The sequence below is a fragment of the Mesorhizobium dulcispinae genome (genome assembly GCF_033977345.1).
GTDB classification, from domain to species: domain Bacteria; phylum Pseudomonadota; class Alphaproteobacteria; order Rhizobiales; family Rhizobiaceae; genus Mesorhizobium; species Mesorhizobium dulcispinae.
In genome coordinates, this window is sequence record NZ_JAVIIY010000006.1 from 224,790 (window position 1) to 335,372 (window position 110,583).

Below are 110,583 nucleotides of genomic sequence, written 5' to 3' on the forward strand. Positions count from 1 at the left end.
CCCTGACGATCGCCCACAGGCCGCGCAGGACCGAATAGCTTTCCGTCATTGCCGTCGCCCCAAGCTGCAATAGCTGACCGTCTTTATGGGAGAAAACTATAGATTTGGTTAGCTTGCGGGCACCGTCACCCGCCGCAGCGTCAGATTGATGCGGCCGCCATTCTTCAACAGCGCCGAGGTCGCGGGGTAGATGCGATCGACGCCGTGGAAGCAGAGGCGACCCTCGCCGCCGAGTACGACGACATCGCCGCTCTTCAGGCGGAACGACTTCGTGCCGCCTTCGCGCGTGGTCTGGCCGACCCGGAACAGGCAGTCGTCGCCCAGCGACACCGAGACGACGGGCGCGGCGAAATCCTGCTCGTCGCGGTCCTGGTGCAAGCCCATCTTGGCGTCCGCCGAATAGAAATTGACGAGGCAGGCTTCCGGCGGATGCGCATAGGCCGACACCTCGCGCCACAATTGCATCAACGCCTCGGGGATCGGCGGCCACGGCTCGCCCGTCACCGGGTGCGTCGGCTGGTAACGATAGCCGCGCTCGCGGTCCGTCACCCAGCCGAGCACGCCGCAATTGGTCATGCGCACGCTCATCTCCTTGCCGCTGCGCGGCATGGCCGGCACGTAAAGCGGCGCGGCCTGCACCACGCGCCTGATCTCGTCCACCAGCGCTTCCTGGGCGGGGCGTGCGATGTAGCCCGGCATGTGGCGAACGCCCTTGGGCAGAATGAGCATAGGAATGATCCGGTTAACGCCGCCAAGCATGCCACCGACAAACGAAAACGGCGACCCGAAAGCCGCCGCTCCTGTTCCGAGATGCAGTTTGTCAGTCGCTGTCGATGCGGCCGCGCAGCTTCTTCACCGTCGCGCGCCCGGCCTTGGTCTTGAGGCGGCGCTCGACGGCGCCCTTTGATGGCTTCGTCTTCTTGCGCGGCGGCGGCGGCGGCTCGGCCGCCTTGGCGACCAGTGCGGTCAGCCGCGCCCGCGCGTCGGCGCGATTCTGCTCCTGGGTGCGGAAGCGCCCGGCCTCAATGACGATGACGCCGTCCTTGGTGGCCCGCTGGCCGGCGAGCCTGATGGCGCGCTCGCGCACCCGCTCCGACAGGCCCGACGCGTTTGCGGCGTCGAAGCGCAACTGCACGGCGGTCGCCACCTTGTTGACATTCTGGCCCCCCGGGCCGGACGAGCGAATGAAATCCTCATGCAGGTCGCCCGGATGGATGACCGCGTCGCTGGCGATGATGATCCTGTCGTCGGCACTCATGCGCGCAGTCATGGCGCGGCGGCAGGAAAAAGAAAAGGCCCGGCAGAAGCCGGGCCCTGGAGGAATATGCCTGCGGCTGCTGTTATTCGGCCGCCTCCTGCAGGTGCGGCGCCGCGCCGAGGATGGCAGCATCGACATGCTTTTCGAACTTCTCGAAGTTGACGGCGAACATGTTGACCAGCTTCGCAGCCTGCCGGTCATAGGCCGCCTTGTCGGCCCAGGTCGAGCGCGGATCGAGAATGGCGCCATCGACGCCCGGAACCGCCACTGGCACCTCGAAGCCGAAATTGGCGTCGGTGCGGAATTTGGCTGCATTGAGCGAGCCGTCGAGCGCAGCACCGAGCAGAGCGCGCGTCACCTTGATCGGCATGCGGCGGCCGGTGCCATAGGCGCCGCCGGTCCAGCCGGTGTTGACCAGCCAGCAATCGACACCATGGCTGGCGATCAGCTCGCGCAGCAGGTTGCCGTACTCGGACGGATGGCGCGGCATAAAGGGCGCGCCGAAGCAGGTCGAGAACGTCGCCTCAGGCTCGGTGACGCCCTTCTCGGTTCCGGCGACCTTGGCGGTGTAGCCGGAAAGGAAGTGATACATCGCCTGCGCCGGCGTCAGCCTGGCGATCGGCGGCATGACGCCGAAGGCATCGGCGGTCAGCATGATGATGTTCTTCGGATGGCCGGCGCTGCCGGTCCTCGAGGCATTGGGGATAAAGTCCAGCGGATAGGCGCAGCGCGTGTTCTCGGTCAGGCTGCCGTCGTCGAAATCCGGCACGCGGCCGGCGTCCAGAATCACATTCTCCAGCACCGTGCCGAAGCGCTGCGTGGTGGCGAAGATCTCCGGCTCCGCCTCGGCCGACAGCCTGATGGTCTTGGCGTAGCAGCCGCCCTCGAAGTTGAAGATGCCGCGCGGACCCCAGCCATGCTCGTCGTCGCCGATCAGCGTGCGTGACGGATCGGCCGACAGCGTGGTCTTGCCGGTACCGGACAGGCCGAAGAAGACGGCCGCATCGCCGGCGGGTCCCTCATTGGCCGAGCAATGCATCGGCATCACGCCCTTTTCCGGCAACATGTAGTTCAGCATGGTGAACACCGACTTCTTCATCTCGCCGGCATAGGACGTGCCGCCGATCAGCACGATCTTGCGCGTCAGATCGACCGCGATCACCGTCTCGGCGCGGGTACCGTGGCGGGCCGGATCGGCGCGGAAGGACGGCAGGTCGATGATCGTCATCTCCGGCACGAAACGGTCGAGCTCCGAGGCTTGCGGGCGGATCAAGAGATTGCGGATGAACAGCGAATGCCAGGCGAATTCGGTGACGACCCGAACCGGCAACCGGAACTCGGCGTCGGCGCCGCCGACGAGGTCCTGCACATAGAGATCCTTGGCCATCGCGTGGGCGCGGAAATCGGCAAGGAGCGCCTCGAACTCAGCCGGCGAGATCGCCTTGTTGTTGTCCCACCAGACATGCGGCCCGGTGTTGCCGTCGCGCACGACGAACTTGTCCTTCGGCGAGCGGCCGGTGTGCTGGCCGGTCTCGGCAACCAGCGCGCCCTGCGCCGTCAATTTCGCCTCGCCGCGGCGGATCGCTTCCTCATAGAGCGCGGCAGCACCGAAATTGTATCGCACCGTGCCCGTGGTTTTCAGGCCGATCGCGTCAATGGCGCAGTCGGGGTTGCGTTTGCCGGCTTCCGACATCAAATTTCCTCTCTGGATTTGGCTGCGTCTGACCGGTGAATTGCCGGAACGCGCAAGGGGCTAGGTAGGCTCAGAACCAGAAAAGGCGAATGATATCAAATCATTAATCGATTTAAAAAATTTGAAAGTTGTTTAAATCGTTTAAATGTGCAAAAACTCACAGAGGTTGCCCAAAGGATTGGCAGGCTTCGTCCGTCCAATCCCCGAGTCGGGTGCGATCGAATGTAGCGGCAGGCCGCCCGTGACTTCGGAGAGGGGCCATGCCACATTTTGTACCCAATTTGTCCACAAAAGCCCCTTCTCGACGACAGAAGGGACAGCTCATGAGGGAGCCGCTTGAAATGGCAACTATCGCGCTTGTCGATGACGACCGCAACATTCTGACTTCGGTCTCGATCGCGCTCGAATCCGAGGGCTACCGCGTCGAAACCTACACGGATGGTGCGTCGGCGCTGGAAGGCCTGGCGGCTCGCCCGCCGAACCTTGCCATACTCGACATCAAGATGCCGCGCATGGACGGCATGGAGCTGTTGCGCCGGATGCGCCAGAAATCTGACCTGCCAGTGATCTTCCTGACCTCGAAGGACGACGAGATCGACGAATTGTTCGGTCTCAAGATGGGCGCCGACGACTTCATCCGCAAACCGTTCTCGCAGCGCCTGCTGGTCGAGCGGGTGCGCGCGGTACTGCGTCGCACCAGCGCCCGCGAAGCGGCCGCCAAGGCACCCAGCCAGCAGGCGCGCTCGCTCGAGCGCGGCCAGCTGGTGATGGACCAGGAGCGGCACACCTGCACCTGGAAGGGCGAGCCGGTGACGCTGACGGTGACCGAGTTCCTGATCCTGCATTCGCTGGCGCAGCGCCCCGGTGTGGTAAAAAGCCGTGATGCGCTGATGGATTCGGCCTATGATGAGCAGGTCTATGTCGACGACCGCACCATCGACAGCCATATCAAGCGGCTGCGCAAGAAGTTCAAGGCTGTCGACGACGACTTCGAGATGATCGAAACCCTTTACGGAGTCGGGTACCGGTTCCGCGAAGCATGAATAGGCAGTAGGCAGTAGGGAATAGTCGGTAGTCAGTTTTGAATGGCGCTAGCGGCCACTCATGCTAGCCGCGGTCTCAGCCAATCATTTCTCTATTCCCTACTGCCTACTCACTACTCACTAATTTAACCAGGGACTGCTAGTTGATGGCAGTGGAAGTAGAGCGAGGCAGGCGGGCGGGCGCGGCAAAGCGCCCGTCGCGGATCGTGCCCGCGTTCCTGTCGAAGATCACCGTGCCGATGCGCCGGTTTCTCGGCCACCACATCTTCTCCAGCCTGACGCGGCGCATCCTGTTCCTCAACCTGGCCGGCCTTGCCGTGCTGGTCACCGGCATCCTCTATCTCAACACCTTCCGCGACGGGCTGATCGACGCCCGCGTCGAAAGCCTGATGACGCAAGGCGAGATCATTGCCGGCGCCATCGCGGCCTCGGCGACGGTCGAGACCGACTCGATCAGCATCGATCCGGAAAAGCTGCTCGAGCTGCAGGCCGGCGAAAGCCTGGGGCCGGGTTCCGACCAGCTCGACAACCTCGACTTCCCGATCAATCCCGAACGCGTGGCGCCGGTGTTGAGAAGGCTGATCTCGCCGACCCGCACGCGCGCCCGCATCTATGACCGCGACGCGAACCTGCTGCTTGATTCGCGACATCTCTATTCGCGCGGCCAGATCCTGCGCTACGACCTGCCGCCGGTCGACGACGAGCAGCCGGATCTTTTGGAGCGCGTCGAGAAATTCGTCTTCGACTTCTTCCGCAACAAGGACCTGCCCGTCTATCACGAGCAGCCCGGCGGCAACGGCGCGGCCTTCCCCGAAGTGGTCAAGGCGCTGACCGGCGGCCCCTCGACCATCGTGCGGGTGAGCGAGCAGGGCGAGCAGATCGTGTCGGTGGCGGTGCCGATCCAGCGCTTCCGCGCCGTGCTCGGCGTCTTGATGCTGTCCACCGAAGGCGGCGACATCGACAAGATCGTCGCGGCCGAGCGCAAGGCGATCCTGCGCGTGTTCGGCATCGCGGCGCTCGTCACCGCGATCCTGTCGCTGCTTTTGGCCTCCACCATCGCCAATCCGCTGCGGCGGCTGTCGGCCGCCGCCGTCAGGGTGCGGCGCGGCGTCAAGAACCGCGAGGAGATCCCGGACTTCTCCGACCGTCAGGACGAGATAGGCAATCTGTCGATCGCGGTGCGCGACATGACCAACGCGCTCTATGCGCGCATCGAAGCGATCGAAAGCTTTGCCGCCGATGTCTCGCACGAGCTCAAGAACCCGCTGACCTCGCTGCGCAGCGCGGTGGAAACGCTGCCGCTGGCCAAGAACGACACCTCGCGCGCCCGTCTGATGGAGATCATCCAGCATGACGTGAAGCGGCTCGACCGGCTGATCACCGACATTTCCGATGCGTCGCGTCTCGACGCCGAATTGGCGCGCGAGGACGCCTCGACGGTCGATCTGAAGAAGTTCATCACCGATCTCGTCGCAGTCTCGCGCGAGACGACGCGCAACAAGAAGACGGTCGAGATCGAGCTCAAGGTCGCCAAGCTCCCGCAAGGCGTCAAAGGCTATGTCGTCGTCGGCCATGACCTCAGGATCGGCCAGGTCATCACCAACCTGATCGAGAACGCGCGTTCCTTCGTTCCCGAGGAACACGGCCACATAGCGATATCACTGGCTCGCGCGGGCAAGTTCAACATCGTCACCGTCGACGACAATGGCCCGGGCATCAGGGCCGAGAAGATCGACCGCATCTTCGAGCGCTTCTATACCGACCGGCCCGCCGGCGAGGCCTTTGGCCAGAATTCCGGGCTGGGCCTGTCGATCAGCCGCCAGATCGTCGAAGCGCATGGCGGCACGCTGACGGCGGAAAACATCCCCGGCACCAAGCCTGGCGAGATCAAGGGCGCGCGTTTCGTGGTGACGCTGCCGGCCGAAGGCTGATCTGCGGTCCCAGACACGATACCAGGACACGATCAATGCCCGACCCTGCGGCGAAGCCTGAAAACATCCACGGAACGGCGATCCTCGTCGGCGACCGCGGCGTCCTCATCACCGGGCCGTCCGGCGCCGGCAAGACGACGCTGGCGCTGACGCTCATCGATCATTGCCGGATCCGCGGGCTGTTTTCGCGGCTGATCGGCGACGACAGGCTGCTTGCCGCCGCGCATGGCGGGCGGCTGGTCTGCCGCGCGCCGGCCGCCATCGCCGGTCTCGCCGAAGTGCCGGGCTTCATGCCGCGCCCGCTGCCGTTCGAACCGGGCGGCGTGATCGACCTCCTTGTCCGGCTGGTTCCGAAGCCGGAGATGGCCCGTTTTCAGGAAGAGATCAGCGAGCCGGTCGCGGGCTGCCCGGTGCCGCGCATCGATCTTGCCGAACGCAATGCCGCCACGGCCTTGCCGGCCGTGATGGCGCGGCTGTCGATACCGCCTTTTTCATGATCCGGTCCGCGTTTTTTGCTGCAATGCGTCAAAATGGCCCGGGCTGTCGCAATTTTGGGCTTGTCAACCGGCCGTGCGTCGACAAGATAGCGCTCCCGCCGCCTGCAATGGCCGGCGACCATAAGAAACGCCTGTGAAGCGGCGATGACGGGAGCCACCAACGAATGATCGGACTCGTGCTCGTGACGCACGGTCAACTCGCCACCGAGTTCCGGCATGCCGTAGAACATGTGGTGGGGCCACAGGACAATTTCGAAACGGTGGCGATCGGCGCCGACGACGACATGGAGAGGCGACGCGCCGACATCGTCGACGCGGTGGCGCGCGTCGACACCGGGGCCGGCGTCATCGTGCTCACCGACATGTTCGGCGGCACGCCTTCCAACCTTGCCATCTCGGTGATGGATTCGGGGCGCACCGAGGTCATCGCCGGCATGAACCTGCCGATGCTGATCAAGCTCTCCTCGGTCCGCAAGGGCGACAACATGGCCGCAGCGCTCGACGAGGCGCAGGCCGCGGGGCGCAAATACATCAACGTCGCCAGCCAGCTTCTGAGCAGCAAATGAACGCCCATGCGCCGGAAAAGGACGAGGTGGTGCGAGAGTTCCCGATCGTCAACCAGCGCGGCCTGCATGCCCGCGCCTCGGCCAAGTTCGTGCAGGTCGCCAGCGGCTTCGACGCCACCATCCATGTCGAGAAGGACGGCGTGAAGGTCGGCGGTACCTCGATCATGGGCCTGATGATGCTGGCGGCAAGCCCCGGCTATTCGATCCGAGTCACCGCCACGGGCCCGCAAGCCGGTCCGGCCATGGACGCGCTGGAGCAGCTGGTCGCCTCGCGCTTCGGCGAGGAAATCTGAAGGCCAGGTTTTTGGCTTTTATGCAGAGCGAGGCACCTATGGGCGGGCCGCGATCTCTACGATCCAGCATGGCAGCAAGGCCAGGCCTATGATGCCGGGAGGACGTGGGCGTCAAAAAAAGTGAAAGAGAAGCTCGGGACTAACCGGGCCAGAACACGCGTTGTCCTTAGAATAGGGTAGGAAACGCCCTCAAATAGAGCAAGCCTCGCCACAAAGGGCCGCTTGAAGGTAGCGGCAACGACAGGGCATGGCGCTCTCAAAATCGGAGGAATCCAATGGCACTCCTTGGAGGCGCCGCATTTGCGGCGGCGATGGCGCTTGGCTTGTGGTCGACCGCAGCGTCGGCGGCGACAGTGGTAGATGTCCAGCTTTGGGACCAAGGCGCGGGCATGGTGATGAAGACCGGCATGGCCTACCAAGCTCCCGGCCTCGATCTGTCAAAGGCGACGATGGGAGTGAAAGCGTCACGCTCCAGCGCGCCGGCGGGCGCCGTATCGTTCAAGGTCACCAACACCTCGAAGGGTACCGTCCATGAGATGATCGTCATGCATCTAAAGGACCCGACGCAACCGCTTCCCTATGTCGGGAGCGACGCAAAGGTGGACGAAAGCAAGGCTGAGGACAGGGGCGAGGTCCCCGACCTCGCCCCGGGTAAATCAGGCACACTGACCGTGACCCTGGAACCGGGAAAGTACCTGTTGATCTGCAATCAGCCGAAACACTTCGCCAGCGGCATGTGGGCCCTGTTTGAAGTCACCAAGTAGGCAGCACGGGTTGGCCTCTGCGCGCCGCGCCCTGGCTTGGCGAAACGCCGGCCCGCGTTCTTGCTGCGGCCTTCATGTCCACTGGGCTAAGATCGCGGGTCCGGTCGCGAGGCTGAATGGCATATGAAACGCGTCTCCGTTCATCGCGCACGAGCCGGCCCCTGTTCAAATGCCTGTCGTTATCCCAAAACCGCCGGCCTTTTCGGGCGACATGCATTGCTTCGAGGATATGCACGAATAAAGATTTCTTTATATCCCATTGTCGTTTGACGGCCGATCTGCTAGTCAGGCCGGCAATTCGCGCCCCTCCATGCGCCGTCCAGGCGCCGACGCGATTTTGAAGACAATCACACCGGAGCAGTGCCATGACGGGTAGCAAGGACTATGTGGTCGCCGATATCTCGCTTGCCGGCTGGGGCCGCAAGGAGATCGAGATCGCCGAAACCGAAATGCCGGGCCTGATGGCCTGCCGCGAGGAATTCGGCGACAAGAAACCGCTCAAGGGCGCGCGCATCACCGGCTCGCTGCATATGACGATCCAGACGGCGGTGCTGATCGAGACGCTGAAGGCGCTGGGCGCCGATATCCGCTGGGCCTCCTGCAATATCTTCTCGACGCAGGATCATGCCGCTGCGGCGATCGCCGAGGCCGGCATTCCGGTGTTCGCCATCAAGGGCGAGTCGCTGGAGGACTATTGGGACTACACCGACCGGATCTTCCAGTGGACCGATGGCGGCACCTCCAACATGATCCTCGACGACGGCGGCGACGCCACCATGTACATCCTGCTCGGCGCCCGGGCCGAGGCGGGCGAGGACGTGCTGTCCAACCCGGGCAGCGAAGAGGAAGAGATCCTGTTCGCCCAGATCAAGAAGCGCCTGAAGGCCTCGCCGGGCTTCTTCACCAAGCAGAAGGAAGCGATCCGCGGCGTGACCGAGGAGACGACCACCGGCGTCAACCGGCTCTATCAGCTGCAGAAGAAGGGCCTGCTGCCCTTCCCGGCGATCAACGTCAACGACTCCGTCACCAAGTCGAAATTCGACAACAAATACGGCTGCAAGGAATCGCTGGTCGACGGCATCCGCCGCGGCACCGACACAATGATGGCCGGCAAGGTCGCGGTGGTCTGCGGCTACGGCGACGTCGGCAAGGGCTCTTCGGCATCGCTGCGCGGCGCCGGCGCCCGCGTCAAGGTGACCGAGGTCGACCCGATCTGCGCGCTGCAGGCGGCGATGGACGGCTTCGAGGTGGTCACGCTGGAAGACGCAGCCCCCACCGCCGACATCGTCATCACCACCACCGGCAACAAGGACGTCGTCACGCTCGACCATATGCGGGCGATGAAGGACATGGTGATCGTCGGCAATATCGGCCACTTCGACAACGAGATCCAGGTGGCGTCGCTGCGCAACCTGAAATGGACCAACGTCAAGCCGCAGGTGGACTTGATCACCTTTCCGGACGGCAAGCGCATGATCCTTCTGTCCGAAGGCCGCCTGCTGAACCTCGGCAACGCCACCGGACATCCGAGCTTCGTCATGTCGGCCTCGTTCACCAACCAGGTGCTGGCGCAGATCGAGCTTTTCACCAAGCACGGCCAGTACCAGAACCAGGTCTATGTGCTGCCCAAGCACCTCGACGAGAAGGTGGCGCGGCTGCATCTCGACAAGCTTGGCGCCAAGCTCACCGAGCTGTCGGGCGAGCAAGCCGCTTATATCGGCGTGACGCCGCAGGGCCCCTACAAGCCGGAACACTACCGCTATTAACCAAAGCGAAATAATCTACAATATATTGAAGCCGGGCATTGACTTTCCGCCCGGCTTTATTTTTTGCGCCCGTGATTCTTCACGCCGATTCCGGCAGGCGTTATTGTTGTGATTCGCGGTCCGGGGACAGATGGGCCGGAGACGCATTCAGGGCGGTCTTGCATTCAAGCGGCGAAGAGGACCAAGACATGCCGGGGGAATACCCGCCACGCGCGGGAAAGGCCGTTTCCGGCGGCCACGAGGATTCGATCATGACCGGCTCCGCCGCGACGGGCGGCAGTCTGCGATGGCGCGCCGGCGCCCGCCTCGTCACGCTTCTTGCCGCTTCCACGCTTGCAGGCCCATTGCTTGGCCTTGCGGCGCGCGCCGATACCGGCATCGCGCAGAAGGCGGCCCCGGCGGTCGGCACGGTCGAGGTGATGCAGCTTGCCATGTTCGCCGGCGTCATGGGGGCGGCGCTCGTCTCGGCGATATTCCTGATCCGCGAGCGGGCACGAACGGCGTCGCAAAATGTCCAGCTCAGAGCGCGCATCGCCGATGTGAACGCGGCCCTGCAGCGCTCGGAGGCACTGCTCAATCTGCGCGACCAGCGCGTTGTCGTGTGGAGTTCCGAGAACAAGAAGCCGGAGCTGATCGGTAGCCTGCCGCTCGAAAGCGGCGCGCCGGACGAGCGGTCCGCCTTCCTCGCCTTCGGCCGCTGGCTGATGCCGCGCTCCGCCGCGGCACTCGAGAACGCCATAGCAGCGCTCCGCGACCAGGCGAAGGCTTTCGACCTGGTCATCGAAACGCAGGCGGGCATGCCGCTCGAAGTGCACGGCCGCAAGAGCGCCATGCATGTGCTGGTCCGCTTCATCTCGCTGTCGGAAACGCTCCGCAGCCAGGCCCGGCTGAAGATCGAGAACCAGCGGCTCAGCGCCGACTACGATACCATGCTCGGCCTGCTCGACGCGCTGAAGATGCCGACATGGCTGCGCGCCGCCGACGGGCGGCTGAAATGGGTCAACCGGGCCTATGCCGAGGCGGTGGAAGCGGAAAGCGCGGGGGCCGCCGTGCGCGAGGCCAAGGAGTTCCTCGGCGGACAGGCGCGCGAGCAGATCGCCGAGCAGCACAAGTCGCGCCCTGTCTTCGAGCAGACTTTGTCGACGGTGATCGAGGGCGATCGCCACATGTTTTCGGTCACCGACTTCGCCAGCGGCGATGGCTCAGCGGGGCTCGCCTGCGACATCAGCGCCATCGAGACGATCCGCGCCGAATATGAGCGCACCGTGCGCAGCCATGCCGACACGCTGGACCAGCTCAACACGGCCGTGGCGATCTTCGATACGGACGAAAACCTGCGCTTCTTCAACCAGGCATTCCAGAAACTGTGGGGCCTGGACGGCGGCTTCCTGCACAGCGCCCCCTCCAACGCGCTGCTGCTCGACCGGCTGCGCAGCGAAGGCAAGATCGCCGAGCAGCCGGAATGGCGGCGCTGGAAGGAAAACCTGCTCGGCGCCTATCGCGCCGTCGAATCGCAGGAGCATTGGTGGCACTTGCCGGACGGCAAGACGATCCGCGTGGTGGCCAACCCGCAGCCCAAGGGCGGCGTCACCTGGGTGTTCGAGAACCTGACCGAGAAGATGGACCTCGAAAGCCGCTACCAGACCGCGGTGCGCGTGCAGGGCGAGACCCTGGACAATCTCGCGGAGGGCGTGGCGGTGTTCGGCCCGGACGGTCGGCTGCGCCTGTCCAACCCCGCCTTCATCGCGCTGTGGGGGCTGATGCCGGACGCGATCAAGCCGAACGTGCATGTCTCGGCGATCCGCGATCTTTGCGACCGGCGTGCGGCTGACAGCCCGTGGGGCGGCTTCGTCGCCGCCATTACCGGCTTCGACGACGAGCGCCGCGACCGCCACGGCCAGACGGAACTCGTCAACGGCACGGTGCTGAGCTATGCCGTGATCCACCTGCCCAACGGGCAAGTGATGATGACCTTTGTCGACGTCACCGACACCGTCAATGTCGAGCGGGCGCTGAAGGACAGGAACGAGGCGCTGGAGAAGTCCGACCAGTTGAAGAACGAGTTCGTGCAGCACGTCTCATACGAACTGCGCTCGCCGCTGACCAACATCATCGGCTTCACCGAGCTGTTGTCGCTGCCCACCACCGGACCGCTGACGCCGAAGCAGCGCGAATATGTCGAGCATGTCGGCTCGTCGTCCTCGGTGCTGCTCACCATCGTCAACGACATACTGGATCTGGCGACGGTCGATGCCGGCATCATGCAGCTCGACATTTCCGAGATGAGCATCGACAGGACGATCGCGGCCGCCGCCGAGCTGGTTGCCGACCGGCTGGAGGAGCACCAGATCAAGCTCCAGGTCGACGCAGCGTCGGCGCCAAAGAGCTTCCATGGCGACGAGATCCGTGTCCGCCAGATCCTCTACAATCTCCTGAGCAATGCTGCGAACTACGCGCCAGAGGCGAGCACGATCACGCTCACCTGCCGTCAGCTCGCCGAAGGGGTCGAATTCTCCGTCCATGACGACGGGCCCGGCATGCCGCCGGACGTGCTGGAATCGGTCTTCCGCCGCTTCGAACCGCGCGCCAACGGCGGCCGCCGGCGCGGCGCCGGATTGGGGCTGTCGATCGTCAAGAGCTTCGTCGAATTGCATGGCGGAACGGTGCGCATCGAGACCGGCATTGACAAGGGCACGACGGTGATCTGCACCTTCCCGGACACGCCCTCCGGCGGCATCCGCGAAGCGGCCGAGTAACGCGCTTTGGCAGAGACGGTATTGGAACGTTTTCTCGCCGACGAGGCGGCGACGGCAAGGCTTGGCGAAGACCTCGCCATGGCGCTGCGTGCGGGCGACGCTATCGCGCTCAAAGGCGATCTTGGCGCCGGCAAGTCGACGCTGGCCCGCGCGCTCATCCGGGCGCTTGCCGACGATGCCGGCCTCGAAGTGCCTAGCCCGACCTTCACGCTGGTGCAGAGCTACGAGACGCGGATACCGGTCCATCATTTCGACCTCTACCGCCTCGCCTCGCCGGACGAGCTTGACGAGCTCGGCCTCGACGACGCGCTGGCGCAGGGCGCGGTGCTGATCGAATGGCCGGAACGGGCCGGGGACCAGCTGCCGGCCAATGCGCTCGAGGTCGAGCTTGCCGAGCAGGACGCTGGCCGGTCGGCAAGGATCTCCGGGAAGGGAGCCGCCTTCGAGCGCGCGGCGCGCTCGCTGGCGATGCGCGATTTCCTGGCCTCCGCCGGCTGGGGCGAGGCGAGCCGCCGTCATTTCGTCGGCGATGCTTCCGCCCGCTCCTACGAAATCGTCTCGCTACCCGGCCAGGCCCCGAGGGTGCTGATGAACTCGCCGCGCCTCGTGCTCGGGCCGCCGGTGCGCGACGGCAAGTCCTACGCGGTGATCGCCCACACGGCGCAATCCGTCACCGCCTTCGTCGCCATCGACCGCGCGCTGCTTGCCGCCGGTGTCAGCGTGCCGGTGATCCACGCCCAGGATCTCGACCAGGGTTTCCTGCTGCTCGAACATCTCGGCTCGGAAGGTTTTCTCGGCAGCGACGGTGAGCCCATCGCCGAACGCTATGAAGCGGCGGCGGAACTGCTTGCCATGATGCACGGAAAGACCTGGCCAGACAGAATGGAGGCAGCACCAGGCGTGTTCCACGACGTGCCGCCCTTCGACCGCGACGCCATGCTGATCGAGGCAGACCTTCTGGTCGACTGGTATGTGCCGTGGATTTCAGGCAAGCCGGCAAGCGATGCATTGCGAGCCGGCTACCACAAGGAATGGGATGCCTTACTCGACCGGCTCGCAGCCCGCGAATACACGCTGATGCTGCGCGACTTCCATTCACCCAACATCATCTGGCGCGCGGAACGCTCCGGCCTCGACCGGCTCGGCATCGTCGACGTCCAGGACGCGCTGATCGGCCCGGCCGCCTATGACGTCGCCTCGCTTGCAATGGACGCTCGCGTCACCGTTTCGCCCGAGATCGAGCGGCGGACGGTCGCGGCCTATGTCGCGGCCCGGCGCTCGGCCGGCGCCTTCGACGAGGCCGGTTTCTCCGAGGCCTATGCGATCATGGCGGCGCAGCGCAATTCGAAGATCCTCGGCATCTTCGTGCGGCTCGAAAAGCGCGACGGCAAGCCTTACTATCTAAAACACCTGCCGCGCATCCGCGACTATCTGAGGCGGGCGCTGGCGCATCCGGCGCTTGGCCATTTGAAGGAATTTTACATGGCCCACGGCCTGCTCGAGGAACGTTCGCCATGAAGCCGACGACCGCGATGGTGCTTGCGGCCGGCCTCGGCAAGCGCATGCGGCCGATAACCGACACGATACCGAAGCCGCTGGTGAAGATCGCCGGCAAGACCTTGCTCGACTGGGGACTGGACGGCCTGGAAGCTGCCGGCGTCAGCAAGGCGGTTGTCAATGTCCACTACCTGCCTGAGCAGATCATCGCCCATGTCGCTGCCCGCAAAGCGCCGAAGATCGTCATTTCCGACGAGAGCGAGGCCTTGCTGGACTCGGCGGGCGGCATCGTCAAGGCGCTGCCGCTCCTGGGCAGCGAGCCCTTCTACATCATCAATGCCGACACCTTCTGGATCGACAGCGGCAAACCCAGCCTCGAGCGCCTTGCCCTTGCATGGGACGCCGCCAGAATGGATATTCTGCTGATGCTCACCGATCTCGAGTCAGCGACCGGACACTGCGTCGGCACCGATTTCTTCGTGGCGCCGGACGGCGCCTTGCGACGTTCCAAAGGCGATCCGGCCGGTCTCATCTATGCCGGTGCCGCCATCGTCCATCCGCGCATTTTCAAGGACGCTCCGACGGGTTCGCATTCGCTCAATATCTATTTCGACAAGGCGATCGCCGCGGGCCGCCTGTTCGGCATGAAGATGCAAGGCCACTGGATCACCGTCGGCACGCCCGATGCCATTCCGGCCGCCGAGGCGGCGGTCGCCGGCGCCCTAGCGAAAGCGGTATGAGCGGCTCGCGCCGCGTCTTTTCCATCCCACCCGGAGCGCCGTTCCTGCCGACGCTGGCGGAGGCGTTGCTCGACGGCCGCCTGATCCCGAGCTTCCGCTTCGACGGCGACCCGCTGGCGCTGGCGGACGCCGCGATCTACGTGCCGACGCGGCGCGCGGCGCGTGCTCTGCGCGGCGCTTTCGTCGACATCCTCGGCAAGCGCTCTGCCATCCTGCCGACGGTGCGGCCGCTCGGCGAATTCGACGAGGACGAGGCCGCCTTCGACGCCCAGGCGGCACCGGCAATCGACCTCGCGCCGCCGATCGCCGCGCAGGAGCGGCTGCTGCTGCTCGCGCCTTTGGTGCGCGCCTGGAAGGAGAGCCTGCCGGCGCATGTCAGGGCTCGATTCAACGAGGAATTCGTGGTGCCGACCTCGGCCGCCGATGCCATCTGGCTGGCGCGCGACCTAGCCCGGCTCATGGACGAGATCGAGACCGAAGGCACGGACTGGGCCAAGCTCGCCACGCTGGTCACCGGCAACCTCGCCGGCTGGTGGCAAGTGACCCTCGATTTCCTCGGCATCGTCACCGACAACTGGCCGCAACTGCTTGAGGAACGCAATCGCTCCAATCCTTCCGCGCACCGCAGCGCGCTGATCCGGCTGGAGGCGGCGCGGCTGAAGCGCAATCCGCCGACCGGACCGGTGATCGCCGCTGGTTCGACCGGCTCCATTCCCGCGACCGCCGAATTGCTCGCCGTGATCGCCGGCCTGCCCGACGGCGCCGTTGTGCTGCCCGGGCTCGATCGAGAGCTGGATGACACGTCCTTTGCGGCAATAACGGCGCCCGGTGCGCGGCCAGCCACGCTCGGCCACCCGCAATACGGCCTAGCGAAGCTGATCGGCGGCATCGGCATCGAGCGCCGCGACGTCGAGGAGGTCGGCGCGGCGTCGAGGCCGCTCGCGCTGCGCGCCGCGCTTGTCGGCGAGGCATTGCGGCCGGCCGAAACCACCGAGCGCTGGACGGAGACGCGGCCACATTTCTCGATCAACGATCTCGAGCAGGCGCTGGCCGGCGTGACGCTGGTGGAAGCGGCCAATGAGCGCGACGAGGCGGCGGCGATCGCGATTGCGCTGAAGCGCGCGGTGGAAACGCCGGGCAAGCGCGCGGCGCTCGTCACCGGCGACCGCGCCCTGGCACGGCGGGTTTCGGCCGAGCTGTTGCGCTTCGGGGTCGTCGCCGACGATTCAGGCGGCGCACCGCTAAGGAACACACCGGCAGCAAGCCTGCTCAGGCTGGCGCTGAGCGCCGCGTTCCGGCCGGGCGATCCGGTGGGCTTGGTGTCGCTGCTCAAGCATCCGCTGCTTGGTCTCGGCCTTGAACGCCAGGTCGTTCGCAAGGCGGCCGAATTGATCGAGCTGGTTGCCTTGCGCGGTGGCACCGGCCGACCGGATATCGCCTCGCTGGGTGAGCTGTTCGAGGTGCGGCTCGCGGGCCTTAGTGGCGACAGCCGTCAACCCTTCTGGTTCCCGCGCCTTACCGTGCGTGGCATCGAGCAGGCGCGGGACGTGCTTAGCCGTCTCACCGACGCGCTCTCGCCGCTCACGGCTATGCGCGGCGAGCAGCGTGCCGACATCGCGACGCTGACGCGGGCGAGCGTCGTGGCGCTGGAAGGCCTTGGCCGCGCGGCCGACGGCAGTGTGACCGAATTCTATGCCGGCGATGCCGGTGAAAAGCTTGCCGAGCTGCTGCGCGGACTGGTCGCCGCGTCCTCGCCCTTCGCCTTCGCCGCCAGCGAATGGCCCGACGTGGTGGAGGCGCTGATCGCGCCGGAAACGGTCAAGCCGGCGCAAGGCACCGACCGCAACATTGCCATCTGGGGCGCGCTGGAAGCGCGGCTGCAGAGCGTCGACACGCTCGTCATCGGCGGGCTCAATGAAGGCGTGTGGCCGCGCAAGCCCGAGAGCGACCGCTTCATGTCGCGGCTGATGAAGACCGGCATCGACCTCGAACCGCCCGAGCGGCGCATCGGCCTTGCCGCCCATGATTTCCAGATGGCGATGGGCACTGAAACGGTGGTGCTGACGCGTTCGGCGCGATCGGGCGACGCGCCCGCAGTGCCTTCGCGCTGGCTGCAGCGCATCCTCACCTTCATCGGCAAGGACCAGGCGACAATACTTAGCCGGCGCGGTGACGCGCTGCTTGCCTGGGCGCGGGCGCTCGACGCCGGCGAAAGGAAGGATTTCGCGGCCCGCCCGCAGCCGAAGCCGCCGCTGCGCCTGCGGCCACAGCATTTCTCGGTCACCGAGATCGAGACGCTGCGCCGCGACCCCTATGCGATCTATGCCCGGCGCATCCTCGGCCTGATGCCGCTCGACCCGGTGATCCGCGATCCCGGTGCCGCCGAGCGCGGCACGCTGTTCCACGAAATCCTACATTTGTTCTCGCGGCGGGTGGAGGATCCCAGGGCGCCTGGCGCACTCGCGAGCCTCATCGAAGCCGGCCGCATCGCATTTGCCGGTGCAGCGCTTCCGCCCGATATCGAAGCGGTGTGGTGGCCGCGCTTCGAGAAACTCGCCGCCAATATCATCGAATGGGAGCATACCCGCGCCGAGGCGGTCGCCAGGCGCCATGCCGAGGAGCGCGCCGAGAAGACCGTCGTCGGCCGCACCGGCGTCACGCTCTCCGGCTATGCCGACCGTGTCGACCTGCTCGCCGGCGGCATGGCCGACATCCTCGACTACAAGACCGGTTCCTCGCCCTCGAAGGCGCAAGCGCACACGCTGTTGTCGCCGCAGCTGGCGCTCGAAGGCGCGCTGCTCAGGCGCGGCGCCTTCAAGGATCTCGGCATTTGTGAACCGTCGCAGCTTGCCTTCGTGCGGCTGAAGCCGAATGGCGAGGTGTTCGAGGAATCGATCCTCGAATACAACCGCAAGCCGAAGACCGCCAACGAGCTTGCCGAGGAGGCCTGGGCGCGGCTGGAAAGGCTGCTCTTCCACTATGCCGACCCTACGACCGGCTATCTGTCGCGCGCGCTGCCGTTCCGCGAGGGCGAGGCCGATGGCGACTACGACCATCTCGCCCGCGTGCTCGAATGGTCGGCGGGCGGCGCAAGCGAGGACGAGGCGGAAGGATGAAATATCCGATCCCCTCCGATACCGCCGCCAGCCAGGCGCGCGCCTCCGACCCGCAAAATTCCGCCTGGGTGTCGGCCAATGCCGGCTCGGGCAAGACGCATGTGCTGGCGCAGCGCGTGATCCGGCTTCTGCTCAACGGCACCGATCCATCGAAGATCCTGTGTCTGACTTATACGCGCGCCGCCGCCGCCAACATGTCGAACCGCGTGTTCTCGACGCTGTCGGAATGGACCGCGCTTCCCGATGCCGAACTGGCGTCGCGGATTGCGGCGCTCGACGGGCGCGGTGCCGACCGCGACACGATGCGGCGTGCGCGCCGGCTGTTCGCCGAGGCGCTGGAGACGCCGGGCGGCCTGAAGATCCAGACCATCCACGCCTTTTGCGAATCGGTGCTGCACCAGTTCCCGCTGGAGGCCAACATCCCCGCGCATTTCGAGATGCTCGATCCGCAAATGGAGGCCTCGCTGTTTGCAGACGCCCGCCGCGACATGATCTCGGGCGCAGGCGCCGGCGTCGAAGGCCTGGCGGAGGCGTTCGCCACGGTGCTGGAGCGTGGCGGCGAGTTCGGGCTCGACACATTGCTGTCGGAGATTGTGAGCAAGCGCGACGAGTTGCACGGCTTCATCGCCAAGATCGGCAAGGGCCGGGATTTCCGGGCGCTCTTTGCCGAGTTCGGCTTCGGGCTGGGACAGACGGGCGAGAATATCGCCGCCTCCGTCTGGCCGCTGCCGGGCTTCGCGCCCGGCCAGTTCGCCGAGTTCGCGCGCGCGGCGGAAGCGGCCGACGCCCGGCAGGTGCTGAACAATGTACTGCCTTACGCGCAGATCGCCTTTGCCGAGGCCGATCCGATCCGGCGGCTGCGACTGCTTGCCAAGGCGTTCCTGCGCTCCGACGGCGACCCCTACGACCCGCCCAAAGTCTTTAAGAAGGCCCTGGTCGATCGGCTGCCCGACCTTCCCGAGCGTTATCTCGCGGCGGCCAAGGCGATCCTCGACGTGTCGGACCGGCTGGCGCTGTTCCGCATGCTGGAGGGGACAGCGGCAGCGCTCACCGTCGCCGGCTGGCTGATCGCCCGCTACGAGCAGCTGAAGCGAAGCCGCGGCTTCCTCGACTTCAACGACCTGATCACCCGCACGGTCAGCCTGCTGTCGCGACCCGATGCCGGCCCCTGGGTGCAGTTCAAGCTCGATCAGGGCATCGACCATATCCTGCTCGACGAGGCGCAGGACACCAGTCCCGACCAATGGGAGGTGGTGAAGAAGCTGACGGAAGAGTTCTTTGCCGGCCTCGGCCAGCGCGAGGCGGTGCGGCGCACGGTGTTCGCCGTCGGCGACGAGAAACAATCGATCTATTCCTTCCAGGGCGCGGCGCCGGATTCCTTTGCCGAAAGCCGGCTTTTGTTTGCCGGGCGCGTCCGCAACGCTGAAGCCTCCTTCGCCGACCTGAAACTCACCTGGTCGTTCCGCTCGAGCGACGACGTGCTGGCCGCCGTCGACCGCGTCTTCGCCGAGCCAGGCGTGCGGCGCGGCATCAGCCACGATCCCGATCCGCTGAGCCACAAGGCGATTCGCACCGATGCGCCCGGCTATGTCGAAGTGTGGCCCTCGATCGGCGCCGAGATGGTCGAGGAGCCGGACGACTGGACCTTGCCGGTCAACCATGCCAGCGCGCCGGCTGTGCGCGTGGCCGAGCATGTGGCGACAACCATCCAGAACTGGCTAAGGAATGGCGAGGTTATCGAAGGCAAGGGCCGGAAGCTGACCGCCGGCGACATTCTTGTCCTGGTGCGCAAGCGCGACCGTTTTGTCCATGCGCTGTCGCGCAGCCTCAAGAACCGGCAGATCCCGGTTGCCGGCGCCGACAGGCTCAGCCTGCCAGGCCATATCGCCGTGCAGGACCTGATCGCGCTCGGCCATTTTCTGATCCAGCCGGAGGACGACCTGTCTCTGGCCGCCGTGCTGCGCAGCCCGATTTTCGAGGTCTCCGAGGAGACGCTGCTGACGCTCGCCGGCGAGCGGCCGAAAGGCCAGTCGCTGATCGCCTCGCTGAGGCAGCATGCGGCCGGCGATGTGGCCCTCGCCGCGGTCGTTAGCCGGCTCGACGCCTGGGCGAGCGAGGTCGCCTTCAAGCCGGTGTTCGAGTTCTATGCCGCCGCGCTGGCGCGCGATGGCCTGCGGCGCAAGATGACGGCCCGGCTCGGGCCGGAAGCCGGCGACATCCTCGACGAATTCCTGAGCTTCTGCCTGGCCGAGGAACGCACCGGCCTGCCGGGGATGGAATCCTTTCTCTCTACGCTCGAAAACAGCGGCCCCGAGATCAAGCGCGAGATGGACCAGACCCGCGACGAAGTGCGCGTCATGACCGTGCATGCCGCCAAGGGCCTCGAAGCGCCGGTCGTTTTCCTCGTCGACGGCGGCTCGGCGCCGTTCAGCGACCAGCATCTGCCGCGGCTGATGGCGTTCGAAGGTTCGGGCGCTGAGTGGAAGGGCAAGGGCTACCTCTGGCGCTCGGCCAGCGACGTTGCCAATGGCGTTTCGCGGGCGGCTTCGGCGCGAGCGCGCGAGTTGGCCGACGACGAATACCGGCGGCTGCTCTATGTCGGCATGACGCGGGCCGAGGACCGGCTGATCGTCTGCGGCTATCATGGCAAGCGGGCGCCCAGCACCGGCACCTGGCACTCAATCGTCAGCCGGGCGCTGCTCGGCGCGCCCGAAAGCGCGGAGCGCCGGCACCCGGCAACGGCCGAGGTGGCGGTGCATCGCTTCCACATGACCAAGCTGCCGCCGGTGGCTCTGGCGCGAGCCGACGAGACAATGCCATTCGACCACGCGGCGCCGCTGCCGGACGGCCTGTTCCAGCCGCTGCCGCCCTATGAGGAGCTGCCGCGACCGCTGTCGCCCTCCGGCGCCTCGGCGCTGATCGACGAAGCGACGGAAAGCTTGCCCGACACACGCTCGCCGGTGCTCGACGCCGCGGCCGAGCCGGGCTTTGCCGTGATGCGCGGACTGGCCCTGCACAAATTGCTGCAGATGCTGCCCGGCATCGCCGAGGATGAAAGGCGGAGCGCAGCGGAACGCTATCTGGCGCGCGCCGGCGCCGATTGGCCGGCGGGCGAGCGCGACAAGGCGCTGGAAGCGGTGCTTTCGATCCTGTCCGACAGCCGCTTCGGGGCGCTGTTCTCGCCGTCCTCGCGGGCGGAAGTCGCAGTCATGGGCAGCCTGGAGGTGAAGGGCAAGCTGCGCTCCATCTCCGGCAAGATCGACCGACTGGCCGTCACGCCGGATAAAGTATCGATCGTCGACTACAAGACCAACCGGCCGGCGCCGGCGAGCCTGGCCGAAGTGCCGCCGGCCTATGTCCTGCAGCTTGCGCTCTACCGCGCCCTGCTCGAACCGCTCTATCCGGGCCGCGGGGTAACGGCCGCGCTGCTCTTCACCGAGGCGCCGCTTCTGATCGAGCTCCCGGCAAAGGCCATGGACGATGCCCTTGCCCGACTCACGGTTGCGTGACACAAGAACTGCTTGAACATCGCCGCCACAACCACCACATTTGGTGCAACCCCGAGTTTTCGAAAGGATTTCAGCATGGCCACCGTCAAGGTCGACAAGGGCAATTTCCAGGCCGATGTGCTCAACGCCAAGGAGCCGGTCGTCGTGGATTTCTGGGCTGAGTGGTGCGGTCCCTGCAAGATGATAGCTCCGGCGCTGGAAGACATCGCCAAAGAGCTTGGCTCCAAGATAAAGGTCGCCAAGCTCAACATCGACGAGAATCCCGAGTTGGCCGCGCAGTACGGCGTGCGCTCGATCCCGACGCTGATGATCTTCAAGGACGGTGAAGTCGCCGACATGAAGGTTGGCGCCGCGCCCAAGACCGCGCTGTCGCACTGGATCAACGGCAGCCTCGCCTGAGCCAAGCCAAAAGATTTCAAGATCAAGCCCGGCCATCGCGCCGGGCTTTTCTTTGGCGTCATCGCTGACAGCGCTCTGGCCCTGACGTGATGGCCTTCCATCGCCTTCTCTACGAAAAAGGGAGAAGCCCATGACCGGAACAGCCAAGGCCACCGTCTTCATCGACAACGAGCGGGTCATCGTCACCGAATACCGCTTCGCGCCGGGCGCCAATACCGGTTGGCACCGCCATGGCCACGACTACGTCGTCGTGCCGCTGATGGACGGCAAGGTGAAGCTGGTGACCAGGGACGGCGAAGCCTTCGCCGAGATGAAGAAGGGCGCGCCCTATTTCCGCAGGGAAGGCGTCGAGCACGACGTCATCAACGCCAACGACGGCGAATACGCCTTCATCGAGATCGAGCTGAAGTGAAGAGGCTGGCGAGCCACCAATTGCCATCTTGATGGCAGCACTCTATATCTCTCTCAAACGGAGTTTCAGATGGCCGAACCGCAGCTCTCAGTCCGTAGCGCAAAAGCACGAGACCTTGCTCATCGACTTGCTCGTCGCGAAAACCGCTCCATAGCCGATGTCGTCGAACGCGCGCTTGAATCTTATGAGGTCCGTGAAGCGGGGCGCGAACCCGCATCCACCTTCTATGCCCGCCTGGCGGCAAACTATGGCGCAGACATTGATCTGGAGAAAATCATCCGCGAAGGCCGCCAAGTTCATACCGGACCCGAGCTTTGATTTTCGTCGACACCAATGTGATTTCGGAGACCCTTAAGAAGGTGCCGGACGCGGCCGTTATGGCTTGGCTTGTCCGCAACGATGCCGAATTGGCTCTTCCCACAGTGGCGATTGCTGAAATCGCCTTCGGCATCCAGAAGATACGACCTGATGAGCGTGCCGATCGCGTTGAGCAGGGGCTTTCTCAGTGGCGCCATCGCTTTGCCGACCGCATTTTCGGACTGACGGAGGAGGCCGCCCTGGCTTATGGCGAGATCATGGGACGCGCCTGGCGCCAAGGCCGGGGCATTTCGGCCCCCGACGGTATGATTGCAGCCATCGCACGCGTGAACGGTGGCCGGCTGGCAACACGCAATCTGAACGACTTCGGTTCTGCCAGCCTCGACTTGGTCTCACCGTGGGACTTCTGAACTGCATTTCAGACTGATCCGCTACCGAAAGCGCGTCGCGTTAAAACGGGTTGCAGCTGCGCGCTTCAGGTCTTGGATGTCGTCTCCCAAAACCGCTGCGCACTTTGGGTGACATGCATATCACCAGTCGGCGACGCGATCGCCGCCGGCAAATTGCGCGCTTTTGTCGGTATATTCGAACAACTCGATCTTCACCCTGTTGGGATCTGTGATCCAGGCCTGAAACGTGTCGTCGCAGGCGAGCTTCTTCGGTGTCACCTCGACGCCCTTCGACCGGATATGGGCGATCGCGGCATCGATATCTTCCACCTCAAGGCAGAAGTGGTTGATCTGGTTGCGCTCGCCGTAGCTGGCCTCGCTCTTCTCGAACACCTCGACATGGCTGCGGCCGCCACAATCGAGGTAGAAGCCGAAGATCCTGCCGTCGCGCAGGAAATTGAAACGGGTGTCCATGCCGAGCACGTCGCGGTAGAAGCCGCGCGTCGCCTCCAGGTTATGCGCGAAGATGCAGACATGGGCGAGCTGCTTGACCTTGATCATGACCGGATCCTTGCGGCTCGGCGAACCTCGCTCAGGTCGGCGGCGTGCCGTTCTCGTCCAGCACCGCGCCGGCGAAATAGAGCGAGCCGCCGATGAGGATGCGCGGCGCCGGGCCATCCCAGCTGTCGCGCAACAGCATCAGCGCATTGGCGACGGAGCTGACCGGCTCGGCCGAAAGGCCGGCTTCGGTGGCGCGCAGCGCCAGCTCGTCGTTAGGCACGCCGGCATCGCTCTTGCTGACCGGCACCGTGTAGACATGCCGGGCAAGCCCCTTGAAGGCGCTGAAATAACCGCTCTGGTCCTTGGTGTTGATCATGCCGGAGATGAGGATCAGCGGGCGCGGGTTCTTTTCCTCCTGCTCGGCCAGTGCTTCGGCGATCACGACCCCGGCGCCCGGATTGTGACCGCCGTCGAGCCAGATCTCGGAGCCCTTGGGTGCCAGGTCCACCAGACGGCCTTGCGACAATTTCTGCATCCGGGCCGGCCAGGCGACTTGTGCCATCGCTTGTTCGGCAGCGCGGTGGCCGATCTCGAAGCCGGCGGCCTTGACCGCGGCGATCGCGGCGGCGGCATTGGCGAACTGGTGCCGTCCCGGCAGGCGCGGCAGCGGCAGGTCCATCAAGCCGTCCTCGTCCTGATAGACCATGCGGCCGTTCTCCTCGAAGGCGAGGAAATCCTGGCCGTAGACGACAGTCGGGCAGTCGAGCCGCTCGGCGGTTTCGATCAGCACCTCCAGCGCCGTCTCGCTTTCCTGAGCACCGATCACCACCGGGCAGCCGCGCTTCATGATGCCGGCCTTCTCGGCGGCGATCACCTCGACGCGGTCGCCGAGATAGGCCTCGTGGTCCAACGACACCGGCATGATCACCGAGACCGCCGGCCGCGCGACCACATTGGTGGCGTCGAAACGGCCGCCTAGGCCGACCTCGATGATCGCGGCCTCGGCCGGATGCTCGGAAAACAAAATGAAGGTGACGGCGGTCAGGATCTCGAAGACGGTGATCTTCTGGCCCTGGTTGGCCTTGGCGACGCGCGCGATCGCCTCGGCAAAGACCTGGTCGTCGACCAGCTTGCCGCCGCCCTCGGCCGCCAACCGGTAGCGCTCGTGCCAGTTCACCAGATGCGGCGAGGTGTGCACGTGCACGAGGTGGCCAGCGGCCTCCAGCAGCGCTCGCGAGAAGGCGGCGCAGGAACCCTTGCCGTTGGTGCCGGCGATATGGATGACCGGCGGCAGCCGCTCCTGCGGATTGCCGAGCCGCTCGAGCAGGCGGGTGATGCGGTCCAGCGAAAGGTCGAAACCTTTCGGGTGGAGCGTCATCAGATGTTCGATTTCGCGGTCGGCGGCGAGCGTTGTCATGGCGGAATCCTAGGCTCGCTCGAGGCGAGCCGCAATCGCGGTTCGCGGCGAACGGTGTCGCGTCAGGCCTGCGGCCGTGCTTCCGGCTGGGCTAGTGCCGGCGGCAGGATCTCCGGCTCCGCCGGCTTCTCGGCAGACGGCACCTTGAGCAGCATCTTCAGGAGCCGCGCGATGGTCGGGCGCATCTCCAGACGCGAGACGACCATGTCGACCATGCCGTGCTCCATCAGATATTCGGCGCGCTGGAAGCCGTCCGGTAGCTTCTCGCGGATGGTCTGCTCGATGACGCGCGGGCCGGCAAAGCCGATCAACGCGCCGGGCTCGGCAATGTGGACGTCGCCCAGCATGGCGTAGGACGCGGTGACGCCGCCGGTCGTGGGATTGGTGAGCACGACGATATAGGGCAGGCCGGCTTCCTTCAGCCGGTCGACGCCGACCGTGGTGCGCGGCAATTGCATCAGCGACAAAATGCCTTCCTGCATGCGGGCGCCACCCGAGGCGGCGAACAGAATCAACGGCCGCCTGCGCTGCAAGGCAACCTCGAAGGCGTGAACGATAGCCTCGCCGGCGGCCATGCCGAGCGAACCGCCCATGAAAGCGAAATCCTGCACCGTGACGACGACCGGCAGGCCATCGATGGTGCCGGTGGCATTGAGGATTGCGTCTTCCAGGGCGGTCTTGGTCTTCGCCTCTTTCAGGCGATCGGTGTAGCGCTTCTCGTCGCGGAATTTCAGCGGGTCCAGGACGACCTTGGGGTTTTCCAGCGTCTCATATTTGCCGTCGTCGAAGAAGTATTTCAGCCGCTCCTTGGCCGAGATCTTCATGTGGTGGCCGGAAGACGGGATGACGAACTGGTTGGATTCGAGATCCTTGTGGAAGATCATCTCGCCGGTCTCGGGATCCTTGATCCAGAGGTTTTCCGGCATGTCGGTGCGCCGGCCGAGCATCGAATTGATCTTCGGGCGAACGTAATTGGTGATCCAGTTCATCGCTTCGGCTCCCGTCCTGACAAGGAGGAGGTAGGAAAACTATTCGGCGGCAGCAAGGCGGGCCGAACGCACGCCCTGGGCAAGGCCGCTGACCAGAGTGGCGACGGCTTCGGCCGGATCGGCCGTCTTCTCGCCCTTGGGTCCAAGCACATTGGCGACCGCGTTGACGATCGCGGTGCCGACGACGACACCGTCGGCCGAGGCGCCGATCACCCGGGCCTGCTCGGCGGTCTTGACGCCGAAGCCGACGCAGACCGGCAGCGCGGTGTGGCCCTTGATGCGCTTGACCGCTGCCGACACCTTGGCGGTATCGGCCAGCGCCGAGCCGGTGATGCCGGTCATCGACACGTAGTAGACGAAGCCGGAGGTGTTCTCCAAAACCTTGGGCAGGCGCTTGTCGTCGGTGGTCGGCGTCGCCAGGCGGATGAAGTTGATGCCGGCTTTCAGCGCCGGGATGCAGAGCTCCTCGTCCATTTCCGGCGGCAGGTCGACGACGATCAGGCCGTCAATGCCGCTGGCCTTGGCGTCCACGAGGAAGCGATCGACGCCGTAGATGTAGATCGGGTTGTAGTAGCCCATCAGCACGATCGGCGTCTCGTCGTCGCCGGCGCGGAATTCGGACGCCATCTTCAACGTCTTGACCAGCGTCTGGCCGCCTTTCAGCGCCCTGAGCCCCGCCGCCTGGATGGCCGGACCGTCGGCCATCGGATCGGAGAACGGCATGCCGAGCTCGATGACGTCGGCGCCGGCCTCGGGCAGGCCTTTCATGATGGCCAAAGAGGTGTCGTAGTCCGGATCGCCGCCCATGATATAGGTGACCAAAGCCGGACGGCCCTCGGACTTGAGCTTCGCCATGCGGCGGTCGATGCGGGTCGTCATTGTCAGATCTCCATGCCCAGCATCTTGGCCACCGTGTGCACGTCCTTGTCGCCGCGGCCGGACAGATTGACGATGACGATCTGGTCCTTGTCCATGGTCGGCACGATCTTCATCGCATGCGCGATGGCGTGCGCCGATTCCAGCGCCGGGATGATGCCTTCGACGCGGGTGGTCAGCTGGAAGGCCTCCAGCGCCTCGTCGTCGAGGATCGGCTCATACTGGACGCGGCTCGAATCGCGCAGCCATGAATGCTCGGGCCCGACGCCCGGATAGTCGAGGCCTGCCGAGATCGAATGGCCGTCGAGGATCTGGCCGTCGCCATTCTGCAAGAGATAGGTGCGGTTGCCGTGCAGCACGCCAGGCTTGCCGGCATTCATCGAAGCGCAGTGCTCGACGCCGTCGAGGCCGCGCCCGCCGGCCTCGATGCCGATGATGCGGACCTGGCTGTCGTCGAGGAAAGGATGAAACAGGCCGATGGCGTTGGAGCCACCACCGACGCAGGCGATGATGACGTCCGGCAGGCGGCCTTCCTGCTCCAGCATCTGGGCACGCGCTTCCGTGCCGATCACCGACTGGAAGTCGCGCACCAACTCCGGATAGGGATGCGGACCGGCGGCGGTGCCGATCAGGTAGTAGGTATCCTCGACATTGGTGACCCAGTCACGCAGGGCCTCGTTCATGGCATCCTTCAGCGTGCCGTGGCCGGCGGTGACCGGCCGCACCTCGGCGCCGAGCAGCTTCATGCGGAAGACGTTGGGGCTCTGCCGGGCTACGTCGGTGGCGCCCATGTAGACGACGCAAGGGTAGCCGAAGCGGGCCGCCACGGTGGCGGAGGCGACGCCGTGCTGGCCGGCACCGGTCTCGGCGATGATGCGCTTCTTGCCCATGCGCTTGGCAAGCAGGATCTGGCCGAGGCAGTTGTTGATCTTGTGCGAGCCGGTGTGGTTCAGGTCCTCACGCTTGAAATAGACCTTGGCGCCGCCGAGATGCTTCGTCAGGCCCTCTGCGAAATAGAGCTTTGACGGGCGCCCGGCATAGTGGGTCGACAGGTTCTGCAGCTCGGCCTTGAATTCCGGATCGTCCTTGGCCTTGTTCCACTGCTCTTCGAGATCGAGGATCAGCGGCATCAGCGTCTCGGCGACGAAGCGGCCGCCGAAAATGCCGAACATGCCCTGCTCGTCGGGCCCGGTGCGGAAGGAATTGGGCATGGCCGGCTTGTTCATCGCCGATCTCCTGGTTGGAAAGAACCTGTTCAGGCGGCGCGGTCGTCGCGCGCGGCCCTGACGGCCCGGAAAAACTGCTCGATCAGCGCCGGATCCTTGACGCCCGGAGCGCTTTCCACGCCCGACGAAATATCTATTCCGGGCGGATTGGCCAGTTTCAGGGCATCGCCGACATTGGCGGCGTTGAGCCCTCCGGAAAGCATGTAATCGAGGCCGGCGTCAAGGCCGGCAAGGATGCGCCAGTCGAAGGCGACGCCGTTGCCGCCGGGCAATTGCGACCCCTTGGGCGGCTTGGCGTCGAACATCAAGCGGTCGGCGATGCCGATATAGGGTTTTATCCGGTCGATATCCGCCGCTTCGCTGACCGACAGCACCTTCATCACCGGGATGCCGTGGCGCGCCCTGAGCTCCGCCACCCGCGCAGGCGTTTCGGACCCATGGAGCTGCAGCATGTCGGGCTGCATCCTGGCGACGATCTCGTCGAGAAATGCATCATCGGCGTCGACGGTGACGGCGACCGCCTTGGCCTTGCCGCGCGCGGCTTCGCGCAGGCGCCCGGCCTCTGCCGGCTCTACATATCGCGGGCTTTTGGCAAAAAAGATGAAGCCGACATGGCTGGCGCCGCCGGCAAGCGCGGCGGCCATCGCGGCGTCGGTCCTCAATCCGCAGATCTTGATGTCGAGCGTCATGGCGCGGGATTGGCACGAAACGGCCGAAGAGTCGAGAAAAAGCATGCTGTTGCCGGGCGGCCGGAAAACACTACCTTCATATAGGGAATCAGGCGGGAGCAGGAAAATGGCCGACCAAACCGTCGCCGAACTCAGGCAGAAGATCGTGCAGGCGCGCGAGGTGATCGCGCATCTGATGGAGAAGTCCGATTTCAACGGCGCAGAGGCGCATCGGGCGCTCGACTATTTCGGCAGCGATGCGTTCGACCGGAATTTTTTGCCTTGGCCGCATCAGGGCGATGAGGGGCTGAAGCCGGAAGAGCTGAATGCGGCGAATGATGATTGATAGTCTGGGTTAAGCCGATATTAGAGAGGACAGCGGGACAGCACCCCCCTCTGGCCTGCCGGCCATCTCCCCCGCAAGGGGGGAGATCGGATGTCACCACGGCCTTCGCCAATCTCGAGCGTTGCAGGAAGGGCTAAGCGCCGAAGCTGCTGATCTCCCCCCTTGCGGGGGAGATGTCCGGCAGGACAGAGGGGGGTGGGAAGGATCGCGGCATGGCAGTTTTTGTCCTCTTTGCAGCCGCCGCCACCTACTCAAACACAATCGCCTGCAGCGCGCCGCCATTGCGCTTCAGCCAGTCCTTGCAGCGGTCGGTGTCGGGGCAGAGCTTTTCGCACAGCTTCCAGAATTTCGGGCCGTGATTCATCTCTTTCAGATGCGCGACCTCATGCGCCACCAGGTAGTTTATCACCGGCGGCGGCGCCATCATGATGCGCCACGAGAAGGAAAGATTGCCCTCCGAGGTGCATGACCCCCAGCGGCTGGAGGTATCCTTGTACCGGATCGCCTTGGCGCGCTTACCGATCGCTTCGGTGTGCTTGACCACCAGCTTCTCGATCTCGCGCTTGGCCTCGCGTTTCAGATAGTCGGCAATGCGGCGCGGCAGATGGACACGCTCGCCATGGATGATCAGCAGCGGGCCACGATCGTCGCGCGCAATGGTGACGGTGCCGCGCTTTGCCGGCTCATGGACGATGCGGTGCGGCACGCCGCGGATCGGAATCTTGATGCCGGGCCTGACCTGCGGGCGCGTCGGCACCTTGGCCAGGCGCTGCTCCAGCCAGTCTTGATGACGGTCGAGGAACTTCTCCACCTCGCCGCGGCGCAAGCCGGGCGGCACGGTGATGCGCAGGCCCTGGCCGCCGGAATCGATGCGCAGCGTCAGCCGCCGGGCCCTGGCGCTCTCGACGATCTTGAGCGGCAGCGTGCGGCCGGCGACGCAATGCTCGCGCTCCACGACGGGAGCGGGCTTGGGCTTGGTCAGATTGCGAAAGAAGCCGATGGACATGGCTGGACGATACGCGATTCGAGAAAAACGGCCAGTGGAGTGAAGCTACATAGAGAACAAAAAAGAAACGGCGCCGCTTGCGCGACGCCGTTGTATCACCCTGAGACCTGTCGCAGCATCTCAGTCGTCGAGCAGGTTCGTGCCCTTGCCGCGCTTCGGGGCGGTCTTTCCGGTCGTGTCGCTCGTCGTGGTCGGCGCGGTCGACTTGTTGCGGTTCGCCATGAAGCGGTCGAACTCTTCCTGGTCCTTGGCGCGGCGCAGCTCACGGGCATACTCATCGAACTCGGTCAGCATCTCGTCCAGCTTGCGGCGCTCCTCGGCGAGGCGCTCGAGTTCCTTCTCGCGCCAGTCGTCGAAGGCGACGTTGCCGGTGCGGGACGAGCCATGGCCCCAGCGGGCCGCCTTGTCGGAACCGCGGCGGCAGCCGGCGAAGATGCCGTCGGTGGCGCGGTTGACGTCGCGCTTGAAGCCTTCGAGCCGATCGCCCCAGATGATGTAGGCGAGCATGGCGAAGCCGAGCGGCCAGAACACCATGAAGCCGATCACCATCAGCGCGATGGTCGCCGGCGTCCAGGCCGGACGGATCAATGCGGTTGTGTTCATTTTCTCCCAATCCTTCCGTTGGAAACAGCCAAACCGGCTGCGTGGAATCGAAATGGGAAGGCGAAATCGGCGATTCAAGGCAAGGCCGGCCAAAACCGGCGAAGCAGCTGAAATGATTATCGCTTTTTGAGCTTTTCGAGAGAAAGCACTGCCACTCCGGCAACCAGCCCCCAAAACGCAGCGCCGACGCCGACGAGCGTAAGCCCCGAGGCCGTCACCGCGAAGGTGGCGGTGGCCGGCATGCGCTCGCCCGTGTCGTGGAGCGCGATCGACAGCGCGTTGGCCAAAGGCGCCATCAGCGCCAGGCCGGCGACCAGCACGATCAGGCTCTGCGGCAGGACGGCGAAGATCGCCACCAGCGAGGCGCCGAAGACGGCGAAGACCAGGTAGGCGAGCGCATAGAACGGGCCCGTCTTCCAGCGCTCGCCGGGGTCCGGATGGACATCCGGGCCCGTGCAGATGGCTGCCGAGATCGCCGCCAGATTGGTGGTCGAGGCGCCGAACGGCGCCGAAAGCAGCGAAAAGAAGCCGGTGACACCGATCAGCGGACCAGGTTCCGGATGGTAGCCTGCCGCCTTCAACACGGCGAGGCCGGACAGGTTCTGCGAGGCCATGGTGACGAGGTAGAGCGGCAGGGCCAGGCCGATGATCGCCGAGGCGGTGAACTGCGGCGCAATCAGCGTCAGCGTCGACAGTTCGGGCGCCGGCAGGCCGCCGACGCGGCCGGTGAGGAAGGCGGCAAGGCCACCGCCGATCAGCACCACCAGCACCGACACCGCCGGGTTGAACAGCCGGATGACGAAGAAAGCGGCGATCAGCGGCAGGATCAGCCAGGGATCGGTCGGAATGGCCTTCACCGCATTGATGCCGAAGCCGACCAGGATGCCGGCCAGCATGCCGGACGCGACCGAGGCGGGAATCATGGCGATCAGCCGGGTCAGCGGCTTGAACAGGCCGGTGGCGATCAAAAGGATGCCGGTAACGATGAAGGCGCCGACGGCTTGCGCCATGGTGAAGCCGCTGGAGGCCGCAATCAGCGCCAGGCCCGGCGTCGACCAGGCTGTGATGACCGGCATCCTGGTGCGCCAGGACAGCCACAGGCATTCGATGGCCATGGCCAGGCAGATCGCGGTCACCCCGCTCGCGGTCTCGATCTGGGTCGCGCCGACCGCCTTGGCGGCGGCAATGACGATGGCCAGCGTGCCGCCGAAGCCGACGATCGCCGCAACGAAGGCCGATATCGGTATGGAAATGCGCATCGTCAGGCGACCCGCTGGACCATATCGCCAACGGCGCGCTTGAGCATGTCGAGATCCTCGGGGCGGGACAGGCGATGGTCGCCGTCGGGGATCAGCGACAGCGTGACGTCGTCTGCCGGCAAGAGCGCCGCGAGCTTCAGCGCATGGCCGGACGGTACGTCCGGATCGGCCAGGCCCTGCAGGATATGCACGGGGCAATGGCTGTCGATCGGCCCGGTCATCACCCGATTCGCGCGGCCGTCCTCGATCAGCGCGCGCGTATAGATATAGGGCTCGTCCGAATAATCGGACCGTTCGGCGAAAAATCCCTTTTTCGAAAGGTCGCGCTTTTGCGCCTTGGTCAGCACCGGCTCGATCAGCTCGACGGTGAAGTCCGGCGCCGGCGCAAGCAGCACAAGGCCGGCGACGCTGGTGTCGCCCGCCTTGCGCAATTCCTGCACCATGCGCAGCGCGATCCATGCCCCCATCGAGGAGCCGACCAGGATCTGCTTGCCCTTGCCGAAACGCCGGAAGACCGCGAGGCTTTCGGCCAGCCATTTCGAGATCGTGCCATCGGCGAATTCGCCGCCCGACTCGCCGTGTCCGGAATAGTCGTGGCGCAGATAGGCGCGGCCTTCGCGGCCCGTCCAGTCCGACAGCGCCTCGGCCTTGGTGCCCAGCATGTCGGACTTGTAGCCGCCCAGCCAGACGATGCCCGGTGCCGAGCCCGGTACGTGCCTGACGGCGATCTCCGACCCGTCGACGTCGATGAAAACTGGTGCGCTGGCGTTCATGACCTTGTCCTTCCCGGGCGGTCTTTTGGCACAACCAGCGGTTCGCCGGAAAGTGCTCGCGCCGTTTCTTCGCTTGGTGCAGACAATGGCAAGGTTCCGGGCAAGCTTTGAGGTGATTTCCTGGCGAGGCTGTGCTATTGACTCCGGCCGCGCGCTCACCACATAGGCGCGTCCAAGCAATTGAACTCAAAGAACCCTGAACGAAACGGCCGAGGAGACCACGACCATTCGCAGACCTTTCAAAGCAGCGGCACCCACCAAGGACGGTCCGCGCTCCAACCGAGACATCCGGGTCCCCCGGGTCCAGCTTATCGACGCCGAAGGCCAGAACCGTGGCGAAGTTTCCATCAACGACGCATTGCTGCTCGCCGAAGAGGCGGGGCTCGATCTCGTTGAGATATCGCCCAACGCGCAGCCGCCCGTCGTAAAAATTCTCGATCTCGGCAAGCTGAAATACGCCAACCAGAAGAAGGCGGCCGAAGCGCGCAAGAATCAGAAGGTCATCGAGATCAAAGAGATCAAGATGCGCCCGAACATCGACAGCCATGACTACGAGACCAAGATGAAGGCCGTGCGGCGCTTCTTCGAGGAAGGCGACAAGGTCAAGCTTACGCTGCGCTTCCGCGGCCGCGAGATGGCGCATATGGAACTCGGCATGCAGCTCCTGAACAAGGTTCGCGAGGAAGTGGCGCCGATCGCCAAGGTCGAGGCCGAGCCGAAGCTCGAAGGCCGCCAGATGATGATGGTGCTGGCGCCCCGCTGACAGGCGGGCGCCCGCGTCTTCCCCCCTTGTTTGTTCCGATGCCTGCCGGCGCGAGATCCGTGTCCATCACGGTTTCGAGAAACAGAATTGAGCGGCATCGTGCTCTAAAATCTGCCTGAATTGCGGAGCACGGCGTCCCGACGATCGGCGGGGCGCCTGTTTTCTATCCGATCGCGAGCAAAACACGACGATCGGATTGGCCATGGTCGATGAAACAAAGGTCCCGACCGACAACCAGATAGAAGGGTTGGGCGGCTACCAGTACATGCGCCGCATCGTGCTGGCGGTGCTCATCGTGGTGCTGTTTGCGGCACTCTTGTTCGGCCAGTCGACGTTCCCTCCCGAAACGCCGGTCCACGAGTCGATCGAGATGTTCGGCGTGCTCCTGATCTTCCTCGGCATCGTCGGGCGCCTGTGGTCCACGCTCTATATCGGCGGACGCAAATCCTCCGAAGTGGTCACCGGCGGGCCCTATTCGGTCACCCGCAACCCGCTTTACCTGTTCTCGACCGTGGCCGCCGCCGGCGTCGGCGCGCAGATCGGCTCGTTCTCGGGCATCATCCTTTTCGCGCTCCTGTGCGCTGGCGCCTTCCACATCGTCATCCTGCGCGAGGAGCGCTATCTCAAGGAAGCGCTCGGCGCTCCTTACAACGCCTATCTGGCAAAGGTGCCACGCTTCTTCCCCAACCTCTCGCTCTACCAGGAAGGCGACACCGGCAGCTTCAAGCCGCGCCTGCTGTTGAACACGCTGCTCGACGGACTGGTGTTCCTGGTGGCGCTGCCGGCCTTCGAGCTGATCGACGGCGCGCAGCAGTCGGGGATGTTGCCGGTGTGGTTCCGCCTGCCGTAGGAACGAGTTGATATTCAGGTGAGGCCGGCCTGCAAATGGACAGCGCGCCGCACCGTCTCGGGTGTTGCGCGCGCGCCGTCTTTGATCTATAGGACCGCCGTTCCAAGAAAACCGCCCGGCAGGGCATGCCGTGGCGGTTTCATTTGCTTTTCGGGCTTTGGTCGGCCCGAAGCGAACATCGGCCCGATTGGGGGCCCCCACGAAAGGAAAGCAAAATGCCCAAGATGAAGACCAAATCGGCCGCCAAGAAGCGGTTCAAGATTACTGCCACCGGAAAGGTGCTGTCGGCTGCCGCCGGCAAGCGCCACGGCATGATCAAGCGTTCCAACAAGTTCATTCGCGATGCCCGCGGCACGATGGTTCTGGCTGAACCGGACGGCAAGAAGGTCATCAAGAATTTTCTGCCGAACGGCCTTTAAAGCATTCGGCCTGGACAGCGTTTAAGGAGATCATGACATGGCACGCGTAAAGAGAGGCGTCACCGCCCACGCCAAGCACAAGAAGGTCCTGAAAGCCGCCAAGGGTTTCTACGGCCGCCGCAAGAACACCATCCGCATCGCCAAGCAGGCGGTGGAAAAGTCGCTGCAGTACGCCTATCGCGACCGCAAGAACCGCAAGCGCTCGTTCCGCGCGCTGTGGATCCAGCGCATCAACGCGGCGGTGCACGAGCACGGCCTGACCTATGGCCGCTTCATCGACGGCCTCAACAAGGCCGGCATCGAGATCGACCGCAAGATCCTGTCGGACATGGCCATCCACGAGCCGCAGGCTTTCGCAGCACTTGTGGCCAAAGCCAAGGTCGCGCTCGAATATCTGAAGAACACCACGCCGAATGCGTTTGAGAGCGCTGTCGCCTAAGCCAGCGCTTCCCAAGCATTCGTAAATCTGATTTTGGGGAACCCGCGCTGGCAGGCTGGCGCGGGTTTTTCTTTGTTCCTGATGTAACCAAAATGGTACCGCACCGCACGATGTCGGTTACCCCATCAAAAGAGTTTCGCCGTGAACGCTACTGCTGGAAATCTGGAAACCCTTGAAGCTTCACTGCTTGCCGACATCGCCGCAGCAGCGGATGAGCAGGCGATCGAGGCGGTGCGCGTCTCGGCGCTGGGCAAGAAGGGCTCGGTCTCCGAAATGCTGAAGACGCTCGGCGCCATGAGCGCCGAGGAGCGGCAGGTGAAGGGCCCGGCGATCAACGGCCTGAAGAACCGCGTCGCCGAGGCGCTGACGGCGCGCAAAGCGGAACTGAAGGACGTCGCGATCGCCGCACGGCTCGCGGCCGAGACGGTCGACGTCACGCTGCCGGTGCGCCAGTCGCCGGCCGAGCGCGGCCGCATCCATCCGATCAGCCAGGTGATCGACGAGATCGCGGCGATCTTCGGCGACCTCGGCTTCTCGATCGCCGAAGGTCCGGATATCGAGACCGATTACTACAATTTCACCGCGCTCAACTTCCCCGAGGGACATCCGGCGCGCGAGATGCACGACACCTTCTTCTTCCAGCCGGACGAGAAGGGCGAGCGCAAGCTGTTGCGCACGCACACCTCGCCCGTGCAGATCCGCACCATGGAGCAGCAGAAGCCGCCGATCCGCATCGTCATCCCCGGCAAGACCTACCGGCAGGATTCGGACGCCACGCACTCGCCGATGTTCCACCAGGTCGAGGGGCTGGTGATCGACAAAACCGCCAACATCGCCAACATGAAGTGGGTGCTGGAGGAGTTCTGCAAGGCCTTCTTCGAGGTGCCGAGCGTCAAGATGCGTTTCCGGCCGTCCTTCTTCCCGTTCACCGAGCCCAGCCTCGAGGTCGACATCCAGTGCGACCGTTCGCGTCCGGGCGAAGTGCGCTTCGGCGAAGGCTCCGACTGGATGGAGATCCTGGGCTGCGGCATGGTGCACCCCAACGTGCTGCGTCACGGCGGGCTCGATCCCGACGAATACCAGGGCTTCGCCTGGGGCATGGGCATCGACCGCATCGCCATGCTGAAATACGGCATGCCGGACCTGCGCGCCTTTTTCGACGCGGATGTGCGCTGGCTCACGCATTACGGCTTCAGGCCGCTCGACCTGCCGACGCTGTTCGGGGGGCTCTCGACATGACGGCCCCGCACACCGGCGGCTGCCGCTGCGGCGCGGTGCGGTTCGAGGCGTCAGCCGAGCCGCACCACATCAGCTATTGCCATTGCGGTGATTGCCGGCGCGCCAGCGGCGCGCCGGTCTCGGCCTTTGTCGGCTTCATGGCCGACCAGATCGCGCTCGACGGCAAGGCGCTGAAGACGTTCGAGAACGGCCCGGTGACGCGCTCGTTCTGCGGCATCTGCGGCTCGCCGATCGCCTATACGGACGAGCGGCTCAGCAATCAGATCTACTTTACGCTCGGTTCGATGGACATGCCGGCCTATTTCAAGCCGACGCTGCATGCCCATGTGCGCGAGCAACTGCCCTTCCTGCACATGCCGGACGACCTGCCGCGCCATCTCAGGACCAGCGTGCCCAGACCGAATGGGCAAAGACCAGACGGAACACAGTCATGAAATTCACCCTCTCCTGGCTCAAGGACCATCTCGAGACCGACGCCTCGCTTGCCGAGATCGTCGAGCGGCTGACCGCGATCGGCCTCGAAGTCGAACGTGTCGACGATAAGGCGAGCCTGAAGCCCTTCGTCATCGCCAAGGTGCTGACGGCGGTGCAGCATCCCGACGCCGACCGGCTGCGCGTGCTGACCGTCGATACCGGCGACGGCAAGCCGCCGGTGCAGGTGGTGTGCGGCGCGCCGAATGCCCGCGCCGGCCTGATCGGCGCCTTCGCCGCGCCCGGCACCTATGTGCCCGGCATCGACGTGACGCTTTCCGTCGGCAAGATCCGCGGCGTCGAAAGCCACGGCATGATGTGCTCCGAGCGCGAGCTGGAAATCTCCGACGAGCACAACGGCATCATCGACCTGCCCGAAGACGCGCCGGTCGGCACCAGCTTCGCGGCTTACGCGCATCTCGACGATCCGGTGATCGAGATCAATCTGACGCCGAACCGGCCGGACGCGACCAGCGTCTACGGCATCGCGCGCGATCTCGCGGCGAGCGGGCTCGGCCGGCTCACCGGCGGCGCGATCATGCCGCATGCCGGCGAAGGCATGTGCCCGGTCAAGGTCAAGATCGAGGCGCCGGACCTCTGCCCCGGCTTCGCGCTGACGCTGGTGAAGGGCGTGAAGAACGGCCCATCGCCGAAATGGCTGCAGCAACGGCTGCTCGCCATCGGCTTGCGCCCGATCAGCGCGCTGGTCGACATCACCAACTACGTCACCTTCGACCGCGGCCGGCCGCTGCATGTCTTCGACGCCAACAAGGTCGCCGGCAATCTCGTCGTGCGCCGGGCGAAGGACGGCGAGAAGGTGCTGGCGCTCGATGGGCGCGAATACACGCTGACGCCGGAAATGTGCGTGATCGCCGACGACAACGGCGTCGAATCGATCGCCGGCATCATGGGCGGCGAACATTCGGGCTGCGACGAGAACACCACCGACGTGCTGATCGAATCGGCGCTCTGGGATCCGATCACCACCGCCCGCACCGGCCGTACGCTCGGCATCATCAGCGATGCGCGCTATCGCTTCGAGCGCGGCGTCGATCCCGAATTCATGGTGCCGGGTGTCGAGCTCGCGACCAAGCTGGTGCTCGATTTCTGCGGCGGCTCGCCGACGGAAATCGAAGTGGCGGGCTATGCCGGCCACAAGCCGAAGATCATCTTCTTTCCGCTGTCGGAAGTGAAGCGGCTGACCGGCATCGAGGTGCCACGAGAGGAAGCGCTCGCTATCCTGACCCGCCTCGGCTTCGAGCCGCGCAGCTCGGGCGACACTGTCGAGGTGAAGGTGCCGTCCTGGCGGCCGGACGTCGACGGCAAGGCCGACCTCGTCGAGGAGGTGATGCGCATCCACGGCGTCGACAACATCTTGGCCCAGCCGCTGACCTCGCATGACGCCGTCAACGGCAGAATTCTGACGACGCTGCAGGTGCGCACCCGCGCGGCCAAGCGTTCGCTGGCCGTGCGCGGCATGATGGAGGCGGTCACCTGGTCGTTCATTCCGGCAAAGCACGCCGAGCTGTTCGGCGGCGGCCAGAACGGGCTGAAGCTCGCCAACCCGATCGCCGCCGAGATGTCCGACATGCGGCCCTCGCTGCTGCCGGGACTGATCGCGGCCGCGCAGCGCAATGCCGACCGCGGCATCGGCGACGTGGCGCTGTTCGAGGTCTCCGGCACCTATGAAGGCGACTTGCCCGATCAGCAGCGGCGCGTTGCCGCCGGCGTCAGGCGCGGCACGGCCAAGCTCGACGGCTCCGGCCGCAGCTGGTCCGGCAATTCCGGCCCGGTCGGCGTGTTCGACGCCAAGGCGGACGCGATCGCGGCGCTCGAAGCCTGCGGCGCGCCGGTCGACCGGCTGCAGATCGAGCCAGGCGGCCCAGCATGGTACCATCCCGGGCGCTCAGGCACGATCAAGCTCGGCCCGAAGACGGTGCTCGGCACCTTCGGCGAGTTCCATCCGAAGACGCTGGACGCGCTCGACGCTTCCGGACCGCTCTGCGGCTTCGAGGTTTTCGTCGACGCCGTGCCGGAGCCGAAGGCCAAGCCGACGCGCACCAAGCCCAAGCTGGAACTCTCGCCATTCCAGGCGGTGAAGCGCGACTTCGCCTTCGTCGTCGACCGGTCGGTCGAGGCCGGCACGCTGGTGCGCGCAGCTTTAGCCGCCGACAAGAAGCTGGTCACCGGCGTTTCGGTGTTCGACGTCTTCGAAGGCGCTTCGCTCGGCACGGCCAAGAAGTCGATCGCCATCGAGGTGTCGATCCAGCCGGTCGAAAAAACGCTGACCGACGAGGATTTCGAGGCGCTCGCAAAACGCATCGTCGAGAACGTCAACAAGCAGACGGGCGGCGTGCTGAGGGCTTAGAACAGCTCGACGCCGCTCTAAGCATTTGTTTTTACGCAATTCCGGACGGAAAGCGGCTACGCACTTTTCCTGGAATTGCTTGCGAGGATTGCCGGCAGGTGGCGAATCGCCCTTCAAAAGGACGATGAACCACCTCCGCTATTCCGGCCTTCCCTTCGACGAGCAGCGCGCGGCCTTCCTCGATATTGTGGCGGCCGACCCGTTGCTGGCGGAGACGCTGGCGCGGGTGCGTGCGCTCGCCTTGCCGGACTGGCTGGTGGTTTCCGGCGCGCTCTACAACAGCGTCTGGAACCATCTGACCGGCAAGCCGCCGGGCTACGGCATCAAGGATGTCGACCTGTTCTATTTCGACAATGCCGACCTTTCCTACGAGGCCGAGGATGCGGTGATCCGCCGGGCCGCGCGGCATTTCGAAGGATTACCGCTGCCGGTCGAGGTGCGCAACCAGGCGCGCGTGCATCTGTGGTATCCGGTGAAGTTCGGGCAGGAATGCCCGCGCTACACGAGCGCGAGCGAATCGGTCAGCTATTTTGCATCGAAGACGCATGCGGTGGGGGTGCGGTTCGATGGCGATGGCGAGTTCGAGTTGGTGGCGCCGTTCGGGCTCGACGACATTTTCTCCTTCCGCATCACGCCGAACCGGGTGCTGGATAACCAGCGCACGCATGAGGCGAAGGGGAAGCGGGCGCAGGAGTACTGGCCGGAGATTGAGGTGGTGCCATGGTGAGACGAGCGAAACAGGAAAACTCGGCGGGACAGCGCCCCCCTCTGCCCTGCCGGGCATCTCCCCCACGAGGGGGGAGATTGGCTGTCGTCACGGCTTTCGCCAATCACCATCGTTGCAAGAAAGAGCGCCGCGCCGAAGCTGCTGATCTCCCCCCTCGTGGGGGAGATGTCCGGCAGGACAGAGGGGGGCGCTGTCCCGCCAGCGTTTCAAGGCGAGTGGGTAGTGAACCGTCTACCCATTCACCAGCGCCAGCAATTCCTCGGTGTAGCGCTTGCCGACCACCTTGTCGGGCGACAGCGCGTCGCCGATCGCGGCGGCTTCGGTCGCGCTCAGCCCGATCCCGGCCGCGGCCGTGTTCTGCTCCAGGTGGCGGATTTTCCGCGCACCGGGGATCGGCACGATGAAATCGCCCTGGTGCAGCACCCAGGCGAGCGCCAGCTGCGCCGGCGTCACACCCTTCTCGGCTGCCAGCTTTTCCAGCACCGCGATGACGGCGTTGTTGGCTTCCATGGCTTCGGCCTGGAACCGCGGAAGGCCGAGGCGCCAGTCGCCGGCGCCGAGCGTATCTCGCTTGCCGATGGTGCCGGTGAGCAGGCCGCGGCCGAGCGGGCTGTAGGGGACGAAGCCGATGCCGAGTTCGCGGCAGACAGCCAAGACCCCGTCTTCCGGGTCGCGGGTCCACAGCGAATATTCGCTCTGCACGGCCGCGATCGGGTGCACGGCATGCGCCCGGCGGATGGTCGCCGCACTTGCCTCGGACAGGCCGAGCGCACGCACCTTGCCCTCGCGCACCAATTCGGCCATGGCGCCGACGGTGTCCTCGATCGGGACATTCGGATCGACGCGGTGCTGGTAGTAGAGGTCGATGACGTCGGTATCGAGGCGCTTCAGCGAGGCCTCGGCCACCGCCTTGACGTGCTCGGGGCGGCTGTCGACACCGATCATCCGCTCGGTGCCCGAGCCCTCCTCGGCGATCTTGAAGCCGAATTTGGTGGCGATCGTCACCTTGTCACGCACCGGCTTCAGTGCCTTGCCGAGCAGGATCTCGTTCTCGAATGGTCCATAGACTTCGGCCGTATCAAAGAAGGTGACGCCGATGTCGACGGCGCGCCTCAGCGTGGCGATGGCCTCGGCCTTCGGCTGACCGCCATACACGAAGCTCATGCCCATGCAGCCGAGGCCGACGGGGAAGACTTCGAGTTCAGTTCCAAGTTTGCGGGTTTGCATGGCGCATCTCCTTGTTGCGGTGAGGGAGAGATAGCGCCTCGCAATGCGTTCGATAATTCTGTCTCTTTTGCACGGCTTGTTCTATAAAATAGATCAATGAGCCGAACGAACCTTTCCCAACTCGCTGTGCTTGCCGCCGTCGCCCAAAGCGCCAGCTTTCGCGGCGCCGCGCGCGAACTCGGCATCGCGCCTTCGGCGGTGAGCCATGCGGTATCGAGCCTGGAAGCGCGGCTTGGCGTGCGGCTCTTGGCGCGCAGCACGCGCAGCGTCGCGCCGACGGAGGAGGGCGCGCAGCTTCTGGAGCGGCTGCGGCCGGCATTGTCCGAGATCGACCTCGCGCTGGAAACGGCGGTCGAGGCGCGCGACCGGCCGGCGGGCAATCTGCGGCTCACCGTGCCGCGCACGGCCGCCCACCTGACACTCACGCCCAGGCTTAGCGCCTTTGCCGCGGCTTATCCCGATATCGTGCTGGAGATCGTCATCGAGGACCGCTTCACCGACGTGGTCGAAGGGGGCTTCGATGCCGGCGTGCGCCTCGGCGAAAGCCTGCAGCGCGACATGATCGCGGTGCGCATCGGGCCCGACCTCCGCGGCGCGGTGGTCGCTGCGCCGTCCTATTTCAAGGCGATGCCGAAACCTCGCCATCCACGCGATCTGGCCGACCACCGCTGCATCCGCTTTCGTTTCTCCAGCGGCATCCTCTACCGCTGGGAATTCGAGAAGGACGGCGAGGAAATAGAAATCGCCGTGCAAGGGCCGCTGATCCTCGACGAGGACCACCTTATCGCCCAGGCCGCGATCGACGGCGCCGGCCTAGCCTTCGTCTTCGAGCCTTATGTGCGCGCACCGCTCGCCGACGGCCGGCTGATCCGCGTGCTGGAGGACTGGTGCCCGACCTTTGACGGCTTCTTCGTCTACTATCCGAGCCGCCGCCAGATGCGCCCGGCGCTCAGGGCTTTCGTCGATTTCTTCAGGGTGGCGGGTTAAGCTCCACTCTCCCCCTTGTTGGGAGAGTGGAAGAAAGCTGACCTCAGCGGCGTTTTTCGGCCATGCAATTACCCATCACCAACACCGCGAAACGCTACGGCTGGGCAATGATCATCCTCCACTGGCTGATCGGCATCATCTTCATCGGCCAGTTCGTGCTCGGCTTCGTCATGATGCGGATCGAAAGCCAGCGGACGTCCTTCGAGCTGATCCAGCTGCACAAATCCTTCGGCTTCCTGCTGCTTGGGCTGATCATCCTGCGCATCGCCTGGCGGCTCGGCAATCGGGCGCCGGCACTCCCGCCTTCGGTCGGAACCCTGGAGCGCAAGGCGGCGCCGCTGGCGCATTTCGCGCTCTATGCCTTCCAGGTCGCCTTGCCGCTCTCCGGCTGGGCGCTGGTTTCGGTCTCGACGCTGGAAATCCCGACGATGCCGTTCAACCTGTTCGTGATGCCCAACCTGCCGCTCAGCGAATCCGACGCCGCGGAAAGCTTCTGGTCGGCGGCGCACTGGTATCTCGCCTATGCCGGCATCGCGCTGGTCGCGCTGCATATCGCGGCAGCGCTGCGCCACCATTTCCTGCTGCGCGATACCGTGCTCGCGCGCATAATCACGCCTTCGTCAGGACGGGAATAGAGCGGGCCGCCCGTTCGTTGGTGGCGGGAAGACAGCAATGCGCTGGCTCAGGATAGGACAGATTTCCATGCATGCGCGCATCCTCGGATTGGCGGCTTTCGCCGCTTGCCTCGCCGTGCCTGTTTACGCCGCCGTGGCGCTCAGCGACGCCGCCGGCAGCTACACGATCAGCCCGTCGGGCTCCAGCATCCGCTTCACCATCGGCAAGGCCGGCGGCGGCGGCTTCGACGGCACCTTCGGCCGCTTCAAGGGCACGATCCGCATCGACAACAGTGATGTCGGGCGTTCGAAGGTCGACCTCACCATCTATCCGGAGAGCGTCGGGACCGGACAGGGCCGCATCGATGCCTTCCTGCGCTCCGACGCGGTGTTCGACAGCGCCAACAATCCGGAGATCCAGTTCCGTTCGACCAACGTGACACGCACCGGCGACACCACCGCCGTGGTCACCGGCCGGCTGACGGCGCGCGGCAAGACGTTCTCGGAAAAGTTCACCGCCGAGCTTGACGGACTGAAGTCCGGCACGATCAAGTTCCATGTCACCGGCAAGGTGCTCCGGTCGCGCTACGGCATGGATGTCGGCACGCCGCTCTATTCCAATGTTGTCGACTTCAACATGACGCTGACGGGCAGAAGGGGCTAGTTCTAAGCCCCGCCTCCCCGGGTTCGTCATGCTAGGGCGAAGCAAGGAGCGAAGCGACGCGCGCAGACCCTAGGATCCATTCCGTGACGCTAAGGCATTGCAACGGCTACAGAATTCTGCACCATTGCACTTTACGTCATAGGTCACGGAATGGATCCTCGGGTCAAGCCCGAGGATGACGAACGCGCTTTGTGGCCCGCGTCCCGCATTGGCTTTTCCGCCGATTTCGGGCAAACCTCGTCGCCTGTAAACCGACATGGAGAAGCACAATGTTCCGGTGGGGTGTTCTGTCGACGGCCAAGATCGGCCGCGAGCAGCTTTTGCCGGCGATCGTGGAGTCGGAGAACGGCGTGCTGTCGGCGATCGCCAGCCGCGATCTGGCGAAGGCCCGCGCCCTTGGCGAGCGCTTCGGCGCGCAGCACGCTTTCGGCTCCTATGAGGAATTGCTCGCCTCCAAGGAGGTCGACGGCGTCTATATCCCGCTGCCCACCTCGCAGCACGTCGAATGGACGGCAAAGGCGATTCAAGCGGGAAAACATGTGCTGGTCGAGAAGCCTCTCGCGCTCGACGCCAAGGACATTCCGCCGCTGATCAAGCTGCGCGACGAGAAGGAGGTGCTGGTCTGCGAGGCCTTCATGGTCGTCTACCATCCGCAATGGATCAAGGTGCGCGACCTCATCGCCGGCGGCGCGATCGGCCGGCTGCGCCATGTGCAGGGCGCGTTTTCCTATTACAACGTCGACCCCAAGAACATGCGCAACCAGCTCGATCTCGGCGGCGGCGCGCTGCCCGACATCGGCGTCTATCCGACAGTGTCGACGCGGTTCTCGACCGGCAAGGAGCCGATCCGCGTGCAGGCGACGATCGAGCGCGACAAGACCTTCGGCACCGACATCTATTCCTCGATCCGCGCCGATTTCGGCGACTTCGAACTGTCCTTCTACCTCTCGACCCAGATGGCCGCGCGCCAGGTGATGGTGTTCCACGGCGAGACGGGTTTCATCGAAGTGTTCTCGCCCTTCAATGCCGGGCTCTACGACCACCACCGCATCGAGCTGCACAACCAGAACCACACCGAGGCGCAGGTGTTCCGCTTCCCGGGCACGCAGCAGTACCGGCTGGAGTGCGAGACCTTCGTGCGCGCCGCCCAGGGCGGCAAGGACCGCGTCTTCACGCTGGAGGAATCGGTGCTTAACCAGAAGGTAATCGACGCCATCTTCCGCGCCGGCAATAAGGACGGCTGGGAACCCGTCTGAGACGTCGCCAACAGCCGTATTTGGGGGGAGGAAAACATGGCTGACGACGCGGATGTGATCATCGTCGGCGCGGGGCTGGCCGGCCTCGTTGCCGCGGCCGAGCTGACTGACGCCGGCAGGAAAATCATCATCGTCGACCAGGAGCCGGAGCAGTCGCTGGGCGGCCAGGCCTTCTGGTCGTTCGGCGGGCTGTTCCTGGTCAATTCGCCCGAGCAGCGGCGCATGCGCATCCGCGATTCGCACGACCTCGCGCTGGAAGACTGGATGGGCACCGCCGCCTTCGACCGTCCGGAGGATTTCTGGCCGCGCAAATGGGCGGAAGCCTATGTCGGCTTCGCCGCCGGCGAGAAGCGCTCCTGGCTGATCGAGCGCGGGCTGAAATTCTTCCCCGTGGTCGGCTGGGCCGAGCGCGGCGGCGGCAATGCCTCCGGCCACGGCAATTCGGTGCCGCGCTTCCACATCACCTGGGGTACGGGACCCGGCGTGATCGAACCTTTCGTGCTGCGCGTGCGCGAGGCGCAAAAGCGCGGGCTCGTCCAGGTCAAATTCCGCCACCGGGTCAACGAAATCATCCGCAGCGGCAAGACGGTGACCGGCGTGCGCGGCGACGTTTTGGAGCCGAGCAGCGTCGAGCGCGGGCATAAAAGCTCGCGCGACGCGGTCGGCGATTTCGAGTTCCACGCCCAGGCGGTGATCGTCGCGTCCGGCGGCATCGGCGGCAATCACGAGCTGGTGCGCAAGAATTGGCCTGAGCGGCTTGGCGCACCGCCGAAGCGCATGATCACCGGCGTGCCCGACCATGTCGACGGCCGCATGCTGGCGATCTCGGAAGCGGCCGGCGGGAGGATCATCAACCGCGATCGCATGTGGCACTATGTCGAGGGGATAAAAAACTGGGCGCCGATCTGGACGGAGCACGCGATCCGCATCCTGCCCGGCCCCTCCTCGCTCTGGCTCGACGCGCGCGGAAAAAGGCTGCCGGTGCCGCTCTATCCGGGCTTCGATACGCTGGCCACGCTCAGCCACATCATGGGCACGGGCTTCGACTATTCCTGGTTCATCCTGACCAAGAAGATCATCCAGAAGGAGTTCGCGCTGTCGGGCTCGGAGCAGAACCCTGACCTGACGGGAAAAAGCTGGCGCCAGGTGCTGGGCCGCGCGACGTCAGGCATTCCAAGCCCGGTCAAGGCGTTCATGGAAAAGGGCGAGGATTTCATCGTCGAGGCTGACCTTTCGAAGCTGGTGGCGCGCATGAACGCGCTGGCCGGCGGCGAGCCGCTGCTCGACGTGGCGCAGGTCGAGCGCGAGATCCGCGCCCGCGACATGCAGCTCGACAACCCGTTCTCCAAGGATGCGCAGATCACCGCGCTGCGCGGCGCCCGCGCCTATCTCGGCGACAGGCTGATCCGCACGGCGCAACCGCACAAGATGCTCGATCCGGCGAACGGCCCGCTGATCGCGGTCCGCCTCAACGTGCTCACCCGCAAGACGCTGGGCGGACTCCAGACCGATCTCGACAGCCGCGTGCTCGACGTCGACGGCCAGCCGGTGCCGGGGCTCTATGCGGTGGGCGAAGTGGCAGGCTTCGGCGGCGGCGGCGTGCATGGCTACGCGGCGCTGGAAGGCACTTTTCTTGGCGGCTGCATCTTTTCAGGACGCAGCGCGGGACGGGCGGCTGGCAAGGCGGTTGGCTGAGCGGAGGGCGACGCCATAACTGAGATGCTGGCGGGACAGCGCCCCCCTCTGTCCTGCCGGACATCTCCCCCACAAGGGGGGAGATTGGCGGTTCCAGCGCCCCGCCCATTCCTGCAACGTTGGCGATTGGCGAAAGCAGTTGAGCGCGTGATCTCCCCCTCGTGGGCCCAAGTGGGGGAGATGTCCGGCAGGACGAAGGGGGCGCGAAGGATCGCGACGGCGCGGTTTTCGCTCCCGCTCAGCCTTTCAAAAGATCTTTCGCGACCTGCGAATCCTTTCGCCCACGCCGATCGTCTTTCTCCTGCAACCCGCAAACAGGAGACGACCATGACCTACAACCTCATCCGCTACGGCGTGAAGGACGCCAGCATCGCCGAGAACCGGGCGCTGGTGGCAAAGGTGTTCGAGGCGCTGGATGAAACCAAGCCGCAATCCGTGCGCTATCTGGTGCTCGAGCTGGAGAATGGCGAGTTCGTCCATCTCGTCGGCTACGACAAGGACAGCTCGGGGCTGACCGAGCTCGAGGCGTTCAAACTGTTCGGAGCGAACCATGCCGAGCGGCGCTCGACACCGCTCGCCAGATCGTCGGCGAGGATCATCGGCAACTATCATATGCTGGCGAATGCCGAGGAGGCCGTGCCGGCCTGACCGGGCGTGGCGGCGCAGCTGGCCGGCGATGCGAGAGTGAGAAGGATGAGCACAGCGAAATTCGACCGCGCGGCGCTCGAAGCCATGCTCGTCGGCCTGCGGCCGAAACTGCACCGCTATGCCGCCCGCATGGCCGGCTCGGTCATCGAGGGCGAGGACATCGTGCAGGAGGCGGCGGTGAAGGCGCTTGCCGCGCATGACGGCGGCGCTGCGGTCGAGCGTCCCGAGCAGTGGCTGTTCCGCATCGCCCACAATGCGGCGCAGGATCATCTGCGCCGCCGCCAGCGGGAGCGTTCGCGCATGACCGAGGCCGACATGACCGGAATAGAAGACCTCTCCGCCAGCGCGGAGACCAGGCTCGCGGCGGCGACCAGCCTGCACAGCTTCATGCGGCTGACGCTGGCGCAACGCAGCGCCGTGATCCTGGTCGATGTGCTCGGCCTCAGCCTGCATGAGACCTGCGCGGTGACGGGCGCGACGCTCGCCGCCACCAAGGCGGCGCTGCATCGCGGCCGGGCGGAGCTGAAGGCGCTGGCAGCGGCACCGGATGATGTGCCTTTGCCGAAGCTCGATCCGGATGAAGAGCGGCGGCTGCGCCGCTACATCGACCTGTTCAACGCGCGCGACTTCGACGCCGTCAGGGCGCTGATCGCCGAGGATATCCAGGTCGACGTCGTCAACCGCACTCGCCTCAGCGGCAAGAAGGAGGCCTCGACCTATTTCGGCAATTACGACCGGCTCAGCGATTGGGCACTGTCGCTCGGCTTCGTCGACGGCCGGCCGGCGATCCTGATCCACAACCCGCAGGCGGACAACGCGGTGCGCGGCTTCGTGCTGGTTGACTGGCGCGGCGATGAGGTCGCGGCGATCCGCGATTTCCGTCACGCGCCCTATTGCGTCCTCGACGCCGATATCCATGCAATCGACGGCTAATCACTTTACGCGAACAGTAAGCGCATTCCGCGAATAGGCCGCATGGGGCATGGATGGAAGCGGCTCTGGCCCATAAAACACGCGCCGGTGGATTACCATCAACATCGATGTTTCAAACATCAATCCTTGACGATGAGACCTTTTAATGTAGGCTACAACACCGAGACCTCATATTTCAGAACTGAACAGAAGAGTCCTCGGTGATAACCGCACCGCAATTGCGCGCCGCCAGATCGCTGCTCGGCATCGATCAGCGACGGCTTGCCGAATTGTCCGGCCTTTCGGTGCCGACCATCCAGCGCATGGAAGCCAGCGGCTCGATCATTCGAGGCAACGTCGATTCGCTGATGAAGCTGATCGCCGCGCTTGAAGTTGCCGGCATCGAATTGATCGGCGAAGGCGCGGTCAGCCAGGGTGGTGGACGCGGCGTGCGGCTGAAGGCCGGGCTCGGTCCGGCTAGGGCGCCCGATGATGTCGAGCTCGGCGGGAGCCTGCCGTGATGTCGACCGCAGCTCTTCTGCTGTGCGGCCCCGCCGCGCTTCTGGCAACAGCCATACTGGCCGCAGTGGTCGGCCGGCACGCCTCGGCGACGCGCCTGGTCTATGGCGCGGCGCTCGCGATTTCCGCCGCCTTGCTCGCCATTGTCGCGGGCCATCTCGCGGACAATCCCGGCGAGGTGTCCGCCGTCACCTTGCCGCTCGGCCTGCCGTGGACCGGCGCCCGGTTCCGTCTCGACGGCCTGTCGGCGTTCTTCCTCGTCGTCGTGAACCTGGGCGGCGCCATCACCAGCCTCTACGGCCTTGGCTATGGCCAACACGAATCCCAGCCGCATCGGGTGCTGCCGTTCTACCCGGCCTTCCTCGCCGGCATGAACCTCGTGGTGCTCGCCAACGACGCCTTCAGCTTCCTGCTGTCGTGGGAATTCATGTCGCTCGCCTCCTGGGCGCTGGTCATGGCGCACCATCGCGACGAGGCCAACCGGCGGGCCGGCTACATCTATCTGGTGATGGCGAGCTTCGGCACGCTGGCGCTGCTGCTGGCCTTCGGCCTGCTGGCGGGGCCGGCGGGAACCTATGCGTTCGACGCGATGCGGGCGGCGCATCCCGGCCGGCTCGCCGCAGGCGCGGTGCTCGCGCTCATGCTGCTCGGGGCCGGCTCCAAGGCCGGCCTGGTGCCGCTGCATGCCTGGCTGCCGCTTGCCCATCCGGCAGCACCCAGCCACGTCTCGGCGTTGATGAGCGGCATCATGACGAAGGTCGCCATCTACGGCTTCATCCGCGTGGTGTTCGACCTGCTGGGCGAGCCGGCGTGGTGGTCGGGCGTCGTCGTCCTTCTCATCGGCGGCACGACGGCGGTCCTCGGCATTCTGCACGCGCTGATGGAAAAGGATCTCAAGCGGCTGCTGGCCTACTCGACCATCGAGAATATCGGCGTCGTCTTTGCCAGCCTTGGCCTGGCGCTTGCCTTCAAGGCGAATGCCATGCCGACGGCCGCGGCGCTAGCCTTCACGGCGGCCCTCTTCCACGTGCTCAACCATTCCTTCTTCAAGAGCCTGCTTTTCTTCGGCGCCGGCGCGGTGCTCTCGGCGACCGGCGAGCGCGACATGGAGAAGCTTGGCGGCCTCATCCATCGCCTGCCGGTGACCAGCTTCGTCTTCCTCGTCGGCTGCGTCTCGATCTCGGCGCTGCCGCCCTTCAACGGCTTCGCCTCCGAATGGCTGGTCTTCCAGGCCATATTGCAGAGCCCCGAGCTGCCGCAATGGGGCCTGAAAGTCATCGTGCCGGCCGTCGGCGGCATGCTGGCGCTGGCGGCAGCGTTGGCCGCGGCGTGCTTCGTGAAGGCATTCGGCATCACCTTCCTCGGCCGGGCGCGATCGGCGGCGGTGGAACGGGCGCATGAGGTCGATCGCTGGTCGTTGGCGGCGATGGCCGTGCTCGCCGTCTTCTGCCTGCTCGCCGGCATTCTGCCCGGCTTTGTCATCGACAAGCTCTCGCCGGTGACGCTTTCGCTGATCGGCGAGAGCATGCCGGTGCAGGCGGCGCAGCCCTGGCTGTCGATCGTGCCGATCGCCGAGAGCCGCAGCTCCTACAACGGCCTCTTAGTGTTCGTCTTCATCACCATCTCGGCCTCGCTGGCGGCCTTCTTCATCCACCGCTTCGCCTCGCACGCGCTGCGCCGGGGCCCGGCCTGGGGATGCGGTTTCGCCGACGCGGTGCCCGCCGCGCAATACACGGCCGTCAGCTTCGCGCAGCCCATTCGCCGGGTGTTCGGCAGCTTCGCGTTCCGCGCCCGCGAGACGGTGGAAATGCCGGCGCCGGGCGCGCTCGAACCAGCACGCCTCAAGGTGGATTTCCACGATGTGGCCTGGGAGATTTTCTACCAGCCGATCACCGGCGCGATCGACTTCGCCACCGAGCGGCTGAACCACCTGCAGTTCCTGACCATCCGCCGCTATCTGACGCTGGTCTTCCTCTACCTCGTCATCCTGCTTCTGGTGCTTGCGCTATGGCCGTGATTTTCGAGCTGGCCGTGCAGGGCGCGCAGATGTTTCTGGTGCTTTTGCTGGCGCCGCTGCTGATCGGCTTCGTGCGCAAGGTCAAGGCGAGGCTGGTCAGGCGGCAGGGACCTTCGCTGATCCAGCCCTATCGCGATCTTATCCGGCTGATGCGCAAGGAGGTCGTGCTGGCCGACAACGCCTCCTGGCTGTTCCGGGTGACGCCCTACCTGATCTTTGCCGCCACCTGGGTTGCGGCGGCGCTGGTTCCGACATTCGCCGCCGGCCTCCAGTTCAGCTGGACCGCCGATCTCATCGTCATCGTGGCGCTGCTCGGCAGCGCGCGCTTCTTCCAGGCGTTGGCCGGGATGGACGTCGGCACCAGCTTCGGCGGCATCGGCGCCAGCCGCGAGGTGATGATCGCCTCGCTGGCCGAACCCGCGATGCTGCTCATCGTGTTCAGCCTGGCGCTGGTGGCCGGCGCCACGCAGCTTTCGACGGTTGCCGCCTTCATGAGCTCGCCAGAGGTCGGCCTGCGCGTGTCGCTCGGCATGTCGCTAATCGCCTTGGTGATGGTGGCGATCGCCGAAAACGCGCGCATCCCGGTCGACAATCCGGCCACGCATCTTGAGCTCACCATGGTGCACGAGGCGATGATCCTGGAATATTCCGGCCGCCATCTGGCGATGATCGAGCTCGCCACCTTCCTCAAGCTCGTGCTCTACGTGTCGCTGATCTCCTGCGTCTTCCTGCCCTGGGGCCTGGCGCATGCCGGGGCGGGGCCGAAAGCGCTGGTCATCGGAGCAGCCGCCTATCTGGTCAAGCTCGCGGCGCTAGCCATCCTGCTTGCCGTGTTCGAGACGGCGGTCGCCAAGATGCGCGTCTTCCGCGTGCCGGATTTCCTCGGCGCGGCGCTGATGCTGGCGCTGCTCGGCACGCTTCTGCTGTTCGTCTCGCGGAGCCTGTGATGAACGGTCTCACCTTCGACATCGCCCATCTGCTTGCCGGCAGCCTGGTGCTGGTTTCCTTCATGATGCTCTACCAGGACCGGCTGTTCGCGCTGATCAATGTCTTTGCGGTGCATGCGGTGGTGCTTGCGCTGTCGGTGGCCTGGCAGGCCTATATCCAGGACGCGCATCATCTCTACATCACCGCGGCAATAGCGCTGGTCTTCAAGGCGGTCGTCATTCCGGTCGGGCTGCATCGCATCATCCAGCGGCTCGGCATCCACCGCGACATCGAGACCGCCGTCGGCATCGGTCCGACCATGCTCGCGGGCATCGGGCTGGTGACGCTCTCCATGGTGCTGATGCTGCGAGTGACGCCCGAGGCCGACCCGCTCGCCCGCGAGGATCTCGCTTTCGCGCTGTCGATCATTTTGCTGGGACTGCTGGTGATGGTCACAAGGCGCAACGCCGTCAGCCAGGTCGTCGGCTTCATGTCGCTGGAGAACGGCCTGGTGCTCGCCGCCACCGGCGCCAAGGGCATGCCGCTGGTCGTCGAGATCAGCGTCGCCTTCTCGATCCTGATCGCCTTCATCGTCATCGGCGTCTTCCTGTTCCGCATCCGGGAGCGGTTCGATTCGGTCGATGTCGGCGCACTCGATGACTACCGGGGAGAGCGCCAATGACCGCCTTCTCCTTCGATGCCGTGGCCGCGATCCTTTTCATTCCGGCGGGCGCCGCGGCCATTCTGGCGGCGCTGCCGAACTACAAGATGACGGCGAGCGTCAATGTTGCGGCAAGCTTCCTGACCCTGCTCGCGGCGCTGTCGCTGTTCGTCACCGACCGGCCGGCGCCGGGGCAATATCTGCTGGTCGACGACCTCAACATCGTCTTCATCGTGCTCAACACATTCGTCGGCTTCACCACCAGCGTGTTCAGCGCCTCCTATATCGCGCATGAGCTGGAGACCGGCCGGCTGACCGCGCCGAACCTGCGGTTCTACCACGCGATGTACCAGATCATGATGTTCGGCATGAACCTGGCCTTCGTGTCGAACAATATCGGCCTGATGTGGGTCGCGGTGGAGCTCGCCACGCTGACCACCGTGCTGATGGTCGGCATCTACCGTACCCACGAGGCGCTGGAGGCGGCGTGGAAATATTTCATCCTGGGAAGCGTCGGCATCGCGCTCGCTCTCTTCGGCACCATCCTCGTCTACATGGCCGCGCAGCCGGTCGTCGGCGCGGGCACCAACGCCATGGTCTGGTCGGTGCTGATCGACAAGGCGGCGCATTTCGACCCTGCCCTGCTCAGCGTCGCCTTCATCTTCCTGCTGCTCGGCTATGGCACCAAGGTCGGGCTCGCGCCGCTGCATGCCTGGCTGCCCGACGCGCATGCCGAGGGCCCGACGCCGATCTCGGCGGTGCTGTCGGGCCTGCTGCTCAACGTCGCGCTCTACGCCGTGCTGCGCTTTAAGCTCTTGCTCGCCGCGAGCCCGGAGGCGATCGGCCCGGGGCCGCTGATGGCGACGATGGGGCTCACCTCGCTGATCTTCGCGGCCTTCATGCTCTACCGCCGCCGCGACATCAAACGCCTGTTCGCTTATTCCTCGATCGAGCACATGGGCATCATCGTCTTCGCCTTCGGCATGGGCGGGCCGCTCGCCAACTTCGCCGGCCTGCTGCACATGGTCATGCACAGCCTGACCAAGTCGGCGATCTTCTTCGCCGTCGGCCATATCGCGCAGGTCAAGGGCACGCAGAAGATCTCCGAGATCAGGGGGCTGACCGAAAGCCACCCAGGGCTTGGCTGGGCGCTCGTCATCGGCGTCGTGGCGATCGCCGGCCTGCCGCCGCTCGGCATCTTCATGAGCGAGTTCCTGGTCGTCAGCTCGACTTTCGCCAGATATCCGTGGCTGGCGATCCCGCTGGTGTTCGGGCTGCTCATCGCCTTCGGCGCGCTACTTTTGCGGCTGACCGGCCTCGCCTTCGGCGAGCCGCGCGGCGGCATGGCGCCGGTCGAGGCGTCCTACGTGCCGATGTATTCGCACCTCGCTCTGGTGTTTGCCGCCGGCATCTATCTGCCGGCGCCGCTGGTCGCGTGGTTCCAGCATGTCGCCGGCATCCTGGGGTGAGGCCATGAGCAGGAAGGACATGCCCGCGCTTAGCGATCTCATCGAGGCCGGTCGCCGCCCGGTCGAGCACCACGCGCCATGGCAGCGCGCCGCAGTGGCTCCGAAGGCCTGGAATCTTGCCGTCGAGCAGCTCGCCGCCGGCCGCTGGAGCCTGCTCGGCCTGTGGGGAGAGCCGGACAGGGTGCACATGGCGCTTCTCGACGAGGCGCGGCATGTGGGCATCATCAGCCTGGACTGCCGCGGTGGCCGCTATCCGTCGGTCGGCCAATACCATCCGCCGGCCCTGCGGCCGGAGCGCGCCGCGGCAGACCTCTTCGGGCTTGTGCCGCAAGGCCTTCCCGACACCCGCCGCTGGCTCGACCACGGCCAGTGGGGGGTCTCGCATCCCCTGGCGGCGCGGCCGGGCGAGCCGGCGGCCGCGCCCTCCTACCGGTTCCTCGCGGCGGAGGGCGAGAGCCTCCACCAGATCGCGGTCGGGCCGGTGCATGCCGGCATCATCGAGCCGGGGCATTTCCGCTTCACGGCAAGCGGTGAAACCGTGGTGCGGCTGGAGGAGCGGCTGGGCTATGTGCACAAGGGCATCGAAGGCCTGATGGCCGGCGCGCCCATCGATCGCGCGGCAAAACTCGCGGGCAGGACGTCGGGCGACAGCACGGTCGCCTATTCCCTTGCCTTCGCCCGCGCGGTGGAGGCGGCGCTCGGAGTCACGCCGCCGCCGCGCGCAATCTGGCTGCGGGCACTGATGGCGGAACTGGAACGCCTGGCCAACCACCTCGGCGATATTGGCGCAATCTGCAACGACGCTGCCTTCGCGCTGATGCACGCGCATTGCGGCGTGCTGCGCGAACGCGTGCTGCGCGCCGCCGACGCCGCCTTCGGCCATCGCCTGATGCGCGACCGCATCGTGCCCGGCGGCGTGGCAGGCGATCTGAATGAGGCGGGCGCGAGCGCCATCCGATCGCTGGTCGCGGAGATCAGGCAGCGCTTTCCGCATCTGGTCGAGCTCTACGACAACACGGCATCGCTGCAGGACCGTACGGTGGCGACTGGCCGGCTCAAAGTCGAGCTTGCCCGGCAATATGCCGCCGGCGGCTATGTCGGGCGGGCGTCGGGCCGCGATTTCGATGCGCGGCGCGATCTTGCCTACGCGCCCTATGACGAGCTCGCCTTTGATGTGCCGGTGCTGCAGGAGGGCGACGTCAACGCGCGCGTCTGGATCCGCGTGCGCGAGGTCGAGCAGAGCCTGTCGCTCGTCGAGCAGATCCTGGGGCGGCTGCCCGCCGGCTCGCTCCGCGCGGACATTGCTCTTGCGGATGGGCCGGGTGAGGGCATGGCGCTGGTCGAGGGTTTTCGCGGCGACATACTGGCCTGGCTGCGCATCGGCGAGGGCGGCACGATCGAGCGCTGCCACCTGCGCGACCCGTCATGGTTCCAGTGGCCGCTGCTGGAAGCGGCGATCGAGGGCAACATCGTCGCCGACTTCCCGATCTGCAACAAATCCTTCAACTGCTCCTATTCCGGCCATGATCTCTAAGCTGGTCGAAGGCACCTCGTCATGCGCAAGCTCCTTTTCGAAAGCCTGATCCGCCCACCCCTGACCGAGCGCCCGCCGCAGGCGAGCGATGCGGCGGTCGACGAGCTGGCGCGCGCGCTCGACGGCCTTGCCCGCAAGCGGCTCGGCCGGAGCCTGTCGATCCGCGCGGTCGACGCCGGCTCCTGCAATGGCTGCGAGCTCGAAATGCATGCGTTGAACAACGCCTTCTACGACATCGAGCGCTTCGGCTTCCGCTTCGTCGCCTCGCCCCGCCATGCCGACGTGCTTTTGGTCACCGGACCGGTCACCAAAAACATGCGCGAGGCGCTGAAGCGGACCTGGGACGCGACGCCCAACCCGAAATGGGTGGTCGCGCTCGGCGACTGTGCCAAGGACGGCGGCTGCTTCGCCGGCAGCTACGCGGTTGTCGGCGGCGTGTCCGACGTAGTGCCCGTCGACATGCACATTCCGGGCTGCCCGCCGCCGCCGCTCGAGATCCTCAAGGGATTGATCGCGCTGCTGGAGGGCGCGGACGGGAAGGCCGGTGCGTCCAAGGGCTGAAGAGCAAAAGGGGATCCGTACGCCATGCGGCAGTTTACTGATCGATGACGAGCCGCAGCACACTTGGACGCGGCGACAGCCGCACCTGCCTGCCCCAGTGATAGGCGATGAAATCCTGCTTGATGCCGTTGCCGAAAATGACGATTACAAGCCTACGCCCGTGGCCCTTCGGACCGGCATGGGGCTTCTTGCCCAGACAGGACGCAAAGATGCTTTGCCTATCTGCTAAGCGCCCTTAGCAGCGTCCTCGATCAGCTTGACAACCAAATTGCGAAACCTCTCGGCAGACCTATCCCCTATGTTTCCGACATCCTCCGCCACCATCCCGGGCGAAGAAACCGACGCCTCCCCACTCAGTTGAACCCTGACTGTGAACGTCTTTCTGGCCTTCTTTTCCAATCCTTCTCTGTAGATCTGGAACCGGAGGGAGGGTGTTACCGCTTTGACTTCGCGGCGTGGCGTGGTGTCTATGTATATGGTCACCTCGCCCGCCACCTCTGCCCTGGCCGCTTCCAACGACGCGACGACGATGTCGTCTAACCAAGCCTTGGCTTGAGCACCGAAGTCCGCCGTTTGGGTATCCGCCTTGTCATTGCGCTTCTCTTGCTGACGGTGAGCTTGCTTGCCGCGTTCAAGGGCTTCTTTGAATTTAGACATCCTAGTCGCCTCCGATTTTGTCAGCACATGAGGCTAGCCACTAAATCGGCCACGGTTCCTCCCAATAGAACGCGCGCAATCGACGTCCGTTGCCTAGGCTGTACCCCGGAATTTTCCACGGTCTTTGGCCGGCATCGCGCCCCGCTCGCGGCGGATCATGTGGGCCGCTAGGGCAGGGTCGAGGCCGCCGCGGTTAACCACCTTCGTATCTTAAGCCGAACTCAATGGGGAATTGGCCGTTTTGGGGCCATGGAAGACCGCCAACCCAGATTCCGCTGTCATCCTGAGCCGTCTGGAACCTGGACCGTCTGGGATGATGTAGCCGATGAGCCAGCAACCTTGGGAGGACGCAAGCTGGTTGGCCGCACATGGGAGCGCGCCAAGGCTGCCCGCGACTTGCTCAGGCGGATTTACGACAATCGGCTCGACGATCGATCGGTCAGACAAGAGTCACCGATCACTTCCGCCAGTCGCGTCGATGATCCCATTTCATCAATTCAGAGGGCAAGATTTCGATAGAGGCATAGGCGGGGCTTCCGCGCTCATGCGCGGGCAGGCTTGACAGTCTCATAGGACGCTTCTCATCCACGCCAGGAAGGCCTCCATCACCGCGGATCGCAGGCTGTGGTGCATCCAGACGACGTAGAAGCTGTAGCCCGGCAGGGACAATGGATGCGCCTTGACGAGCGAACCGTTTTCCAACTCGCGGCCGACCACGACGTCACTTAGGATCGCAATGCCTTGCCCGGCGGCAACCGCATCGATCGCATGCAACTCCTCGCGGAAGCTCAAATCCCAGGCCTTGTCCGGGATCAGCTCCGGATCGATCGAGCGGGCCGTCGCCAGCCATCGGGACCAGGTGGGAGCGTCCGGATCCCGGTTCATCCAGTCGAAATGGACCAACGGATAGCGCAACAGATCAGCGGCGCGCTCGATCGCCCGCCCATCGCTTGCCAGCAATCGCGGACTGCAGATGGGAAAGAAGGAATCGCGGCACAGCTCTTGCCCGGCAAAGCCCACAGGCGGGCGCCGCGTATAGCGGATCGCCACGTCGGCGGCGCCGGCGCGCAGATCGAGCAGCGCGTCCGTCCCGATGATCTCGAGCGGCACGGCCGGATTGGCCTCCCGCCATTTCGGCAACCGCGGCGCCAGCCATCGGCTGGCGAAAGCGTTCGGACTTGTCACCCGCAATGGCGCCTGAACATCCGGCTCGGCGACGGCGGCAAGCGAGCCGGCGAGAAGATCAAAGCTGTTGCGCAGGACAGGGAACAGCCGCGCTCCCGCGCTCGTCAGCACGAGCGGGCGCGGCCGGCGCTGGAAGAGCTTGCAACCGCATATCTCTTCCAGCAAGCGGACCTGGTGGCTGATCGCCGTCGGCGTCACGCCGAGCTCCGCCGCCGCGGCCTTGAAGCTGCCGTGCCGGGCGGCCGCCTCGAAGGCGTGCAAGGCGCGGAGCGGCGGGATATTCCTCATGCCGGCAGTGTAGATGAATTCTGCTCATCCAGTAGCGAAGAATTTCGCTTTTGCGGAAGGTTGGGCCCTATGAGACCATGCTTCCTGTCGGAACCGAGGGCGACTGCGATGGAGATTCCGCGACAGACCGATGCGTTGTCGGGCAGGTCCCATTCTTCCAATGCCGCGATCGAACAGCTGCGGCAAGGCCTGCGGGGTGAAATGGTGTTGCCGACAGACGCGGCCTATAACCAGGCGCGCGTGGTCTGGAACGGGGCAATCGACAAACGCCCTGCCGCGATCGTCTTTTGCGCTGATCCCGATGACGTCGTCCGTGCCGTCACCTATGCCAGGTCACAAGGCTCGCTCGTGGCAGTTCGCAGCGGCGGCCATAACGTCGCCGGGCTGTCCGTGTGCGACGATGGGGTGGTGATCGACCTGTCCCGCATGAAGAAGATCGTCGTCGATCCCGAGCGCCGTATCGCCAGGGCCGAAGCTGGTCTCAATCTCGGCGAATTCGATGCTGCCACGCAGGCCCACGGCCTTGCCACGACCATGGGCATCAACAGCGACACCGGGATTGCCGGCCTGACGCTGGGCGGAGGCTTCGGCAAGCTCGGGCGGAAGCACGGCCTGAGTTGCGACAATCTGATCGCGGCCGAAATCGTCACCGCCGACGGACGGCTGTTGCGGACAAGCGCCGGCGAGCATCCCGACCTGTTCTGGGCCTTGCGCGGCGGCGGCGGCAATTTCGGCATCGTGACGGCGTTCGAATACCGTTTGCACCCGCTCGGCCCTGCCCTTCTCGTGGGCTCTGTGCTTCACGCCTACGATCAGGCGCGCGAGGCCATGCGGTTCTACGACAAATTCTCCCGCGACGCCCCGGACGAGTTGAGCGTCGACGCCGCGCTCGTCACACTGCCCTCCGGCGACCGCGCCTTCAGCATCTCGGCTTGCTATGTCGGGTCGCCCGAAGCCGGCGAGCCCGTCATCGCACCGCTGATGAAATTCGGATCTCCCATCGAAAGCCGCCTGCAAGCCGTTCCTTATCTCCAGATTCAATCGGCGGTAGACAGCCTCTTTCCCCGCGGACGACGCTATTACTGGAAAGCACAGTTCCTGCGCGAGATCGGCGACGGTGCGGTCGAGGCGCTGCTCGACAGTTACGCGAAGGCTCCCACTCGCTCGTCCCTGCTGGTGTTCCAGCAGGTCGGCGGCGCGATCGCCCGCGTGCCCGTGCCGCACTCGCCCTACGCCAATCGCGATGCGGCGCTCGACTGCTTCCCGATCGCCATCTGGGACGATCCCGCCGATGATGAAGCAAATATCCGCTGGGCCCGCGAGCTGTGGAATGCGGTGAGACCATTCTCAACCGGCGGTGTCTATGCCAACAATCTCGGTGACGAGGGTGAGGAGCGGGTGCGTGATGCCTACGGCGAAAACTATGCGCGCCTCGCCGCCATCAAGAAGCAATACGATCCGACCAATTTCTTCCGATTGAACCAGAATATCAGGCCTGGATAATCCGGAATCCTTGGGGGAACGGTGCGCAGTCGCTGGACGATCCTTGCCGTGCTCTTTGTCGCCCGTGCGGTGATGGCGGTTCAGTTCCAGAGCATCGCGGCCATTGCGCCGGAATTGGGCAAGGAGCTGAACGCAAACCTCGCCGATATCGGCGTGCTCATCGGCCTCTATTTCGCGCCGGGCGTTGCGCTGGCGCTTCCCGGCGGCGCGATCGGCAAGCACTTCGGCGAGAAGGCGGTGGTGCTCGCCGGCCTGGCCCTGATGCTCGTGGGGGAAATCCTGCTGTGTGCGTCGTCTTCATGGAGCGTTGAGATCACCAGCAGGCTGATCTCCGGCGTGGGCGGCGTCCTGCTGAACGTGCTGATGACCAAGATGGTCGTCGACTGGTTCGCGGGCCGGCAGATCGCCACGGCAATGGCGATCTTCATCAACTCGTGGCCGTTGGGCATTGCCCTCACGCTTATTGTGCTGCCGCTGATCCAGGCGGAATTCGGCATAGCGGAGACGCAGATCGCGGTGATGGCACTCATCGCCGCCGCGCTGGCATTGGTAGCGTTTTTCTACCAGCGGCCCGGCCAGGCCGTCGCTCCGGTTTCGGCGGAAGCCTCGTGGCTTGCGATGCCGGCCGCCTGGGCCGTGCTGCTCGCAGGCTCGATATGGGCTTTCTACAATGTCGGCTTCGCCATGATCTTCAGTTTCGCGCCGTCCATGCTGGTCGAACGCGGCTGGTCGACCGCCGCGGCCGGCTCTGCCGTCAGCATCGTCTTGTGGCTCGCCGCGCTGTCCGTTCCAATCGGCGGCTCCCTCGCGGATCGCACCGGGAGCCGACACGCCATGCTATCGGCCAGCTGCCTCGCCTTCGCGGCACTGGTTCTCGCGCTGTGGCACGGTTCTGAGACGCTGCCCACCCTGGTTGCTGTCGGCCTGTTCTGCGGCCTGCCGGCCGGAGCGATCATGAGCTTGCCGGCACGCGCCCTGACGCCGTCGACGCGGGCGCCTGGAATGGGCCTCTTCTACACGGTGTACTACGCCACGATGCTCGTCGCTCCCTGGCTCGGCGGCAAGTTTGCGCTTTGGGCAGGCAGCGCCGGCGCAGCCCTCGGCCTTGGCTCGGCCGCTCTTCTGGCGTGTCCGATTCTGCTGTGGGAGTTCGAACGTCGGCTGCTCCTGCCGGAGCGGACGGCACCGCAGGTCAATTGAAACGCGGCGACTTCCGGCAAGTTCGCCGACGGCCTGACCTCACCGCTGCAACCTCAATATGGCTTTCAAGAAAGCTGGGCGGTTCCTTCGATCGCATAGACCGAGGTTCGCAGCCAACGGCCCATGCTGCGGGCAAGGCCGGGCTCGCCGCTCAGGAAAAGGCCGCCCCTTTCTTTCTCGCGCTCGATGCTGGAGCGGCCCTCGATGATGGCCCCTAGCGAAACAACGCCGGTCTCGACGTAAAGGTCGACCTCTCGGCCGGGATCGAGCGAACATAGCTCGGGAAAGTGTGCACCTGGCTCGACCACAAACCAGTAATGTGGATACTTCGGTGGTGGATCGTCGCGGAAATGGAAGCGAATGACGGCGCGCCGCCGCGGCAGTTCAGCGAGGTCGATCATTCGCCGCACGGCCCACATGATGGTCGAGGCATCCGCACCGCTGAGCGCGATCTCCGCCTCGATGTTGCATTGCGCCCATTCCGCCAGCGCGTTCATCGCCGGTTCGAGCTTGATCGACTTGTCGGTGCGGAAATAGTCGACGGTCCCCGCCGCCTTGTCCTCTACGCGCTCAACCAGGCCCAACGCTTCCATCTCCTTGAGCCGCCTCGACAGGATGGCGGATGAGATGTTGCCAACCCCCCTGCGAATGTCGTTGAAGCGGGTCGAGCCGTTCCAGAGCTCGGTCAGGATTTGGATCGTCCAGCGCGGTTCCAGGATCTCGCAGGCGAGCGAGATCGGGCAGATCAGTCCGTAAGGCCGTCGCGTCATGGCCGGGCACTCCCGTGCCGCGAAGTTAGCCCTTGCGGAGGTCCAAGGCCAGTTCACAATCTGAACCGGAGCACTTCCGAAGCTGCCCTAGCGCCCGCCCGCCTCATGCCGTCATGGTGATCGTCATTCGAGCAACCCCAACCATCGGAGGTTACCATGACCACGTCGGCCAAAATCCTGCAAATCAACTACAAGCTCAACGGGCCGAGGGCCGAGTATGAGAGAGAAAACCTGCCCTATGCTGAACCCATCGCGAACATACCTGACCTGCGTTGGAAGGTCTGGATCATGAACGAGGCCCAAAGCGAAGCTGGCGGGATCTACCTCTTCGATAATGACACCGCAGTGCAAGCCTTCTTGAACGGGCCAATTGTTGCGGAGATGAAAGGTGATCCGACGTTGAGCATCAAGGCGTTTGACGTGATCGCAGAACTCACGACCATCACACGTGGCCCGGTGAAGTAGTATTCCCGGAGGGTTGGGAGGGCGCATGTTGCGGCGAAAGCGGCGGCGTATCTTCATGCCAACTCCGATGCCGACGGCATTCGGCATTCCTGAAGGGCACTCGCCTGCGGACTGGGCTCGTGCATGCCAGGCGACTTGACAGCCATCCTACTAGAAGGTAGGTAAGGGCATGAGCAACTTATCCACCTCTGACGATATCCTGGCTTGTGCGCGTTCTCTGATCGTCGCTGGCGGCTATAACGGTTTCAGTTATGCCGACATCGCGGATGTGGTCGGGATTCGTAAGGCGAGCATCCATCACCATTTCCCGAGCAAGGTCGATCTGGTCCGAAGGCTGGTTGCGCGGTATCGGGAAGAAGCTCAAGCGGGGATGGCGAACCTCGAACTTCAGATATCCAACCCGCTCGAACAGCTTCGGTTCTATGTTGGGTATTGGGAAGCCTGCATCGCGGACGCCAGCGCTCCGTTTTGTGTCTGCGCGCTGTTGGCAAGCCAGCTCCCCGTCCTGCCCGAGGAAGTTGGCCTGGAGGTCCGGGCGCATTTCCGCTCCGTGTCGAAGTGGCTGACATCCGTGCTGGAGCGCGGCGCGCGGCAGGGCCAACTTCAACTGACGAGCACCCCTCGTGCCGAGGCCGAAGCGTTCATGGCGACGGTTCACGGCGCGATGCTTACGGCGCGGGCCTATGGCGATCCGAAGATATTCGCGGTCGTGACAGGCCCGCTCCTGGAGCGACTCGCTCCAGGTACGATCCCAGATCTCAAATAACCGTGGCCGTGATCGCTCTGCGACGTTTGTCGAGAGCCTCTACCTACTAGTCGAAAGGACGAGACGATATGTTTGGAATTTCACCACTCGGCTGGGTGCATACGCTCGGCAGCCTGCCTGCCATTCCGCTGGCTGTATATATGTTTGCCCGTCACCGGCGGATCGTGCCTCGGTCGAGGCCCGGCGCCGTCTACTTCGTCTCGATGCTGGTTGGCGCGGCCACGGTGTTCCTCGTCGCGCATCAACCGGTGAGCTACGGGATTGGCGCGGCAACGATCCTGCTGCTGCTCGCCGGATACGGCATCGGTCGTATTTCGAGCTTTGGGCGTGCGGGAAAATATCTCGAAACAATCTTCCTCAGCCTGACGGCATTTCTGCTGATGTTGCCGACCGTTACCGAAATCCTGCGCCGTGTTCCAGATGGCCATCCCTTGGTCACCGATCTGAACTCACCGCTTCTCCTCGGCTCGCAAGCCAGTCTTCTTGTCATTCTCATCGTTGGCTTGACAGCCCAGATCATCCATTTGCGCAGGCAAGGCAGGCTCGCGGCATTCGCCTCGCCAGCCAAGATGCCCGCCGAATGATGTGGGTGGGCGGACAATGCGAAGAGGCCAAATGGGTTCGCCGGCATCTTGGTGAGCTTGCCTGAGCGTTCGTAGGAAATCGCCGTAGGGCAAGCGCGTCCGAATGCGTTCTCGTTGGTCACCCTCCGGTCTGAGGCAGAAGACATCTGAAGGCCCGCGAGCCGCCCTGGCGCCTTTAGTGCAGAGAGGTCGTCGCGAAGACCGTGAGAATGCAGGACGGGAATGGGGGCGGCGAATTCCCGCTCGCGCAACCTTCGAGCCCCTTGCAAGACTTATCCAAGGTAGCCGCATTTGGATTTCAGGCCACGTCGCTCAAGGGGCGATATTTTGGATTTGGACTAACCGTTAAATGCGCCGACGTCGGTAAGCTGAACTCAAGCGACCACTGCCAAGCCCGGCGAAGCGCGCAAGCGAGCTATGTCGCGCGCCGGCGGTTCGCCAAAGTGGCGGCGATATTCGCGGCTGAACTGCGTCGGGCTTTCGTAACCCACGTGGAAGGCGGCAGTCGTGGCGTCGATGTCCTGGACCAGCATCAGGCTGCGCGCGTCCTGGAGCCTGAGCTGCTTCTGGAATTGCAGCGGCGTCATCGCCGTCACGGCGCGAAAATGCTCGTGCAGGCTCGACGGACTCATGCCTACTTCCGCGGCAAGCCGCTCGATGCTGAACCGTTCCCGGAAGTTCTGCCCGATCCAGGCGATGGCGCGGCCGACCTGGGCCACCCGACCCTGGCTGGAGGTGATGTGGCGCATCCTGGCACCGTCCGGGCCGGCGAGCAGGCGATAGAGAATTTCCTGCTCGGCAAGCGGCCCGAGCACGGGCAGCGCCGCCGGATCGTCGAGCAGGCGCAGCAGGCGAAGGACCGCGTCGAGCAGACTGGCGCCGGCGTCGGACACCGTTTTGCCTATGGGCGGAGAGGGCGCTCCCGGCGGCGGCGGCACGCGCAACGCCAACTGCCCCAGCATGACCGGATCGAAATCGAGGCACAGGCAGAGATAGGGCTTGTCGGGCGTCGCCTCGACCACCTGGCCCGTCACCGGCAGGTCGTGGGTCACGATGCCATAGCGGCCCGGTGCATATCTGAACACGCGGTCGCCCAGCGTGACCTCCTTTTGCCCCTGCGCGACGAGGCACAGTTGCGGCCGGTAAACATTCGGCATCGGCATCGTCACCGTGGAGGATTGAACAAGCGTCACACGTTCGATCGAAGTAGCGTGGAAGCCATCCTTCGAGACGTGCCGGGCAATCACGGCGGCGATTTCGGTCAGTGTTTCCATGAAACGGACCATCGCACGCGCGCGGAAGGGCGGCAATGCGAACCCGCGGCTTCTGGAGGATTGGGCAGCAATCCCGGCGCATCGGGCTAACGGTTCGGCGTCGCCGCGCATCACTGTGTCGGCAGCGCCTAGGTCACAGCAAACCTGGCTGCAGAACAAGTATGGAGCGAACATGACAATCGATAATCTGAAGATCCCCACGGTCGCACTCGGGACCTGGGCCTGGGGCGACAGCGGCGAGACTGGCGACGGCTACTTTGGCAGCCACTCACTCAGGCTGGCCTGGAAGAGGTCGCGGACAAGGCGCATGCGGCCGGGTTCACCCTGTGGGACACCGCCCTTGTGTACGGCATGGGCCGATCAGAAGCCGTGCTCGGGGAGGTGCTGAAGCGCTACGCCCGCGACGACTACCGGCTCTCCACGAAGTTCACCCCGCAGGCCGCGGCGACCAGCGATGATCCGGTGGCGGACATGCTGGAGCAGAGTCTGGCACGCCTCGGCACCGACTACATCGACCTCTACTGGATTCACAATCCAGCAGATGTAGCACGGTGGACTCCGCACCTGATCCCGTTGCTGAGAAGTGGGAAGGTCAAACATGTGGGCGTCTCGAATCACAAGCTGAGCGAAATCGAGCTCGCCAACCAGATCCTCGGAGAAGCCGGGTTCCGGGTCGAGGCCATCCAGAACCACTATAGCCTCCTCTACCGCAGCTCTGAGGATGCCGGCATCATGGACTACTGCCGTAGCCGGGGCATCCCATTCTTCGCCTATATGGTGCTTGAACAGGGCGCCTTGGCCGGCAAGTACAGTCCGGAGAACCCGCTGCCGGAAGGCAGCAGCCGGGCGGAGACTTACAATGGTATGCTGCCTCAGTTGAAGGCGCTGACGGACAAGCTCGCCTCGATCGGCCAGAAGCAGGGCGCCGCAGCTCCCGATGTCGCGACAGCCTGGGCTATCGCCAAGGGCGCGACGCCGATCATCGGCGTCACCAAGCCCAACTACATCGATGGTCTGGTCCGAGCCACCAGCATGACGCTCTCCAGCGACGACATTGCAGAGCTGGAAGCTCTCGCTGACGCCGCAAACGTGAACACCCGCGGCTGGTGGGAAAAGGAGATGCAGGTTTGAAGCTCCGCGGTCCTAAGACCTCGGACCGCCGCTTCGAGCAATGCGGCAGGCGATCGTCTCGTTCCGCGGGATGATCGCCTGTGACCGAGCAGGTTGCCGGTTGACTCCATCTGATTGTGCGGGTGCTCAACCGAAGCGCCGATCCTCCGCTGCAGTTCTTCCTGCCGAACGAATCCATCCGACGATGCAAACCGTTTCAAATCGGCCATTCGAAACGATGGGGTTCGGCTAAACATCTGAAAATGTTGGCGCGCCCGAAGAGATTCGAACTCCTGACCCCCAGATTCGTAGTCTGGTGCTCTATCCAGCTGAGCTACGGGCGCGCAACAGGCCGTGTAAGACACAAGCCCCGCAATCCGGTCGAGACGGCCGGCCGCGATGTGGAGTGTTCCCTAACGACTGAATTTCGGAAAAGCAAGCCGATCCGGCAAAAGTTTTGTCGCAGGTGTTTTCAGGACGACATTCCCGCGGAATTCCAAACCGGGAGCGTCTTCCCGGGCTTGCCGAGGTCAAGCGGGACGGCGCAGGCCATTACGCGCCTGGTCGAGGCGCACCGGCTGGTCGGGGATGGTGACGGCGAAAACCGTGCGGCCGCCGATCGATTCGACCAGCTCCACCGTGCCGCCATGGGCGCGGATCAGCTCATAGGCGATGGCCAGGCCAAGACCGGTGCCGCCGCTGCGCGCCGAGCCGCGGAAGGCGGCGAACAGATTTTCGCGCGCCTTGGGCGGCAGGCCGGGGCCGGTGTCGGTGACGGTGATGCGGCTGACGCTGCCGATACGCTCGGCCGAGACGGCGAGACGGCGCACCACCGCGCTCTCGGTATCGGCGGCCATCGCCTGCACCGCGTTGCGGCAGAGATTGGTGAGCACGCGGAAGAGCTGGTCGGAATCGGCGTCGACCTCGAAGGCATGTTCGACGGCATTGATGAATTCGATGCCTTCCTCAATGTCGAGCAAGCCGTGCACGTCGTCGACAAGTTGGCGCAGCCTGAGCCTGCGGCGCGACGGTGCCGGCTCCTGGGTGCGGCCATAAGCGAGCACGCCTTCCGAATAGGCGACGGCGCGGTCGAGCGCGCGGAGCAGCTTCGGCGCGAAGGACTGCACGGTCGGGTCCTTCACCTGGCGCAGGCGGTCCGACATCAGCTGCGCGGAAGCGAGGATGTTGCGCATGTCGTGGTTGATCTTCGACACGGCGAGACCGAGGTCGGCGAGGTGCTTCTGCTCGGAAAGCATTTTTTGCAGCCGATCCTGCATCTGCGCCAGCTCGCGCTCGGCGACGCCGATCTCGTCGGCGCGCTCCGTCGGGCAGATGATGCGCCCGGGATCGTCGGGCGCCTCGGAGAAGGACAGGATCGAGCGCGTCATGGTGCGGATCGGGCCGATCATGATCAGATCGATCGCCGCATAGACGAGCATGGCGGTGAACAGCGAGATCAGCAGCGAGACGACGGCGACGTTGCGCGAATAGCGCAGCATCGCATTGCGCAGGCTGCGGTCCGGCATGATCAGCTCGAATTCCTTGTCGCTGTCGCCGACCGGGCCGAAGACGCGCAGCATGCGGTTGCCGCCGGCGAACAGCGTTTCCAGCGCGCCGGTCATGCCGTTGACCAGGCCGACATTGGCGATGTCAATATGCTCGTCGACCTTCGGCGGCATGTCGGCCACGACCAGCAGCCGCGAGACACCGCCGTCGCGCACCGCGATCGCCTTGACGCCGATCGCCATCAGCACGTCGTTCTGGGCCGTATGTGACAACGAGTTGGGCTCGCCCTGCAACAGAACGATCGAGACGGCGGCGGCGGTGCTCAGCCGCTCCTTCAGCCAGTTCACCCGGTAGCTGGCGATCCAGGGCAGGAAGATCAGGATTTCGGCGAGCAGCACGAAGACGATGGTGAGAAGCAGAAGCTTGGTCGACAAGCCGCGCGACAGCGGCACGCGGCGCGGCGAGCTCTCAGCCGCCGGGCGTGCCTTTTCATCCGTGGACAGGACTTCACTCGTCATGACGCGGTTTTCACGAGGCTTGATCGGACAAGGTTATGCGATTTGCGGCTTTTTTGCCAATTTCGCCCCTGGCGTCGTGAAAAAATACCTCTGGGCGGGCCGGATTGACTTCCAAAATCCTTCTTTCTATAAGCCCGCTCACGCTCGGGCCATCCGTCCCGGCGCGGTTTCGATCGCGCCTAAAACCGGCCCGGCAAAGCTCCTGTTACAGAGTGACAGAATCAAGAAGGGCCGCACGCCGCGGTATTAAAACAAATGAAGCGTACCTACCAACCGTCCAAACTCGTCCGCAAGCGCCGGCACGGTTTCCGTGCCCGCATGGCCACCAAGGGTGGCCGCGGCGTCGTCGCAGCCCGCCGCAACCGCGGCCGCAAGCGGCTCAGCGCCTGAACGAAAGACGAGATCGTTGCCCGCAACCGGCAAGCCAAAGGGAATAACTCCCGGGCGGCTTCTGAAACGCGCGGATTTCCTGGCTGTGCGCGGCGGCGAGAAGCGCCGCGGGCGGCTTTTTCTCGTCGAGGTTCTCGACCGTGGCGACGACAGTGCGCCACGCGTCGGCTATACCGTCACCAAGAAGGTCGGCAACGCCGTGATGCGCAACCGCGTCCGGCGGCGGCTCAGAGAAGCCGTTCGCACGCATGCCGCCGATGACATGGCGCCCGGTAATGACTATGTCATCGTCGGGCGCGAAGACGTGCTTGCCGTTCCGTTCGGCCAGTTGAAGGCCGAGCTTTCCCGCCGACTGCGCGGAACACGATAGGCTTTCGATGGAAAACAACCGCAATTTCTTCATCACCATCGCGCTGTCGGTGCTTATCCTGACGCTGTGGCAGGTGTTCTACATGAACCCGCGCATGGAGCAGCAGCGCGAGCAGGCCCGCATCGAGCAGCAGCGCGCCGAAGCGCAGAAGAAGGAAGCCGGCGGCACCGCCAACTCCGGCGCGGCAGGCACGCAGGCTCCGTCGCCGGGCACCGTTCCAGCCGCGCCCGGCGGCGAGGCCGTGACCGCGGCCAACCGCGATCAGGCGGTTGCGGCGTCGAAGCGCATCAAGATCGACACGCCGAGCCTCGAAGGCTCGATCAACCTCACCGGCGCGCGCCTCGACGACCTGAGGCTGAAGCACTACCGTGAGACGGTCGACAAGAACTCGCCTGAAATCGAGCTGCTCAACCCCTCGTCGCTGCCCAACGGCTATTTCGCCGAGATCGGCTTCGTCGGCAACGACAAGACCGGAGCGGTGCCGGGCGCGGAGACGGTGTGGACCGTCGACGGCAATCCCACGCTGACGCCGACGACGCCGGTGACGCTGACCTACACCAACGACAAGGGCCTCACCTTCAAGCGCACCATCTCGGTCGACAACGACTATATGTTCACCGTCTCCGATACCGTGCAGAATTCGGGCAGCGCCCCCGTCTCCTTGTTCAACTACGGCCGCGTCACCCGCTACGACAAGCCGGCTGTCGCCAGCACCTATGTGCTGCACGAAGGACTGATCGGCTATACCGGCACCGAAGGCCTGCAGGAGCACAAATACGCGGCGATCGAGAAGGACAAGCAGTTCCAGCCAGGCAAGTCGACCGACGGCTGGCTCGGCATCACCGACAAATACTGGGCGGTGACGCTGGTGCCGACCGAGAAGCAGCCTTTCCAGCCGCGCTATGCCTATTTCGAGGACGGCCGTCATCGCTACCAGTCCGACTTCCTGACCGACCCGATCAATGTCGAGGCCGGCCAGTCCGCGACGGTCGAGACCGAGCTGTTCGCCGGCGCCAAGGAAGTCGCCAAGATCAACGCCTATGAGGAAGACCGCCACATCAAGCGCTTCGACCTGCTGATCGACTGGGGCTGGTTCCACTTCATCACCAAGCCGATGTTCTGGCTGATCGACACGCTTTACAAATTCTTCGGCAATTTCGGGCTGGCGATCCTGGCCACCACCGTCATCGTCAAGGCCATCTTCTTCCCTTTAGCCAACAAGTCCTACGCGTCGATGGCGAACATGAAGAAGGTGCAGCCGAAGATGCTCGAGATCCGCGAGAAATACGCGGACGACAAGATGAAACAGCAACAGGCGATGATGGAGCTCTACAAGACGGAGAAGATCAATCCGCTGGCCGGCTGCTGGCCGGTGGCGCTGCAGATCCCGGTCTTCTTCTCGCTCTACAAGGTGCTCTACATCACCATCGAGATGCGGCATGCGCCGTTCTTCGGCTGGATCCACGACCTTGCGGCGCCCGATCCGACCTCGGTGTTCAACCTGTTCGGCCTGCTCCCCTTCGCGCCGCCGGCCTTCCTGCCGCATCTGGGCGCCTGGGCGGTGGTGATGGGCATCACCATGTTCCTGCAGATGCGCATGAACCCGGCGCCGCCGGACCCGACGCAGGCCCAGATATTCACCTGGATGCCGGTGATCTTCACCTTCATGATGGGCAGCTTCCCCGCCGGCCTCGTCATCTACTGGGCCTGGAACAACCTGCTCTCGATCCTGCAGCAGGGCGTGATCATGAAGCGCCAGGGCGCCAAGATCGAATTGTGGGACAATCTGGCGGCGATGTTCCGCAAGAAACCATCGCCGGCGGAGTAGCCGGCGCCGACCCCCGAAATACCAAAACCCCGGCATGTCCGGGGTTTTTGTTGGCCGATATCGTTCAAACCTTCGGACGGAAACGCGCGGCTTGCCTTTGGAATTCGCTTGGCCCCGCGAAACTCCAGCCCGGTGCGTTTCGTAGCTTTCCGGTCCTCCCCAACAAGGCCGCGGCGGCTTCCGGCGCAGCGTCGCCGGTGTTTGGGAGGCCGTCCGGCAGGCCGGGGTCCCGCGCTGCTTCGCAGGACCCCGGCTACGCGGGTAGACCGCGCTGGCGCATGTCCATATAAGCTGCGCGCTGCAAGGCGGACGGAGCAGCCCATGACCGGACCCAATCCCCACATCAAGCATCCGATCGCGATGCATCCGCGCGTCGGCTTCCTGAAGCCGCTGGTCACCGCGCCAAACATCGAGATCGGCGACTTCACCTATTACGACGATCCCGAAGGGCCGGATAAATTCGCCGAGAAATGCGTGCTGCATCACTATCCCTTCATCGGCGACAGACTGATCATCGGCAGGTTCTGCGCCATTGCCGAGGGCGCACGCTTCATCATGAACGGCGCCAACCATTCCATGTCCGGCTTCTCGACCTACCCGTTCAACATTTTTGGCCATGGCTGGGAGGAAGGTTTCGACCCTGAGACCTGGTCGAAGGAGATCCGCGGCGACACGGTCATCGGCAATGACGTCTGGATCGGCATGGATGCGGTGATCATGCCCGGCATTGAGATCGGCCACGGTGCTATCGTCGCCGCAAAATCGGTTGTCACGCATGACGTGCCGCCCTATGCGATCGTAGCCGGCAACGCGGCAAAGGTGGTGAAGATGCGCTTCGACGAATTCACGGTGCGGCGGCTGTTGAAAGCGGAGTGGTGGGACTGGCCGGTCGACAAGATCAGCCGCAACCTCGATGCCATCCGTGGCGCCGACATTTCAAAGCTGGAGGCCGCCGTTTGAACGCGCCGGATAAAACCACGAGCGAAACTGCAATAAGTCCGGACCTGTTCACCCGGGCGTGGATCTTCATCCGCGGCGTGCCGTCGATGAAGTTCCTGCCGCCGGAAGGACCGCCGGAGATCGCCTTTGCCGGCCGCTCCAATGTCGGCAAGTCGTCGCTGATCAACGCGCTGGTCGGCCAGAAAGGCCTGGCGCGCACCTCGAACACGCCGGGGCGCACGCAGGAGCTCAACTATTTCGTGCCGGACGGCTTTTCCGGCGAAGGCGCCGACCTGCCGCCGATGGCGCTGGTCGACATGCCGGGCTACGGCTATGCCAGCGCGCCGAAGGACAAGGTCGACGCCTGGACGAAGCTGATCTTCGAATATCTGCAAGGGCGCGTGACGCTGAAGCGCGTCTATGTGCTGATCGATGCTCGCCACGGCATCAAGGCCAAGGATGAGGAAGTGCTGTCGCTGCTCGACAAGGCGGCGGTCTCCTACCAGATCGTGCTGACCAAGACCGACAAGATCAAGACCGCCGGCGTGCCGAAGCTGATCGAGGAGACGCTGGCCAAGATCAAGAAAAGGCCGGCGGCGTTTCCGACAGTGCTCGCGACCTCGTCGGAAAAGGCCGCGGGGCTCGACGAGCTGCGCGCCGCGATCGCGCTGGTGGCGAACGGCGGCTGAGCGGCTCTCGCCTTGGAGCGGGGCAGCCGCGTATGGCGCTCCCCCTCACCCAGCCTCCGCTTCGCTCGGCTGACCTCTCCCCGAGGGGAGAGGAGATTGCCGGCGCTGGCGCCAGTCTCTTCTCCCCGACGGGGAGAAGGTGGCCGCGAAGCGGCCGGATGAGGGGCTGGCGCCGCCATATGCGATTGCCCTGCCCGAAAGCGCATCAGATCGAACACGACGGGCAGGACCAGCCGTGGCTTTGACCCGCCCATCAAGTCCCGCTCAATCCGTCTCGTCGCGTTCTGCCGCATGGTCCCGCCGACCGGCGAGGATTTCGCGCTTGCCGACATGGCTGGGGGCGCCGACCAGACCTTCCTTCTCCATGCGCTCGACCAGCGAGGCGGCGCGGTTATAGCCGATGCCGAGGCGGCGCTGGATGTAGGAGGTCGAGCATTTCTTGTCGCGCTTGACCACCTTGACGGCCTCCTCATAGAGGGCGTCGCCATCCTCGGCGTCGATCGAGCCCTTGTCGAAGACCGGACCGGTGTCGGCTTGATCTTCCTCCGCTTCCTCGTCGGCGGTGACGGTATCGAGATATTCCGGACGGCCCTGCGCCTTCAGATGCGCCACGACGTGCTCGACCTCCAGGTCGGAGACGAAGGGGCCATGCACGCGCACGATACGCCCGCCGCCGGCCATGTGCAGCATATCTCCCTGGCCGAGCAACTGCTCTGCGCCCTGCTCGCCCAGGATCGTGCGGCTGTCGATCTTCGACGTCACCTGGAAGGAGATGCGGGTGGGGAAATTGGCCTTGATGGTGCCGGTGATGACATCGACCGACGGACGCTGCGTGGCCATGATCAAATGGATGCCGGCGGCGCGGGCCATCTGCGCCAGCCGCTGGATGGCGCCTTCGATCTCCTTGCCGGCCACCATCATCAGGTCGGCCATCTCGTCGACGATGATGACGATGTAGGGCATCGGCGCGAGGTCGATCTCGCGCTCCTCGAACAGCGGCTCGCCCGTGCCCTTCTCGAAGCCGACCTGCACCTGCATGACCACGACCTCGCCCTTGTCGCGGGCGCTTGCCGCGCGCTGGTTGTAGCCGTCGATGTTGCGCACGCCGAGGCGCGCCATCTTGCGGTAGCGCTCCTCCATCTCGCGCACCGCCCATTTGAGCGCGGTGACCGCTTTCTTGGAATCGGTGACGACCGGCGTGAGCAGATGCGGGATGCCGTCATAGACTGAGAGCTCGAGCATCTTCGGGTCGACCATGATGAGGCGGCATTCCTCCGGCTTCATACGGTAGAGCAGCGACAGGATCATGGTGTTGATGGCGACCGACTTGCCCGAGCCGGTGGTGCCGGCGACCAGCAGATGCGGCATCTTGGCAAGGTCGGCGATGACCGGCTCGCCGCCGATCGTCTTGCCGAGGCCGAGCGCCAGCCTGCAGGAGGTATTGCGAAAGCCGGCCGATTCGATCAGCTCGCGGAAATAGACCGTCTCGCGTGTCTCGTTGGGCAGCTCGATGCCTATGACGTTGCGGCCCGGCACGACGGCGACGCGCGCCGAGATGGCCGACATGGAGCGGGCGATGTCGTCGGCCAGCCCGATGACGCGGCTGGATTTGACGCCCGGCGCCGGCTCGAACTCGTAGAGCGTAACGACCGGGCCTGGCCGGACGTGGATGATCTCGCCCTTGACGCCGAAATCCTCCAGCACGCTTTCGAGCAGGTCGGCATTCTGCTCCATCCGCTCCTGCGACATGTAGAAGCCCTGGCCCTCCGGCGGCATCTGCAGCAGGTCCTCAGAAGGAAGCTCGTAGCCGGCCGAGGCGGCCGGCGGCGCGACCTTGCCGGCGACAGGCAGGGAGGGCGCGGTCCGGGCGCTCCTTGCCTTGGAAACCGGCGCGGCGGCGGCCGCTTCCGGCATGCGCTGTTCGGTCTCCACCGAAGCAGGCCGGACTGCAGGCGTGCCGGCCGGTACGGCCATCGGGACCGGGCTTGCGGCAGGCCCATTCGAGCGCCATTCGATGACGCGGTAGAACGAGGTCGCCTCGCCCATGGAAGCCGGGCGGGATGGGCTCGGCTGCACCGGCGTAGGTCTTACCGCCACGGGGGCAACGGGCGGCTGTGCGGGATCGTTCAGGCGTGCCCGCGCCAGACGCTCGGCCAGCAAGGGCATGCTGAACTCGAAAAACGCTTCGTCGGAAAGATAGGACCAGCGGAATTTCGGCTGCGGCTTCTGCGACGGGGTGGCGACCGCCTGCGGCGGCGCGGCTACGACCTGCGACGGCTTGGCAGGAGCAGCAAAGGCTGCAGTGGGAATTGCGCTGACCGGGTTGGCCGCCGTGGGCGCCGGCGGCGCAGGGCGGATGGAATCGCCGATGGGGGCCGCCTTCGCCGGCGCTTCATCGTCCGGTTGCGGTGCGGGCCGCTTGTCGGAATCCGGCGTGCGGGTGAACCGCACATTGGGCGCTAGGAAGAAATATTGCTGCCAGGGCTGACGGCTGAACTCGTCGCCGCCAGCCGAATCGAACGAGGCGGCGTTCGATTCGGCTTCAATCGAATCTCGCAGCGTGACGACCTGCCTCGTCTGCCCCTGCCGCGGCGGGGCCGCGCCATGGTCGCCCGCCTCCGCCGCACGACGGTGATCGTCGTTGTCGTAGGCGGAAGCACCGGAAAGATTGGCACGGGATAAACGCATGGATGTCACACTCGAGACTCATCGACGGAAGCTGTCCCGAGACATAGAAAGCGATGGTTAACAAGACCTTCCAACAGGCTCGGCGAAGGAGCAAGGAGTGGAGACCCTAGGATGGTGTAGCGCCGCGTTCCTTCACACCCCCTCTGGCCTGCCGGCCATCTCCCCCGCAAGGGGGGAGATTGGCAGCTTCAGTGGCGGCGCTCTTCCTTCAACGTAGGCGATTGGCGAAAGCCGCGGTGACATCCGATCTCCCCCCTTGCGGGGGAGATGTCCGGCAGGACAGAGGGGGGGTGCTGTCCCGCCAGCATTTCGGATTTCTGCGCCGCGCCCTTCACTCCGACCAACCGACAGGCGTCCCGGTCAGGCCGGTTCCGACACCTGCTCTTCCGCCGCAAGCTTTTCAGTGCCGTAGGCCTTCAGGAAGACGTTCACGCCTGAGCGGACGACATGCTCGATCTCAGCCGGGCTCGGCGCCTTGGTGCGGTAGGAGAAGATGCACTGGCGGAAAAGGCCGGCGAGGCACAGCTCGGTGAACTGATAGGCGGCGAGGTCGACATCGTCGATCTTCAGGAGACCGCGTTCCACGGCTTCATTGAGGAAGATCATCACCTTGTCGTGGCCGCGCTTCGGGCCGCGCTCGTAGAAGCGGGCGCCAAGCTCGGGAATTCGGTCGGAGGCGCCGACCACCGTGCGCTGCGCCTGGATGACCTTGGCCGAGGTAATCTTGGCGGAGAGCACCATGCCGAACTTCACCAGCGTCTTGCGCAGGTCGTCGAAATGGTCGAGCACCTCATACATGTTCTTGAAGATGGTGCCGCGCTCTTCCTCGATGAGGGCCTCGAACAGCTCTTCCTTGTTGGCGAAATAGACGTAGATCGTACCCTTCGAGACCCCGGCCTCGCGGGTGATGTCGTTCATGGACGCGGCCTCGAAGCCCTTGTCGATGAAGACACGGCGCGCGCCTTCGATGATCTGGGCGCGCTTGACCGGATCCTGGCCGGCCGCCGGACGGCCTTTGCGCAGGTCGAGCAGATCGCCGTCTGCTGTCGTTTCGACCATTGAAGTCATACCTCACGAAATATTTCGAACCAAGCGGTTCGATTTGCTCTTGATATGGTCTTCTTTCCGTACTATGTCAATGACCAATTCGAACCGAACGGTTCAGTCTGACTGACTTACCCAGAGAGATTATCATGTCCTCGAACGCGCCCGCTACCGCCGAAGTCCGCACGTTTCCCAACGCCAAGGTCCAGCCGTCGACCGAAGTCCCGGAAGTGCCCGTGCAGCCCACTCCCGTCGCGCCTGCCGAAGCGCCCGCCAAGAAGAAGCGTTCGGTCCGCTCGTTCCTGCTGCCGATCATCGGGCTCGCCCTCCTCGGCGCCGGCTCCTGGTACGGCTATAACTACTGGGCCAACGGCCGGTTCATGATCTCCACCGACGACGCCTATGTCCAGGCCAACATGTCGTTCGTGTCGCCGAAAATCTCGGGTTATGTGGATAAGGTGCTGGTAAGCGAGAACCAGAGGGTCAGGGCCGGCGATCCGCTGTTCGTCATCGACGACGGCGACTACAGGATAGCCGTTGCCCAGGCCGAGGCGCAGATCGCGACCTTGGCGAAGACGCTCGACCGCATCGACGCGCAGACCAAGGCGGCGCAAGCCTCGCTGGCGCAGGCCGAAGCGCAGAAGATCGCCGACCAGGCCGCCGCCGACAATGCGGCGCGCGCTCAGGACCGCGCGGCGCAATTGCTCAAGACCCATGTCGGCACCCAGGCGCAGCTCGACGACGCCCAGACCGCGCTCGACCAGGCCAAGGCGGCACTTGCCGGCGCCGACGCGCAGATCACCGCGGCCCAGGCCAATATCGGCGTGCTCGAAGCCCAGCGCGCGGAATCGGCAAGCACGCTCGCCTCGCTGCAGCTCACCCGCGACAAGGCCCAGCGCGACCTGTCCTTCACCGTGCTCAAGGCGCCCTATGACGGCGTCGTGGGCAACCGCTCGGTCGAGCAGGGCGACCTCGTCAGCCCCGGCCAGAAGCTCGCCGTCGTCGTGCCGATGGACAAGCTCTACATCGTCGGCAACTTCAAGGAGACGCAGCTTGGCCGGCTGGTGCCCGGCGAGAAGGTCCGCATCACGGTCGACGCCATCGACGGCCAGACCTTCGAGGGCACGGTCTCGTCGCTGGCGCCGGCCTCGGGCGCGGTGTTCTCGCTGCTGCCGCCGGAAAACGCCACCGGCAACTTCACCAAGGTCGTGCAGCGCGTGCCTGTGCGCATCGACGTGCCGGCCGACGTGCTGAAGACCGGCAAGCTGCGCGCCGGCCTGAGCGTCATCGTCGCCGCCGACAGCCGCACCGCGCCGGCCTCGACAACCAACTAAGCACTTTGGGGGGCGGCCCGGTGGCCGATCGAGCGCCGGACCGCGCCGCCTGCCAGCTATTTGTTTCGACGCAATTCCGGACGGAAAACCGCTTTGCCGGAATTGCTCTAGGGAGGCCATGACATGGCAACCGCAACCATCACCGCAGGATCGGCGCCGGCACGGCCGGCCGCCGCCGCGCCCGCCGACCATATGCCGGCGCGCCGCGTCATCGCCTTCCTGGCGATGGTGTTCGGCATGTTCATGGCGATCCTCGACATCCAGATCGTCTCGGCCTCGCTGGCCGAGATCCAGGCGGGCCTCAGCGCCAGCTCGGACGAGATTCCGTGGGTGCAGACCGCCTATCTGATCGCCGAAGTGGTGATGATCCCGCTGTCGGGCTTCCTCAGCCGCATGCTGTCGACGCGCGTGCTGTTCACCATCGCCGCCGCCGGCTTCACCGCCGCCAGTGCGCTCGCCGCGACGGCGACCAACATCGACCAGATGATCATCTACCGCGCCATCCAGGGCTTTATCGGCGGCGGCATGATCCCGAGCGTGTTTGCGGCCGCCTTCACCATCTTCCCGCCGTCGCGCCGCGCTGTCGTCTCGCCGATGATCGGCCTGGTGGCGACGCTGGCGCCGACCATCGGCCCGACGGTCGGCGGCTATATCAGCCATGCCATGTCCTGGCACTGGCTGTTCCTGATCAATGTCGTGCCCGGCATTTTGGTGGCGACGGCTGCCTGGTCTCTGATCGACTTCGACAAGCCCAACCTCAAGCTGTTCTCCAAGTTCGACTGGTGGGGCCTGATCGGCATGGCCGCCTTCCTCGGCTGCATGGAATATGTGCTGGAGGAAGGCCCGAACCATGACTGGCTGCAGGAACAGGCCGTCTTCATCTGCGCCGTCATCATGACCATCGGCGGCATCATCTTCTTCTGGCGCGTCTTCACCGCCGAGGAGCCGATCGTCGATCTCAGGGCCTTTACCAATGTCAACTTCGCCTTCGGCTCGCTGTTCTCGTTCGTCGTTGGCATCGGGCTCTACGGGCTCACCTATCTCTATCCGGTGTTCCTCGGCCGTATCCGCGGTTACGATTCGATGATGATCGGCGAGGCATTGTTCGTCAGCGGCATGGCGATGTTCTTCACCGCGCCCGTTGCCGGCATCCTGTCGAACAAGATCGATCTCAGGCTGATGATGATGATCGGCTTCTTCGGCTTCGCCACCGGCACCTGGTGGATGACGCATCTGACCGCCGACTGGGATTTTTATGAGCTCTTGATCCCGCAGATCCTGCGCGGCTGTTCGATGATGCTGTGCATGGTGCCGATCAACAACATCGCGCTCGGCACGCTGCCGCCGGAGCGGCTGAAGAACGCGTCGGGCCTGTTCAACCTGACCCGCAATCTCGGCGGCGCCGTAGGCCTGGCCATCATCAACACGGTGCTGATCGACCGCAACGCCTTCCACTATGCAAGGCTCTCCGAGCATGTCGAGTGGGGCAGCCAGGCGGCTCAGACCAAGCTGCAGAACATGACGCTGAACTTCGAGCAGTCCGCCGGTCTCGATGCAGGCACCGCCGCGATCTCGAAACTGTCGGGCATGGTGCATCAGCAGGCGGCGCTGCTCTCATTCATGGACGTGTTCTTCATGCTGACGGCGCTGTTCGCGACGCTCGGACTGTTCGTGCTGTTCATCAACAAGCCGGCCGGCCAGGGCGGCGGTGGCGGCGGAGGCCATTGAGGAGCCGGAACCCCCGCCTGGCATCCTCAACGTGTGACCCCGGAAATCGGCGACGGTTTCCGGGTCATGTTTTTCAAGAACCATCCATTCGCCTGACATGTGCCGAAGTCGGCGGTGAGAGCCATCCCTCGCGGTTTCGGCTAGAGTTCAGGCATGAACATCCTGATTCTCGGCGCGACCGGCTTCATCGGTTCAGCCGTTACAGCGAAGCTTGCCGCGGAAGGCCACCAGGTCACAGGGTTTGGGCGCGAGCCGGCACGCGCGGCATTGAAGATGCCGCGCGCCCGCTGGCTGAAAGCCGACCTGGCCGGCATGACGCGGAGCCAAGACTGGCAAGGCGCGCTGGATGGCCAGCAGGTCGTCATCAATTGCGCCGGCGCGCTGCAGGACGGGCTTTCGGACGACTTAGCCGCGACCCAGGAACGGGCGATGCTCGCCCTCTATGAGGCGGCGCGCGAGCGGGAACTGCTGATCGTGCAGATATCGGCGGAAACGGAGGGCGCCGGCCGCGACCTGCCTTTTCTCGACACCAAGAGGCGCGCCGATGCCGCGCTCGCGGCAAGCGGCGTGCGCCATGTCATCCTGCGCCCGGCGCTGGTGCTCGGCCGCAATGCGCATGGCGGCTCCGCCTTGCTGAGGGCGCTCGCGGCCTTTCCGTTTGTGGTCCCCTTGGCCTATGCCGACAGCCCGGTCATGACGGTTGCTCTTGACGATGTCGCAAGCGCCGTCAGCGCCGCTGTCCAGGGTACGCTGCCGTCCGGCTCCGAAATCGCCCTCGGCAGCGATGATCGATTGATGCTGAAGGACCTTGTCCTGCTGCATCGCAATTGGCTCGGCCTGCCCCCGGCTCCAGTGTTTGCCGTGCCGCCTCCGGTGGCGAGGCCGGTGACATGGCTGGCCGATCTCGCCGGGCGGCTCGGCTGGCGCTCGCCGCTGCGCTCGACGGCGCTGGCGGTGATGTCGGGCGGCGTCAGGGTTCGGCGGCAGCCAGGCACCGACCAACGTCTTTTGTCGGCGGCAGAGACACTCGCCGCCGCTCCATCGGGCGTGCAGGATTTATGGTTTGCCCGCCTCTATCTTCTGAAGGCGCCCATCATCGTCACGCTCGCGCTGTTCTGGGTGGTCTCCGGCCTCGCGCCATTCCTGGGATTCGAGGCGGCGCGCGGTCATTTCGCAACCTTCCTGCCCGATCGGCCGGCGAGCATCATGCTGGCGGTGACGTGTCTTGCCGACATCGCGTTGGGACTTGCGGTGCTTTTCCGGCCTTGGGCACGGCGCGCTCTGCTCGGCATGCTCCTGCTGACGCTGATATACCTGCTTGCCGCGACCTTCGCGGAACCCGCGCTCTGGCTCGACCCGCTCGGCCCCCTGGTCAAGGTGGTGCCGTCGATGCTGCTGACGCTGGCCGCCCTTGCCATTCTGGACGAACGCTGATGCTGCTCGAGGACGTCCTTCGCCTTGTCCATGTGCTCGGCGCGACGGTGCTGTTCGGCACCGGGATCGGTATCGCCTTCTTCATGGTGATGGCCGTCAAGACCCGCGATCCCCGCATCATCGCCCATGTCGCCGGCATCGTGGTGATTGCCGACACCGTCTTCACGGCCACTGCGGTCGTGCTGCAGCCGCTGACGGGCTACGGCCTGGCGCGTGTCATCGGCTGGCCGCTCGACAATGGCTGGATCCTGCTTTCGCTGACGCTTTATGTGGTCATCGGCCTGTTCTGGCTCCCGGTGGTCTGGATCCAGATCCGCCTGCGCGATATGGCGCGGCATGCGGCTGCCGAAGCGACCGCCCTGCCGGCGGGCTTCGACCGGCTCTACCGCATCTGGTTCGCCTTCGGCTTTCCGGCGTTTTTCGCCGTGGTCGCCATCTTCTGGCTGATGTTGACCAAGCCCAGCATCGCTCCGTTCGGCCTCGACTGAAGCGAGCTCCGGAAGCCGCCAGTCAAGCCGCGGCCGGCTTGAAGCTCAGCGCCACGCCGTTGATGCAGTGGCGCAGGCCGGTGGGCGGCGGGCCGTCATCGAAGACATGGCCGAGATGGCCGCCGCAGCGGCGGCAATGGACCTCGGTGCGCGTCATGCCGAGCGAACGGTCCTCGGTCTTGCCGATGGCGTTGGGAATCTCCTGCCAGAAGCTCGGCCAGCCGGTGCCGGAATCGAACTTGGTCTCCGACGGATAGACCGGCAGGTCGCAGCCGGCGCAGGCGAAGATGCCCTTGCGGTGCTCGTTGAGCAGCGGGCTGGTGCCCGGATATTCGGTTCCCTGCTTGCGCAGCACGTCGAAGGCGGCATCGGAAAGGATGGCGTGCCATTCGGCGTCGGTCTTGGTGACCTCGAATGTCTCGGAGGCCAGGGCAGGCTTGGCGCCGCCCAGGCGCAACGCCGCTCCGGTTCCGATGATGAGGGCAGTGGCGGCGGCACCGCTCCAGAGAAAGTCGCGACGGTTCATGGCCATTCCTCCTGGCGTGATCTTACAAACTGGGACGCCGCCGGAAAGTCAAAAGCCGGTGACGGTCCGCGCGCCACCCCGCGTCGACCCAAGCCCTGGCGATGCGGAGCGGCGCTTGACGGCAACACGGATCGTGGGAGGGAGAACCGTGCGGCCAGTGGGACACACCTCACTTCGCCGGCCGCACGCGCTTTGTTACATCTTCGGCAGAAGAACCTTGTCGATGACGTGGATGACGCCGTTCGACTGGCGCACGTCGGCGATGGTGACATGAGCGACATTGCCGTTCTCGTCGGTCACCGTGACCTTGCCCTTTGCGGACTTCAGCGTCAGCGCGCAGCCGCCGACGGTCTTCACCTCATGCGCGCCGCCATCGGCCTTGGCCATCTTGGCGACATCGGCGGCCATCGCCTTGGCGGCGATGACGTGGCAGGTGAGGATCTTGGTCAACTTGTCCTTGTTCTCGGGCTTGAGCAGGGTCTCGACCGTCCCGGCCGGAAGCGCTGCGAAAGCTTCGTTGGTCGGGGCGAAGACGGTGAACGGACCGGCGCCCTGGAGGGTGTCGACCAGGCCGGCGGCCTTGACGGCGGCGACCAGCGTGGTGTGATCCTTCGAATTGACGGCATTCTCGATGATGTTCTTCTTGGCATACATCGGCGCGCCGCCGACCATCGGATTGGCGGCATAAGCAACGGCGCCGAGCGCGGAAAGGCCGATCGTGGAGGCGAGCAAAAGGGTGGCGAGTTTACGCATTTTATCAGTCTCCTCGGGTTGTTTTTCCCGTTTGTGGGAACGCGAAGAGATACGGGCGAGGAAAAACTTAGTTTCGCGAACCTGGAAGATTTTTGTTTGCCGAGCAGATTTCAGGCACGCCGCGCCTGACCGCACGAAAGTCCATCCTCCAGCGCACCGCCGGCAGATAGACTTCCGCTAATCTTTCAAAACGATCAGATGCCTTTCAGATCGCCCGCGGCGACGACGGGACCGGTGGGCTGGCCGGTCGGCGAACCGCCGGTCGGCTCGAGGCTGACGGCAAGCACGGCGCCTTGCGCCAGTTTCTGCTGGACGGCCGGCGAAACAGTCATGCGCGCGGTCTGGCCGGCCGGGATGACGCCCATCGAGACCGGCGCATTCTTGCCTTCGATCATCCACAGCTCGAAGTCCTTGCCAGCGTCGTGCTCGCCGGAGACCAGCGAGAGGCCGACCTCGTGGCGGGCCGCGTCGTAAACGGCGAGGTATTTGACGTTGCTGTTGTCGGCGGCCAGAGAGGCGACCAGCCTGGTCTCGGGCGGTGGCAATGGCGGATTGACGAGAGGCAGGGCGACAAAGACGGCCAAAGCGGCAAGCGCCGCGGCGGCAAGCCCGCGCCAGAAGGCGAGGCTTCCCAGCAAGCCGGCACCGGGTGCGGCGGAGGTGGCAGCCGAAGAGGCAAACAGCCGGCGGTCGATCGCCGCCTTGACCGATGCCGGCGGCTCGACCGCCGCATAGGCGGCCGCCATCGGCGAGAAGTTGACCTCCCAGGCATCGACCAGGCGGGCGAACGCCGTCTCGGTGTCGATGCGGCGCGAGGCGATCTGGCGTTCGTCGGCCGACAGAACGCCGAGAACGTATTCGGCGGCGAGCAGGTCGTCGCCTCCGCGTTCCGGTCCGTTGTCTTCCGCCAGCGTCATCTTTCCAGACATTCTCTCAGTTTGAGCAGGCTTCGCCGCAGCCAAGTCCGCATCGTGTTCAGCGGAACTCTGTGGCGCTCCGCCAGCTCGGCATAGCTCTCGCCGTTGAGATAGGCGCCCCGGACGGCCGCCGCCCGGTCTTTCTCCAGTTCGTCGAGGCAATGGTGGATGCGTTCGCTCTCGCCGCCCGCAACAGCCATGGCCTCAGGTCCCGGCGCCGGATCGGCGACATCGAGGGCTGCGTCGATGTTGGCGGAAGGACTGCGCCGCGCCCTGATGCGGTCGATCGCATGATTGCGCGCAATGGCCACCAGCCAGGAAATCGGGCTCAGATCGGAAACCGCGAAACGATCCGCTTTCGTCCAGATCTTGACGAAGACCTCCTGCAGCGCTTCTTCCGCCTCGCCCCTGTCCCTCAATACACGAAGACAGACGCCGAAAAGTTTCCCGCTGGTCTGCTTGTACAGCAGATCGAACGCAGCCCGGTCCTTCATCGAAGTCCGGACGATCAGCTTGCTGATGTCCTGAGGCCCCATGCAGGCAAATTAGAAGATTGCGATTTATTTGCAACGGGGGCGCCGAAGACTTTGCCCACTGAAGGTTGTCGTGTCGTTGGCTTGTCGAATCCCGATTCCGATTTGCAAGCTCATGCGATAGCTTCTGCCAAAACAGGGGTGCGGCGATGTCAATTGAACGCGTGCTTTGGGAACAGGATGTGACCGGACTCGCCGAGCTCGTCCACAAAGGGGAAATCTCGCCGCCGGAGCTGGTCGACGCGGCGATCGCGCGCGCCGAAGCAACAAGGCCCGACATCAACGCCATAGCCACGCCGCTCTACGACGCCGCCAGGGCGCGGGCGAAAGCGACCGACCGCAAGCTGCCGCTTGCCGGCGTGCCTTTCGCGCTGAAGGATCTGGGCATCGGCATCAAGGGCGTGCCGATCCATGGCGGCAGCCGCATCCCGGCCTTCACGGCGGATTTCAACTCGGTGATGGTCGAGCGGTATCTGGCTGCGGGTTTGATCCCGATCGCCACCAGCACCTCGCCCGAGCACGGGCTTCGCCTGATGACGGAATCGGCACGCTTCGGCATCACCCGCAATCCTTGGAACACGGGCCACACCACCGGCGGCTCGTCGGGCGGATCGGCGGCGCTGGTCGCGGCGGGCGTGGTTCCGGCCGCGCACGCCTCCGATGGCGGCGGCTCGATCCGCGTGCCTTCGGCTTGCAGCGGACTGGTCGGATTGAAGACCTCGCGCGGCCGGGTGCCTCTGACGCCGCTCACCAGCGAAACCTGGTACGGCATGGTCGTCGACCATGCCATCAGCCGCTCGGTGCGCGACACCGCACTCCTGCTCGACCTGACGCATGGTGCCGACCCGCTGTCGCCCTATGCGGCGCGGGAACCGAAAGGCTCCTTTGCCGCCGCCGCGGCGCGCGATCCGGGCAAGCTTAGCCTCGCCATCTACCGCAAGTCGCCGCTCGGCCTGCCGATCTCGGCCGAGACGCTTGAAGCGCTGGATACGGCGGTGGCGCTGGCGCGCGAAGGCGGGCACACGGTGGACGAGATCGACCTGCCCTATGTCGGCCGCGACTTCATGGCCGATTTCTGCAAGAGCGTCGCCTCGGCGGTTGCAGGCATGATGCGGGCCGAGGCGCTGCGCGTCGGCCGCCCCGTCAGCGGCGAGGTCGAGCGCGCGACGCGCGTGCTCGGCCGGCTCGGCGAAATGCTGTCCGCCGGCGAAGTCTATGACGCGGTGCAGCGGTTGAACGCCACGGCGCGACGGATGATCGAGGAGACCGCGCGCTTCGATGCCGTGCTGATGCCGATCATCGCCCACCCTCCGCTCGCCTGCGGCTCGATGGATCCGAAGGGTGCCGACGAGCTGATCGAGAACCTTCTCGACAAGCTGCACCTGACCGGACTGCTCAGGATCAAGTCGGTGTTTGGCCAGCTGATGGACAAAAGCCTGTGGTTCACCCACTGGCCGGCAATCCACAATGTCAGCGGCCAGCCCTCGATCGCGATGCCGGTGCATGTCACGGCGGACGGCCTGCCGCTCGGCATCCAGGCCGCGGGGCGGCCAGGCGACGAGGAGACGCTTTTGTCCTTCGCCGCGCAGATGGAGAAGATTTCCGGATGGCTGAAGCGCCGGGCGCCGCTCAAGGTGCCCGGCTGATTTCGCAATTGTTACAGCAAAGCCGTTTGCGGCCTGCGGCATTTCCCGCTAAGAGGCCGCCCATCCTTGCCACTCAGGGGAAACGCACCGATGACGGACATCGCCGCCACCGCCGAAATGCAGGCCGCGCTGCTTTCCAGGGCGCTGCCCTACATGCAGCGCTACGAGAACAAGACCGTGGTGGTGAAGTATGGCGGCCATGCCATGGGCGACAACGAGCTCGGCAAGGCCTTTGCCCGCGACATCGCGCTCCTGAAGCAGTCCGGCGTCAATCCGATCGTCGTGCATGGCGGCGGGCCGCAGATCGGCGCGATGCTCAACAAGATGGGCATCGAATCCAAGTTCGAGGGCGGCCTGCGCGTCACCGACCAGAAGACGGTCGAGATCGTCGAGATGGTGCTGGCCGGCTCGATCAACAAGGAGATCGTGGCGCTGATCAACGCAGAGGGCGAATGGGCGATCGGCCTATGCGGCAAGGACGGCAACATGGTGTTCGCCGAAAAGGCGCGCAAGACCATGATCGATCCGGATTCCAACATCGAGCGGGTGCTGGACCTCGGCTTCGTCGGCGAGCCGGTCGAGGTCGACCGCACGCTGCTCGATCTGCTCGCCCGCTCGGAAATGATCCCGGTGCTGGCGCCGGTGGCGCCCGGCCGCGACGGTCATACCTATAACATCAACGCCGACACGTTCGCCGGCGCCATTGCCGGCGCCTGCCGCGCCTCGCGCCTCTTGTTCCTCACCGACGTGCCTGGCGTGCTCGACAAGAACAAGAAGCTGATCGACGAGCTGACCGTCGCCGAAGCCAAGGCGCTGATCAAGGACGGCACCGTTTCGGGCGGCATGATACCGAAGGTCGAGACCTGCATCGAGGCGATCGAGCGCGGCGTCGAGGGTGTCGTCATCCTCAACGGCAAGACGCCGCATTCGGTGCTGCTCGAGCTGTTCACCGAGCACGGCGCCGGCACGCTGATCGTGCCGTAACAGGAGCAATTCCAGGAAAAGTGTGACACGGTTAGGCTCGGCGACTTCGCCGTAGCCCTTCCGTCCGGAATTGCGTCAGAACAAAGAGATAGCGCAAGTTCACCGTTTCCGTGAAACGGTGAACCGCCATAGTCAGCCGGCTAATCTTCTCCCTTCTGGGACAATCTGATCTCCGATGACGGGCGTGGCCGGCTTCCGCGCCGGGCGCTGAAAAATCATCGATTCCTCCTCGGCGTCCTGCGGCGCGCCCCAGAACTCGGCGAGCGTCGGCCCGTCATTGACGCGGCGGTCGCGGACGAGAAAACCCCAGACCTCGCGGAACCAGACGCGGCGGCCCATCTTGGTGTACCAGCGCATCGAATGCCGCTGCTCGGGATCGGGGTGGAACAGGATGCGCGCCAGCGCCTTCGGGCGGGATTGCACGGCGACTTCGATGAGCTTGACGGCGAAGAACAGCATCCAGGGCTTCAGCCTGGTCATATGCAGGACCTGGTGCTTGTAGTCCCAGAGGCGAACGTCCTTCTGGATCACCTTGCGGTCCTTGGCGATGCGGAAGAACGGCGTCCAGCGGTGCGGCGTGACATAGAGCGCCTGGATCTGGTCGGGATCATAGGCGATGAGCTGGCGGAAGCCGCGCCAGAGATCGCGGAGGCCCTCGTCCTCGAAGCCGGCGACCCAGGTCGCCATCGACAGGATGCCGTGCCGGCGCAGCAGCCGGATCGCTTCGCGATCGGACTTGGTGCTGCCGCCCTTGCGGATCAGCGACAGCGTTTCCTCGTCGGTGTTCTCCATGCCGAGCAGCCAGCGGATGACACCCGCCTTGCGGTAGAGATGCAGGATATCGGCGTCGCGCACGATGTCGTCGGCGCGGGTCGAGCCGACGATCAGCACCGGCACGTCTTCGGCGATCATGGCGTCGAGAAAGGCGCGCCAGGCTTTCTTTGACGAGGTCGGGTTCTCGTCCGCCAGGTTGACCAGCTCGACGCCGTGCTCGCGGTGCAGCCAGGCGATCTCCTTGGCGAATTTGACGGGATCGCGATGCCGCCAGCGGGTCCAGAAGCCGCGCTGGCCGCAATAGTTGCACAAATGCGGGCAGCCGCGCGAGAACTGCATGACCACGGCCCGCTTGCCGCCCCAATAGCTGTAGCGGCCATGGTCGATCAGCTCCCAGCCGACGCGACAGGCGTCGAGATCGGCGATCGTCGCTGCCGGTTGCGTCGCGACGGGGCGGCCGAGATCGTCGCGATAGGCGATGCCGGCGACGCTTGCCACCGGCCGGCGCTTTTCCAGGGCCTCGACCAGCGCCACCGCGGTCGCCTCGCCCTCGCCGCGCACGATGAAGTCGAAGGCATCGGTTGCGGCCAGCACGTCGCGCCAGTGATAGGTCGGGAAGACGCCGCCATAGACGATGATGATCCTCGGCGCGCGGGCCTTGATCGTCGCGGCAATCCGCAACGCGGTCGGATGCGCCGAGGTCGAACCGGAGTGGCCGATGAGGATCAAATCCGGACCGCCGCTCAGGGCGTCATCGACAGCCGTGGCAAGCTGCATCGGCCCGAACTCGGCGTCGACCAGGCGCACGCTGTGGCCGGCATCGAGCAGCGGACCGCCGATCGCCAACAGGCCCAAAGGCGGCAGGTGATCATCCGGGACGCGGCTGCCGATGGCCGTGTGCGGCGGATTGACCAGCGCGATCTTCATGGCGGACCTCTGTTTTTGTCGGTCCGCAGGTCGTATTTGCCGAAGTCGAAGCGGCCTTGGCGCGAATCAGCAGTTTCGCTGCAGCTTTCCCACAGATTTGGCGGCGCGCCGTGACGACACTCATGCCGGGAACCTGCCTCAGCCAGTGCAAAACAGAGGCGCGGAGGTCGTCCGCGCCCCTGCGTCGACAGCGCCACAGCCCGCGCCGACTCAAACCTTCGGGAATTAGCTTTTTAGCTATCGCTAATGCAGCCTGTCCTAAACTTTTATTAAAACTCTATGCATCTATAATTGTCGGTGGGGGACCACAAGGAAATGGCCATATGGCGCTCAATCCCGAACTGAAAATCGATGAGGCGAGCCTCATCACGTCGACGTTGATCAAGAAGCATAAGGCGGCGTCCGCGGAAACGATCGACGCAGCAGAGCTCAAGGCGCGGGCGGCCCAGCTCGCCCTCGTGCTGGACCTCGCCCACCAGGCTTTCGCGCGCCAGGAGCCCGCGGGGCAAATCGTCGAGCGCCTGGCGGGTCGATTGCATGAATTGCGCCGCGATGTCGCTCCGGCCCTCTGGCAGGAGCTGATCCCGCTTGCTCAGCAGCACCGCGTGGCGGCATACCTGAAACAGGATCCGTTCACGCGCTGGTCCTTCGAGAAGCCGCGCGGCTATTCGGGCGACGCGACGCTGCTGGACATCTACTACAAGCATCCGAGCGCCGACGAGATCGTCGCATCATCGAGCGAGCTCGGCCGCGAGATCTTTGCCTATACAAGCGAGGCGGCAAGCTCGGCGGCGGGGCGCGAACGCCGCGAGATACTGGCCAAAACGGTCGACGAAACGACCGCGCGGGTAGAAAATGCCGAGGTGCTGGCAATCGCTTGCGGCCATTTGCGGGAAGCCGAACTCTCGAAGGCGCTCGCCGAGAAAAGGCTGAAGCGCTGGATCGGTCTCGACCAGGATCCGGTGAGCGTCGGCACGGTCAACCGCGACCTCGCCGGCACCGTCGTGGAAGCCGTGGACGGGTCCGTGCGCGGGCTTTTGCGGCGCGCCTATCCGCTTGGCACATTCGACCTCGTCTATGCGTCCGGCCTGTACGACTACCTGCCGCTTCCTGTCGGCGCCCGCCTGCTTCAGCGAGCCATGGAACTGGTCAAGCCGGACGGCGAATTCCTCTTCGCCAATTTCAGCGACGAGATCACGACCGACGGCTACATGGAGACCTTCATGGACTGGCCGCTCATCCTGCGTTCGGCGAGCGACATGTGGGACATCATCAATGCCGCGGTGGACAAGAACCGCGTCGAGGCCGAGGTCTACTACGGATCGAACAGGAACATCGTCTACGCCAGGATCCGCAAGTTCGGGGATCTCGGGTCATAGGCGACGGCGGAGCCGCTTCACAATCCATTTTGATTTTCAAGTCGGGCCGTGCAGCGGCCCGACTTTTTTGATGCAGCGCGTGGCGCCCTCCACATCCTGTTTCGCCGGGATCACGCCGCTCCGCATTCCTGCTGAACCGCGTTAGATCAGGCGACGAGTTCCCGCCTGGACTGCTTGATCTCTTCGATCGGAACGGGGCGCCCGGTGAGGAAACCCTGAACCGACTGAATGCCCATGTGCTGCAGCAAATTTTGCTGCTCCTTCGTCTCGACGCCCTCGACAAGCACCGTGTGGCCCAGATTGCGCAAAAGCCTGACCATGTCCTGCAACAGGCTCAGGCCGCGGATCGTCTGGCAGTCGTGCAGGAAGCTCCGGTCGATCTTGACGACGTCGAATTTGAAACGACGGAGCCAGGCGAGGCCAGCGAACCCGGTTCCAAAGTCATCCAGCCAGATCTGAACGCCAAGGTTTCGAAGCTGCTCGATATTTCTGGCGGCCTGCGCTTCCAGGAAGATATCGCTGCCTTCGGTGACTTCGAGCGCCAGTTTCTGCGGCGCCATGCCATGCCGGCCAAGGATCTCGGTGATGTGGAGCGGGAAATTCGCAGCCTTGAGCTGGACGACCGACACGTTGGCGGACACGACCGATCCCAATCCGTGCTCGACCATGTCGCCGCAGGCCCGATCGATCAGCCACATCCCGAGTTCCTCGATCCCGCCGGTCTGCTCGGCGACGGGTATGAACACGGACGGGCTGATCATGCTGCCGTCGAAGTCGCGCAGCCGCATCAGCGACTCATGGCCAAGCACCTGGCCGGATGTCGCATCGCAGATCGGCTGATAGACAACCGAGACAAGTCCGTCCGAAACGGCATGCTTGAGCAGCTCCGAGAGATTCTGGCTGGCGCGCTTCTGGTCGATGGCCTGCGCGTCATAGATGGTGAAGATCGCGCGGCCCGAGAATTTCGAGGCATAGAGCGCGCGATCGGCCTCCTGCAGCAGGATCCGAAGCTCGATGCTCTGATCGGCGCGCGTCAACGAGGCGCCGGCGCTGATGGTGACGATATTGAGTTTGTCGTCCCGATCGGGGTGAGAGATTTTCAGATCCTCGACGGCGCGGCAGAATTGGTGGGTCACCTCGCGCAGGTGATCCCGTCCGGCGACCTTGCAGAGCACGACGAATTCCTCGCCGCCATAACGCCCCGCGATGGCGTGGTTGGCTGCCGCCGTCTCGTCGAAGGCCCGGGCAAGCTCGATCAGGCAGTCGTCGCCGGCCTGATGGCCGAGCCGGTCGTTGAACCGCTTGAAGTAGTCCACATCCATGAGAATGACGCCTATTTCGTCATTGTCCCTGGCCCATTCCGTGCACAGCTCCGAGAATTCCCGCGTGATCGCCCTGCGGTTCTTAAGCCCGGTAAGCGGATCCGTGTCCGCAATCTCGATGAGCTTTTGACCGTTCTCGATGGCGACCTGCTCCTGTATCTGCGCCTGAAGCGCATGCAGGAAGGTGTGGTATCGCTCCATGCTGAGACGCCATGAAAGATAGAGCGACAAAACAAGGCAATTCGCGAAATAGGTCGAAAGCACCAGGCGGGTGGCAAAGCCGGCGTGAAGAAAGAACAGCGTGGCGCCCACGAAGGCGACCGTTACCGTCGCCGACGACAGAGCCGAAAGCCATAACCGGAAATTGAAGAAAAGGTTGGCGCCGAGAATGAACACCGTGCCAAAGATGATGAAGTGGGACAGCGCCTCCTGATGCGTCGTGCCTAGCGCCGAGAGCAGCCACCCGATGGCGCCCGTCACGATCGCCAGGGCAGCAACGTAGTGCAGAGTGGTGACGGCACGACTGCGCCGGGCAACGAGTTCGACAAGCACCAGGAAGGTCAACCCCAACGTCAGGCGCGTCAGGATCAGACGGTCGGCAACGTCCGGGAAAAGAAAGAAGTCGAAGGCGCCGTAGGAGATGTAGCTCAACACGGCCGCCGCTATACCCCAGCGTACGACCTTGCGATTCTGATCCGCGTTTTTCTGCAGCAGCATCGCGTAAAGCGTCGGATCGGCCGATTTCCACGACGGGCGTGAAATCGCTTCGGTGACCCTTTGAGCCACATCCTCCGTCAACTGCATGCAACGCTCCTTTGCGATCACCCTCCGCATGAACGGTTCGAGCAAGCGAAGTCCGTCAAGTCCTCACGAAGGACGAAGGCAAGCCTGATCCATTATAAGACACTAATGTTGCTAACCGGCGGTAAACGGATCGTGCCACCACATCGGCCTGGCAACGCGGTAAGGATTCCATGCAACTATCTGGAGTTACCGGATAATGCATGGTCGCACTTCCTCCAGATCGCGAGAGAAAAGACGCGTAACATCGATGCTACCGCAGATTCCGGAGCGCGTCTTTTCTTAAGATTCGCACAACCTTAATTTTCGTTTATATCGGGGAAATCGTTCAGAACTAAAATTTGCCCCGAAGTTGTCGGTGCCGCTTTCCGTAGACGGTCCGTTTCGGGCACAGTCCATCACCGCAGATGGCTGAGCGGCACGTGGCCTGGCCCCTTGATGTTCTGCAGCACGAGCTGGGTATGGACGTCGCGCACGCCGGGCAGCCGCATCAACCGGTGCATGACGAAGGCGTTGAGATCGTCCACAGACGGCACCATCACATGCAACAGGAAATCGTGGTCGCCGGTCATCGTCCAGCAGGACGAGACCTCGTCCATGCGCTGCACGGCGGCGATGAAGCTTTCCGGCGAGCCGTCGCTGTGGCTCACTAGGCGGACCTGGATGAACACCTCGACCGTCAGGCCGAGCGCGCGCCGGCTGAGCACGGCGGCAAAGCCCTTGATGATGCCGGCGCCTTGCAGCGCCTCGAAGCGCCGCGCGCAGGGCGTGGTCGACAGGCCGATCTCCTGCGCGAGCTCTGACACGGCCTTGCGCCCGTCGCGCTGCAGGACGTCGAGCATTCTGATTTCGAACTCGTCCAACTGAGGCATTTTCACTCCTAAGCATGGAAATTCGAGCGGAGTTTACCTCGAAATCCATTGCATGGCTACAAACAAGGCTGATTTGCCTCACGAGCCGCGGCTACGATGATGCCACGATCCGGGAGTCACGATTTTGAGGAGGAAAAAATGACGATCAGCGTTGCCGACTATGCCCGCGAATGCGCGGCGCAAGGCCTTCGCGGCGACTATTCGGTGTGCCGCGCCGACTTCACGGTGGCTCAAGGATATAACTATTCGGCCGACGAGCAGGCGGTGTGGCGCACGCTCTGCGACCGTCAGACGAAACTTACCCAGAGGCTGGCGCACCGTTCCTATCTCGACGGCGTCGCAGCACTTGGCCTGCTCGACAAAATTCCGGATTTCGACGCGGTCAGCGAGAAGCTGCGCAAGGCGACCGGCTGGGAGATCGTGGCGGTGCCCGGGCTGATCCCCGCGGGGCCGTTCTTCGACCATCTCGCCAACCGCCGTTTCCCGGTCACCAACTGGCTGCGGACAAGGCAGGAGCTCGACTATATCGTCGAGCCGGACATGTTCCACGACTTCTTCGGCCATGTGCCGATCCTGACGCAGCCGGTGTTCGCCGATTTCATGCAGATGTATGGCGAGAAGGCCGAGGACATGATCGCGCTCGGCGGCGACGAGATGATCACCCGGCTCTACTGGTACAGCGCCGAATATGGCCTCATCCAGGAAGCCGGCCAGCCGCTGAAGGCTTTCGGCGCCGGGCTGATGTCGTCTTTCACCGAGCTGCAGTTCGCGGTCGAAAGCAAGGACGCCCATCATGTGCCGTTCGACCTCGAAACGGTGATGCGCACCGGTTACGAGATCGACAAGTTCCAGCGCGCCTATTTCGTGCTGCCGTCCTTCGACGCATTGCGCGATGCCTTCGCCGGCGGCGACCTTGCCGGCATCGTCGCGCGATTCAAGGGCCAGCCTGCGCTCGACCCGGCCACTGTCTAGACAAAGAGCGGCGCCGTTTCAGCGCCGCGCTTCGAGGTCCGGCTTTCGCCCAGCCGGCTGTCAGGGCGGTTCCGTCGCCGACAAGGCGGCTGAACCGCTCTGGGTTATTCGGAAGCCGCCGCGTGTTCTCTTGTCGCTCAAGTATCAACCAGCCGAAGCCGGCTCCGCCTTGAGCCTCGCCAGTTGCTTGCTCTGCAGGTCGAGCGCGGCGTTGATGAAGCGCAGCACGGTCGCAAGCTCGGCATCGCTGAAGTCCGCCACTACCTTCTCGCCCTCGCGCGCTATGGCGCCATAATAACGTTCGGACAGCTCTCGGGTCAGCTCGGTCGCCTCGATCACCACCTTGCGCCTGTCCTCCAGGCTGCGGGTCCGGGTGACGAGCCCACGCGCCTCCAGACGGTCGATCAATGCCGTGACGGCCGCCGGCGTCAGTCCCGTTGCCGTGGCTACGGCACCCGCCGATTGCGGTCCGGCGTAAAGCAGGCCCAGACAATGCCGCTCGGCCGCGATCAGCCCGAGCCGCGCCCCCACCGCCTCGTCATAAGCCTGCGTCGCGTCCTGCCAGCGCATAACGGCGAGGCTGATAGCCGCTCCCAATTCAGCACGATTCCTACTTGACGAATTTATTTCGATCATCTAACTATCAATCTGCCTAACATTCAGATCATCGTAATCAATATGCGACGCCGCCCTGTGCAAGGCAAGGGCAAAGTCGCCGGCAAGGAATGAACAATGAGCATGATTCAACAGCGCACCCCGCTCTCGAACGAGGAGGAGTACAGATACGCCAAGCTGGCGATGGAGTGGTATGGCTGGGGCTCGCCCATCGGCCTCGGCATTCTGCTGGTAGCGCTTGCCGCCGCGGCCGTTCTGGCACGCGTCGCCGTCTACGGGCTGTAGATCCCATTCCCAAAAGGCGCGCCAGGGCGGCGCCGGTTGCCATTCGGGCGCCGGCGCCGCCTGCTTTTCGGGAGCTCAGACCTTGATCACCTTGCTGAGGTGATCCCCCAGCCGGCAGGCGAGCGCGGTGATGGTGGTTGTCGGGTTGCACTGCCCGGAGGTGCAGAACACCGAGGAGCCGCCGACATAGAGATTGTCCATGCCGTGCACCTTGCAGTTGGCATCGACGACGCTCTTCAGGACATCGGTGCCCATGCGGGTGCCGCCCATATGATGGTGGCCCGCCGTCTCCTGGTTCGTCGGGTAATCGCCGCCATTGCTGATCCAGTCGTCGATGCGGACGCGGCCGAGATTCTTCCGCGCCAAGGTCGTGCCGAAGAGCCTCAGGCCTTCGAGCAGCGTGCGGTGCTCGAGCGGCGACTTCTTCCAGTGCAATTCGATGCGCGGCACGCCGGCGTGGTCGACATCGGTCTTCGACAGCTCGATCTGGTTCGAAGCGAGCGGCGCTTGTTCCCAGGCGACGTAGAGCTGGGCGGCGCAGCGCAGCCTCTGGTCAAGCTGGGAGGACATCCACTCCGCCATGTCGGGAGCCGTGCAGGCGAGATCGGCGATAAGCCGCTTGACGTGGGGATAAGGCGACTCGATCAGGCGGATGCCGAAATTCAGGATCCGCAGCCGCTCCATCGCGGCTGGCGTCGGCGAGAAGAAGGCTTCGTTCGAGGCGTCGACCTCGAACTCGTCATAGTTGGCGAGGATGGCGTTGCCGCCCTGGAAGGTCGGATGCTCCATCCAGTAGCGGCCAAGCGCGGCGGCGTTCGGCACGACGCCGTCATTCGAGCGCCGGTTCGACCATAGAAGCAGCCTGGAATTCTCCAGCCCGCCGGTGCAGGTGATGAAGTAATCCGCAGTGAAGGTCCCGGCATCCTGGCCGTTCGACCACAATCTGGCGCCGGCGACGCGCCTGCCGTCGCCGGCGAGCTCCGTTGCGTAGGTGTTGAGCACGACGGCGATGTTCCTGCTCCGGTCGAGCTCGTCGGCGAATTTCTCGGCGAAGCGCACGGCCGGGCTCTTGATCAGCTGCACCCAGCGGATGTCGTCCGAAATCGGCACATCAGGCCGGAAATCGGGCAGCTCGAGAATGTCGCGGACTTCCCGCAGATAGGGCTCGATGTCGGCGCGGCTGATCGGCCAGCCGGTGTCCGGCGCCCAGGCCTTCGGTTCGAAATCCTGTTTGTCGAGCACACGGCACCAGCCGGCCCAATGGTTGGAGGAGCCGCCCATGAAGCGCAGCCGGGTGATGTCGAGATCGAAATAGTAATCGCCGGCCGTGGTGCCGCGATAGAAATCCTGCGACTCGTCGCTGAATTCGCGCGAGCCGGCCTCGAGAACGACCGCCGGAATGCCGGCGGCGCCCAGTTTCCTGGCGATCGTGGTGCCAGCGGGGCCGGAGCCGAGAATGCAGACCTTGGGCTTGAAGCTTGCCTGCTCGTAAGCCTCGTAGCTGTCGAAGATCATGCGAGATCGCTCCGCCTCAGGATCCAGCCGTTGATCTCCACGATCTCGTCAGGGTCGATGCCGTCCGGGTTGGGGACGGCGGGCCGGTTGCGGAACAGCGACAGCGCGGGCAGCGCGATCAGCGCCTGCAGGATTTTGCGGCGCGATATCTTTTTTATGAAATAGCTCATGACACGTCTCTCGATGGGAGCTCGATACGCATGCCGTTCCCGGACGGCACACATGCCGCGGCGGAAGCTAATTCCGTGCCAAGTCTAGATGAAAACGCCGTTACAACCGCGCAATCGCCGCGGTTGAATTTGGAAAGGGTTAGGAATTTGCTAAGCGCGTCGGGATCCTTCAGATCGCTCCGTGCGCTTTGGATTTTGATCTCACGCATGTCTTTGTCCCGAAACCGGTTCCCACTCGGGAGACATGCGTTAACGCCCGCCCAAGGCCTCAGGCGGCTTCCGAAATGTCGCGATCGAGAATGGATAGGTTGCGGCCGCGATGCTTGGCCTCGTAGAGCCTGCGGTCGGCGGCGCGCATCAGCTCCGACACGGTGGCGCTCTCGCCACAGGTGATGCCGCCGATCGAGACGGTCAACGGCACGGTCCGCTCGTCGACGGGACGGAAGCGGATCAGCTCGACCTCGCGGCGGATGCGCTCGGCCACGCGCCTTGCCTCCGGCTCGGTGGCGCCGACCAGGAAGGCGGCGAACTCCTCGCCGCCGATACGGCCGAGCACATCGCCGCTGCGCACGCCGCGCTCGATGGCGCCGGCGATCAGAAGCAACGCATCGTCGCCGGTCAGGTGACCGTAATTGTCATTGATGGTCTTGAAGTGATCGGCATCGATGATCAGCAGGGCGCCGCGATCGGCCTTGCGCCGGGAGCCGTCGAGCGCGGCAAAGAAGGTCTCGCGGTTGAGCATGCCGGTCATGTCGTCGCGGCTTGCCTTCTCCGACAGGCGCCTGTGGGCGGCGGCAAGCTGGGCGTGCGCACGGGCAAGCTCGCGATGCGCGTTCTTCAGACGGTCGCTTTGCCAGAAGGTGCCCGCGCTGGCGATCCAGGCGAGCATCAAAGGGCAAATCGTGGCCGTCAGCCAGACGGTGCGGCTGACCGGAAAGCCCATCGCCGGGACCACAACCAGCGTCAACAAAAGCGAGACGGCGACCGAAGCGAATGCGACGACTGCGGACTTCAAAATTATGCGACTCATCGCTGACTCCCGACGGAATGCCTCTGTGCCAGCAAGCGCTGAAGGCGACCTTTCCGGGACGGTTAAAATTTGAAGCGAGGTGCCATTTTCACGACGCAAGACGCGCGGAAGTTGTGGATAAAGTCCGCGCCAGCATGCCATAAGGAAGCCATGACAACGACACCCGACCCCTCGCGATTTGCCCATGTCACGGATTGGGTGTTCGACCTCGACAACACGCTCTATCCGCATCATTCGAATCTGTTCGCGCAGATCGACGTGAAGATGACCGCCTATGTCGGCGAGCTGCTGACGCTCTCGCGCGAGGAGGCGCGCAAGCTGCAGAAAGAACTCTACCTGGAGTACGGCACGACGCTGAACGGGCTGATGACGCGCCACGGCATCGACCCAGACGACTTCCTCGAGAAGGTGCACGACATCGACTATTCCTGGCTGGTGCCCGATCCGGTGCTCGGCGCCGCGATCCGGCAGTTGCCGGGCCGCAAGTTCATCTTCACCAATGGCGACCGCAGGCATGCCGAGCGCACCGCACGCCAGCTCGGCATCCTCGAGCATTTCGACGCCATCTTCGACATCGTCGCGGCGGGTCTAAATCCCAAGCCGGCGCGCCAGACCTATGAAAGGTTCGCCGAGCTGCATTCCGTCACCGGCCACAACGCGGTGATGTTCGAGGACCTGGCACGCAATCTCTCGGTGCCGAAATCGCTCGGCATGACGACGGTGCTGGTTGTGCCACGCAATTTCGAGCCGACTTTCTCCGAGATCTGGGAGCGTGACCCGGCCAATGAGGACGACGTGGATTTCGTCACCGACGACCTCGCCGGCTTCCTGACGGCGATCGTCGAAGTCCCGGCCTGAACCAACTCCAGATTGTCGGCGCGGCTGACGCCACCGCGGCGGATCGCGTCCGGGACCTTTGGGCGACACGCGCCAGGGTCTTTTGAGATTCAGGTCAGGCCGAGCCGAAAATGGTGGCTTCCGAGAACCGGAGCGGAGCGTACTTGAAGTACGTGAGCACCGGCCTACGCCGACCGTAGCCTTAATTTAACTGCCAAGCCACTCATGAGTGCTTTGGCCGGCGAAGGCCGGAAGCGCAGGAGGCCGCAATTTGCAGGCCGGCCTCACCTGAATATCAACAGACCTTTAGTCGAAGCCCGGAATCGTACCCGGCGGCAGCCCCAGCTGGCCGTTCAGGTTTTTCAGGAACCGGCACCATTCGGGGATGTCCCCGCGCTTCCTGTTGCCGTTGCCGTCGGACGAAAACCCGTTGCCGAAGCCGCTGCCGCAATTGGCATTGCCGTTGAAGCTCCCCGCGTTGCCATTGCCGTTGAAGCTGCCGGCATTTCCGTTGCCGTTGAAATTGCCGGTGTTGCCGTTGCCGTTGAAATTGCCCGAATTCCAATTGCCGTTTGAGCCATCGGCGTTATCCGGACCGACGCCAAGACCGGCAATCTCGACATCTCCGTGGTCGATGGGGCCGCGGCCGATGGGAAGATCGGCTATCCGGACCACTGTCGAGGCGTCGGCAACCACGATCGCGGCAAGCAGCGTGCAAACCGCGATGCCGTTACCGTCGAACAGCCTCGCCGGCTTCGCGTCACGACGGACAGAAGCGGATGGTCTGGACCCGGCCATCAGTGGTTTCCCCGGCCGTTGAAATTGCCGTTGAACGCGCCGACATTGCCGGTGCCGTTGAACGAGCCGCCGTTTCCGTTGCCGTTAAAGGCGCCGACATTGGTGTTGCCATCATATTCGCCGGTGTTGCCGTTGCCGTTGAAAGCCCCGATGTTGTGGTTTCCGCTCGTCGAGGAGGTGTTGTCGTTGCCGTTGAAGGCGCCGACATTGCCGGTGCCGCTGTTGAAGGCGCCGACATTGCCGCTGCCGGTGTTCTTGTAGCCGACATTGCCGCCCAGGCTGCCGAGCGGGTCCATGCTCCTGACGTTCGAACCGATATATCGGCCGTATTGGCCGGCGGTCTGAGCAATGCGAGACGTGCTGAAAGCCTGGCTGCCCGTCGTGGTGTCGGCCTTCGCCGCGGTTGCACTCAACAGGCCCAGGCAAAGCACCGGTATGACACACCGTTTCATCTGCGAACTCCTTCCATGGCTTGCTTGAAAGGGGACCCCCTGCTTGGAAAGGGACTCCCTGCTTGGAAAAGGTACTCCTTGGAAAAGGACTGGGACCGCCGGCGACAATGTCGCGATAGCCTTGCGTGGGGGACGGGCGCGTGGCTCGGCGATCCCAGAAGCGTCAGCGTCTTTCGACGCTGGCGACGCTAATGGTTGGCGACGCTAGTGGTTGGCATTGCCGTTTCCGTTGCCGTTGCCGATGCCCGCGTTGGCGTTACCGTTGGCATTGCCGTTGCCGAAGCCCCAGTTGCCGTTGCCGTTCAGGTTGCCGTTACCGAGGCCGAAGTTGCCGTTGCCGTTGGCATTGCCGTTGGCGGCGCCGGCATTGAGGTTGCCGTTGAAGTTGCCGTTGAAGGCGCCCATGTTGGCATTGCCGTTCCCGTTACCGTTGCCGATGCCGAAATTGCCGTTGCCGTTGAAGTTGCCGTTGAAGGCGCCGGTGTTGGCATTGCCGTTCCCATTGCCGTTGCCGACCCCGACATTGCCGTTGCCGTTGCCGTTGCCGCTACCGATCGACAGTGCGGACGCCGAACCTGTCAGAGCCGACAGGACAGCTGCGGCCAGAATGATCTTCCTCATGACGTTCTCCTTGGTTTGCGTTGAACATCCCGGCGAGCACAAGATGACCGGGACCACGCAAAAAGGATGCGCGCAGAAGAGACGGTGAAACATCGGGGCTGATCAGCAAGGTCTGCCGGTTTTTCAGCTGAGGCGCTTGTCAGGAAAAGTTGAAGGTATCGGGAAAAAACTGACACGCATAAAGCCCTATGCCTGGTGTATATGTTGCGCGGACATTCACGCCTTTTCTCGCCGACCCATGGGCGGCTTGCGACCCCCGCGGCGGCAAAGAGAAGAGAAGGGCTAATGCGGGCGGGTATCACTGCAGGCAAGGACGACAAGGCCCGGCGCCGGAGGCTGGCGCGGCGTTTGATCGCCGTGCAGGAAGAACAGCGCCTGCGCCTGTCACGCGAGCTGCACGACGATCTCGGCCAGATGCTGGCGAGCGTCGCGCTGGAACTGCACAGCATTCGCGCGGACTCGGCGGAACTCGATGCCCGCCTCGCGCGCGCCGCTCAATTGATCGACCAGCTGAGCGCCCGGGTGCACGACGCCGCCTGGAGCCTGCGGCCCGCGGACCTCGATCGCCTGGGACTTCGCGCCTCAGTCGAGGATCTGGTCAGCGTGCTGTGCGCTCAGCTCGGCATTCCGGGCGACGTGGATCTCGAAGCCCTGTCGAGGCCGCTCGAGCCGGAAGTCGCCCTGACACTCTATCGCATCGCGCAGGAAGCCCTCACCAACATCGGCAAGCACGCCCGGCCGGGCCGGGTCAGCGTTACGGCCCACATCTGGGACAACAAACTGCGGCTGGCCGTCGAGGACAACGGCCATGGGTTCGACGGCACCGTCGCGCCCGGCTCCCACCATTTGGGGCTTGCGGGCATGAAAGAACGCCTTGCCTTGATCGGCGGCGAACTGACGGTCGAAACCGCCAAGGGCAAGGGGACCGCCATCTATGCCGATGTGCTTTTGAGCGACTGAGCACCCGGACGGATGGCTGCAGCCAACGGCTAACTATTTGTTTTTACACAGTCTGAATGGAAAATGGTGAAACAGTTTTTCTGGCATTGCTTTAAGTGAAGCGTTGCACATCCGAAAGCGTCGGCTGCGGCATACAATCCGACTCATGGGGTTAGGCGGGGGATGGCTTACCCGTTGCGGCCGTTCAGGCCTTGCTGAGACAGACGGGCGTCCCGCGCCAGGCGGGGCAGTTGCCTAGACCATCAAGGACAAGAGGACCCTTCTACGTGATAGGGCCTTTGACAGACTGATGGAGGTTAAGGTGTGCTGCAGGCGCATATTCGTGGTCGACGACCATCCGATCATCCTGTCCGGCGTGGGTGCGATGATCAACAGCCAGGACGATCTGACGATCGTCGGTCTGGCGGCGAATGCCGACGAAGCCCTCGAGGGTATCGGCAAGGCTCATCCCGACGTCGCCGTGATCGACATCTCGCTCCCCGGTGCCAACGGCGTCACGTTGATCGAACGGCTCGTCGAACGGTTTCCCGAGCTCGGCTGCATTGCGCTGACGGCGCATGAGGACCCCGGCTGCCTGCGCCAGGTGCTGGCGGCCGGGGGGCGCGGCTTCGTGGTCAAACGGTCGACCGCGATGGATTTGCTGCAGGCCATCCGATGCGTGCTGGCCGGCGACAATTATGTCGATCCGGCGCTTGCCGCGCGCATCCTGAGCCCGCGCCATGGCCCACAATGCGATCCGGGCAATCTCAGCGAGCGGGAGCGGTCGGTGATCCAGCTGGTCGCGCTCGGCTACAGCAACAAGGAGATATCCTCGCGGCTGAACCTCAGCATAAAAACCATCGAAACCTACCGGACCAGGGCAACCGACAAGCTGGAGCTCCACTCCCGCGCCGCCATCGTGCGCTTCGCGCAATCGAACGGCTGGCTGGCCGAGCTGCAGTAGCGGCCGGTCGGCTGGCTCAGAGTTTGTAGAAGCGGCGCACGATCTCCCAGGCTTCTTCGGCGGTGTCGACGAAATCGATGATGTCCTGGTCGCCGGGCGAGATCGTGCCCTGCTCGGCGAGGAAATCGAGGTCGATCGCCCTTTGCCAGAACGCCTTGCCGAACAGGATAACCGGCACGCGCTCCATGCGCCCGGTCTGGATCAGCGTCAGCGTCTCAAAGAATTCGTCCATCGTGCCGAAACCGCCCGGAAACACAGCAACGGCCTTGGCGCGCATGACGAAATGCATCTTGCGGATGGCGAAATAGTGGAAGTTGAAGCAGAGCTCCGGCGTCACATAGGCGTTCGGCGCCTGCTCGTGCGGCAGCACGATGTTGAGGCCAATCGACGGCGCGCCGACATCGTCGGCGCCGCGGTTTCCGGCTTCCATGACGCCAGGCCCGCCGCCGGTGACGACGACGAATTCGCGGTAGTAGGAGGAGGCCGACTGCTGCGAGCAGAGCCGGGCGAACTTGCGCGCCTCCTCGTAGTATTTGCTGTTCAGCTCGAGGTTCTTCTTCTGCGTCTCGTTCTTCGCCGCCCAGGCAACGCCGCCCGGCTCCGGCAGCCTGGCGCCGCCGAACAGGATGACGGTCGAGCTGATGCCGCGTTCGGCGAGGATCATCTCCGGCTTCAAGAGCTCGAGCTGGAGGCGCACCGGGCGCAATTCGCGCCGCGTCATGAAGTCGGGATCGTTCCAGGCCAGGCGATAGGTTTCGGCGCGCGTCTGCGGCGTATCCGGCACGCTTTTGGCACGCTCCAGATCCTCGTCCGAATGTGGCAGCGGCGTCCAACCCGCCTTTTCCATGGGAGTCATCGAATCCACCGTCCTAAATTCCCTTACTTGCGCCGCGCCGTGACGCAACCGCGATTGACCCCCCCAAAGCCTTCACATAGGGTCCGCGCGATTTCAAAACAGGTTAAGGCGCAGCCCTTAACAGCTTTGTAATGGAGCAAATTCATGTCCATGCCCGATCTGGCGAGCCTCGAAAAGACCGTCGAAAAGGCCTTCGAGGAGCGCGATACGATTTCGACCGCGACGCGCGGCGAAACGCGCGACGCAATCCAGTCGGCGCTGGACCTGCTCGACCGCGGCGTGGTCCGCGTCGCCGAGCGGCAGGATGACGGCAAGTGGCGCGTCAACCAGTGGCTGAAGAAGGCGGTGCTGCTCTCCTTCCGGCTGAACCCGATGGAGATCATCAAGGGCGGTCCGGGCCAGGCGGTCTGGTGGGACAAGGTGCCGTCGAAGTTCGATGGCTGGAGCGCCGTCGATTTCGAGAAGGCCGGCTTCCGCGCCGTGCCGTCCTCGGTCGTGCGCCGCTCGGCCTATGTCGCGCCGGGCGCGGTGCTGATGCCGTCCTTCGTCAATGTCGGCGCCTATGTCGATTCGGGCACGATGGTCGACACCTGGGCCTCGGTCGGCTCCTGCGCGCAGATCGGCAAGAACGTGCATCTTTCAGGCGGCGTCGGCATCGGCGGCGTGCTTGAGCCGATGCAGGCCGGTCCGACCATCATCGAGGACAATTGCTTCGTCGGCGCGCGCTCCGAGGTGGTCGAAGGCTGCATCGTGCGCGAAGGCTCGGTGCTCGGCATGGGCGTGTTCATCGGCCAGTCGACCAAGATCGTCGACCGCGCCACCGGCGAGGTCTTCTACGGCGAGGTGCCGGCAAATTCCGTGGTCGTGGCCGGCTCGCTGCCGGGCAAGCCGCTGCCCAATGGCGAGCCGGGCCCCAGCCTCTACTGCGCCGTCATCGTCAAGCGTGTCGATGCCAAGACCCGCTCCAAGACCTCGATCAACGAGTTGCTGCGCGATTGATCTTTTCCGGAAACGGACGCACCTTCCGCCGGCGCGACATTCGGTCGCGCTGGTTCAACGGAGGGGCGTCATGGACTGGAAATATCTGCTGACAAGCTTCGACGGCCGCATCAACCGCGCCAAGTTCTGGGCCGGCATCGGCGTCTTCATCGTCCTTGCTATTATTGCCTTCATTCTCGATTCGATCCTCGGCACGCGTTTCACCACGGCCGGCGGCGACCAGATCGGCATCGTCGGCATCCTCGTCATGCTGGCGTCGATCTATTTCGCGATTGCTCTCTATGCCAAACGCTGGCACGACCGTAACAAGTCGGGCTGGTGGACGCTGATCGGCCTTATCCCCATCATCGGCGGCATCTGGCTGCTCATCGAACTGGGCATCCTCGAAGGCACCAGAGGCGCCAATCAATACGGACCGGACCCGCTTGCCTGAAAAAGCAGACTTCATCTGGCTCTTCTTCAAAACCTCGGGCCGCGTCAGCCGCGCGGCCTATTTCCTCGGTGGATTGCTGGTGGCGCTCGTCCAGGCTTTCCCGCTCTACCGCTTCACGCTGGTGCCGGAAGGCTCGGCCGAGAGCAACATGTGGTCGTTCGTCTTCTTCCTCACCTTCCTCGCCTCGCTATGGTCGAACATCGTGCTGGCGGTGAAGCGGCTGCACGACCTCGACAAGCCCGGCATCGCGGCGCTGGTGCTGTTCGTCCCCGTCGTATCGATCATCGCCTTCCTGGTGCTCTGCCTGTTTCCGGGACAACCCGGATCCAATCGCTACGGCAGCCGCACCAATGCGCCGGCTGACCGCTGAGCGCCAAAGCGACCATGCGCTACCGCACGCTCGATCCGCAACTGATCATCGAGACCGCCAAACGGCTTGAGGAGCGGGTCGCCGAGCGTTTTCCGGAAGCCGGCCTGCGCGGTGTCGCCGGCGAGCTGGTCTCGCTGTCGGGCGACCTGGCGAAGGCCGCCAAGGAGCTGGAGGCGCCGATCTGGTGGTTGCGCGGCGTCATCGTCGCGGCTGTCGTCGCCGGCGCTTTGGTCTTCCTGTTCGTCGGCACCATCTTGCCGCTCGGCCGCTTTTCCGGACCCAACGACGCCGTTCAGTCCGTGCAAGGCATCGAATCCTCCCTCAATGTGCTCATCCTCGCCGTCGTCGGCTTCCTGGCGCTGATAAGGGCCGAGGAGCGCATCAAGCGCAAGAAGGTGTTCCGGCAACTGCATGGCCTTCGATCGCTGATCCATGTCATCGACATGCACCAGCTGACCAAGGATCCAGCGACACTGTCGGCCAATTTCAAGCCGACCGCGCATTCGCCGGCACGCATCACCAACGCAGCCGACCTCGCGCGCTATCTCGACTATTGCTCGGAAATGCTGTCGATCACCGGCAAGATCGCGGCGCTGTTCGCCCAGTCGGTCAACGACGACGTAGTCGTCGACGGGGTCAACGATATCGAAAACCTGGCCTCCAACCTGTCGCGCAAAATCTGGCAGAAGATCACGCTGATCGAGGACCACCGCTGACTTCGTCCGGCGTCAACCCGGGCGAGCCGCGCCTGTCCGCTTCCGCCCGACGCACCAGCGCGACGATGCGCTTTGTCAGCGGCACCGGCACGCCGGTCTTTTGCGCGAGCCGCAGGATCGCGCCCTGCAATTCGTCGATCTCGGTCGGCCGGTCGCGCTGGAGATCGTCCCACATCGAGGAGCGGGCGTTGGGGTCGATGGCAAGCATGCGCCGCGCCAGCAGTTTGAACAGCCAGTCCGGCAATCGCAGCACCTTCGGCAACAGCGCCGGCGGCAGGGCGGCAATCCGCGCCGTCTTGATGCCCGCGGCCTTCATCGCGCCGAGCGCCTCGTCGATCTGGTCGGCAAGGATCTGCCGCCAGCGCCGATCGGCCAGCTGCGTGGCCAGCGGCAGGCCGCAAAGCGCCACCAGCGCATTGTTCAGGTTGAAGAGCAGCTTGCTCCACTGCACCGCTTTCATGTCGGCGCGGGCTTCGACGGCAAGCCCATCGACGTCGAGCAGGTCGACAAGGCCCTCGACCCCGTCATCGATCATCACGTCGCCCTCGCTGGCGCGATGAACCCGGAACGGTGTCTCTCCATCCGGCGACTGAACCACGTTGAACAGCACCATGCCGGCAAGCACGTGCCGGCCGGGAAGCCCGGCGCGCAGCCGGTCGGCATTGTCGACGCCGTTCTGCAGGCTGATCACGACGACGTCCCGGCGACCGTGGGCGGCGATCTCGGCCGCCATCTCCTGCGTCGCGCCGCTCTTCACCGCCACAAGGACAATATCCGCGTCGCGCAATGCGGTTGCCGGATCGTCGGTGGCCACAAGCGCCTGCGCGGCGATGCGGCGGTCGCGGCCGTCGAGATCGCTGACCCGCAGCCCGTCCTTGCGCATGGCCTCGACAATGCGGCCGCGGCCCAGGAAGACGACCTTGCGCCCGGCGAGCGCCAGGCAGCCGCCGGCATAGCAGCCGATGCTGCCGGCACCGGCGACGGCAATGGTTTTTTCTGCCTTGGCCATGCAATCGCCCCGACTTGGCTCGCAACTATACGACATGAAAACCATAATGTCGGCGGCGTGATCGCCCACCATGACCGACCGTGACAGGCTCGTTGCTTTCGACTATCGCTTTGCCCATGAAATTGCCGACCGATCCCGCCCGGAACCTTGCCGTCCTGATCCGCTGTCCTTCCGTGACGCCCGCCGAAGGCGGCGCGCTGCAGACGCTGGAGGACATGCTGGAGCCGCTCGGCTTCTCCGTCGAGCGGCCGGTGTTCTCGGAGGATGGCACGCCGGACATCGAAAACCTCTATGCGCGCCGCTCCGGCAACGGCCCGCATCTGATGTTTGCCGGCCATACCGACGTCGTGCCGGTCGGCGACGAGGCGGCCTGGACGCATCCGCCCTTTGCCGCCGAGATCGCCAATGGTGAGATGTATGGCCGCGGCGCCGTCGACATGAAGGGCGGCATCGCCTGCTTCATCGCCGCAGTGGCGCGCCATATCGAGAAGAATGGCGGCCCGAAAGGCTCGGTGTCGCTGCTGATCACCGGCGACGAGGAAGGACCGGCCATCAACGGCACGGTGAAGCTGCTCGACTGGGCGGCCGCCAAGGGCGAGAGATGGGACGCCTCGATCGTCGGCGAGCCGACCAATCCGGACGCGCTCGGCGACATGATCAAGATCGGCCGGCGCGGCTCGCTCTCCGGCAGCGTCATCGTCAACGGCCGCCAGGGCCACGCCGCCTATCCGCACCTTGCCGACAATCCGGTGCGCGGACTGATGAGCCTGGTCGACGCGCTGCTTCATCCGGTGTTCGACAAGGGAACCAGGGATTTCCAGCCGACCAATCTGGAAGTGACGTCGATCGATGTCGGCAACCCGGCGACCAACGTCATCCCGGCCAGGGCGACGGCCACCTTCAACATCCGCTTCAACGATACGTGGACCGCCGAAACCATCCAGGCCGAGATCCACAACCGGCTCGACCAGGCGGCCGGCCGCAAGAAATACCGGCCGGGCAAGAAGACCGCTATCGACTATGAGCTTGTCTGGCGCGACCGGCCGAGCCATGTATTCCTTACCCGCGACGACAAGCTGATCGACACGCTGAGCAGCTCCGTGGCAGCGGTGGTCGGCAAGTCGCCCTCGCTCTCCACCTCCGGCGGCACGTCGGATGCGCGCTTCATCAAGGATTATTGCCCGGTGGTCGAGTTCGGGCTGGTCGGCAAGACCATGCACATGGTGGACGAGCGCGTGGCGGTGGCCGATCTCGAGACGCTGACGCGGATCTACGAGCGCTTTATCGAGGACTGGTTCGGACAAGGTCTGACGTGACCATGCTCTCAACGGACGAAACCTTTGCTTCGCTGGCTGGCGCCTGGCGGCTGATGTTGGGTAAGGCCGACGGGCTGCGCATGCTCGACCTTTCGGCGGACGGTTTCTGGAATTCCTTCTTCGCCATCATCGTGGCATTGCCGGCGCTGATCGTCGGCTGGGTCGGCATCGCCAACGAGATCGGCGATCCGAACGCGTTCGCCGGGCGGCTCAGCATGCTCATCCGGCTGGCAACCGTCGACATCGGCTCCTGGGTGCTGCCGCTGGTGGTGCTGGCGCTGGTCGCGCCGCGCGCCGGCATCGGCGGACGCTTCGTCCATTATGTCGTCGCCTCCAACTGGGCCTCGGCGATCATCGCCTGGCTGATGCTGCCGTCGGCGCTGCTCAGGCTCTTCCTGCCCTCGACCGACGAGATCAGCGGGCTGGTCTCGCTGCTTCTGTTCGCGCTCTCGATGGTGCTGACCTGGCGCATGACCAACGCGACGATCGGCAAGGGGCCGGCCGCCGGCACCGCTGTGTTTGCCGGCATGTTCGTGGCCTCGCTGCTCGTCCTGTTCGGGCTGCAGGCGCTGCTCGGCATCGACATGCCGGACGGCGCGAGGGGCTGAAGTCGGATCGAGCGGCGGTCTTCCAATTCGTCGTCGGCCTGGTATGATAGTTTCACACCGTCTCTTCCGGTAGAGAGCATATGTCCGCCACCGAAAAACGCACTTTTAGCCTGCCGACAGAGCAAGCCAACTTTATAGACCAGCTCGTCCGGTCAGGCGCGTATGCAACCAGCAGCGAGGTCATCCGCGCCGGGCTTCGCGCCCTGCGGGAACGCGATGCCGCCGTAGAGCGCTGGCTGCGCGAGGAGGTCGCTCCGACCTATGATGCCTGGAAGTCAAATCCCGGCAAGGGCATCTCACCGGAGGAAATGGCCGAACGGGCGCGCAGGCGCCATGAGACTCGTTTGCAGAAGAAACCGTGAAGCGTCGCGCAGTCGTCTACACGCTTGATGCCGGCGACGATCTCGATCGAATCTACAACCTCATTGCGGAAGCCAGCAGCGCGACCACGGCCGACCGCTACGACAGTCGCATACGGGCCTTCTGCGAGCGCCTCGAATATGGCTCTGAACGCGGCACGCGCCGCGATGACGTGCGGCCTGATCTTCGTGTCGTCGGATTTGAGCGCCGCGTAACCGTTGCTTTCATCGTGGAGCCGGAACGCGTGGTGATTTTGCGCCTGTTCTACGGCGGCGCGAATTGGTCTCACGATCTGGCAGAGGGCGACGCTGACTAACCGGTTTGGCCCGCGGATTGCGGATAATCCACCCCGACAAGAAACAGCCCATCGGGCGGCGCCACCTGACCGCAGGCGGCTCGGTCGCGCGTTTCGAGCGCCGCCTTGAGATCGGCGGCGCTCCAGGAGCCGTCGCCGACCCGCCGCAAGGAGCCGACCATCGAACGCACCTGGTTGTGCAGGAAGGAGCGCGCCGAGGTCCGCACCTCGATGAGGTCCCCGGCGCGGGTCACGTCGAGGCGGTCAAGCGTGCGGACCGGGCTTTCGGCCTGGCACTGGGTGGAGCGGAAGGTGGTGAAATCATGCCGCCCGAGCAGCACCTTCGCCGCCTCGTGCATGGCTTCGGCATCGAGGCGTTTCGGCACCCACCAGACCTTGCCTTTTTCCAGCGCCGACGGCGCGCGGCGGTTGAGGATGCGGTAGAGATAGTGGCGGCCGGTGGCCGAGAAGCGCGCGTCGAAATCGTCAGCGACGACCGCCGCCTTCAGGATGGCAATGCGCGCGCCGGCAGCCTGCAGATGGGCGTTGACGGCATCGCGCACCTTGTCGCCCGCCCAAGCTTTGGCGAGATCGACATGCGCCACCTGGGCGGTGGCATGCACGCCGGCATCGGTGCGGCCGGCGGCACGTATCCTTACCGCTTCGCCGCAGAACCTTTCGATCGCCTGCTCGATCGCCTGCTGCACCGAGAGCTGGTCCGCCTGATGCTGCCAGCCGGCGAACTGGCTGCCGTCATATTCGATATCGAGCCGAAAACGCGGCATGCCAGCTCTACATCTGCGCTCGCCTAGGCGGCCAAAGCGGTGAAAGCCGAAGCGTAGACCAGCTTGCCGGCCTCGGGCGCTTCGCCCCAGGCCAGAGCCTGTAGCGCCTCGCCCTGGTATTCGCTCTCGAACTTTTCGGCCCGGGCGTGAGTGTAGCCGAAGCGACCGTAATAGGCCGGATCGCCGAGCACCACGGCCAGCGTCTCGCCCGCTTCCTTGAGGCGGATATGGGCCTCGCGGATCAGCGCGCCGCCGATGCCGGTGCCGTGGAAGGACGGCTCGACCGCCAGCGGCGCCAGCGCCACGGCGGCAAACCGCTTGCCGCCATTCTGCACGAAAAGCCTGGAAAACAGGATGTGGCCGACAACCTGGCCATCTTCTTCGGCAACCAGTTCGACGACGGTGTCGCCACCGGCCACCAGCGCGTCGACCAGGCCGGCCTCCGCCTGCTGGCCGAAGGCATGCTCTTCGACGAGGCGGATCGCCTCGCGATCCCGCGGCGTCGCCGCGCGTATCGACATCATGCTCATTTGAGTTTCGTTCCTTTTTCGATCTTGGCCCCGCGCAGAAACTCCTGCGCGGCGGCGGGCCTTCCGCCCGCCCGTTGAACTTCGACCAGCCGGACCGCGCCTGACCCGCAGGCGACCGTCAGCCGGTCATCGAGAATACCTCCCGACTCGCCGACGCCATCAGATAGCGTCGAGCGAAGCAGTTTCAGCCGCTCCATGCGGCCACCAATTTCGACCTCGCACCACGCGCCCGGGAAGGGCGAGAGGCCGCGAATGTGATTGTGGACTTCGCCGGCAGGCCGCGTCCAGTCTACGCGCGTCTCCGATTTATCGATCTTTCGGGCGTAGGTCACCCCTTCCGTCGCCTGCGGGGTAAATGTCAGACAATTTATCCCCAACTGTGCGAGTGCATCCACCATCAGCGAAGCGCCCTGAGCCATCAAGCGGTCGTGCAATTCGCCGGCGGTCATATCGGGTGCGATGGCGCATTTTTCAACCAATGCCACCGGACCGGTGTCCAGACCCTCCTCCATGCGCATCACCATCATGCCGGTTTCGGCATCGCCGGCCATGATGGCGCGCTGGATGGGCGCGGCACCGCGCCAGCGCGGCAAAAGCGAGGCATGGCCGTTGAGACAGCCAAGTCTGGTGGCCTCCAGCACGGGCTTCGGCAGCAGCAGGCCATAGGCGACGACCACGGCGACATCGGCCTGCAAGGCGGCGAAGGCCTGCTGCTCGGCCTCGCCCTTGAGCGAGGTCGGCGTCCGCACCTCGAGGCCGTGCCGCTCCGCCTCGCGTTGCACCGGCGAGGGCGTCAGTTCCAGCCCGCGACGGCCGGCGGCGCGCGGCGGCTGCGTGTAGACGGCCGCGATGTCATGGCCGGCCTCGGCGATGGCGCGCAAGGTCGGCACGGAAAAATCCGGCGTGCCCATGAAGATGACGCGAAGGGGCATCGTGTCCTGCGATCCTGTTTTGTGCTTGCGCCGCGGGCCCGCGTAGGCACTCGCTTCAAAAGTCCACCAGTTTCAGGTCAATTCCGTCGAATCGAGATGCAGCCGAAGTCGCGCTTCCGCTCGGTCTCGATCTCACGCATCGTATTGGCAAATTCGTCGTCGATTGCGTTTTCAGCCGCGTACGCCGAGCGGATCGCATCCCATGCCGAAAGATGCGGTTCTGGGCTGGCTTCTGGAATATTTCTGATCAGCATGTCGCCCATTGAAAACCTCAGCCTGATATACTCTGGCTTTGGCTACCCCACCATCTTGCCTGGCGCCTTGTCCTTGGCGAGCTTCTTGAATTTCCTCACCACCATGTCGCGCTTCAGCTTCGAGATGTGGTCGATGAACAGCACGCCGTTGA

Annotated in this window: 114 protein-coding genes and 1 tRNA gene (2 of these 115 running past the window's edge); 71 read left to right on the forward strand and 44 right to left on the reverse strand. The window is 64.6% G+C overall.

Features of this window, described 5'->3' with window-relative positions; all coding sequences use genetic code 11:
* From RFN30_RS15825 to RFN30_RS15840, 4 genes are all read right to left on the reverse strand, one after another.
* Positions 1-49 carry the 5' end (the start) of a phosphatase PAP2 family protein gene (locus tag RFN30_RS15825; protein WP_320263020.1) on the reverse strand. Its footprint begins 1,076 nt before the window's first position, so the window shows 49 of its 1,125 coding nt (coding positions 1-49); the start codon lies at positions 47-49; its stop codon lies beyond the left edge, outside the window.
* 59 nt (positions 50-108) lie between these two features.
* A complete protein-coding gene (locus RFN30_RS15830; protein WP_320263021.1) occupies positions 109-729 on the reverse strand; it encodes an alpha-ketoglutarate-dependent dioxygenase AlkB family protein in 621 nt (206 codons plus the stop codon).
* A 91-nt stretch (positions 730-820) separates the two neighbouring features.
* Complete coding sequence (arfB, locus tag RFN30_RS15835; protein ID WP_320263022.1) at positions 821-1,258, reverse strand: alternative ribosome rescue aminoacyl-tRNA hydrolase ArfB; 438 nt, start codon at positions 1,256-1,258, stop codon at positions 821-823.
* A gap of 82 nt (positions 1,259-1,340) precedes the next feature.
* Complete coding sequence (locus RFN30_RS15840; protein WP_320263023.1) at positions 1,341-2,951, reverse strand: phosphoenolpyruvate carboxykinase; 1,611 nt, start codon at positions 2,949-2,951, stop codon at positions 1,341-1,343.
* 341 nt (positions 2,952-3,292) lie between these two features.
* On the opposite strand from RFN30_RS15840, the gene RFN30_RS15845 reads away from it, so the two are divergent.
* From RFN30_RS15845 to RFN30_RS15920, 16 genes are all read left to right on the forward strand, one after another.
* Positions 3,293-3,994, forward strand: coding sequence for a response regulator transcription factor (locus tag RFN30_RS15845; protein ID WP_006201274.1), 702 nt, complete (start codon positions 3,293-3,295; stop codon positions 3,992-3,994).
* 146 nt (positions 3,995-4,140) lie between these two features.
* Positions 4,141-5,925, forward strand: a complete 1,785-nt coding sequence (locus tag RFN30_RS15850) for a sensor histidine kinase (protein ID WP_320263024.1) — start codon at positions 4,141-4,143, stop codon at positions 5,923-5,925.
* A gap of 35 nt (positions 5,926-5,960) precedes the next feature.
* Complete coding sequence (locus RFN30_RS15855; protein ID WP_320263025.1) at positions 5,961-6,422, forward strand: HPr kinase/phosphorylase; 462 nt, start codon at positions 5,961-5,963, stop codon at positions 6,420-6,422.
* 164 nt (positions 6,423-6,586) lie between these two features.
* The gene (locus tag RFN30_RS15860) at positions 6,587-6,988 is read left to right on the forward strand and encodes a PTS sugar transporter subunit IIA (protein WP_320263026.1); all 402 of its coding nucleotides are present in this window, start codon (positions 6,587-6,589) and stop codon (positions 6,986-6,988) included.
* Positions 6,985-7,281 carry an HPr family phosphocarrier protein gene (locus tag RFN30_RS15865; protein WP_067323867.1) on the forward strand — a complete coding sequence of 99 codons (297 nt, stop codon included), beginning with the start codon at positions 6,985-6,987 and terminating at the stop codon, positions 7,279-7,281. Before RFN30_RS15860 ends, RFN30_RS15865 begins: the two co-directional genes overlap by 4 nt.
* Positions 7,282-7,556: 275 nt before the next feature.
* Entirely contained in the window at positions 7,557-8,045 is a 489-nt protein-coding gene (locus tag RFN30_RS15870; RefSeq protein ID WP_320263027.1) for a hypothetical protein, read from the forward strand.
* A gap of 365 nt (positions 8,046-8,410) precedes the next feature.
* Positions 8,411-9,811, forward strand: a complete 1,401-nt coding sequence (ahcY, locus tag RFN30_RS15875) for an adenosylhomocysteinase (RefSeq protein WP_320263028.1) — start codon at positions 8,411-8,413, stop codon at positions 9,809-9,811.
* 188 nt (positions 9,812-9,999) lie between these two features.
* Positions 10,000-12,567: a sensor histidine kinase gene (locus tag RFN30_RS15880; protein ID WP_320263029.1), complete on the forward strand. Its 2,568-nt coding sequence runs from the start codon at positions 10,000-10,002 to the stop codon at positions 12,565-12,567.
* Between the two features lie 6 nt (positions 12,568-12,573).
* On the forward strand, positions 12,574-14,085 hold the full coding sequence (gene tsaE / locus RFN30_RS15885) for a tRNA (adenosine(37)-N6)-threonylcarbamoyltransferase complex ATPase subunit type 1 TsaE (protein ID WP_320263030.1): 1,512 nt from the start codon (positions 12,574-12,576) through the stop codon (positions 14,083-14,085).
* The gene (locus tag RFN30_RS15890; RefSeq protein ID WP_320263031.1) at positions 14,082-14,804 is read left to right on the forward strand and encodes a nucleotidyltransferase family protein; all 723 of its coding nucleotides are present in this window, start codon (positions 14,082-14,084) and stop codon (positions 14,802-14,804) included. Before tsaE ends, RFN30_RS15890 begins: the two co-directional genes overlap by 4 nt.
* Positions 14,801-17,920 (forward strand): double-strand break repair protein AddB, encoded by a 3,120-nt coding sequence (gene addB, locus RFN30_RS15895; RefSeq protein WP_320263032.1) that lies wholly within the window; start codon positions 14,801-14,803, stop codon positions 17,918-17,920. Before RFN30_RS15890 ends, addB begins: the two co-directional genes overlap by 4 nt.
* The gene (gene addA, locus RFN30_RS15900; RefSeq protein ID WP_320263033.1) at positions 17,917-21,429 is read left to right on the forward strand and encodes a double-strand break repair helicase AddA; all 3,513 of its coding nucleotides are present in this window, start codon (positions 17,917-17,919) and stop codon (positions 21,427-21,429) included. Before addB ends, addA begins: the two co-directional genes overlap by 4 nt.
* 75 nt (positions 21,430-21,504) lie before the next feature.
* Positions 21,505-21,828 (forward strand): thioredoxin, encoded by a 324-nt coding sequence (gene trxA, locus RFN30_RS15905; RefSeq protein ID WP_320263034.1) that lies wholly within the window; start codon positions 21,505-21,507, stop codon positions 21,826-21,828.
* Between the two features lie 130 nt (positions 21,829-21,958).
* The gene (locus RFN30_RS15910) at positions 21,959-22,240 is read left to right on the forward strand and encodes a cupin domain-containing protein (protein ID WP_320263035.1); all 282 of its coding nucleotides are present in this window, start codon (positions 21,959-21,961) and stop codon (positions 22,238-22,240) included.
* A gap of 69 nt (positions 22,241-22,309) precedes the next feature.
* Positions 22,310-22,558, forward strand: a complete 249-nt coding sequence (locus RFN30_RS15915; protein WP_320263036.1) for a type II toxin-antitoxin system VapB family antitoxin — start codon at positions 22,310-22,312, stop codon at positions 22,556-22,558.
* Positions 22,555-22,968: a type II toxin-antitoxin system VapC family toxin gene (locus RFN30_RS15920; protein WP_320263037.1), complete on the forward strand. Its 414-nt coding sequence runs from the start codon at positions 22,555-22,557 to the stop codon at positions 22,966-22,968. Before RFN30_RS15915 ends, RFN30_RS15920 begins: the two co-directional genes overlap by 4 nt.
* Positions 22,969-23,088: 120 nt before the next feature.
* On the opposite strand, the gene RFN30_RS15925 is transcribed toward RFN30_RS15920, so the two are convergent.
* From RFN30_RS15925 to RFN30_RS15950, 6 genes are all read right to left on the reverse strand, one after another.
* Complete coding sequence (locus tag RFN30_RS15925; protein ID WP_320263038.1) at positions 23,089-23,508, reverse strand: VOC family protein; 420 nt, start codon at positions 23,506-23,508, stop codon at positions 23,089-23,091.
* Positions 23,509-23,539: 31 nt separating this feature from the next.
* Positions 23,540-24,865 carry a bifunctional folylpolyglutamate synthase/dihydrofolate synthase gene (locus tag RFN30_RS15930; RefSeq protein WP_320263039.1) on the reverse strand — a complete coding sequence of 442 codons (1,326 nt, stop codon included), beginning with the start codon at positions 24,863-24,865 and terminating at the stop codon, positions 23,540-23,542.
* Positions 24,866-24,927: 62 nt separating this feature from the next.
* On the reverse strand, positions 24,928-25,854 hold the full coding sequence (accD, locus tag RFN30_RS15935; protein WP_320263040.1) for an acetyl-CoA carboxylase, carboxyltransferase subunit beta: 927 nt from the start codon (positions 25,852-25,854) through the stop codon (positions 24,928-24,930).
* A 39-nt stretch (positions 25,855-25,893) separates the two neighbouring features.
* Complete coding sequence (gene trpA / locus RFN30_RS15940) at positions 25,894-26,733, reverse strand: tryptophan synthase subunit alpha (RefSeq protein ID WP_320263041.1); 840 nt, start codon at positions 26,731-26,733, stop codon at positions 25,894-25,896.
* Between the two features lie 2 nt (positions 26,734-26,735).
* On the reverse strand, positions 26,736-27,956 hold the full coding sequence (gene trpB / locus RFN30_RS15945; RefSeq protein ID WP_320263042.1) for a tryptophan synthase subunit beta: 1,221 nt from the start codon (positions 27,954-27,956) through the stop codon (positions 26,736-26,738).
* A gap of 29 nt (positions 27,957-27,985) precedes the next feature.
* Positions 27,986-28,645 carry a phosphoribosylanthranilate isomerase gene (locus RFN30_RS15950; protein WP_320263043.1) on the reverse strand — a complete coding sequence of 220 codons (660 nt, stop codon included), beginning with the start codon at positions 28,643-28,645 and terminating at the stop codon, positions 27,986-27,988.
* Here RFN30_RS15950 and RFN30_RS15955 point away from each other — a divergent pair.
* Complete coding sequence (locus RFN30_RS15955; protein WP_320263044.1) at positions 28,632-28,970, forward strand: hypothetical protein; 339 nt, start codon at positions 28,632-28,634, stop codon at positions 28,968-28,970. The genes RFN30_RS15950 and RFN30_RS15955 overlap by 14 nt on opposite strands.
* Positions 28,971-29,217: 247 nt before the next feature.
* On the opposite strand, the gene RFN30_RS15960 is transcribed toward RFN30_RS15955, so the two are convergent.
* From RFN30_RS15960 to RFN30_RS15975, 4 genes are all read right to left on the reverse strand, one after another.
* Positions 29,218-29,976: a M48 family metallopeptidase gene (locus RFN30_RS15960; RefSeq protein WP_320263045.1), complete on the reverse strand. Its 759-nt coding sequence runs from the start codon at positions 29,974-29,976 to the stop codon at positions 29,218-29,220.
* 120 nt (positions 29,977-30,096) lie between these two features.
* On the reverse strand, positions 30,097-30,579 hold the full coding sequence (locus RFN30_RS15965; RefSeq protein WP_320263046.1) for a DUF2852 domain-containing protein: 483 nt from the start codon (positions 30,577-30,579) through the stop codon (positions 30,097-30,099).
* A 116-nt stretch (positions 30,580-30,695) separates the two neighbouring features.
* Complete coding sequence (locus RFN30_RS15970; RefSeq protein ID WP_320263047.1) at positions 30,696-31,838, reverse strand: benzoate/H(+) symporter BenE family transporter; 1,143 nt, start codon at positions 31,836-31,838, stop codon at positions 30,696-30,698.
* A gap of 2 nt (positions 31,839-31,840) precedes the next feature.
* Positions 31,841-32,611, reverse strand: coding sequence for an alpha/beta hydrolase (locus RFN30_RS15975; RefSeq protein WP_320263048.1), 771 nt, complete (start codon positions 32,609-32,611; stop codon positions 31,841-31,843).
* A 226-nt stretch (positions 32,612-32,837) separates the two neighbouring features.
* Between RFN30_RS15975 and infC the strand changes: the two genes are divergently transcribed.
* The 8 genes from infC to RFN30_RS16015 all read left to right on the forward strand — a co-directional run bounded on the left by infC (position 32,838) and on the right by RFN30_RS16015 (position 39,887).
* Positions 32,838-33,374, forward strand: coding sequence for a translation initiation factor IF-3 (gene infC, locus RFN30_RS15980; protein WP_126057137.1), 537 nt, complete (start codon positions 32,838-32,840; stop codon positions 33,372-33,374).
* 202 nt (positions 33,375-33,576) lie between these two features.
* On the forward strand, positions 33,577-34,224 hold the full coding sequence (locus tag RFN30_RS15985) for a methyltransferase family protein (protein ID WP_320263049.1): 648 nt from the start codon (positions 33,577-33,579) through the stop codon (positions 34,222-34,224).
* Positions 34,225-34,439: 215 nt separating this feature from the next.
* Positions 34,440-34,643, forward strand: a complete 204-nt coding sequence (rpmI, locus tag RFN30_RS15990; protein WP_027166935.1) for a 50S ribosomal protein L35 — start codon at positions 34,440-34,442, stop codon at positions 34,641-34,643.
* Between the two features lie 37 nt (positions 34,644-34,680).
* The gene (gene rplT / locus RFN30_RS15995) at positions 34,681-35,082 is read left to right on the forward strand and encodes a 50S ribosomal protein L20 (protein WP_071100686.1); all 402 of its coding nucleotides are present in this window, start codon (positions 34,681-34,683) and stop codon (positions 35,080-35,082) included.
* Between the two features lie 141 nt (positions 35,083-35,223).
* Entirely contained in the window at positions 35,224-36,321 is a 1,098-nt protein-coding gene (gene pheS / locus RFN30_RS16000; RefSeq protein ID WP_320263050.1) for a phenylalanine--tRNA ligase subunit alpha, read from the forward strand.
* On the forward strand, positions 36,318-36,755 hold the full coding sequence (locus tag RFN30_RS16005) for a GFA family protein (RefSeq protein ID WP_320263051.1): 438 nt from the start codon (positions 36,318-36,320) through the stop codon (positions 36,753-36,755). Before pheS ends, RFN30_RS16005 begins: the two co-directional genes overlap by 4 nt.
* The gene (gene pheT, locus RFN30_RS16010; protein ID WP_320263052.1) at positions 36,752-39,160 is read left to right on the forward strand and encodes a phenylalanine--tRNA ligase subunit beta; all 2,409 of its coding nucleotides are present in this window, start codon (positions 36,752-36,754) and stop codon (positions 39,158-39,160) included. Before RFN30_RS16005 ends, pheT begins: the two co-directional genes overlap by 4 nt.
* A 124-nt stretch (positions 39,161-39,284) precedes the next feature.
* Positions 39,285-39,887: a nucleotidyltransferase family protein gene (locus RFN30_RS16015; protein ID WP_320263053.1), complete on the forward strand. Its 603-nt coding sequence runs from the start codon at positions 39,285-39,287 to the stop codon at positions 39,885-39,887.
* A gap of 231 nt (positions 39,888-40,118) precedes the next feature.
* Here RFN30_RS16015 and RFN30_RS16020 read toward each other — a convergent pair whose 3' ends face one another.
* Positions 40,119-41,114: an aldo/keto reductase gene (locus RFN30_RS16020; RefSeq protein ID WP_320263054.1), complete on the reverse strand. Its 996-nt coding sequence runs from the start codon at positions 41,112-41,114 to the stop codon at positions 40,119-40,121.
* Between the two features lie 96 nt (positions 41,115-41,210).
* Here RFN30_RS16020 and RFN30_RS16025 point away from each other — a divergent pair, with 96 nt between their 5' ends.
* The 14 genes from RFN30_RS16025 (at position 41,211) to RFN30_RS16090 (ending at position 55,578) form a co-directional block, all read left to right on the forward strand.
* Complete coding sequence (locus RFN30_RS16025; RefSeq protein WP_320263055.1) at positions 41,211-42,101, forward strand: LysR family transcriptional regulator; 891 nt, start codon at positions 41,211-41,213, stop codon at positions 42,099-42,101.
* A gap of 62 nt (positions 42,102-42,163) precedes the next feature.
* A complete protein-coding gene (locus tag RFN30_RS16030) occupies positions 42,164-42,736 on the forward strand; it encodes a cytochrome b (protein WP_320263056.1) in 573 nt (190 codons plus the stop codon).
* A gap of 67 nt (positions 42,737-42,803) precedes the next feature.
* Positions 42,804-43,379 (forward strand): YceI family protein, encoded by a 576-nt coding sequence (locus tag RFN30_RS16035; protein ID WP_320263057.1) that lies wholly within the window; start codon positions 42,804-42,806, stop codon positions 43,377-43,379.
* A gap of 269 nt (positions 43,380-43,648) precedes the next feature.
* Entirely contained in the window at positions 43,649-44,635 is a 987-nt protein-coding gene (locus RFN30_RS16040) for a Gfo/Idh/MocA family protein (protein WP_320263058.1), read from the forward strand.
* Positions 44,636-44,671: 36 nt separating this feature from the next.
* A complete protein-coding gene (locus RFN30_RS16045) occupies positions 44,672-46,330 on the forward strand; it encodes an FAD-binding dehydrogenase (RefSeq protein WP_320263059.1) in 1,659 nt (552 codons plus the stop codon).
* 327 nt (positions 46,331-46,657) lie between these two features.
* Positions 46,658-46,978 carry a hypothetical protein gene (locus RFN30_RS16050; protein ID WP_320263060.1) on the forward strand — a complete coding sequence of 107 codons (321 nt, stop codon included), beginning with the start codon at positions 46,658-46,660 and terminating at the stop codon, positions 46,976-46,978.
* 45 nt (positions 46,979-47,023) lie between these two features.
* Positions 47,024-47,911: a sigma-70 family RNA polymerase sigma factor gene (locus RFN30_RS16055; RefSeq protein ID WP_320263061.1), complete on the forward strand. Its 888-nt coding sequence runs from the start codon at positions 47,024-47,026 to the stop codon at positions 47,909-47,911.
* 200 nt (positions 47,912-48,111) lie between these two features.
* Positions 48,112-48,411: a helix-turn-helix domain-containing protein gene (locus tag RFN30_RS16060; protein WP_320263062.1), complete on the forward strand. Its 300-nt coding sequence runs from the start codon at positions 48,112-48,114 to the stop codon at positions 48,409-48,411.
* Positions 48,411-50,426 carry a hydrogenase 4 subunit B gene (hyfB, locus tag RFN30_RS16065; protein WP_320263063.1) on the forward strand — a complete coding sequence of 672 codons (2,016 nt, stop codon included), beginning with the start codon at positions 48,411-48,413 and terminating at the stop codon, positions 50,424-50,426. Before RFN30_RS16060 ends, hyfB begins: the two co-directional genes overlap by 1 nt.
* On the forward strand, positions 50,417-51,373 hold the full coding sequence (locus RFN30_RS16070; RefSeq protein ID WP_320263064.1) for a respiratory chain complex I subunit 1 family protein: 957 nt from the start codon (positions 50,417-50,419) through the stop codon (positions 51,371-51,373). The genes hyfB and RFN30_RS16070 overlap by 10 nt, the downstream gene beginning before the upstream one ends.
* Positions 51,373-52,035 (forward strand): hydrogenase-4 component E, encoded by a 663-nt coding sequence (locus RFN30_RS16075; protein ID WP_320263065.1) that lies wholly within the window; start codon positions 51,373-51,375, stop codon positions 52,033-52,035. The genes RFN30_RS16070 and RFN30_RS16075 overlap by 1 nt, the downstream gene beginning before the upstream one ends.
* On the forward strand, positions 52,032-53,483 hold the full coding sequence (locus RFN30_RS16080) for a hydrogenase 4 subunit F (RefSeq protein ID WP_320263066.1): 1,452 nt from the start codon (positions 52,032-52,034) through the stop codon (positions 53,481-53,483). The genes RFN30_RS16075 and RFN30_RS16080 overlap by 4 nt, the downstream gene beginning before the upstream one ends.
* A gap of 19 nt (positions 53,484-53,502) precedes the next feature.
* On the forward strand, positions 53,503-55,017 hold the full coding sequence (locus tag RFN30_RS16085; protein ID WP_320263144.1) for a hydrogenase large subunit: 1,515 nt from the start codon (positions 53,503-53,505) through the stop codon (positions 55,015-55,017).
* Between the two features lie 21 nt (positions 55,018-55,038).
* Positions 55,039-55,578, forward strand: coding sequence for an NADH-quinone oxidoreductase subunit B family protein (locus RFN30_RS16090; protein WP_320263067.1), 540 nt, complete (start codon positions 55,039-55,041; stop codon positions 55,576-55,578).
* A gap of 225 nt (positions 55,579-55,803) precedes the next feature.
* Here RFN30_RS16090 and RFN30_RS16095 read toward each other — a convergent pair whose 3' ends face one another.
* Both RFN30_RS16095 and RFN30_RS16100 read right to left on the reverse strand, forming a co-directional pair.
* Positions 55,804-56,235 carry a hypothetical protein gene (locus RFN30_RS16095; RefSeq protein ID WP_320263068.1) on the reverse strand — a complete coding sequence of 144 codons (432 nt, stop codon included), beginning with the start codon at positions 56,233-56,235 and terminating at the stop codon, positions 55,804-55,806.
* 567 nt (positions 56,236-56,802) lie between these two features.
* Positions 56,803-57,708 carry a LysR substrate-binding domain-containing protein gene (locus tag RFN30_RS16100; protein ID WP_320263069.1) on the reverse strand — a complete coding sequence of 302 codons (906 nt, stop codon included), beginning with the start codon at positions 57,706-57,708 and terminating at the stop codon, positions 56,803-56,805.
* Here RFN30_RS16100 and RFN30_RS16105 point away from each other — a divergent pair.
* Both RFN30_RS16105 and RFN30_RS16110 read left to right on the forward strand, forming a co-directional pair.
* Positions 57,595-59,211, forward strand: a complete 1,617-nt coding sequence (locus tag RFN30_RS16105; RefSeq protein ID WP_320263070.1) for an FAD-binding oxidoreductase — start codon at positions 57,595-57,597, stop codon at positions 59,209-59,211. The two genes, RFN30_RS16100 and RFN30_RS16105, sit on opposite strands and share 114 nt — an antisense overlap.
* A gap of 48 nt (positions 59,212-59,259) precedes the next feature.
* On the forward strand, positions 59,260-60,411 hold the full coding sequence (locus tag RFN30_RS16110; RefSeq protein WP_320263071.1) for an MFS transporter: 1,152 nt from the start codon (positions 59,260-59,262) through the stop codon (positions 60,409-60,411).
* 65 nt (positions 60,412-60,476) lie between these two features.
* Here RFN30_RS16110 and RFN30_RS16115 read toward each other — a convergent pair whose 3' ends face one another.
* Positions 60,477-61,181: a winged helix-turn-helix transcriptional regulator gene (locus RFN30_RS16115; protein WP_320263072.1), complete on the reverse strand. Its 705-nt coding sequence runs from the start codon at positions 61,179-61,181 to the stop codon at positions 60,477-60,479.
* A 156-nt stretch (positions 61,182-61,337) separates the two neighbouring features.
* Between RFN30_RS16115 and RFN30_RS16120 the strand changes: the two genes are divergently transcribed.
* The 3 genes from RFN30_RS16120 to RFN30_RS16130 all read left to right on the forward strand — a co-directional run bounded on the left by RFN30_RS16120 (position 61,338) and on the right by RFN30_RS16130 (position 62,996).
* Entirely contained in the window at positions 61,338-61,646 is a 309-nt protein-coding gene (locus tag RFN30_RS16120) for a YdhR family protein (RefSeq protein ID WP_320263073.1), read from the forward strand.
* A 169-nt stretch (positions 61,647-61,815) separates the two neighbouring features.
* On the forward strand, positions 61,816-62,412 hold the full coding sequence (locus tag RFN30_RS16125) for a TetR/AcrR family transcriptional regulator (protein ID WP_320263074.1): 597 nt from the start codon (positions 61,816-61,818) through the stop codon (positions 62,410-62,412).
* 68 nt (positions 62,413-62,480) lie between these two features.
* Positions 62,481-62,996, forward strand: a complete 516-nt coding sequence (locus RFN30_RS16130; RefSeq protein ID WP_320263075.1) for a hypothetical protein — start codon at positions 62,481-62,483, stop codon at positions 62,994-62,996.
* Positions 62,997-63,370: 374 nt separating this feature from the next.
* Here RFN30_RS16130 and RFN30_RS16135 read toward each other — a convergent pair whose 3' ends face one another.
* Positions 63,371-64,381 (reverse strand): AraC family transcriptional regulator, encoded by a 1,011-nt coding sequence (locus RFN30_RS16135; protein WP_320263076.1) that lies wholly within the window; start codon positions 64,379-64,381, stop codon positions 63,371-63,373.
* Positions 64,382-64,552: 171 nt separating this feature from the next.
* Between RFN30_RS16135 and RFN30_RS16140 the strand changes: the two genes are divergently transcribed.
* Positions 64,553-65,401, forward strand: coding sequence for an aldo/keto reductase (locus RFN30_RS16140; protein ID WP_320263145.1), 849 nt, complete (start codon positions 64,553-64,555; stop codon positions 65,399-65,401).
* Positions 65,402-65,647: 246 nt separating this feature from the next.
* Here the strand turns inward: RFN30_RS16140 and RFN30_RS16145 are convergent.
* Together RFN30_RS16145 and RFN30_RS16150 are read right to left on the reverse strand one after the other, a co-directional pair.
* Positions 65,648-65,724: transfer RNA gene (locus RFN30_RS16145), tRNA-Arg, on the reverse strand.
* 186 nt (positions 65,725-65,910) lie between these two features.
* Positions 65,911-67,404 (reverse strand): sensor histidine kinase, encoded by a 1,494-nt coding sequence (locus tag RFN30_RS16150; RefSeq protein ID WP_320263077.1) that lies wholly within the window; start codon positions 67,402-67,404, stop codon positions 65,911-65,913.
* Between RFN30_RS16150 and RFN30_RS16155 the strand changes: the two genes are divergently transcribed.
* The 6 genes from RFN30_RS16155 to yihA all read left to right on the forward strand — a co-directional run bounded on the left by RFN30_RS16155 (position 67,403) and on the right by yihA (position 71,620).
* A complete protein-coding gene (locus RFN30_RS16155) occupies positions 67,403-67,654 on the forward strand; it encodes a hypothetical protein (RefSeq protein ID WP_320263078.1) in 252 nt (83 codons plus the stop codon). The two genes, RFN30_RS16150 and RFN30_RS16155, sit on opposite strands and share 2 nt — an antisense overlap.
* A 5-nt stretch (positions 67,655-67,659) precedes the next feature.
* On the forward strand, positions 67,660-67,794 hold the full coding sequence (gene rpmH, locus RFN30_RS16160; protein ID WP_008833937.1) for a 50S ribosomal protein L34: 135 nt from the start codon (positions 67,660-67,662) through the stop codon (positions 67,792-67,794).
* Positions 67,795-67,810: 16 nt separating this feature from the next.
* The gene (gene rnpA, locus RFN30_RS16165) at positions 67,811-68,164 is read left to right on the forward strand and encodes a ribonuclease P protein component (protein WP_320263079.1); all 354 of its coding nucleotides are present in this window, start codon (positions 67,811-67,813) and stop codon (positions 68,162-68,164) included.
* A 7-nt stretch (positions 68,165-68,171) separates the two neighbouring features.
* Positions 68,172-69,992 carry a membrane protein insertase YidC gene (yidC, locus tag RFN30_RS16170; RefSeq protein WP_320263080.1) on the forward strand — a complete coding sequence of 607 codons (1,821 nt, stop codon included), beginning with the start codon at positions 68,172-68,174 and terminating at the stop codon, positions 69,990-69,992.
* 321 nt (positions 69,993-70,313) lie between these two features.
* Positions 70,314-70,952 (forward strand): CatB-related O-acetyltransferase, encoded by a 639-nt coding sequence (locus RFN30_RS16175; protein WP_320263081.1) that lies wholly within the window; start codon positions 70,314-70,316, stop codon positions 70,950-70,952.
* Positions 70,949-71,620: a ribosome biogenesis GTP-binding protein YihA/YsxC gene (gene yihA / locus RFN30_RS16180; protein WP_320263082.1), complete on the forward strand. Its 672-nt coding sequence runs from the start codon at positions 70,949-70,951 to the stop codon at positions 71,618-71,620. The genes RFN30_RS16175 and yihA overlap by 4 nt, the downstream gene beginning before the upstream one ends.
* Positions 71,621-71,884: 264 nt before the next feature.
* Here yihA and RFN30_RS16185 read toward each other — a convergent pair whose 3' ends face one another.
* Together RFN30_RS16185 and RFN30_RS16190 are read right to left on the reverse strand one after the other, a co-directional pair.
* Positions 71,885-74,308 carry a DNA translocase FtsK gene (locus tag RFN30_RS16185; protein ID WP_320263083.1) on the reverse strand — a complete coding sequence of 808 codons (2,424 nt, stop codon included), beginning with the start codon at positions 74,306-74,308 and terminating at the stop codon, positions 71,885-71,887.
* 360 nt (positions 74,309-74,668) lie between these two features.
* Positions 74,669-75,367, reverse strand: a complete 699-nt coding sequence (locus RFN30_RS16190) for a TetR/AcrR family transcriptional regulator (RefSeq protein ID WP_320263084.1) — start codon at positions 75,365-75,367, stop codon at positions 74,669-74,671.
* Between the two features lie 134 nt (positions 75,368-75,501).
* Here RFN30_RS16190 and RFN30_RS16195 point away from each other — a divergent pair, with 134 nt between their 5' ends.
* From RFN30_RS16195 to RFN30_RS16210, 4 genes are all read left to right on the forward strand, one after another.
* Positions 75,502-76,686, forward strand: a complete 1,185-nt coding sequence (locus tag RFN30_RS16195) for an HlyD family secretion protein (protein WP_320263085.1) — start codon at positions 75,502-75,504, stop codon at positions 76,684-76,686.
* Positions 76,687-76,809: 123 nt separating this feature from the next.
* Positions 76,810-78,414, forward strand: a complete 1,605-nt coding sequence (locus RFN30_RS16200) for a DHA2 family efflux MFS transporter permease subunit (RefSeq protein WP_320263086.1) — start codon at positions 76,810-76,812, stop codon at positions 78,412-78,414.
* 153 nt (positions 78,415-78,567) lie between these two features.
* Positions 78,568-79,848 carry an SDR family oxidoreductase gene (locus RFN30_RS16205; protein WP_320263087.1) on the forward strand — a complete coding sequence of 427 codons (1,281 nt, stop codon included), beginning with the start codon at positions 78,568-78,570 and terminating at the stop codon, positions 79,846-79,848.
* Positions 79,848-80,336 carry a DUF2269 family protein gene (locus tag RFN30_RS16210; protein WP_430694689.1) on the forward strand — a complete coding sequence of 163 codons (489 nt, stop codon included), beginning with the start codon at positions 79,848-79,850 and terminating at the stop codon, positions 80,334-80,336. The genes RFN30_RS16205 and RFN30_RS16210 overlap by 1 nt, the downstream gene beginning before the upstream one ends.
* Before the next feature lie 22 nt (positions 80,337-80,358).
* Here the strand turns inward: RFN30_RS16210 and msrB are convergent, their stop codons facing one another.
* The 4 genes from msrB to RFN30_RS16230 all read right to left on the reverse strand — a co-directional run bounded on the left by msrB (position 80,359) and on the right by RFN30_RS16230 (position 83,068).
* Complete coding sequence (msrB, locus tag RFN30_RS16215; protein WP_320263088.1) at positions 80,359-80,862, reverse strand: peptide-methionine (R)-S-oxide reductase MsrB; 504 nt, start codon at positions 80,860-80,862, stop codon at positions 80,359-80,361.
* Positions 80,863-81,057: 195 nt separating this feature from the next.
* A complete protein-coding gene (locus RFN30_RS16220; RefSeq protein WP_192252946.1) occupies positions 81,058-81,615 on the reverse strand; it encodes a fasciclin domain-containing protein in 558 nt (185 codons plus the stop codon).
* A 194-nt stretch (positions 81,616-81,809) separates the two neighbouring features.
* On the reverse strand, positions 81,810-82,532 hold the full coding sequence (locus tag RFN30_RS16225; protein ID WP_320263147.1) for an anti-sigma factor: 723 nt from the start codon (positions 82,530-82,532) through the stop codon (positions 81,810-81,812).
* A complete protein-coding gene (locus RFN30_RS16230; RefSeq protein WP_320263089.1) occupies positions 82,529-83,068 on the reverse strand; it encodes a sigma-70 family RNA polymerase sigma factor in 540 nt (179 codons plus the stop codon). The genes RFN30_RS16225 and RFN30_RS16230 overlap by 4 nt, the downstream gene beginning before the upstream one ends.
* Before the next feature lie 146 nt (positions 83,069-83,214).
* Between RFN30_RS16230 and RFN30_RS16235 the strand changes: the two genes are divergently transcribed.
* Both RFN30_RS16235 and argB read left to right on the forward strand, forming a co-directional pair.
* The gene (locus tag RFN30_RS16235) at positions 83,215-84,711 is read left to right on the forward strand and encodes an amidase (protein ID WP_320263090.1); all 1,497 of its coding nucleotides are present in this window, start codon (positions 83,215-83,217) and stop codon (positions 84,709-84,711) included.
* 90 nt (positions 84,712-84,801) lie between these two features.
* Entirely contained in the window at positions 84,802-85,695 is an 894-nt protein-coding gene (argB, locus tag RFN30_RS16240; protein WP_040971090.1) for an acetylglutamate kinase, read from the forward strand.
* Between the two features lie 132 nt (positions 85,696-85,827).
* Here the strand turns inward: argB and bchE are convergent, their stop codons facing one another.
* Positions 85,828-87,396 (reverse strand): magnesium-protoporphyrin IX monomethyl ester anaerobic oxidative cyclase, encoded by a 1,569-nt coding sequence (bchE, locus tag RFN30_RS16245; RefSeq protein ID WP_320263091.1) that lies wholly within the window; start codon positions 87,394-87,396, stop codon positions 85,828-85,830.
* Positions 87,397-87,719: 323 nt separating this feature from the next.
* Between bchE and RFN30_RS16250 the strand changes: the two genes are divergently transcribed.
* Complete coding sequence (locus RFN30_RS16250; protein WP_320263092.1) at positions 87,720-88,775, forward strand: class I SAM-dependent methyltransferase; 1,056 nt, start codon at positions 87,720-87,722, stop codon at positions 88,773-88,775.
* Positions 88,776-88,921: 146 nt separating this feature from the next.
* On the opposite strand, the gene RFN30_RS16255 is transcribed toward RFN30_RS16250, so the two are convergent.
* On the reverse strand, positions 88,922-90,901 hold the full coding sequence (locus RFN30_RS16255) for a putative bifunctional diguanylate cyclase/phosphodiesterase (RefSeq protein WP_320263093.1): 1,980 nt from the start codon (positions 90,899-90,901) through the stop codon (positions 88,922-88,924).
* Between the two features lie 395 nt (positions 90,902-91,296).
* A complete protein-coding gene (locus RFN30_RS16260; RefSeq protein WP_320263094.1) occupies positions 91,297-91,770 on the reverse strand; it encodes an Lrp/AsnC family transcriptional regulator in 474 nt (157 codons plus the stop codon).
* 138 nt (positions 91,771-91,908) lie between these two features.
* On the opposite strand from RFN30_RS16260, the gene phhA reads away from it, so the two are divergent.
* Positions 91,909-92,742, forward strand: a complete 834-nt coding sequence (phhA, locus tag RFN30_RS16265) for a phenylalanine 4-monooxygenase (protein ID WP_320263095.1) — start codon at positions 91,909-91,911, stop codon at positions 92,740-92,742.
* A gap of 144 nt (positions 92,743-92,886) precedes the next feature.
* Here the strand turns inward: phhA and RFN30_RS16270 are convergent, their stop codons facing one another.
* A complete protein-coding gene (locus RFN30_RS16270; RefSeq protein ID WP_320263096.1) occupies positions 92,887-93,378 on the reverse strand; it encodes a MarR family winged helix-turn-helix transcriptional regulator in 492 nt (163 codons plus the stop codon).
* A 96-nt stretch (positions 93,379-93,474) separates the two neighbouring features.
* On the opposite strand from RFN30_RS16270, the gene RFN30_RS16275 reads away from it, so the two are divergent.
* Positions 93,475-93,642: a hypothetical protein gene (locus RFN30_RS16275; protein ID WP_320263097.1), complete on the forward strand. Its 168-nt coding sequence runs from the start codon at positions 93,475-93,477 to the stop codon at positions 93,640-93,642.
* 75 nt (positions 93,643-93,717) lie between these two features.
* Here RFN30_RS16275 and RFN30_RS16280 read toward each other — a convergent pair whose 3' ends face one another.
* The 3 genes from RFN30_RS16280 to RFN30_RS16290 form a co-directional block, all read right to left on the reverse strand.
* Positions 93,718-95,157: a GMC oxidoreductase gene (locus RFN30_RS16280; protein ID WP_320263098.1), complete on the reverse strand. Its 1,440-nt coding sequence runs from the start codon at positions 95,155-95,157 to the stop codon at positions 93,718-93,720.
* The gene (locus tag RFN30_RS16285; RefSeq protein ID WP_320263099.1) at positions 95,154-95,327 is read right to left on the reverse strand and encodes a hypothetical protein; all 174 of its coding nucleotides are present in this window, start codon (positions 95,325-95,327) and stop codon (positions 95,154-95,156) included. Before RFN30_RS16285 ends, RFN30_RS16280 begins: the two co-directional genes overlap by 4 nt.
* A gap of 268 nt (positions 95,328-95,595) precedes the next feature.
* Positions 95,596-96,357 (reverse strand): GGDEF domain-containing protein, encoded by a 762-nt coding sequence (locus tag RFN30_RS16290; protein WP_320263100.1) that lies wholly within the window; start codon positions 96,355-96,357, stop codon positions 95,596-95,598.
* 150 nt (positions 96,358-96,507) lie between these two features.
* On the opposite strand from RFN30_RS16290, the gene RFN30_RS16295 reads away from it, so the two are divergent.
* A complete protein-coding gene (locus tag RFN30_RS16295) occupies positions 96,508-97,215 on the forward strand; it encodes a pyrimidine 5'-nucleotidase (protein ID WP_320263101.1) in 708 nt (235 codons plus the stop codon).
* Positions 97,216-97,500: 285 nt separating this feature from the next.
* Here the strand turns inward: RFN30_RS16295 and RFN30_RS16300 are convergent, their stop codons facing one another.
* The 3 genes from RFN30_RS16300 to RFN30_RS16310 form a co-directional block, all read right to left on the reverse strand.
* Positions 97,501-97,890 (reverse strand): hypothetical protein, encoded by a 390-nt coding sequence (locus tag RFN30_RS16300; protein WP_320263102.1) that lies wholly within the window; start codon positions 97,888-97,890, stop codon positions 97,501-97,503.
* Positions 97,891-97,991: 101 nt separating this feature from the next.
* A complete protein-coding gene (locus RFN30_RS16305) occupies positions 97,992-98,444 on the reverse strand; it encodes a hypothetical protein (protein ID WP_320263103.1) in 453 nt (150 codons plus the stop codon).
* Between the two features lie 204 nt (positions 98,445-98,648).
* Positions 98,649-99,065, reverse strand: a complete 417-nt coding sequence (locus RFN30_RS16310; protein ID WP_320263104.1) for a hypothetical protein — start codon at positions 99,063-99,065, stop codon at positions 98,649-98,651.
* A gap of 285 nt (positions 99,066-99,350) precedes the next feature.
* Here RFN30_RS16310 and RFN30_RS16315 point away from each other — a divergent pair, with 285 nt between their 5' ends.
* A complete protein-coding gene (locus RFN30_RS16315; protein ID WP_320263105.1) occupies positions 99,351-100,025 on the forward strand; it encodes a sensor histidine kinase in 675 nt (224 codons plus the stop codon).
* 301 nt (positions 100,026-100,326) lie between these two features.
* Positions 100,327-100,968: a response regulator gene (locus RFN30_RS16320; protein ID WP_320263106.1), complete on the forward strand. Its 642-nt coding sequence runs from the start codon at positions 100,327-100,329 to the stop codon at positions 100,966-100,968.
* A 16-nt stretch (positions 100,969-100,984) separates the two neighbouring features.
* On the opposite strand, the gene RFN30_RS16325 is transcribed toward RFN30_RS16320, so the two are convergent.
* Positions 100,985-101,824 (reverse strand): LOG family protein, encoded by an 840-nt coding sequence (locus RFN30_RS16325; RefSeq protein ID WP_320263107.1) that lies wholly within the window; start codon positions 101,822-101,824, stop codon positions 100,985-100,987.
* Between the two features lie 144 nt (positions 101,825-101,968).
* Here RFN30_RS16325 and dapD point away from each other — a divergent pair, with 144 nt between their 5' ends.
* The 4 genes from dapD to RFN30_RS16345 all read left to right on the forward strand — a co-directional run bounded on the left by dapD (position 101,969) and on the right by RFN30_RS16345 (position 104,342).
* On the forward strand, positions 101,969-102,823 hold the full coding sequence (dapD, locus tag RFN30_RS16330; protein ID WP_320263108.1) for a 2,3,4,5-tetrahydropyridine-2,6-dicarboxylate N-succinyltransferase: 855 nt from the start codon (positions 101,969-101,971) through the stop codon (positions 102,821-102,823).
* 70 nt (positions 102,824-102,893) lie between these two features.
* Positions 102,894-103,256 carry a DUF805 domain-containing protein gene (locus RFN30_RS16335; protein WP_320263109.1) on the forward strand — a complete coding sequence of 121 codons (363 nt, stop codon included), beginning with the start codon at positions 102,894-102,896 and terminating at the stop codon, positions 103,254-103,256.
* Positions 103,249-103,626: a DUF805 domain-containing protein gene (locus RFN30_RS16340; protein ID WP_167484095.1), complete on the forward strand. Its 378-nt coding sequence runs from the start codon at positions 103,249-103,251 to the stop codon at positions 103,624-103,626. The genes RFN30_RS16335 and RFN30_RS16340 overlap by 8 nt, the downstream gene beginning before the upstream one ends.
* Positions 103,627-103,640: 14 nt before the next feature.
* Entirely contained in the window at positions 103,641-104,342 is a 702-nt protein-coding gene (locus RFN30_RS16345; RefSeq protein ID WP_320263110.1) for a hypothetical protein, read from the forward strand.
* On the opposite strand, the gene RFN30_RS16350 is transcribed toward RFN30_RS16345, so the two are convergent.
* A complete protein-coding gene (locus tag RFN30_RS16350; RefSeq protein ID WP_320263111.1) occupies positions 104,317-105,351 on the reverse strand; it encodes a 2-dehydropantoate 2-reductase in 1,035 nt (344 codons plus the stop codon). The genes RFN30_RS16345 and RFN30_RS16350 overlap by 26 nt on opposite strands.
* Positions 105,352-105,467: 116 nt before the next feature.
* Between RFN30_RS16350 and dapE the strand changes: the two genes are divergently transcribed.
* The 4 genes from dapE (at position 105,468) to RFN30_RS16370 (ending at position 107,951) form a co-directional block, all read left to right on the forward strand.
* Positions 105,468-106,667: a succinyl-diaminopimelate desuccinylase gene (dapE, locus tag RFN30_RS16355; protein WP_320263112.1), complete on the forward strand. Its 1,200-nt coding sequence runs from the start codon at positions 105,468-105,470 to the stop codon at positions 106,665-106,667.
* Positions 106,668-106,669: 2 nt separating this feature from the next.
* Positions 106,670-107,275, forward strand: a complete 606-nt coding sequence (locus RFN30_RS16360; RefSeq protein WP_320263148.1) for a transporter — start codon at positions 106,670-106,672, stop codon at positions 107,273-107,275.
* A gap of 80 nt (positions 107,276-107,355) precedes the next feature.
* Positions 107,356-107,637 carry a type II toxin-antitoxin system ParD family antitoxin gene (locus RFN30_RS16365; RefSeq protein WP_320263113.1) on the forward strand — a complete coding sequence of 94 codons (282 nt, stop codon included), beginning with the start codon at positions 107,356-107,358 and terminating at the stop codon, positions 107,635-107,637.
* A complete protein-coding gene (locus RFN30_RS16370; RefSeq protein WP_320263114.1) occupies positions 107,634-107,951 on the forward strand; it encodes a type II toxin-antitoxin system RelE/ParE family toxin in 318 nt (105 codons plus the stop codon). Before RFN30_RS16365 ends, RFN30_RS16370 begins: the two co-directional genes overlap by 4 nt.
* On the opposite strand, the gene truA is transcribed toward RFN30_RS16370, so the two are convergent.
* From truA to def, 5 genes are all read right to left on the reverse strand, one after another.
* Positions 107,948-108,715 (reverse strand): tRNA pseudouridine(38-40) synthase TruA, encoded by a 768-nt coding sequence (truA, locus tag RFN30_RS16375; protein ID WP_320263115.1) that lies wholly within the window; start codon positions 108,713-108,715, stop codon positions 107,948-107,950. The two genes, RFN30_RS16370 and truA, sit on opposite strands and share 4 nt — an antisense overlap.
* Before the next feature lie 23 nt (positions 108,716-108,738).
* On the reverse strand, positions 108,739-109,245 hold the full coding sequence (locus tag RFN30_RS16380; protein WP_320263116.1) for a GNAT family N-acetyltransferase: 507 nt from the start codon (positions 109,243-109,245) through the stop codon (positions 108,739-108,741).
* Entirely contained in the window at positions 109,242-110,177 is a 936-nt protein-coding gene (gene fmt / locus RFN30_RS16385; protein ID WP_320263117.1) for a methionyl-tRNA formyltransferase, read from the reverse strand. Before fmt ends, RFN30_RS16380 begins: the two co-directional genes overlap by 4 nt.
* 77 nt (positions 110,178-110,254) lie before the next feature.
* On the reverse strand, positions 110,255-110,440 hold the full coding sequence (locus RFN30_RS16390; RefSeq protein ID WP_320263118.1) for a hypothetical protein: 186 nt from the start codon (positions 110,438-110,440) through the stop codon (positions 110,255-110,257).
* A gap of 33 nt (positions 110,441-110,473) precedes the next feature.
* Positions 110,474-110,583, reverse strand: partial view of a peptide deformylase gene (gene def, locus RFN30_RS16395; RefSeq protein WP_192249310.1) — the final stretch only. The gene runs 421 nt beyond the window's last position; the window shows 110 of its 531 coding nt (coding positions 422-531); its start codon lies beyond the right edge, outside the window — the gene reads right to left on this strand; its stop codon occupies positions 110,474-110,476.

Coding starts and splice junctions, on each gene's coding strand:
- RFN30_RS16075 (WP_320263065.1), top strand. CDS start 51,373: ATGAACGGTCTCACCTTCGACATCGCCCATCTGCTTGCCGGCAGCCTG.
- RFN30_RS16220 (WP_192252946.1), bottom strand. CDS start 81,615: ATGCGTAAACTCGCCACCCTTTTGCTCGCCTCCACGATCGGCCTTTCC.
- RFN30_RS16150 (WP_320263077.1), bottom strand. CDS start 67,404: ATGACGAGTGAAGTCCTGTCCACGGATGAAAAGGCACGCCCGGCGGCT.
- ahcY (WP_320263028.1), top strand. CDS start 8,411: ATGACGGGTAGCAAGGACTATGTGGTCGCCGATATCTCGCTTGCCGGC.
- RFN30_RS15860 (WP_320263026.1), top strand. CDS start 6,587: ATGATCGGACTCGTGCTCGTGACGCACGGTCAACTCGCCACCGAGTTC.
- RFN30_RS16280 (WP_320263098.1), bottom strand. CDS start 95,157: ATGATCTTCGACAGCTACGAGGCTTACGAGCAGGCAAGCTTCAAGCCC.
- yidC (WP_320263080.1), top strand. CDS start 68,172: ATGGAAAACAACCGCAATTTCTTCATCACCATCGCGCTGTCGGTGCTT.
- RFN30_RS16040 (WP_320263058.1), top strand. CDS start 43,649: ATGTTCCGGTGGGGTGTTCTGTCGACGGCCAAGATCGGCCGCGAGCAG.
- RFN30_RS16090 (WP_320263067.1), top strand. CDS start 55,039: ATGCGCAAGCTCCTTTTCGAAAGCCTGATCCGCCCACCCCTGACCGAG.
- RFN30_RS16070 (WP_320263064.1), top strand. CDS start 50,417: ATGGCCGTGATTTTCGAGCTGGCCGTGCAGGGCGCGCAGATGTTTCTG.
- hyfB (WP_320263063.1), top strand. CDS start 48,411: ATGTCGACCGCAGCTCTTCTGCTGTGCGGCCCCGCCGCGCTTCTGGCA.
- RFN30_RS15890 (WP_320263031.1), top strand. CDS start 14,082: ATGAAGCCGACGACCGCGATGGTGCTTGCGGCCGGCCTCGGCAAGCGC.
- RFN30_RS16360 (WP_320263148.1), top strand. CDS start 106,670: ATGCTCTCAACGGACGAAACCTTTGCTTCGCTGGCTGGCGCCTGGCGG.
- bchE (WP_320263091.1), bottom strand. CDS start 87,396: ATGAAGATCGCGCTGGTCAATCCGCCGCACACGGCCATCGGCAGCCGC.
- RFN30_RS16325 (WP_320263107.1), bottom strand. CDS start 101,824: ATGACTCCCATGGAAAAGGCGGGTTGGACGCCGCTGCCACATTCGGAC.
- RFN30_RS15925 (WP_320263038.1), bottom strand. CDS start 23,508: ATGATCAAGGTCAAGCAGCTCGCCCATGTCTGCATCTTCGCGCATAAC.
- RFN30_RS15970 (WP_320263047.1), bottom strand. CDS start 31,838: ATGCGCATTTCCATACCGATATCGGCCTTCGTTGCGGCGATCGTCGGC.
- RFN30_RS16125 (WP_320263074.1), top strand. CDS start 61,816: ATGAGCAACTTATCCACCTCTGACGATATCCTGGCTTGTGCGCGTTCT.
- truA (WP_320263115.1), bottom strand. CDS start 108,715: ATGCCGCGTTTTCGGCTCGATATCGAATATGACGGCAGCCAGTTCGCC.
- RFN30_RS15845 (WP_006201274.1), top strand. CDS start 3,293: ATGGCAACTATCGCGCTTGTCGATGACGACCGCAACATTCTGACTTCG.
- RFN30_RS16020 (WP_320263054.1), bottom strand. CDS start 41,114: ATGCAAACCCGCAAACTTGGAACTGAACTCGAAGTCTTCCCCGTCGGC.
- arfB (WP_320263022.1), bottom strand. CDS start 1,258: ATGAGTGCCGACGACAGGATCATCATCGCCAGCGACGCGGTCATCCAT.
- RFN30_RS15930 (WP_320263039.1), bottom strand. CDS start 24,865: ATGACAACGCTCGCCGCCGACCGCGAAATCGAACATCTGATGACGCTC.
- rplT (WP_071100686.1), top strand. CDS start 34,681: ATGGCACGCGTAAAGAGAGGCGTCACCGCCCACGCCAAGCACAAGAAG.
- RFN30_RS16050 (WP_320263060.1), top strand. CDS start 46,658: ATGACCTACAACCTCATCCGCTACGGCGTGAAGGACGCCAGCATCGCC.
- RFN30_RS16100 (WP_320263069.1), bottom strand. CDS start 57,708: ATGAGGAATATCCCGCCGCTCCGCGCCTTGCACGCCTTCGAGGCGGCC.
- RFN30_RS16175 (WP_320263081.1), top strand. CDS start 70,314: ATGACCGGACCCAATCCCCACATCAAGCATCCGATCGCGATGCATCCG.
- pheT (WP_320263052.1), top strand. CDS start 36,752: ATGAAATTCACCCTCTCCTGGCTCAAGGACCATCTCGAGACCGACGCC.
- RFN30_RS16235 (WP_320263090.1), top strand. CDS start 83,215: ATGTCAATTGAACGCGTGCTTTGGGAACAGGATGTGACCGGACTCGCC.
- RFN30_RS16195 (WP_320263085.1), top strand. CDS start 75,502: ATGTCCTCGAACGCGCCCGCTACCGCCGAAGTCCGCACGTTTCCCAAC.
- RFN30_RS16025 (WP_320263055.1), top strand. CDS start 41,211: ATGAGCCGAACGAACCTTTCCCAACTCGCTGTGCTTGCCGCCGTCGCC.
- rpmI (WP_027166935.1), top strand. CDS start 34,440: ATGCCCAAGATGAAGACCAAATCGGCCGCCAAGAAGCGGTTCAAGATT.
- dapE (WP_320263112.1), top strand. CDS start 105,468: ATGAAATTGCCGACCGATCCCGCCCGGAACCTTGCCGTCCTGATCCGC.
- RFN30_RS15840 (WP_320263023.1), bottom strand. CDS start 2,951: ATGTCGGAAGCCGGCAAACGCAACCCCGACTGCGCCATTGACGCGATC.
- RFN30_RS16035 (WP_320263057.1), top strand. CDS start 42,804: ATGCATGCGCGCATCCTCGGATTGGCGGCTTTCGCCGCTTGCCTCGCC.
- RFN30_RS15830 (WP_320263021.1), bottom strand. CDS start 729: ATGCTCATTCTGCCCAAGGGCGTTCGCCACATGCCGGGCTACATCGCA.
- RFN30_RS16155 (WP_320263078.1), top strand. CDS start 67,403: ATGACGCGGTTTTCACGAGGCTTGATCGGACAAGGTTATGCGATTTGC.
- RFN30_RS16005 (WP_320263051.1), top strand. CDS start 36,318: ATGACGGCCCCGCACACCGGCGGCTGCCGCTGCGGCGCGGTGCGGTTC.
- RFN30_RS16190 (WP_320263084.1), bottom strand. CDS start 75,367: ATGGTCGAAACGACAGCAGACGGCGATCTGCTCGACCTGCGCAAAGGC.
- RFN30_RS15850 (WP_320263024.1), top strand. CDS start 4,141: ATGGCAGTGGAAGTAGAGCGAGGCAGGCGGGCGGGCGCGGCAAAGCGC.
- RFN30_RS16055 (WP_320263061.1), top strand. CDS start 47,024: ATGAGCACAGCGAAATTCGACCGCGCGGCGCTCGAAGCCATGCTCGTC.
- RFN30_RS15865 (WP_067323867.1), top strand. CDS start 6,985: ATGAACGCCCATGCGCCGGAAAAGGACGAGGTGGTGCGAGAGTTCCCG.
- RFN30_RS16310 (WP_320263104.1), bottom strand. CDS start 99,065: ATGAGGAAGATCATTCTGGCCGCAGCTGTCCTGTCGGCTCTGACAGGT.
- msrB (WP_320263088.1), bottom strand. CDS start 80,862: ATGAACCGTCGCGACTTTCTCTGGAGCGGTGCCGCCGCCACTGCCCTC.
- RFN30_RS16080 (WP_320263066.1), top strand. CDS start 52,032: ATGACCGCCTTCTCCTTCGATGCCGTGGCCGCGATCCTTTTCATTCCG.
- RFN30_RS16230 (WP_320263089.1), bottom strand. CDS start 83,068: ATGGGGCCTCAGGACATCAGCAAGCTGATCGTCCGGACTTCGATGAAG.
- RFN30_RS16250 (WP_320263092.1), top strand. CDS start 87,720: ATGGCGCTCAATCCCGAACTGAAAATCGATGAGGCGAGCCTCATCACG.
- RFN30_RS16365 (WP_320263113.1), top strand. CDS start 107,356: ATGTCCGCCACCGAAAAACGCACTTTTAGCCTGCCGACAGAGCAAGCC.
- RFN30_RS16345 (WP_320263110.1), top strand. CDS start 103,641: ATGCGCTACCGCACGCTCGATCCGCAACTGATCATCGAGACCGCCAAA.
- RFN30_RS16335 (WP_320263109.1), top strand. CDS start 102,894: ATGGACTGGAAATATCTGCTGACAAGCTTCGACGGCCGCATCAACCGC.
- RFN30_RS16135 (WP_320263076.1), bottom strand. CDS start 64,381: ATGCGCGGCGACGCCGAACCGTTAGCCCGATGCGCCGGGATTGCTGCC.
- RFN30_RS16255 (WP_320263093.1), bottom strand. CDS start 90,901: ATGCAGTTGACGGAGGATGTGGCTCAAAGGGTCACCGAAGCGATTTCA.
- RFN30_RS15955 (WP_320263044.1), top strand. CDS start 28,632: ATGTCGAGCGTCATGGCGCGGGATTGGCACGAAACGGCCGAAGAGTCG.
- RFN30_RS16085 (WP_320263144.1), top strand. CDS start 53,503: ATGCCCGCGCTTAGCGATCTCATCGAGGCCGGTCGCCGCCCGGTCGAG.
- accD (WP_320263040.1), bottom strand. CDS start 25,854: ATGAACTGGATCACCAATTACGTTCGCCCGAAGATCAATTCGATGCTC.
- RFN30_RS15880 (WP_320263029.1), top strand. CDS start 10,000: ATGCCGGGGGAATACCCGCCACGCGCGGGAAAGGCCGTTTCCGGCGGC.
- RFN30_RS16270 (WP_320263096.1), bottom strand. CDS start 93,378: ATGATCGAAATAAATTCGTCAAGTAGGAATCGTGCTGAATTGGGAGCG.
- RFN30_RS16275 (WP_320263097.1), top strand. CDS start 93,475: ATGAGCATGATTCAACAGCGCACCCCGCTCTCGAACGAGGAGGAGTAC.
- RFN30_RS16185 (WP_320263083.1), bottom strand. CDS start 74,308: ATGCGTTTATCCCGTGCCAATCTTTCCGGTGCTTCCGCCTACGACAAC.
- RFN30_RS15950 (WP_320263043.1), bottom strand. CDS start 28,645: ATGACGCTCGACATCAAGATCTGCGGATTGAGGACCGACGCCGCGATG.
- fmt (WP_320263117.1), bottom strand. CDS start 110,177: ATGCCCCTTCGCGTCATCTTCATGGGCACGCCGGATTTTTCCGTGCCG.
- RFN30_RS16350 (WP_320263111.1), bottom strand. CDS start 105,351: ATGGCCAAGGCAGAAAAAACCATTGCCGTCGCCGGTGCCGGCAGCATC.
- RFN30_RS15915 (WP_320263036.1), top strand. CDS start 22,310: ATGGCCGAACCGCAGCTCTCAGTCCGTAGCGCAAAAGCACGAGACCTT.
- RFN30_RS16285 (WP_320263099.1), bottom strand. CDS start 95,327: ATGAGCTATTTCATAAAAAAGATATCGCGCCGCAAAATCCTGCAGGCG.
- trpB (WP_320263042.1), bottom strand. CDS start 27,956: ATGAACAAGCCGGCCATGCCCAATTCCTTCCGCACCGGGCCCGACGAG.
- RFN30_RS16205 (WP_320263087.1), top strand. CDS start 78,568: ATGAACATCCTGATTCTCGGCGCGACCGGCTTCATCGGTTCAGCCGTT.
- RFN30_RS16390 (WP_320263118.1), bottom strand. CDS start 110,440: ATGGGCGACATGCTGATCAGAAATATTCCAGAAGCCAGCCCAGAACCG.
- RFN30_RS15870 (WP_320263027.1), top strand. CDS start 7,557: ATGGCACTCCTTGGAGGCGCCGCATTTGCGGCGGCGATGGCGCTTGGC.
- rpmH (WP_008833937.1), top strand. CDS start 67,660: ATGAAGCGTACCTACCAACCGTCCAAACTCGTCCGCAAGCGCCGGCAC.
- RFN30_RS16225 (WP_320263147.1), bottom strand. CDS start 82,532: ATGACGCTGGCGGAAGACAACGGACCGGAACGCGGAGGCGACGACCTG.
- phhA (WP_320263095.1), top strand. CDS start 91,909: ATGACGATCAGCGTTGCCGACTATGCCCGCGAATGCGCGGCGCAAGGC.
- addB (WP_320263032.1), top strand. CDS start 14,801: ATGAGCGGCTCGCGCCGCGTCTTTTCCATCCCACCCGGAGCGCCGTTC.
- RFN30_RS16120 (WP_320263073.1), top strand. CDS start 61,338: ATGACCACGTCGGCCAAAATCCTGCAAATCAACTACAAGCTCAACGGG.
- RFN30_RS16295 (WP_320263101.1), top strand. CDS start 96,508: ATGACAACGACACCCGACCCCTCGCGATTTGCCCATGTCACGGATTGG.
- RFN30_RS16095 (WP_320263068.1), bottom strand. CDS start 56,235: ATGTCTAAATTCAAAGAAGCCCTTGAACGCGGCAAGCAAGCTCACCGT.
- RFN30_RS16115 (WP_320263072.1), bottom strand. CDS start 61,181: ATGACGCGACGGCCTTACGGACTGATCTGCCCGATCTCGCTCGCCTGC.
- RFN30_RS16290 (WP_320263100.1), bottom strand. CDS start 96,357: ATGAGTCGCATAATTTTGAAGTCCGCAGTCGTCGCATTCGCTTCGGTC.
- RFN30_RS16305 (WP_320263103.1), bottom strand. CDS start 98,444: ATGAAACGGTGTGTCATACCGGTGCTTTGCCTGGGCCTGTTGAGTGCA.
- RFN30_RS16380 (WP_320263116.1), bottom strand. CDS start 109,245: ATGAGCATGATGTCGATACGCGCGGCGACGCCGCGGGATCGCGAGGCG.
- RFN30_RS16015 (WP_320263053.1), top strand. CDS start 39,285: ATGAACCACCTCCGCTATTCCGGCCTTCCCTTCGACGAGCAGCGCGCG.
- trpA (WP_320263041.1), bottom strand. CDS start 26,733: ATGACGACCCGCATCGACCGCCGCATGGCGAAGCTCAAGTCCGAGGGC.
- dapD (WP_320263108.1), top strand. CDS start 101,969: ATGTCCATGCCCGATCTGGCGAGCCTCGAAAAGACCGTCGAAAAGGCC.
- RFN30_RS15975 (WP_320263048.1), bottom strand. CDS start 32,611: ATGAACGCCAGCGCACCAGTTTTCATCGACGTCGACGGGTCGGAGATC.
- argB (WP_040971090.1), top strand. CDS start 84,802: ATGACGGACATCGCCGCCACCGCCGAAATGCAGGCCGCGCTGCTTTCC.
- RFN30_RS16200 (WP_320263086.1), top strand. CDS start 76,810: ATGGCAACCGCAACCATCACCGCAGGATCGGCGCCGGCACGGCCGGCC.
- RFN30_RS15965 (WP_320263046.1), bottom strand. CDS start 30,579: ATGAACACAACCGCATTGATCCGTCCGGCCTGGACGCCGGCGACCATC.
- trxA (WP_320263034.1), top strand. CDS start 21,505: ATGGCCACCGTCAAGGTCGACAAGGGCAATTTCCAGGCCGATGTGCTC.
- addA (WP_320263033.1), top strand. CDS start 17,917: ATGAAATATCCGATCCCCTCCGATACCGCCGCCAGCCAGGCGCGCGCC.
- RFN30_RS15855 (WP_320263025.1), top strand. CDS start 5,961: ATGCCCGACCCTGCGGCGAAGCCTGAAAACATCCACGGAACGGCGATC.
- RFN30_RS16030 (WP_320263056.1), top strand. CDS start 42,164: ATGCAATTACCCATCACCAACACCGCGAAACGCTACGGCTGGGCAATG.
- RFN30_RS15910 (WP_320263035.1), top strand. CDS start 21,959: ATGACCGGAACAGCCAAGGCCACCGTCTTCATCGACAACGAGCGGGTC.
- RFN30_RS15985 (WP_320263049.1), top strand. CDS start 33,577: ATGGTCGATGAAACAAAGGTCCCGACCGACAACCAGATAGAAGGGTTG.
- RFN30_RS15960 (WP_320263045.1), bottom strand. CDS start 29,976: ATGTCCATCGGCTTCTTTCGCAATCTGACCAAGCCCAAGCCCGCTCCC.
- RFN30_RS16210 (WP_430694689.1), top strand. CDS start 79,848: ATGCTGCTCGAGGACGTCCTTCGCCTTGTCCATGTGCTCGGCGCGACG.
- RFN30_RS16315 (WP_320263105.1), top strand. CDS start 99,351: ATGCGGGCGGGTATCACTGCAGGCAAGGACGACAAGGCCCGGCGCCGG.
- RFN30_RS16260 (WP_320263094.1), bottom strand. CDS start 91,770: ATGCCTCAGTTGGACGAGTTCGAAATCAGAATGCTCGACGTCCTGCAG.
- RFN30_RS16130 (WP_320263075.1), top strand. CDS start 62,481: ATGTTTGGAATTTCACCACTCGGCTGGGTGCATACGCTCGGCAGCCTG.
- RFN30_RS16045 (WP_320263059.1), top strand. CDS start 44,672: ATGGCTGACGACGCGGATGTGATCATCGTCGGCGCGGGGCTGGCCGGC.